The sequence below is a fragment of the Pseudactinotalea terrae genome (genome assembly GCF_009733845.1).
Taxonomy (GTDB): domain Bacteria; phylum Actinomycetota; class Actinomycetes; order Actinomycetales; family Beutenbergiaceae; genus Pseudactinotalea; species Pseudactinotalea terrae.
In genome coordinates, this window is record NZ_WNXZ01000001.1 from 570618 (window position 1) to 685498 (window position 114881).

The window sequence follows — 114881 nt, forward strand, 5'->3', positions numbered from 1 at the left end:
GACGTCCCCGGACTCGTGATCCATGTCGAGGTGTGCGAGGACATGTGGGTGGTCGTGCCACCGAGCCATCTCGCGGCGCTGGCGGGTGCGAGCGTGCTCCTCAACCTCTCGGCCTCGCCCATCACGGTGGCGCGGGCCGAGGACCGCCACCTGATGGCACGCTCGGCATCGGCGCGCTGCAGCGCCGCCTACGCCTACGCCGCCGCGATGGCGGGGGAGTCGACCACCGACCTGTCCTGGGACGGGATGACGATGGTCTACGAGGGCGGTGATCTCCTCGGGGAGACCGAGCGGTTCCTCGAGGTCGCGCATGCGACGGTCGTCGACGTCGACCTGGACCGCCTCCGGCAGGAACGCATGCGGCAGGGCAGCTTTGACGACAACGCCGCAGCACTCGGGGTCGACGGGTTCCGCACCATCGATCTGACGCTCGACCCGCCGTCGGGAGACCACGGGCTGCGACGCCCCCTCGACCGGTTCCCGTTCGTGCCCGACGACGAGACCCGGCTCGCGCTCGACTGCTACGAGGCGTACAACATCCAGGTCTCCGGCCTCGAGCAGCGGATGCGCTCGATCGGGTCGCCGACCCTCGTCATCGGTGTCAGCGGAGGCCTCGACTCGACCCACGCGCTGATCGTCGCCGCCAAGGCGATGGACCGGCTCGGCCGGCCCCGCTCGGACATCCTCGCCTTCACGATGCCCGGCTTCGCCACCAGCGACCGCACCAAGCGGAACGCGATCGCCCTGTCCGACGCGCTCGGCGTCACGTTCGAGGAGATCGACATCCGGCCGATGGCCACCCAGATGCTCGCCGACCTCGGCCACCCGTTCGGTCGCGGCGAGCCGGTCTACGACGTCACCTTCGAGAACGTCCAGGCGGGGCTGCGCACGGACGTCCTGTTCCGGATCGCCAACCAGCGAGGCGGCATCGTCGTCGGCACCGGTGATCTCAGCGAGCTCGCGCTCGGGTGGTGCACCTACGGCGTCGGCGACCACATGTCACACTACGGCGTCAACGCCGGTGTGCCGAAGACCCTGATGCAGCACCTGATCCGCTGGGTGGTCTCCACCCAGCAGTTCGACGACTCGGTCGACGAGATCCTGCTCTCGATACTCGACACCGAGATCTCACCCGAGCTCGTGCCTGCCGCGGAGGGGGAGGGGCCGCAGTCCACGCAGGCGATCATCGGCCCCTACGCGCTGCAGGACTTCACGCTGTTCCATCTGCTTCGCCGAGGTGCCCGGCCCGGGAAGATCGCCTTCCTCGCCGAGGCGACCTGGCGGGACGCCGACGCCGGAGCCTGGCCCTCGGGCTACCCGGACAAGGATCGGGTGGCCTACGACCTCGCCGCGATCAAGCACTGGATGGCGGTGTTCTACCGACGCTTCTTCGGCAACCAGTTCAAGCGATCGGCGCTCCCCAACGGGCCGAAGGTCTCCGCGGGCGGGTCGATCTCCCCACGCGGCGACTGGCGGATGCCCTCCGACGCCCGGGCAGCAGCCTGGCTCGCCGAGGTCGAGCAGATCCCCGAGGCTACGGGGTAGGGGCCGGGAGGTCTCGCGCCTCGCGGTCGGCGAGGGCGGCGGCGCCGATGATGCCCGCCTGGTTGCGCAGGGCTGCCGGGACGATCGGGGCCCTGGTCCGGATGAGCGGCAGGAACTTCTCGTGATCCTTGCTCACACCGCCGCCGACGACGAACAGGTCGGGGGAGAAGAGGAACTCCACCACCTCGAAGTAGCGCTGGAGCCGTTCGGTGGCCCACTTCTTGTAGCTGAGGCCCTCGCGCTCCTTGACCGACGACGCCGCACGAGTCTCCGCGTCGTAGCCGTCGATCTCCAGGTGCCCGAGCTCGGTGTTGGGGACGAGGCGACCGTCGTTGATCAGTGCCGACCCGATTCCGGTCCCGAGGGTCAGCACCATGACCACCCCGTCCTGGCCGAGCGCGGCGCCGTGGCGGACCTCGGCGAACCCCGCCGCATCGGCATCGTTGACCACGGTGGCGCGATGACCGGTGGTGCGGTGCACCAGGTCGGCGAGATCGGTGTCGATCCAAGACTTGTGCAGGTTCGCCGAGCTCAGCACCACGCCGTGCTGGATGATCCCGGGGAACGTGATCCCGATCGGCGTCTCCGTGGGTACGGCGAAGTGCTCCAGCACCTCGGCCAGGCACGCCGCGACGGCCTCCGGGGTGGACTTCGCCGGCGTCGGGACGCGATACCGCTTGGCCGCCAGCGCGCCATCGCGAAGGTCCACAGGTGCGCCCTTGATGCCCGAGCCGCCGATGTCGATACCGAAGCCGATCGAACCGGCCGCATAGGTCACCTCTGTCATGGGTCCGAAGCGTATCTGCGTCATCGCACTGAGACGTACCTCACCCCCACCCGTCCACAACCAACCGCTCTCGCTGGCCGGACCGGCCACAGGTATGGGATTGTGGGGACAGGAGGTACCAACAACGATGTCGACCGAGCCGCTCGATCCCCAGACCGCGTACTACTACAACACCGAGACCGGACAGGTCGAGCAGGGGTACGTGAGTGACTGGACCGGCCGCATGGGTCCGTACCGCAGCCGTGCCGAGGCCGAGAAGGCCCTGGAGACGGCGGCGCAGCGGAACACAGCCTGGGAGCAGGCCGACCGCGAGTGGAACGGCGACGAGGACCAAGAAGACCGATGAGCCTGACCAAGACCCTGCGGGGCGCCCTGACGGTCGCGTGCGCCGGCGTGCTCGCGGCCGGACTCGCGCTCCCCGCCTCCGCCACCCCCAGCCCCGACCCCGACCCCGACCCCGACGACGAGACCACGAGCCTCCAGCGCGCGTTGCGCTCGGGGCGGCCGCTGCTCGGTTGGCGCATCGCGATCGACCCCGGGCACAACGGCGGCAACGTCGGGGACATCGGGGCGATCAGCGAGCTGGTCTCCGATGGTCGTGGCGACCTGAAGGTGTGCAACACGGTCGGTTCCGAGACCGCGAACGGTTACCCGGAGCACGCCTTCACCTTCGACGTCTCGGAGCGGCTCGTCGAGCACCTCGAGAGTCTGGGCGCCACCGTGATGAGCACCCGTGAGGACGATGACAGCGTCGGCCCGTGCGTCGACGTGCGGGGCCGGTTCGCCGAGGACTCGGACGCGGACCTGATGATCTCGATCCACGCCAACGGCTCGGACGACCCCCAGACCGAGGGATTCTTCGCGATCGTCGCCGACCCGGCGATCTCGGACTCGCAGGGCGAGCCGAGCCTGTCGCTGGCCGATGACCTGATCGGCGCGCTGACCGATGGCGGCTTCACGCCCTCCACCGTGGTCGATGGCGCGCTGTCGCTCCGCCCCGACCTCGCGACCCTGAACTTCGCGCGCCGACCCGCCGTGATGCTCGAGCTCGGCGAGATGCACAACCCCGGCGACGCCGCCGTGATGGAGAGCGACGAGGGTCGGCAGCAGTACGCCGACGCGATCGCCGAAGGCATCCTCACCTGGACGCAGGACCGCGATCCCCAGGACTGACCGGCTGACCCGGCGTCAGTCCCAGTAGGTGTGCTCGCGCGCCGGGAACGCTCCGGTACGGACCTCGTCGATGTAGGAGCGGGTGGCGCGGTCGATCTCGGCGCCCACGGACCCGAACTGCTTGGCGAAGCGGGGCGACCAGCCGCCCATGCCGACCATGTCGAGCCAGACGAGCACCTGGCCGTCGCAGGCGGGGCCGGCTCCGATCCCGATCGTGGGGATGCTCAGCTCGCGGGTGGCTCGTTCGGCGACGGCGGCGGGCACCATCTCGAGCACGACGGCGACCGCCCCGGCCTCCTGCAGCGCCTTGGCGTCGGCGAGGACATCCTCGGCAGCCTCGTCCCCACGGCCCTGCACGCGCTTGCCACCGAGGATGTTCTCGGACTGCGGCGTGAAGCCGAGGTGGCCCACCACGGGCACCCCGGAGGAGGTCAGCAGCCGCACGTGCTCGGCGACCCGACGGCCGCCCTCGAACTTGACGGCGTGCGCTCCGCCCTCCTTCAGCATGCGGGTGGCGTTGGCCATCGCCTGCTGCGGGCTGGCCTCGTAGCTGCCGAACGGCAGGTCGGCGACCACCATGGCGCGCTTGGCGCCCCGCGTGACCGCACGGACCGCCGGGATCAGCTCGTCGACCGTCACGGGGATCGTGCTCCCGTGCCCGAGCATGTTGTCGCCGTAGGAGTCGCCGACCAGCAGCATGTCGATGCCGGCGGCGTCGAAGATGCGCGCGGTCGGCAGGTCGTAGGCGGTCAGCATCGTGAGCTTCTCGCCGTTCTCCTTGGCAGCCCGCAGGTGCTGCACGCGTACCCGCTTGGGTGGGTCCACGCCCACGGGAGGAAGTGCGGAGGTGCGCTCCTGGCCGGGTGCTGCGGCGGGCTCAGACATACCCGACAGCCTAGGCGGTCCACGCGCCACGGCGCGGTCGCGTGCACGTGGGGTCGCCGTGGGCTGACATGATGGGATCCGCTCGTGCGCCGCAGCAGCGGACCCGGGCGTGGCAGGCACCCAGAGAGCGGAGCGGTGGCGTGGACAGACAGCAGGAGTACGTCCTCCGAGCGATCGAAGAGCGTGACATCCGGTTCATCCGGCTCTGGTTCACCGACGTCATCGGGGTGCTCAAGTCGGTGGCGATCGCCCCGGCAGAGCTCGAGGGTGCGTTCTCGGAGGGCATCGGCTTCGACGGCTCCGCGATCGAGGGCTTGGCGCGCGTCTCCGAGTCCGACATGATCGCCCGCCCCGACCCCTCGACGTTCCAGGTGCTGCCCTGGCGCGGCGGCAAGCTCGGCACCGCGCGCATGTTCTGCGACATCCTCACCCCCGACGGCGAGCCGGCCATGGCTGACCCGCGCAACGTGCTCAAGCGTGCGCTGGCGAAGGCCAGCGACGCGGGCTTCACGTTCTACACGCACCCGGAGATCGAGTTCTACCTGTTCCGCCCCCAGGAGGAGGGAAAGCCGCTGGTGCCGATCGACACCGCGGGCTACTTCGATCACGTGGCACGCGGCTCCGGCCACGACTTCCGCCGCGCGGCGATCAGCCTGCTGGAGTCGATGGGGATCTCGGTCGAGTTCTCCCACCACGAGGCCGGCCCCGGGCAGAACGAGATCGACCTGCGCTACGCGGATGCCCTCACCACGGCCGACAACCTCATGACCTTCCGATCCGTGGTCAAGGAGGTCTCGCTCGAGCAGGGCTTCACCGCGACGTTCATGCCGAAGCCGATCGCCGGCCAGCCGGGCTCGGGCATGCACACGCACGTGTCCCTGTTCGAGGGTGACACCAACGCCTTCCACTCGCCGGGCGGGGAGTACCAGCTCTCCGACACCGCCCGTGCGTTCATGGCGGGGCTGCTGCGGCACAGCTCGGAGATCACCGCCGTCACCAACCAGTTCGTCAACTCCTACAAGCGCCTCTGGGGTGGCGGCGAGGCCCCCAGCTACAAGTGCTGGGGCCACAACAACCGGTCCGCGCTGGTCCGCGTGCCCATGTACAAGCCGGGCAAGTCCCAGAGCGCGCGCGTGGAGTACCGCGGCCTGGACTCCTCCGCGAACCCGTATCTGGCGTACGCGCTCATCCTGCGCGCGGGCCTCAAGGGCATCGAGGAGGGCTACGACCTCCCGGAAGAGGCCGAGGACAACGTCTGGGAGCTCTCCGAGGCCGAGCGCCGCGCCCTCGGGATCGAACCGCTGCCCGGCTCGCTCGAGCAGGCGGTCCGTGCGATGGAGGAGTCGGAGCTGGTCGCCGACACGCTCGGTGAGAACGTCTTCAACCACTTCCTCACCAACAAGCGCCAGGAGTGGTCCGAGTACCGGGCCCAGGTCACCCCGTACGAGCTCGACCGCGTCGGCGTGATCTGAGGTCGGTCCAGGCGTGAGCACGAGCAGGCAGCGAGCCCGGACCCTCGATGCCGCGCTCGCCCGCGCCGGCTTCTCCGACGTGCCGCGTGCCGCGGACCTGCTGACGAGCGGCACGCTGGGTGAGGCGACGGAGGCGCTCGGGTCAGAGCATCCGGATCTCACCGCGGCCTTCGACGGCGTCCCGGACCCCGATCTAGCGGTGCTGCAGATCGCGCGGCTCGCCGACGCCGTCGAGGACGAGACCCGCCAGCGCGTGGTCCGGATCCTTCTCGACGGCGGGACACCCCGACGACATCTGCTCGCGCTGCTCGGTGGGTCCGCCGCGCTGGGTGACTGGCTGGTGGCGCACCCCGAGCACCTCGACGTCGTGATCCGGCCCCGCAACGGCGTGGCCGCAGACCCGGACACGATGCGCACGCTGCTGCTCGAGTCGGTCGGTGCCGACCCCGCGGCCGGGATGCCGGTGGCGTCGGCCAAGGCGGCCTCGGGCACGCTCGACGCGATGCGGTTGGCCTATCGGCGCATCCTCGTGGCGATCGCGACCGAGGACCTCACGGCCATGGACCCGCTCGGCTTCCTGCCCGAGGTCGCCGGCGCGCTGGCCAATCTCGCGGCCGCCGCTCTCGAGGCCGCGCTGGCCCTCGCGCGCGCCGAGCTTCCTGACGGCGGGCAGCAGGCCCGCATCTCGGTGCTCGGTCTGGGAAAGACCGGTGGCCGCGAGCTCAACTACATCTCCGACGTCGACGTGATCTACGTGGTCGAGCCCGCCGAGGGTGCCGACGAGGACGAGGCGTTGACGATCGGCACGCGGCTCGCGACCGGGCTCGCGAGGATGTGCTCGAGCACGTCGCGAGAGCCCGCGCTGTGGGAGGTCGACCCCAACCTGCGCCCGGAGGGCCGCAACGGACCCCTGGTGCGCACGCTGAGCTCGCACCTGGCGTACTACGAGCGATGGGCGAAGACCTGGGAGTTCCAGGCGCTGCTCAAGGCCAGGCACGTGGCTGGCGACCGGGAGCTGAGCCGGGCCTACCTGGACGCCACCCGCCCGATGGTGTGGGACGCCGTCGGCCGGGAGAACTTCGTGGAGGACTCCCAGGCGATGCGTCGCCGCGTCGAGGAGAACGTGCCGCCCGCCGAGGCGGACCGACAGATCAAGCTCGGCCGCGGCGGTCTGCGGGATGTCGAGTTCACCGTGCAGCTGCTGCAGCTGGTCCACGGGCGGGTGGATGCCACGATCCGGTCGGCGAACACCCTCACGGCGCTCTCCGCGCTGTCGGCGGCCGGGTACGTGGGCCGCGACCACGCGGCCCAGCTGGCCAGCTGCTACCGGTTCCTGCGGCTGCTGGAGCACCGCATCCAGCTGTTCCGGATGCGTCGCACGCACCTGATGCCCACTGCGGAGCAGGACCTCAACCGCCTGTCCCGGTCGCTCGGCAGCGGCATCGAGGGCGTCACGGGGCTGGAGACGAGATGGCGCGCCACGCGTCGCCAGGTGCGCGGCCTGCACGAAGAGCTGTACTACCGGCCGCTCCTGCCGGCGACGGCGCGGCTGTCCGCCGACGACGTCTCGCTCGCCGCGGAGGCCGCTGTGGCTCGGCTCGGCGCGATCGGGTACCGCGACCCGAGCGGCGCCCAGCGGCACATCGCGGCGCTGACCGAGGGGCTGTCACGGCGTGCGGCGATCCAACGCCAGCTGCTTCCGGTCATGCTGGGTTGGTTCGCCGAGGGCGCCGACCCCGACGGCGGCCTGCTGGGCTTCCGCAAGCTCTCCGAAGAGCTCGGCACCACCCACTGGTACCTCAAGCTGCTGCGCGACTCCGCGGCCGCCGCGGAGCGTCTCGCGCACCTGCTCTCCTCGAGCAAGTACGTGGCCGACGGTCTCACCCGCTCGCCCGAGGTGGTCGCGTGGCTCGACGGCAAGGACGACCTGCAGCCCCGTGACGTCCACGCGGTGATGAGCGGGATGCGCGCGATGATCGGCCGCAAGCACGAGCCCGAGCCCGCCGCGCAGGCGGTGCGGTTCGTGCGCCGCCGTGAGCTCACCCGCGGCGCCATCGGGGACGTGCTGGCCGACGTCCCCGTGGAGACGGGGGAGAAGGTCATCAGTCCAGCCGCCGACGTCGCACTGGCGGGCGGCCTCCAGATCGCGATCGCGGAGGCGACCAGCGCCGCCGGGCTCGCGCACCCGCCGTCGAGCTTCGCCGTGATCGCGATGGGGCGGCTCGGCGGGTCCGAGCTCTCCTACGCGAGCGACGCGGACGTGCTGTTCGTGCACGAGCCGAACCCTGAGGTTTCGGGCGAGGTCGCCGAGAAGTGGGCCAACGCTGTCGCGCAGCAGCTGCTCGCGTTGCTCAGCAAGGGCGGTACCGAGCCGCCGCTGCCGGTCGACACCGCGCTGCGGCCCGAGGGGCGCAACGGTCCGATGGTGCGCACGCTCGCCTCCTACGCCGAGTACTACAAGCGTTGGGCGCAGGGGTGGGAGCGGCAGGCTCTGCTGCGCGCGCGCCCGGTCGTGGGCGACGCCGCGCTCGGGACACGCTTCGTGGAGCTGATCGACCCGCTGCGCTACCCCGAGGGCGGGCTGGCGGCCACCGAGGTGCGTGAGCTACGCAGGATCAAGGCACGGGTGGAGTCGGAGCGGCTCCCGCGCGGGGTGCCGGCCACGCACCACCTCAAGCTCGGCCGCGGCGGGCTCGCCGATGTCGAGTGGACCGCGCAGCTGCTGCAGCTTCAGCACGCGGGGCAGGTACCAGAGCTGCGCACCACCTCGACGCTGCGGGCACTGGCCGCCGCGCGCACCGCCGGTGTGCTCACTGCGGTGGACGCCGTGCGGCTCAGCGCGGCCTGGTCGCTCGCCAGCCGGCTCCGCAACGCGAACGTGCTGTGGACCGGGCGCACCACCGGCAACAAGGTCGACGTGCTGCCGAGTGAGCGTGACGCTCTCGCCGGTGTCTCTCGACTGATGGGCTACCGTCCGGGGCACAGCGCCGATCTCGAGCAGGACTGGCTGCGGGCCGCCCGGCGTGCCCGCGCCGTCGTCGAGCGCGTGTTCTTCGCCTGACTCAGCCCACGCGGTCCCAGCCCCGCTTGGGCCGGGTGGAGCCCAGCCGCTCGGTGTCGCGTGACCGGTACACGATGTAGGGCCGGGTCAGATAGCCCAGCGGCGCCGAGAACACGTGCACCAGCCGCGTGAACGGCCATAGCGCGAACAGCACGAACGCCACGAACGCGTGCAGCTGGAACCCGATCGGCGCCGTGGCCATCAGCTCGGCCTGCGGCTGGAACGCCAGGAACGAGCGGTACCAGATCGAGACTCCCTCGCGGTAGTTGTACTCCCCGCCGAACCGGAGCAGCGATCCGGCGATCGTGTTCCACATGCCCAGCATGATGGCTGCGCCCAGGAACGCGTACATCACCTTGTCCATGTTCGTGGTGGCCGAGAAGACCGGACCGACGGTGCGACGTCGGTAGATGAGGATCACCATGCCCACGACGGTGGCGATCCCGGCCGCGAGGCCCCCGACGATCGCGATCCAGTGGTACAGGTGGTCGTCGATCCCGAAGAACGCCGTCCACGACGAGGGCACCAGCAGCCCGATCACGTGCCCGCCGACCACGCCGAGCATCCCGAAGTGGAACAGCGGCGAGCCGAAGCGCAGCAGCTTGTTCTCGTACAGCTGTGAGGAGCGCGTGGTCCAGCCGAACTTGTCGTAGCGGTAGCGCCACACGTGGCCCACCACGAACGTGGCCAGGCACAGGTACGGGAACACGACCCACAGGAAGGTGTCCATCAGGTGCTCCTCTCAGCGTGCCCGGGCGGACTCGGCGTGGCTCAGGACAGGGATGCGGGTGCCCGCGATCAGCGGCTCCGCGCTGTAGGGCGCCAGCCCGACCTCCTCGGCCGGTGGGCCCTCGGCCACGAGCCGGGCGACCGCCGCGGCGTCCTCGCCCTGCAACGGCGGGAAGGTCGCGCACAGGCTGAGCAGCGCTGCGTGCCAGGGTGAGCCGGTGCCGCCCCCGGGCCGGACGAACCCGGCCAGCGCCGTGCGCAGCATCTCGACGCCGGCACGATGCTGCTGCAGGAGCTCACGGGCGGCATCCACGTCCACGGTCGCGCCGAGCCGCAGCACCGCGCACAGATGGTCGGGCAGCTCGTCGGCGGTCCACTCGAGGCCCGCGCGGCGGTAGACCTGCTTGACCTCGAGCAGCGCCACCCCGCGTCGGCGCGTGTCGCCGTAGGCGTAGTAGGTGAGGTACGGCGCGCACTTGCGGGTGAGGTCGAAGGTCGCGACGTACTCGGCCTGCACCTCCTGCAGCGGAGTGCTCCGCAGGAACGCCACCATCTCCCGCAGGTGCGGGTCGGCAGGATCGAGCGCCTCGACGTCGTCGAGCGCGTCGATGAGCTGCTGGGTCGGGTAGTCGAGCAGCAGGGAGCACGCGAGCCAGGTCCTCTCGACGGCGGCCGACGGCAGGGCCCGACGACGGCGCCTCATCGTTCCTCCTCCTCGCCCTTGGTCGGGAACAGGCCACCCGGCCGTCCCTTGCCGTCCCAGTTGAGGAGGTTGACGCGACCCTTCATGGGGTTCGCGGGCATGTCGTCGGCCGTCTGCCTGTCCTGGAGCATCCTGAAGTTCTCGACGGCGACCGGTGTGGGCGTCCCGGAACCCTCACCGAACATGTCCTGCTGCCCACCTCCGTACTCGGAGACCGGGCAGTCGGTGGCGAGCTCCTCGAGCGCGTGCGCCTGCTCGGCGTGCGCGGTCGGGATGACGTAGCGCTCGTCGTACTTCGCGATCGCGAGCAGCCGGAACATCTCGTACATGTCGGATCCCGACATGCCGACCGCCTCGGCGATCGCGTCGTCGCCCGCGCCGCCCAGATTGATGTCACGCATGTACGCGCGCATGGCGGCGAGCTTGCGGAGCACGGAGTCGACCGGCTTGACATCACCCGCCGTGAACAGGTTGGCGAGATAGCCGATCGGGATGCGCAGCGCCTCGATCGCCGCGAACAGGTTGCCCTTGTCCTCGGCGTCGTGGCCGGTGTCCCGGATGATGTCGACGACAGGCGACAGCGGCGGGATGTACCAGACCATCGGCATCGTGCGGTACTCCGGGTGCAGCGGCAGCGCGACCTTGTAGGTGTTGATCAGCTTCCACACGGGCGAGCGCTTCGCCGCCTCGACCCAGTCCAGGGGGATGCCGGCAGCCTCGGCTCCCCGCTGCACCTCGGGATCGTTCGGGTCGAGGAACACCGAGCGCTGCGCCTCGTAGAGGTCGTGGTCGTCCTCCACGGCGGCGGCCTCGAGCACCTTGTCGGCGTCGTAGAGCATCAGCCCGATGTAGCGGAGCCGGCCCACGCAGGTCTCGGAGCAGACCGTGGGGATGCCGACCTCGATGCGGGGGTAGCAGAACGTGCACTTCTCGGCCTTGCCGGTCTTGTGGTTGAAGTAGACCTTCTTGTAGGGGCAGCCCGAGATGCACATGCGCCAGCCGCGGCAGCGGTCCTGGTCGACGAGCACGATGCCGTCCTCGCTGCGCTTGTAGATCGCGCCCGAAGGGCACGATGCGGCGCAGGAGGGGTTGAGGCAGTGCTCGCAGATGCGCGGCAGGTAGAACATGAAGGTCTGCTCGAACTCGAGCTTCACCTTCTCGGCGATGTCCTTGAGCATCACGTCGGTGGCGGCGTGATCCTGCGAGCCGGCCAGGTTGTCGTCCCAGTTCGCCGACCACTCGATCGACATGTTCTCGCCGGAGAGCAGCGACTTCGGGCGAGCCACCGGGAAGGTGTCGGAGGCCGGTGCCCGCACGAGGGTCTCGTAGTCGTAGGTCCAGGGCTCGTAGTAGTCCTCGATCGAGGGCATCTTCGGGTTGGAGAAGATCGAGAACAGCTTCTTGAAGCGCCCGCCCGCCCGCAGCGCGAGGCGGCCGTTCGACTTGCGGACCCAGCCGCCCTCCCACTCGTCCTGGTCCTCGTACCGTCGCGGGTAGCCGAGACCGGGTCGGGTCTCGACGTTGTTGAACCAGACGTACTCGGTGCCCGCCCGGTTGGTCCAGGCCTGCTTGCAGGTGACCGAGCAGGTGTGGCACCCGATGCACTTGTCGAGGTTCATCACCATCGCCATCTGAGCCATGACGCGCATCAGTAACGCACCTCCGTCCGACGCTTCCGTATCATCGTCACTTCATCTCGCTGGTTCCCGGTGGGCCCGAGGTAGTTGAAGGCGAACGCGAGCTGCGCGTAACCGCCGATCAGGTGGCTCGGCTTGAGCATGATGCGGGTGAGCGAGTTGTGGATGCCGCCTCGCTTGCCGGTGGTCTCGGTGCGCGGCACATCGATCAGCCGGTCCTGCGCGTGGTGCATGTACACGGTGCCCTCGGGCATCCGGTGCGACACGATCGCGCGTGCCGCGACCACGCCGTTGCGGTTGACGGCCTCGACCCAGTCGTTGTCGCCGATGCCCACCTTCGCGGCGTCCCTGTCCGAGATCCAGATCACCGGGCCGCCGCGCGAGAGCGCCAGCATGAACAGGTTGTCCTGGTACTCGGAGTGGATCGACCACTTGTTGTGCGGTGTCAGGTACCGGACCGATACCCCGAGCTCGTTGATCTCGCCGACCGGTGCCTCGCCGAAGATCTCGGTCATGTCCAGCGGTGGTTTGTAGGTCGGTAGTGCCTCGCCCAGCTCGAGCATCCAGTCGTGGTCGAGGAAGAAGTGCTGTCTTCCGGTGAGGGTGTGCCAGGGCTTCATCCGCTCGGTGTTGATCGTGAAGGGGCTGTATCGGCGCCCCCCGGTCTCCGAGCCCGACCACTCGGGCGAGGTGATCACCGGGACCGGGGCCGCCTGGGTGTCGGCGAAGGTGATCTGCTTGCCCTCGTGCTCGGCGGCGAGATCGGCCAGCTGGGTACCGGTGCGCTTCTCGAGCGTGTGGAACCCCTGGGTCGCGAGATGGCCGTTGGTGGTGCCGGACAGCGTCATGATCGTCTCGGCGACCGACATCGCCTTCTCGAGGTTGGGACGACCGTCGCTCACACGTCCCGGTGCGCGAACGGTGCCGAGCCGGGTCTTCAGCTGCTCCACCTCCCGCTTGACGTCGAAGGTCACCCCCTTCGTCGTGGCCCCCAGCTTCTCCATCAGCGGACCGAGCGAGGTGAGCTTGTCCGCGATCGCGCCGTAGTCGCGCTCGACGACGATCAGCCTCGGCATCGTGACCCCAGGCACCGGGTCGCACTCGCCTGCACGCCAGTCCTTCACGACGCCGCCCGGGGTCGCCATCGCGTCCGGGCTGTCGTGCATGAGGGGAGCCGCCACCAGGTCCTTGCGCACCCCGAGGTGCTCCTTCGCGAGGTCCGAGAACGTGGTCGCGAGGGTGCGGAAGATGTCCCAGTCGGTGCGGGTCTCCCACGGCGGCGAGATCGCCGGGTTGAAGGAGTGGATGAAGGGGTGCATGTCCGTGGTCGAGATGTCGTGCTTCTCGTACCAGGTGGCTGCCGGGAGCACGATGTCGGAGAGCAGCGTCGAGGACGTCATCCTGAAGTCGAGCGTGACCAGCAGGTCGAGCTTTCCTTCGGGCGCCTTCTCGTGCCACGTGATGTCGCGAGGCCTGCCCTCCGGTGGTGTCTCCCGGGCGGAGACGGAGTCGTCGGTGCCGAGCAGGTGCTTGAGGAAGTACTCGTTGCCCTTGCCCGAGCTGCCGAACAGGTTCGCGCGCCACATCGTGAGGATGCGCGGGAAGTTCTCCGGAGAGTCGGGATCCTCGCAGGCGAACGCGAGCGAACCGTCCTGGAGCGACCTCACCACGTACTCGGCGGGCTCCAGTCCCGCGGCCTCGGCCTCGTCGACGAGGTCGAGCGAGTTGCGGTTGAAGGTCGGGTAGGAGGGCATCCAGCCGAGCCGGCTGGACATCGCGAGCCCGTCGGCGGTCCCCATGCCGTCGAAGCGGCCGGTTCCGGTAGCCGCCGACAGGCGGCTCATGTCGTAGTTGTCGTACCGGAACTGGTTGGTGTGCAGGTACCAGTAGGCGGTCTGGATCATCTGCCGTGGCGGCCGGCTCCAGTCGAGCGCCGAGGCCATCTGCGCCCATCCGGTGACCGGACGTGCCTTCTCCTGACCGACGTAGTGCGCCCAGCCGCCGCCGTTGACGCCCTGACACCCGGTGATGGTGGTGAGCAGGAGCATCGCGCGGTAGATCAGGTCGGAGTGGAACCAGTGGTTCGCGCCGGCGCCGACGATGATCATCGAACGACCGCGGGAGTCGGCGGCGTTCTGGGCGAACTCGCGCGCGATCCGCGCCACCGCGGCGGCGGGGACGCCCGTGATCGGCTCCTGCCACGCGGGCGTGTACGGGGCACCTGCGTCGTCGTATCCGGCTGCGTAGCTGCCCTCGAGCCCGGGACGGCCTACGCCGTACTGGGCCAGCATGATGTCCATGACGGTGGTGACGAGGTGCTCGCCGACGCGCCGTACCGGTACGCCCCGCGCCAGGGTGCCGCCCGCCGAGTCCGGACCCGCGGCCCGGTCGAAGCGGGGCAGCTCGACCAGTCGTTGCTCGCTGTCCTGCGACAGCACGGTCAACGCCGGCGTGACGTCGCCGAGCTCAAGGTTCCACTTGCCGAGGCCGTCGTCGCCGAACCGGTGACCGAGCGAGCCGTTCGGCACGACCACCTCGCCCGACTGGTCGAGCAGGACGGGCTTGAACGCTGCGTTCTCGACATCCTGCCCCAGGTCCGCGGCGGTGAGGAACTTGCCCGGGCGAGCTGCGCCGTCGGGCATCTCCTCGAGGCGGATCAGATACGGCAGGTCCGTGTACTGCCGGACGTAGTCGGTGAAGTAGTCGACCTGGTTGTCCACGAAGAACTCGCGGAGCACCACGTGACCCATCGCCATGGCGAGGGCGGCGTCGGTGCCGGGTGCGGCGGGGAGCCACTCGTCGGCGAACTTGACGTTGTCGGCGTAGTCGGGGGCGACCACGACGACCTTCTGGCCGCGGTACCGGGCCTCGGCCATCCAGTGCGCGTCCGGCGTGCGGGTCACCGGGACGTTCGAGCCCCACATCATGAGGTAGCTCGCGTCCCACCAGTCGCCGGACTCGGGAACGTCGGTCTGGTCGCCGAAGATCTGCGGCGAGGCGACCGGGAGGTCCGCGTACCAGTCGTAGAACGAGAGCATCGCCCCGCCGATCAGCGAGGTCCAGCGGGCACCCGAGGCGTGCGAGACCATCGACATGGCGGGGATGGGCGAGAACCCGGCGATGCGGTCGGGGCCCCACCGCCGGATCGTGTGGACGTGGGCGGCCGCGAACATCTCGGAGGCCTCGTCCCACGAGCAGCGGACCAGGCCACCCTTGCCGCGTGCCTTCTTGTAGCGGGCGGCGCGCTCCGGGTCTTCGACGATGCTCGCCCAGGCGGCGACGGGATCGCCCAGGCGGTGACGTGCCTCGCGGAACATCTCGAGCAGCACGCCGCGCACGTACGGGTAGCGGACCCGGGTGGGGGAGTAGGTGTACCAGGAGAACGCGGCGCCGCGCGGGCAGCCGCGGGGCTCGTAGTCGGGTCGGTCGGCGCCCGCGGTGGGGTAGTCGGTCTGCTGCGACTCCCACGTGATGATGCCGTCCTTGACGTACACCTTCCACGAGCAGGAACCGGTGCAGTTGACACCGTGGGTGGAGCGGACCACCTTGTCGTGGGACCACCGGTCCCGGTAGAAGACGTCGCCCTCACGGCCGCCCTTCTTGTACAGGGTGCGGTGGTCCTCGGAGACCTCCGCCCGCGTGAAGAACTCCCGGCCGCCCATCAGGGCGGCGGTGATCGGGCCGTCGATGCTGCTGGTCATGCCACAGCCTCCTTCTGCTTGTGCGCGAGGCGCCTGACCGAGGTGAGCGTGAGCCCGAGGACGAGTGCTGCGGTGCCGGCGAGGAGCCACAGCCCGATCGCGTAGGACTGCATCTGTCCGTAGGCCCATCCCATGATCAACGGCGGCACGAAGCCACCGAGGCCGCCGGCTGCTCCGACGATGCCCGTGACGCCGCCGACCCTGGCCGGCTCGGTGACCTGGGCGATGAGCGCGAACACGGCGCCGCTGCCGGCGCCGAGGGCCGCCGCCATCAGCAGGAAGTCGACGGTGCCCAGCAGCAGCAGCGGTGGCTCCGCCGAGGCGATGGCGGCGCACAGCGCCGTCACGGCGAACACCGCGCTGAGCACCGGGATCGAACCGACCTTGTCGGAGAGCCACCCCCCGACCGGGCGCATGACGACGGCGATCACCACGAAGCCGGCCATGCGGTTGGAGGCGTCGGCGGGCGTGAGATCGTGCGCGTTGATCAGGTAGGTCGGCAGATACACCGAGAACGCCACGTATCCGCCGAAAGCGACGGCGTAGAGCAACGACGCCTGCCACGTGACCGGGAGCCTGAGGTTGCCGAGGAGCCTGCCGACGAAGCCGGGGGGCGGCGGCGTGCGGCCTGGTGCGTCGCGCAGCACCACCCAGGACAGCACGGCGTAGATCGCCAGTGCTGCTGCGGTGATGAGGAAGGGCGTGGTCGCGCCGAGACCGTCGTAGAGCTTGACCGTGGTCAGCGCGCTGATCGCCGTGCCGCCCATGCCGGCACCGAAGATGCCGATCGCCAGGCCGCGCTGCTGCGGCGGGAACCACGCGTTCACGAACGGGACCCCCACCGCGAAGGCGGTCCCGCCGATGCCGAGGAAGAACCCGCCCACGAGGATCAGGGTGTAGGAGTCGAGGGCGAAGAACGCGAGGAACAGGATCGGCAGGACCGTCAGCACCGAGACGGCCGGGAACATGACGCGGCCGCCGTAGCGGTCCGTGAGCGCGCCGACGACGACACGCCCGAGGCTCCCCACCACGACCGGCACCGCGACCAGCAGAGCGACGTCGCTCTGGGTGAGGTCGGCCAGCAACCCCTCCTGTCGGAACTTCGGACCGAGCGGGCTGAGCAGCGCCCAGGCCCAGAAGTTGACCACGAAGCCCAGCGTGGCTACGCCGAGCATCAGCCATCGTTGGCCGTGCGGTAGAGCGGTCGTGGGAGCGGGGGTGCCAGGATCCTGCGCCATGCGGCCTCTTTCGGGAGCAACCTCATCCGAACGTACGGCACATGTTGCGCCTCCGCAGCAGGATGGTTCATCGCGAGTCTGGGTTCTTGGGACCTAGGTCCGGCACGGGATGGTCCGCGGATCGTCACTACAGCTGGTGGGGTCCAACCTGCTAGTCTCAGGCCCAGCGTCGAGCCGAGCGAGTCCCTCAGAGGTCTGGTCCTAGCGATGAGATCGAACTCCACCAGCATCGGGCCACCTTGATGAAGGCGGGTCGTACTGCTAGGTATGCGGCAACGATGCTGGCATGCGGAGCCCTGTGGGTGGCTGGCCTCTCGCCGTCGTCCGCAGCGATGCAGGACGAACCCGCGTGGGACACGGTCGCGGCCGAGGACATGCCGGAGACCTCCCCGGTGATCACTGTCCCTGCGGACGCGGTCTGGCAATTCACGATCGGCCAGGTCTGGTCGCAGGGTCCGAAGCCGGTCTCCATCGAGGAGTCGTGGACCCACCCACTTCCCAGCGCCCGCCTGCTGTCACAGTTCGGGAACAGGGGGATCATCCCGGGAGTCACCTCGAGCGCGTTCCACAACGGCATCGACCTCGCCGCGACTCTGGGCACGCAGATCCTTGCCGCGGGGTCGGGTGTGGTCATCTACGCGGGTCATGGCAACAAGACGCTGGGGCTCTCTGGATGGGTCGTCGTGATCCAGCACCTGGACGGAACCAGCACCGCCTACAACCACATGAGCGAGTCCGGTGTCCTCGTGGCCGTCGGCGACGACGTGACCACGGGCGACGTCATCGCTCTCGTCGGCAGCGAGGGCAGGTCGACCGGCCCGCACCTTCACTTCTCCGCATGGGTCGACGGTCGGGCGGTCAATCCCGTGAACTATCTGCAGGAGCGGGGCGTCTCCGTGCCCGGCGGTCGCGCCTCGACCGATGAGTCCACCCAGGGAGACCCGAACGACCCGCACCAGTGGGACTGGACCGGGGCCGAGCAGGGCGACGGACCTCCCATCGAGGAGCCCTACGGCGACCCTGAGCCCGACCCTGTGGAGCAGACCCCGTCGGACCCTGAGCCAGAGCCGACACCGGCTCCTGAGCCAGAGCCGACACCGGCTCCTGAGCCAGAGCCGACACCGGAGCCGTCGACGGAGCCGACACCGACGCCCTCGGTCGAGCCGGAACCCACCGAAGAGCCCACGCAGGACCCCACCGAAGAGCCTTCTGACCCGGACCCGACCGATGGCCCATCCGACGATCCCGAGCCGACCCCCACCGACGAGCCGACCGGGACCCCGACCGCCCCGGGGTCGCCGTCCGAGCCCGAGCACACCTCCGAGCCGGAGCCTGGGCCCACGTCGACAGCCACGGACGAGCCCACCGACTAGCCCGAGGCCCTCAGCGGCGAGCGGCCAGCAATGTCGCGTCGGGGATGTCGACCCGCCTGCCCTCTCGCACCACGCGGCGGGGGCGATCCTCGGCGACGATCACCTCGAACGACCCCGGCAGCGAGCCGACGAGATCGGCTGCCGCGAACATCGCGTCGCGATGGCTCTGCGTCAGCTGGGTGAGCTCCTCCGACGGCGCATGCCCGACCACCAGCAGATGACCGCCGGGAGCGACCGCGGTGGCGAGCCGACCCACGACAGCGGCCATGCCGCCGTCGGGCGGGTGCAGGTAGTGGGTCGTGACGAGATCGAAGGAGCGGCCGCCCGCCTCGAAGGTGCGGGCGTCGATCTGCCACCACTCGACACGATCGGACACACCGGCCTCGGCAGCGTGCTCGGCGGCGCGCGCCAACCCCTTGCCCGAGAAGTCCGCACCCGTGGCGCGCCAGCCCTGCTGGGCGAGCCAGATGACGTCGCCACCCTCGCCGCAGCCGACGTCGAGCGCCGTACCGGGGGAGAGGGTCGAGGCGATCGTGACCAGCTGCGGGTTCGCGTTCCCGCTCCAGATCTTCGCCTCGCCCGAGTACCGCTCGTCCCAGCTGTCCGGCTCGAACATCTCGGTGCTGTGGTCGTGCTCGGAATGGGCCATGACGACACTGTGCAGCGCGGTGCACTCAGGGGCAAGCGTGATTGCTGAAACAGCAAGGCTCGGTCCTGCGATGGTGGGAGGAGGGAGCCGGAGAGGTTGCGGGCAGAGGCTTGCGTCGCTGGCAGCCAGGGTCAGTCGGCTGTGCGATCGTGCGCGGTCACCAACGCTCGTCCCTGATCTGGCACCTGCTCGTCATCGGCTGGATCGAACGCGACACGTCCGGTCTCGAACCGCGCCGCCAGGGCACCGCGCAGCCGCTCGCGACGTGTCAGGCGGCCGTCGTGGCCCGGGCTCGCTGGCGTGATGGGATCCGGGGTCACCGCCAGGAGGGCGCGTTCGGCGGCGGCGACCGGCTGGTGCTGCTCGAGGTAGCCACCCTCGGGCGTCCGCACGATCCGGCCGGTCTCGTGCCCGTGCAGCAGCACCTCACGGTCCTTGCGCTGCAGCCCGAGACAGATCCGGCGCGTGATATCGAACGCGACCGGTGGGCCGACGATCAGCGCCACCTGCAGTGCGGTCACGATCAGCTCGAAGCTGATGCCGAACGTCGTCGAGGCGATGTCGGTGCTCCCGGCAGCCCACAGGATGCCGTAGAAGAGCATGCCTGCCACACCGATCCCGGTGCGGACCGGGACGTTCCTCGGCCGCTCGAGCACGTGGTGCTCGAGGGTGTCGCGGGTGATCCATGACTCGAGGAACGGGTAGACGATCACCACGGCGAAGTAGATGCCGATGACGGCGAGCGGGGCGAGGATGGCGAAGGTCCACGTCCAGCCGAACCACTCGGTCTCCCAGCCTGCTGGGACGAGCCGGAGAGCGCCGTCGAGGAACCCCATGTACCAGTCGGGTTGGCTGCCGCCGCCGACGTCGCCGGCAGCGGTAGGGCCATAGGCCCAGATGGGGCTGATCGTTGAGGTCGCGCCGAGCAGCACCAGCACACCGCTCGTGATCGCTGTCAGTCCGGCGGCGCGCAGTGCGGCGTCGGGCCAGAGGCGGAGGCCAGGTGTTGCCTGGATCGGGGCACCCGTGCTCGCCGGGCTCGGTGACCCGTGCCGGTATCCGAGCACGCCGCGGACCACGAGCAGGGCCACGACCAGGATCGGGGCGATCACGACGTGGACCGGGTAGAGGTTCTCGATGATCTCGCCAGGGAACCTGCTGCCGAACATCAGGGTCACGAGCCACGTGCCGATCACCGGGATGCCGAGCATCACGCCTTCGACGATCCGCAGCCCGGTGCCCGAGAGCATGTCGTCGGGGAGGGCGTAGCCGCTCCAGCCGGCCAGGAGGACCGCGAAGAACGCGAGCATCAGCAGCAGCCAGCCCGCACGCCGGGGGCGGCGGAACCCTCCGGTGAAGAACAGGGCCAGGATCTGCATCATCATCGTCGCCGGCAGGAGAAGTCCTGCCCAGTGATGGGTCTGGCGGACCAGCATCCCGCCGGCCTGCTCGAAGGAGATCTCCATCGTGGAGGCGAAGGCCTTGCTGACCTCCGTCCCGACGAGCGGACCATATGGCCCGTCATACGTGACCAGCTCGCTGGACGGGGTGTAGGTGAATGTCAGCAGGATGCCGGTGATCGTGAGGACGACGATCGAGGCGAACGCCATGACGCCGAACATGTTCGCCCAGTGCAGGTGGACCCGTTGCCGCCTGAGCGCCCGGACGAGTCGAGGGCCGGCCTGCGCGACGAGCACCGCAGCGCGCCGGCGTGCGGTAGCGGGGTGGCGGCGGTCAACGGGCACGGTCGGCTCCGATCAGCTCACGCGCACGTTCCTCGGCGTCTGGCCCTGTTCCTTCCCGGCGGGGCCTCAGCACGGCCGGATCGCCTGCCGCCAGGAACGCGGTCCGCGGCACCTGCACGCCGGGCAGCGCGACGATGTCCCGTCCGAAGAGCGCTGCGCTGAGCCAGACGAGCAGGACGCGCAACTTCCGCTCCCAGGTGGGGATGGCCAGCACGTGGTAGCCGCGGTGCATCAACCATGCGAGCGGGCCCTTGATGACCAGCCGCCGGTACTGGAAGATGCCGTGCCCCATGCCGAGCGTCGCAATGGTGCCGAGACTGTCGTGGCGGTACGGACGCTCCTTCTTGCCGCGCAGGTGAGCCACGATGTTGGCCGCCAGAAGCTTGCCCTGCCTGACGGCGTGCTGAGCGTTGGGGACGGTCAGGGCACCGGGAGCGGCCGCGGTCAGGTCAGGGACAGCGGCGTTGTCGCCGGCGGCCCAGGCATCCGGCACGGGTGCCTCGTCGGTGCCGACCCGGAGGTCGGCGCGGACGCGCACCAGGCCACGGTCGTCGACCGGCAGATCGGTGTGCTGGGCGACCACGGGGTTGTGCCCGTTGCCGACAGCCCAGATGAGGAGGTTCGTGTCGAACGACTCCCCGGTGGACAGCACGATGTGCCCGCCCCGCGCGGAGGTGATCTGCGTCTCCGTGTGGACGTGGGCCCCTCGCCGCTCGAGGTGGCGTACGACCCAGCGACCGGGATCATCGGTCACCTCGGGCAGGATCCGAGGCGATGCCTCGACCAGGTGGAAGGAGAGCTCCGCCAGGCTGATCTCGGGGTAGGAACGCAGCAGCGAGGTCGCCAGCGAGAGCAGCTCGCCGAACGCTTCGACCCCGGTGAAGCCGCCACCGACGACCGTCACGGTGAGCAGCCGCGAACGCTCCGGTCCCGGCGGGAGGCCGGCAGCCTCGTCGAACGCGGTCAGCAGACCGTCGCGGATGGCGACGGCCTCCTCGACGTGCTTGAGGCCGATCGCGTGATCGGCGACCCCAGGGATCGACAACCTGCGGGTCACGGCCCCCGCCGTGACCACGAGGAGGTCGTACTTGATGGCTTGCGGGGCGCCGTGGGCGGTCTGGACCATGGCCCTCCGATGGGCGTGATCCACCTCGATCACGTGGCCGGCGACGAGGCGTGTGCTCCGCAGGTGACTTCGCAGGGAGACGACGACGTGTCGAGCCTCGACCGACCCAGCCGTGACCTCGGGAAGGAACGGTTGGTAGGTCATGTAGCCGCGCGGGTCGACGACGGTGACCTCCGCCTCGCCCGGACGCAGCCGCTTCTCGAGCCGCCAGGCTGTGTAGAAGCCTGCGTACCCGCCGCCGATGATCAATATCCGCATGACATCCTCCAGTTGCTCTCACCAGGTAGACCGTGGAGCGGGAGCAGACGTGACGTGGCGCTCGTCACGTGCGTCGGGCCGGCCGACTACTCGACCAGCTTGCCGTCGGCAGAGACGTCGACCATGAGCTCGGCGATCTCGCCCGGCACCGGTGGGATCTCTTCGTGCACGACGCCGGCGGTGGGCGACCAGACGAGGTTCGTCTGCAGAGCGGGGTCCAGGTCGGGGTAGTCGCTGCGGTTGTGGCAGCCGCGGCTCTCGCGGCGTTCGAGCGCCGCCTCGAGCGTGGCGCGGGCGGCGATCAGGGATGCTCTGAGGTCGAAGGCGTGCGCGAGATCACCGAAGCCTGCGATGTCCGGATGGACCCCGACGTCACCCGACCGCTCGCTGATCTCGTGCAGCTCGCGCAAACCGGTCAGGAGCCCGGTCTCGTCGCGGGAGACGCCGGCGTGCGCGGTCATCGTGTTGCGGACCGCGCGCTGCAGAGCGCGGACGTTCTCGGGCCCGTCGGCGGCGAGCAGCGCGCTGATCTCCCGCCGCGCCTCCGCCTCGGCGTCGCGTGAGCGGTGCTGCGCCTCCAGCCCCGCCGAGTACTCCGCCGCGGCCCGTGCGACGATCCGCCCGAACACCAGCAGCTCGATCAGCGAGTTTCCCCCGAGCCGATTGGCGCCGTGCAGACCGGAGGAGGCCTCACCCACCGCATACAGGCCCGCCACGTCGGTGCTGTGGTCCTCCGGACGGACCCACACCCCGCCCATGGAGTAGTGCGCGGTGGGAGCGATCTCGATCGGCTCGGCAGTGATGTCGAGCATCTGCAGCTCCAGCAGCGTCTGGTAGACGCGCGGCAGCCGCGTCATGATCGTCTCGCGTGGCAGGTGCGAGACGTCGAGCCAGACGCCGCCCCTCTCGGTGCCTCGGCCCTCCTTGATCTCGGTGTAGGCGGCGAGCGCGACGCGGTCCCTCGTGGACAGCTCCATCCGCTTCGGGTCGTAGCGCTCCATGAACCGCTCGCCAAGTGCGTTTCGCAGGATGCCGCCCTCGCCGCGCGCCGCCTCGGACACCAGCGTGCCGGCGGCGTTCTCGGGCTCGAGGAGACCGGACGGGTGGAACTGCACCAGCTCGGGGTCGCGCAAGCGGGCGCCGGCCTCGACGGCGAGCCGGAAGGAGTCCCCGGTGTTCTCGTCACGCCGTGAGGACGTGCGGCGCCAGATGCGGGTGTGGCCGCCGGCGGCGAGGATCACCGCGTCCGCGTGGATCAGATGCGGCGTCCCGTCGGTCAGGTCGAACCCGTATGCACCGAACACGGCACCGTCGCGCACGAGGATGCGGGTGATGTAGATCGAGTCCAGGATCGGGATGTCGAGCTGAGCCGCACGGTTCACCAAGGTCCGCTGGATCTCCAGGCCGGTGTAGTCGCCGGCGAACGCGGTACGGCGATAGGTGTGCGCTCCGAAGAAGCGCTGGGAGATGCGTCCGTCGTCCTCACGCGCGAAGGCCATGCCGTACCGCTCCAGGTCGGCGATGCCCTGGGCGGCGCCCCTGGCGACGATCTCGACGGTGTGCGGGTTGGCCAGACCGTAGCTCTCCTTGATGGTGTCGGCAGCGTGCTGCTGCCAAGAATCCTCGGCATCCATGGTGCCGAGAGCGGCGTTGATGCCGCCCGCCGCCAGGGACGTGTGGGCGTCGATGCGGGGCCGTTTGCCGACCGTCAGGACGCTGACGCCCTGCTCGGCGAGCTCGATCGCGGCGCGCAGGCCGGATCCGCCGGTGCCGATCACGAGCACGGTGGTCGACATGCGCCGTTCGGTGATGTTCATCTGCTGCTCTCCGCCTGCTGCTCCGATCGAGGCGCCGCCTGCTGCCGCCCAGGGGCGTGATCGGCGCTCTCGTGACGGCCGAGACGACGACCGCCTAGATCGAAGACAACGCAGCCCCGCGGAACGTGACAGCGGCGGGTCGTCGTGAGGCTGATGCTCCTGGCGCGTGCCGGACCGAGCGGCTCTGGGTCACCACGCTCCGGCGCTGGCGAGCTTGTCCGGGTTGCGGACGATGTAGATGCCGTCGATCGCGCCCGCATCGGTACTGATCGTGGCGATGCCCACCACCTCGGTCCCCTGCTTGATCAGGAGGCACGCCTCGCCGTTCGCGTCGATGATCTCCAGGGTCGTGCTCGGGCCGAGATGGCGCAGGGCTCCGCCCAGGAAGCGGGTGACATGGTCGCGGCCGGTCACCGGACGTCTGGCGGCGGACACCTTGCCCCCGCCGTCGGAGATGGTCACGACGTCCTCGGCCAGGAGCTGCTCGAGGTCGTGGAGGTTCCCGGTGCGGGATGCCGACTGGAAGGCCTCGAGCAGGCGCGACATCTCCTCGCGCTGCGCGGGTGCCCCTCGCCGCCCTGCCAGGTGCTTGCGGGCGCGGTGCGCCAGCTGCCGGGCGTTGGCCTCGCTGGTGTGGAGAACCTCCGCGATCTCGCGGAACGGGTAGTCGAAGGCTTCGCGCAGGACGTAGACAGCACGCTCGGCGGGTGGGAGGCGCTCCATCAGGGTCAGCATCGCGACGCTGAGCGCCTCGGCGCGTTCCGCCCCGAGGTACGGATCGTCGTCACCGGTCGGGACGGGCTCGGGCAGCCACGGCCCGACGTAGTGCTCCCGGCGCGCCCGAGCTGAGGTCGCGACATTGATGGCCAACCGGGTGATGGTGGTGACCAGGAACGCCTCCGGATTGAGCACCACCGACCGGTCGGTGGCCTGCCAGCGCAGCCACGCGTCCTGAACCACGTCCTCGGCGTCGGCCACCGTGCCGAGGATGCGGTAGGCGATACCGAACAACCGTCGCCGCTTGTCCTCGAACACGTCGGCCGCCTCGCTCAGATGTGCCATCTGCGCTCATTCCGTCGTGTCAGCGTGGAGCGTCGACGATGACGCTATCGGAGTACTCGTCCGGCCGGTCGATCGTCGAGGGGAAAGCGCCCAACAGGCCGGGAGGGCCCATCGATCGCACGTCGCGGCTGTCCGGTGGTCCTTCAACGCGCCTTCTCCTCGTGACCGGCGTCTGCCGTCGTGTGCGACGGCCTTCATGAGTTCAGACGAAGCTGCGGCACGTTTCGTGACATCGCCGGTCACGAAATGGAACCGCTGCGCGGTCTTCGTGATGACCGCACGCCGTGCGGGTCGGGCCGGCTCGGTGCCCGTGGCAGCCCTCTCGAGGAGCATTCAATCGTGACGTCGACCATCGCCCTCAGCGATCCTCGGGATCGTTGGACGGCAGCAGCCGTTGCCGACGGCACAGCCCCGGACATCCCATGGCCGGCCTAGGGGGAGGCAATAGCGGCGGCGAACCCGAGGTGCGGTACCGCGGCGACACGGCGATCATGGACTACGTGGTGCGAGCCGCGATGCAGGCGCCCGATCCCCGAGGGACGGCTGCCGTGATCCTGGCCGGTGCGTTCCCGAGCGACGGGGGCTTCGTCGCTGGATGTGTGGGCTGCTCGGAGGACGACCTCCCGGGACTGCTGGTCGCGGCACGCAGGAGGCTCCGGCGCGACCGTGTGGCAACGATCACGGAGCCCGTCGAGGCGCTCAGACGCCTGCGGTCGACATGGACCGAGGGAGATCGGGGTGCCGTGGCTGAGCTCCTGTCGCCGGACGTTGCGCTCTACGCCGTCGGCCGGCTCCACTCGGGCTGCCTGCGTCTACCCGTGCACGGATCACGGGAGGTGGCGCAGCTCCTGAGCGACATCATGGGCAGCGAGCCGCCGGCGCCCGAGCTGAGACTGGTCGACCGATCTGCCTGGCTCGTCCTCCAGCGCGACGAGCTCATGGTGGCACTCCCTGCCATCGAGGTGCACCGTGGATCGGTCAGAGGGGTCTGGCTGGTCGACAGGCCCGGCACGCGGCGCTGCCGGTGACGCGTCAGACCCCGACTGAGGGTGGTCGCGATCTCGTCCCGGACCGACGGCGCCCCGGCCACCGCGAGGGTGGCCGGGGCGCCGTCGAGCCTGTGTCGACGTGTTGGCGGGGCTCGCGGTCGCCGTCCGCTGGCGCGTCCGGCGACCACTCACTCCTCAGACGTCGAAGTACATCTCGAACTCGTGCGGGTGCGGCCGCAGTCGCAGCGCGTCGACCTCGTTGGAGCGCTTGTAGTCGACCCACGTGTCGATCAGGTCGGGCGTGAACACGTCGCCCTCGGTGAGGTAGTCGTGGTCGGCCTCGAGCGCGTCGAGAGCACCGGTCAGCGAGTCGGGCACCTGAGCGATCTGTGCGTGCTCCTCGGGCGGCAGCTCGTAGAGGTCCTTGTCGACCGGCTCCGGCGGCTCGATCCGGTTCTTGATGCCGTCGATGCCAGCCATCAGCATGGCCGAGAACGCCAGGTAGGGGTTCGAGCTCGGGTCCGGCACGCGGAACTCGATGCGCTTCGCCTTGGGCGAGTTGCCGGTGATCGGGATGCGGATGCAGGCCGAGCGGTTGCGCGCCGAGTACACGAGGTTGACGGGTGCCTCGAAGCCCGGGACGAGGCGGTGGTAGGAGTTCGCCGAGGGGTTGGTGAACGCCAGCAGCGACGGCGCGTGCGAGAGCAGCCCACCGATGTACCAGCGCGCCATGTCGGACAGGCCGCCGTAGCCCTTCTCGTCGTAGAAGAGCGGCTCGCCGTTCTTCCACAGCGACTGGTGCGAGTGCATGCCCGAGCCGTTGTCGCCGAAGATCGGCTTCGGCATGAAGGTGGCTGCCTTGCCGGCGTTGAACGCCACGTTCTTGATGACGTACTTGAACTTCATCAGGTCGTCGGCCGAGGCGCGCAGGCTGTTGAAGCGGTAGTTGATCTCCTGCTGACCGGCCGTACCCACCTCGTGGTGCGCACGCTCGACGTCGAGGCCGATCTCGGCGAGCTTCTTGCACATCTCGTCACGCAGGTCGGCGAACCGGTCGCTCGGGGAGAGCGGGAAGTAGCCGCCCTTGAAGCGGGTCTTGTACCCGAGGTTGCCGCCCTCCTCCTCGCGGCCGGTGTTCCACGCCGCCTCGACGGAGTCGATGTGGTAGAAGCTCGACTGCGCGTTCGTGGAGAACCGCACGTCGTCGAAGAGGTAGAACTCGGCCTCGGCACCGAAGTAGACGGTGTCCGCGATGCCGGTGGAGATGAGGTGCGCCTCCGCCTTGGCGGCGATGGTGCGCGGGTCGCGCGAGTACGGCTCGTCCGTGAACGGGTCGACGATCGAGAAGTACACGACCAGGGTCTTGGCGGTGCGGAAGGGGTCCACGAACGCCGTCGTGACATCCGGGATCAGCTTCATGTCCGACTCGTGGATCGCCTGGAAGCCGCGGATCGACGAACCGTCGAACATCAGGCCCTCGGAGAACGCGTCGTCGTTGAACGCTGCGGCCGGGATGTTGAAGTGCTGCTGCACACCGGGCAGGTCGATGAACCGCACATCGACGAACTCGACGCCTTCGTTCCTGGTGAAGGCGATGGCCTCCTCGGCATTGCTGAACATCCAGTCTCCTGTAATCGTTCGGATTCCCGGCTCGGGGACGCGACCCAAACTACGGCCGAGCCGTTTCCCAGGCGTCTCACTCATGTGTCGTGCGTGTTACACGGCAGCGAGATCGCTCACCTAGGGTGTCGTTGTGACTGATGAGACGCCGGTCCCACCAGATGGGCACCCCAACACCCTAGGGGGTCGACGCTTCCTGGGGCTGCTCATCGACTGGGGCGTGGCGACGGCGATCAGCGCGGGGTTCTTCGCCTTCGACCCGCTCGCCACGCTCGTCATCTTCGTGCTCGAGGTCGCCATCATGAGCGCGACGCTCGGTTCCTCGTTCGGGCAGCGGCTGACCGGCCTGGGGCTGCGCCGTCTCGATGGCAGGCCACCTACGCTCGGGCAGGCGCTGGTGCGCACGCTGGCGCTGTGCCTGATCGTCCCCGTGGGGATCACCTCACGCGTGGACGGCCGGGGCATGCACGACACCTGGGCCGGCACTCGCCTCATCCGCCTCAGCGACGAGCGCTAGCGGCCGCGGGTCGCCTTGCGATCCGGGCGTGCGCGCATCGGGTCGATGCCCTTGGGCACCGGTAGCCGGTTCATGTTGTGCAGCGCACGCAGTCGCTTGGACACCTCGGGCACCACACCGGCGGCGAGCGACTTCTTCTGCTTCTGCACCGTCTTCGCGAGCTGGGGGAGCGGCACCTGTCCGTCGCCGCGGCCCTCCTGCAGCAGGATCACCGGCACGTTCGGGACCACGCGGGCGACCTTCTTCTTCTCGGCCTCCAGCAGCTTCCCGACCCGGTGCGGCGGTCCCTCGCTGACGAGCACGACACCCGGGCGACCCACGGCGCGGAACACCATGTCTTGGTGGCGCGGGTCCACAGCGACCGGCTCCTCCTCGATGTTCCACCCGCGACGGATGGTCCCGAGCGCGGCGGAGACCGCCCCCGGCTGGCCCTCGATGCGCTTGTAGGCGAAGTACTCTGCGCGCCGGCCGAGCAGGAGCATCGCGCCCATGAGCCCGAGCATGAGGCCGAAGATCGCTGTGATCACCCACGGGTAGCTGATCAGGATGCCGACGAGCGCACCGAGCGCAGCGGCGCCGAGCAGGATGAGGATCAGCACCCAGGTGATCGAGGGCTGCTGCTCGCGCACCATGGTGTAGACGTCCCACACCTGGTGGTACCAGCGGCGCTTCTTCTCCTTCGGCGGCTTGACGCTCGCCTTGGCGGCGCTGTCAGCCGCGTCTGCGTTCTTCCGTGCCATGATGCCCACAGCCTACCGGCGCCGTTGAGGTGGATCGGTAGCCCTGGGCGCAGCCGCGCGCACGGTCGCAGCAGCGCGCTGTGGATAACTTCTGCAGCCGATCGGCGATCCGGTGTTGGCTGGTGCCATGACGACACCGGCCACGCTGCGTGGGGTCCCGCTGACGGGGCTGCGCCTGGGCGCGCCGCTCGGATCGGGCTCCGCCGGCGTGGCGTGGGCAGCGACGACCGAGGGCGGCGACCGCGTGGCGGTTCGCGTGCTGCCCGATGCGACGGCGCCGGCACACGCCGCACGGGAGCGGCGTCTCGACGTCCTCCGCTCCCTCCACCACCCCGGCCTTGCCGCGGTCCGCACCATGCCGGGTCACGTGGACGACAGGCTCGTCGTGACCGACCTCGTGCCCGGACCCACGCTCGCCACCGTGCGCACCGGGCGCATGGGGCTTCCCGCCGCCGAGGCGCTCACGCTCGCTCACGGACTCGCCTCGGCCATCGCTGAGCTGCACCGCCACGGTCTCGTGCATGGCGATGTCTCGCCCACGAACGTGGTGCTCGCCGAACGCGACGAGGAGGGGCTCGGGCACCCGGTCCTCGTGGATCTCCTCGCCGATCTCGCCGGGGAAGCAGGAACCACAGGCTTCGTCGCCCCGGAGGTCCGTGGCGGGCGAGCCCCTGGCCCGGCCGCCGACGTGTGGGCACTCGCGACGATGTGCGTGTGGGCCACGCGGGTGGGGGACCGGGACATGGTGGCCCGCGCGCTCGGCGGCGCGGCGTCGGACGACCCCCAGGTTCGGCCGAGCGCGGCCGCCCTCGCCGCACACCTCGCGGATCAGGCCACGGCCCCCGTCCAGGTGCCGCCGCCCTCCGTGCTCGCCGGGGCCGCTCTGCGCGAGCATGCGCAGCGGGCGCCCACCGTGCTGCGACCTACCCGACGGCGACGTGCTCGCCACCGCCGCGCGGCCCCGGTCCGCAGCGCGGTGGTGGCGGTGCTCGTGACCGTCGTGGTGGGTCTGTCGACGTGGCTGCTCTGGCCCGAGGGCCAGGGCGAGCAGAGCGCACAAGGGCGGTCCGCCGTCGGCCCTGCCCCGTCGATGACCGAGGTGGTGGCCGACCTCGTGGTGGCGCGCGACGCGGCGCTCGTGGCCGCTGATGCCGCGGCGCTGGCGGACGTGACTGTCGAAGGGTCGCCGGCCCGCGCCGACGATCTCGCGCTGCTCGACTCGCTCGAGGGCATCCAGCTCTCAGGCCTGCACACAGCGGTCGGGGACACCGCGGTGGTCGAGGCGACCGACACCGCCGCCCAGGTGCAGGCGGTGCTCACCCAGGGGGAGCACGAACGCACCTCGGCCGGGGCTACCGAGACGGTGCCCGCTCAAGAGCCAAGGTGCGTGGTGCTGACGCTGCGGCTCGACGGCCCGCAGTGGGCCGTCGAGCGCGTCAGCGACTGCTCGTGAGGCCTACAGCCCGAGCGAAGCCTCGAACTCGCCGGCCTCCAGCCGGTTCTTGACGGCGGTGAGGAACCGGGCGGCGTCCGCACCATCGATCAGCCGGTGGTCGTAGGACAGCGCCAGGTACATCATCGACCGCACCGCGATGACCTCGGCGCCGTCGGCGTCGGTCACCACGACCGGGCGCTTGACGATCGTCCCGGTCCCCAGCATCGCGACCTGCGGCTGCAGCAGGATCGGCGTGTCGAACAGCGCGCCGCCCGAGCCGGTGTTGGTGATGGTGAAGGTGCCACCGCTCAGCTCGTCCGGGGTCGCCTTGTTGGCGCGTGTGCGCGAGGCGAGGTCGGCGATCTTGCGGGCGATGCCGCCGAGGTTGAGGTCGCCGGCCTCCTTGATCACCGGCACCACGAGGCCGCGCTCGGTGTCGACCGCGATCCCGATGTTCTCGGAGCCGTGGTAGACGATCTCCTCGCCGTCGATGCTCGCGTTGATCTTCGGGTAGGCCTTGAGGGCCTCCGCCGCCGCCAACGTGATGAACGGCAGGAACGTGAGCTTCGCACCCTCGCGCTGAGCGAAGTCCTCCTTCGCACGCGCACGGAGGCGGGCGACCTTGGTCATGTCGACCTCGAGCACCGTGGTGAGCTGAGCGGAGACCTGCAACGACTCGACCATGCGGGACGCCACGATCTTGCGCAGGCGGCTCATCTTCTCCCGCGTGCCACGCAGCGGTGAGACCGGCAGGTCCGCGCTCGACGCGGCGGGTGCTGCTGCCGCGGCGGGCTTGGCCGACTCCTGCTCCTTGGCTGCGGCTGCAGCCTTGGCCTTCTCGGCCTCCTCAGCAGCATCGAGGACGTCCTGCTTGCGGATGCGACCGCCGACGCCGGAGCCGGTCACCTCGGCGAGGTCGACGCCCTTGTCCGCGGCCAGCTTGCGCACGAGCGGGGTCACGTAGCTGCCGCTGGCGTCCACGGGCTCGCCGGACTCAGCTGGCTCGGGCTCCTGCTCGGGCTCGGGCTCCGGCTCGGGCTCGGGCTTCGGCTCGGGCTCCGGCTCGGGCTTCGGCTCGGGCGTCGGCGCCTCGTCCTGCGCGGGAGCGGCGCCGGAGTCGGAACCGACGAACGCGAGGTTCGCGCCGACCTCCACGGTCTCGTCCTCCTGCGCCACGATCTCGAGCAGCGTGCCGGCGACCGGGGAGGGGATCTCGGTGTCCACCTTGTCGGTGGAGATCTCGAGCAGCGGCTCGTCGACCTCGACGTCGTCGCCGACCGACTTGAGCCAGCGGGTCACGGTGCCCTCGGTCACGCTCTCGCCGAGTGCCGGAAGGGTCACCGCGGTGCGGTCACCGCCACCGGAGGCCTGCGCCGCGGCGGGCTCGTCCTGGGGGGCATCCTCCGCCGCGAGCTCCTGGGCCTGCTCGGTCGGGGTGTCGGCCACGCCGGTCTCGGGGACCGGGGGCGCGGCATCCTCGGCCGAGGCGGGCTCGGGGGCGGGCTCCTCGGCCTGCTCCTCGGCCTGCTCCTCGCGCTGCTCAGGGGCGGACTCCTCGGCCTGCTGGGCAGCGCCCTCGTCGCCACCCTCGGAGGCGTCGGCGCCGCTGCCGTCACCGATGACGGCGAGATCGGTGCCGACCTCGACCGTCTCGTCCTCCTCGACGAGGATCTTCTCGAGAACCCCGGCGATCGGTGAGGGGATCTCGGTGTCGACCTTGTCGGTCGAGACCTCGAGCAACGGCTCATCCACGGCGACTTCCTCGCCCACGGCCTTGAGCCACCTGGTCACGGTGCCCTCGGTCACGCTCTCGCCGAGCGCGGGCATCTGGACGTTCTGTGACATGTGGAGGTTCTCCTTCGTGGTGCCGGTCAGGCGTGGGAGTGGAGCGGTTTGCCGGCCAGGGCCAGAGCGGCCTCGCCGATCGACTCGTTCTGGGTGGGATGGGCGTGGATCAGGCCGGCGACATCCTCGGGGAAGGCCTCCCAGCTGACGATCAGCTGGCCCTCACCGATCTGCTCGCCCATGCGGGCGCCGAGCATGTGGACGCCCACGATCGGGCCGTTCTTCGCGCGGACCAGCTTGACGAACCCCGCCGTCCCGAGGATCTGGCTCTTGCCGTTGCCGCCGAGGTTGTACTCGAGGGTCTCGACGTCGTCGCCGTGGAGCTCGCGGGCCTGCGTCTCGGTCAGACCCACGGAGGCCACCTGCGGCTCGCAGTAGGTCACGCGGGGGATCGAGGGGTCGAGCACGGGGGCCGGCTCGAGACCTGCGATCTGCTCGGCCACGAAGATCCCGTGCGCGAAGCCGCGATGGGCGAGCTGCAGACCAGGCGTGATGTCGCCGACCGCGTAGATCTGGCCGACACCGGTGCGCAGCCGCTCGTCGACCACCACGAACCCGTGGTCCATGGTCAGGCCCTGCTCCTCGTAGCCGAGGTTCGCCGTCGCCGGCCCTCTGCCCACGGCGACCAGCAGCACCTCGGCCTCGAGCTGCTTGCCACCCTCGAGCGTGACGACCACACCCTCGGCGGACTGCGTGACGCTCTCGAACCTCGTGCCGAGCTCGTAGCCGATGCCGCGCTTGCGGAACGCACGCTCCAGCCCCTTGCTCAACGCCTCTTCCTCGTTCGGGACCAGGTGCGGCAGTGCCTCCACGATCGTGACGTCGGCACCCAGGCTGCGCCAGGCGCTGGCGAACTCCACGCCGATCACACCGCCGCCGAGCACCACGGCCTTCGCGGGGACCCAGTCCATCGCGAGGGCCTGGTCGGAGGTGATGACACGGCCGTCGATCTCGAGGCCAGGGAGGCTGCGCGCGTACGAACCGGTGGCGAGCACGATGTTCTTGCCGGTGACACGGCGGCCGTCGACCTCCACGGTGTCGGGGCCGACCAGCCGCCCCCAACCGTGGATGACCTCGATGTCGCGCCCGCCGACCAGACCGGTCAGGCCGCGGTAGAGGCGCGAGACCACCCCGTCCTTGTAGGAGTTGATCTTCGCGACGTCGATGCCGTCGAGCGTGGCGTTGACCCCGAGGGCGCTGCCCTCGCGCACGGTGTCCGCGACCTCGGCGGCGTGCAACAGCGCCTTGGTCGGGATGCAGCCGCGGTGCAAGCACGTGCCGCCGACCTTGTCGGACTCGATGAGCGCAACCGTGAGCCCGAGCTCGGCCGCTCGCAGCGCAGCGGCGTAGCCGCCGCTCCCGGCGCCCAGGACGACGACGTCGTAGCCCTGCTCGGTCACCTGTGCTCCTCCACCAGATCGGATACGTCCCATCTTGGCATCGACGACCGCTCTCGCGGCAACGGAAGCCCGAGAGATCGGCCGGATGTGGCGCGGCTCACGCTCAGCGGCCGCCGGCGGCGGCGTCCTCGAGCAGGCGGAGCATCGTTCGGACCCCGACGCCGGTGCCGCCCTTGGGCACGTAGTGCCGTGGGGCGCCCTCGTTGAACGAGGGACCGGCGATGTCGAGGTGCGCCCACGGCTTGCCAGCGGTGAACTCCTGCAGGAACAGCCCGGCCACGAGCATGCCGCCGTACCGCTCGCCCATGTTCGCGATGTCGGCGACCGGCGTCTTCATCGAGGGCCGCAGCTCCTCGGGCAACGGCATCGGCCAGAACTGCTCGCCTGCGGCCTCGGCGGCCGCGAGCACCGAGCTGCGGGTGTCGTCTGTCCCCATGACAGCGCTGACCTGGTTGCCGAGGGCGACCATCTGCGCACCGGTGAGGGTGGCGATGTCGATGAGGGCGTCGGGGTTCTCCTCTCCGGCGGCCACGAGCGCATCCGCCAGCACCAGCCGGCCCTCGGCGTCGGTGTTGAGGACCTCGACCGTGCGCCCGCCGCGGATCGTGATCACGTCGGAGGGCCGCTGCGCCGTCGCGGAGGGCATGTTCTCGGCGAGCGCGAGCCAGCCGGTGACACGCACGCCGATGCCGAGCTCGGCGGCGGCAACGACGGTGTGCAGCACCGCGGCCGCGCCCGCCATGTCGCTCTTCATGGTCTCCATCGACTTCGCCGGCTTGATCGACAGGCCACCCGAGTCGAAGGTGATGCCCTTGCCCACCAGGGCGATGTGGGCGGTCGCCTTGCGGGGCTTCCACTCCAGCTTCACGAGGCGCGGGCCGCGGGTCGAGCCCTGGCCCACACCGATCAGGCCGCCGTAGCCTCCGGCGCGGAGGGCGTCGTCGTCGAGCACGGTCACGGCGACCTTGGTGCCCTTGGTGAGCTCTTTCGCGTTGTCCGCGAACGAGGCGGGGTAGAGGTCGTTGGGGGCCGCGTTGACGAGGTCTCGCACGCCGTGCACGGCGGTGGCGACCACGGCGGCCCTCGCCACGGCGGCGCGGGTCGCCTTGTCCTTGGCGTCGGCGGCCACGACCTCGACGGCCGCGACCGGCGTCGGGGAACCGCTGTAGCCCGTGTAGGCGTATGCACCCAGCAAGGCACCCTCGGCGACCGCGGCGGCGTCGTCGGCGGAGATCAGGGGAAACGCGAACGTGACGGTGCCGGTGCCCGCGAGCTGGCGGGTGGCGGAACCGGCTGCACGGCGAAGCACCTCGGCGGTGAGCGGCGCGTCCCTGCCCACCCCGGTGCCGGTCAGCACCAGCAGCGGCACACCCAGCCCGGCCGGGGCCGGGAGCTTGACGACCTCGTCGAGCTTGCCCGAGATGCCGACCACGCTCGCGGCGCTCTCGACGGCGGCGCGGGCCTGCTTGGGCAGGTCGGCAAGTCCGAGCACCCCGGGCTGGTCGCCCGTCGTCGTCGCGAGCACGAGCGCGTCGCTGCGGATCTTGGCCAGGGGAGTGCTGATGAGCTCGACGGTGGTCACCCGCTCAACCCTACTGATCATCTCGGGGTCTGCGACTCGCTCGGAGCGGGCGCGGCTGCCGATGCCCTAATCTTGGTCGCCGTGACGAACGAGATCCAGGCGCCGTAGGTGGACCTCGTCGTACTCGGCGGCTACGTCGCGATGGTGGCCTGTGGACTGCTCGCCCTCTGGGCGGCTTTCTTCGCGCTGCGCGACCGCGCGGTGATCCTCAAGCAGCTGATCGCCGCGGGTGTCGTCGTGGCGCTGCTGCTCGTGCAGGCGGTAGCGGCGGTCGTCGAGCTGACCGGCGGACGCGAGCTCGTCGAGCCCGCCGTGTTCTGGGGCTACCTGGTGGTCGCGCTGCTGCTGCTCCCGGCCGGCGCCGTGGTCGCGATCGCCGAGCGCACCCGGTGGAGCTCGGTCGCCCTGGTGGTGATCGCGCTGTCGCTGCTCGTCATGGAGTCCCGCATCCTGCAGCTGTGGTCGATGGGAGCAGGCTCGTGACCGAGGACCTCCCGATGCCTGCGGACACCCGCCGGCCGGCGTTCGGAGCCGGTCGGGTGCTGATCGTCGTCTACGGCGTCTTTGCGATCGCTGCGACCGCACGAGCCGGCTACCAGCTGATCGCGAAGGCGAGCGAGGCCCCACTGGCCTACACGCTGTCGGCGTTCTCCGCCGTCGTCTACATCGTCGCGACGATCGCGATCGCCCACAACGGGAGGCGACTCCGTGTGGTCGGGTGGGTCGCCGTCGGGATCGAGATGCTCGGTGTGCTGCTGGTCGGAACGCTCTCGATGACGCATCCCGAGCTGTTCGCCGCCGAGTCGGTGTGGTCCGGTTTCGGCGAGGGCTACGGCTACGTACCGCTCGTGCTGCCGTTCCTCGGCCTGGCCTGGCTGTGGTGGTCGAGCCCGCGCCGGTTGTCCCAGGTGAGGAGCTGACGTGCTCTACCGGCTCCTGTTCGCACGTGTGCTCACGCGGTTGGACGCCGAGACCGCGCACCATCTCGCCGGCCGGCTGATCAGGCTCTCAGGAGATGTACCTCCGCTGCGCGCCGTGGTCACCGCTCTGTTCGGGCGCCTGCCCGACGGCGCCGCGCACCGGGTCTTCGGGCGCGACGTCCCCGGCCGGCTGGGGCTTGCGGCCGGGTTCGACAAGGACGCCACGATGGCGCTCGGGCTCCGCGCGCTGGGCTTCGGCTTCGTCGAGGTCGGCACCGTCACGGCGCACGCGCAGCCCGGCAACCCGCGGCCCCGGCTGTTCCGGGTGATCCCCGAGCGGGCTTTCGTCAACCGGATGGGCTTCAACAACGTGGGTGCTGCGGCTGTCGGCCGCCGCCTTGCCAGGCTGCGACGCGGCGCCGCTGGCAAGCGGCTGGTCCTCGGCGCGAACATCGGCAAGTCGAAGGTCACCGCACCCGAGCACGCGGTTGCCGACTACGTGACCAGCGCTCGTGCCGTCGCGCCCCACGTGGACTACCTCGTGGTCAACGTGTCCTCGCCGAACACCCCGGGGCTGCGGGACCTGCAGGCGACCGAGTCGCTACGCCCGATTCTCGCCGCGGTGCAGGAGCAGGCGGCCTACGCGGCCGGACACGACGTCCCCGTGCTCGTCAAGATCGCCCCGGACCTCGCCGACGAGGACGTCGACGCGGTGGCGCGTCTCGCCGTCGACCTCGGGCTCGCCGGGGTGGTGGCCACCAACACGACGATCGCCCACGACCACGGCCCCGGTGGCCTCAGCGGTGCCCCGCTGCTGCCGCGTGCGCTCGAGGTGGTGCGCCGCGTGCGCGCCGTGCTGGGCCCGGACCCGGTGATTATCGGCGTCGGCGGCATCGGAGACGCTGCCGACGCCCGCGCGATGATCGACGCCGGCGCCACCCTCGTGCAGGCCTACACCGCGTTCGTCTACGCCGGCCCTGCCTGGCCCGGCGCCGTCAACCGCGCCCTGCGCTGACCCGATTCTCGAGCCGCCGGTCAGGTGAGGCGCTGTTTGGGGGAGACGTCGTCGGTCTTGCGGGGGTCGCGGACCACGACGTCACCGAGGGCGTCGTCGATGCGGGAGAGCACGTCGGCCTCCAGCGTCACGCCGGAAGCCTTGATGTTGTCGGCGACCTGCTCCGGGCGGGACGCGCCCACCAGCGCGGCGGCCACGTTGTCGTTCTGGAGCACCCAGGCCACGGCGAGCTGAGCCATGGTGAGGCCGAGCTCGTCGGCGATCGGGCGAAGCTGCTGCACCCGCTCGAGCACCTCGTCGCGCATCCACGAGGAGATCATCTGCTGCCCGCCGGAGGTGTCGGTGGCGCGTGAGCCCTCGGGCGGCGTCTGTCCGGGCAGGTACTTGCCGGTGAGCACGCCCTGCGCGATGGGGGACCAGACGATCTGCGAGATCCCCAGCTCGGCGGAGGTCGGCACCACCTCGTCCTCGATGACCCGCCACAGCATCGAGTACTGGGGCTGCGAGGAGATCAGCTGGAAGCCCAGCTCCTTCGCCAGCGCCGCCCCCTCGCGCAGCTGCGGCGCCGTCCACTCGCTGACACCGATATAGAGCGCCTTGCCCGCGCGCACGACGTCGGCGAACGCCTGCATCGTCTCCTCGAGAGGCGTGGCGTAGTCGTAGCGGTGTGCCTGGTACAGGTCGACGTAGTCGGTCCCGAGCCGCGTGAGCGATCCGTTGATCGACTCCATGATGTGCTTGCGGGACAGCCCGGTGTCGTTCGCGCCCATGGGGCCTGTCGGGAAGTAGACCTTGGTGAAGATCTCGACACTCTCGCGGCGCTCACCGGCGAGTGCCTGCCCGAGCACGGTCTCCGCCTTGGTGTTGGCGTAGGTGTCGGCGGTGTCGAACGTGGTGATGCCGCCGTCGAGGGCGGCGCGCACGCATGCGTCGGCGACGTCGGCCTCGACCTGCGAGCCGTGCGTGAGCCAGTTGCCGTAGGTGATCTCGGTGATCTTGAGCCCGGAACGGCCCAGGTGGCGGTAACGCATGGGGTCTCCTCGTGAGGTCGGGTGGGTCGGGTCAGCGGGGGCGTTCGCCGCGCTTGACCTGGGGCTTGGGCAGGCGCATGCGGCGCATCTGCATCGAGCGCATGGCGGTGTAGAGCCGGATCCCGCGCACCTGGGCCTTGCCGAACGTCGCGACCGCCCGCCGGTGCACGAGAATCGCCAGGATGATCGCCTCGATCACCGCGACCAGCACGACCGCGTAGAGCGCCAGCACGGCGGTGATGATGACCTGCGGGGGCAGGCCGACCATGCTGCCGCCAAACATCGTCACGACCACCAGCAGCGCGACCGGGAGGAAGAACTCGCCCAGCGTCCACCGGGAGTCGACCCAGTCGCGGGCGAACCGCCGGGCGGGCCCCTTGTGCTGAGCGGGCAGGTAGCGCTCGTCGCCCGTCTGCATCGCCTGGTCCATGAGCGCGCGCTGCTTGGCCTGGGCCTGGCGCGCCTTCGCCCTGTCGGCCTTGGGGTTGCCGGAGATCAGTGGCCGCTTGTTCGCGGCCTCGGCCTCACGGCGCTTCGGGGTGGGCCGCCCCTTGCCCACGCTGGGCGTCTCCTCGGCGACAGGCATGGGCTTGAAGGCCACCGGTGCCTCTTCGTCGTTCTTCTTGCGTCCGAACACGTGCCTGAGCCTAACCGTGCGAACCTGGCACACTCGCCGCGTGCGCGTGCTGATGGCTCCCGACCGGATCGACGGCGGACCTGCTGGACCCGATCCGGCGATGAGCGCCGTCGACGTCGCTGCCCACCTGGCTCGGGGGTGGACCTCGAGCCGCCCGGCGGACTCGATCGTCGTGCATCCCATGTCCGACGGCGGAGCGGGGTTCCTGGAGGCCCTCACCGCTGTGCTGGGCGGTGAGCGGGAGGCCGCGCTGGCGCGCGACCCGTGGGGTGCCCAGCTCCCGACCGAGTGGCTGCGGGTGGGGGAGACCGCCTACATCGAGACCGCTCCGTTGCTCGGTGACCCCCAGGCTGATGACGCCGCGCGACTCGCTGCCGAGGGCAGCAGCGACGGCGTCGGAGACGTCGTCCTCGCTGCCGTGCGTGCCGGGGTGCGTCGCGTGGTGCTCGGCGTCGGGAGGGTCGGTACGCATGACGCCGGCGTCGGCGCGCTGCGCGCCGTGGCAGGCGCCGCCGGTGACACGCCGGTGGGCGAGGTGGTGCGAGCGGCCGTCGAGGTGCTGCGCGGTGTCGAGGTGCTGGTGGCTGCGGCCGCGCGGGAACCGCTGGTCGGCCTCAGCGGCGCCGGTGCGGCGCTCGCCGCCCGCCCCGGGATCGACGCGGCCGCCGCGCAGGCGCGAGAGCTGGCGCTCGCCGGGATCGTCGCTCGCATCGAGCAGGCTGTCCCGAGGCGGCCCTCCTTGCTGGCGCAGGAGAGCGCGGACCAGGTGCGGGGCTCCCGGCGGCCGCACGCCGGTGCGGGCGGTGGTGTCGCCTTCGCACTCGCGGCGGCCGGTGCGCGCGTGCTCCCGGGCGCCGCGGTCGTGGCTGTCGAGACCGGCCTCGCCGAGGCGGTGGAGCACGCGGATCTCGTGCTGACCGCCGCCACCGCGCTGGACGGCGGAGCGCTCGACGACGGCGTTCCCGGGGCAGTGGGCAGGGTCGCGCTCGCCGCGCTGATCCCCGCCGTCGCGGTCGCTCCCACGGTCATGGTGAGTCGCCGTGAGCTCTCAGGCACCGGGCTCGAGGCGATCTATCCGTTGGAGGATCCGTCCGCCCCGGGGAGGACGACGCCGTCGAGCGATCTGCGCAGCGCGCTGTCCCAGCGCGCGAGCAGGGTCGCGAGAACCTGGTCACGCTGACGTACGCTGGTCCGAAGGAACACAGCCCAGATCGGCGGTGTTGGCATGGACAGCCGGTCCATCAGCGCCGGATGCGCATCAGGAGGAACACCATGACGGAGACCCAGGCACCCGCTCCCACCCACGAGGTCGCCCTGACCGATGTGGCCGCTGCCAAGGTGAAGGCGCTGCTCGAGCAAGAAGGCCGCGACGACCTGCGGCTGCGCCTCGGCGTGCAGCCCGGCGGCTGTTCCGGCCTGATCTACCAGCTCGTGTTCGACGACCGCGACCTCGACGGTGACGCGGTCCGCGAGTTCGAAGGTGTCGAGCTCGTCGTCGACAAGATGAGCGTTCCCTACCTCGCCGGCGCCACGATCGACTACGCCGACACGATCTCCCAGCAGGGATTCACCATCGACAACCCCAATGCCGGTGGGTCCTGCGCCTGCGGCGACTCGTTCCACTGAGCGGCGCCCGCGCGCGCCGTGGCGGACTCGTCACGGCGGCGCTTCTTGCTGCCCTGGTGAGCCTCGCGGCGTGCGGCACCGAGAACGCCGGCGGCGGCCCGACCGGTGAGTCGAGCCTCGACCCCAGCGCCACCGAGAGCTCGTCGGCGTCTACCGACGGCGCCGCCGACTGCGCTCCCGGCGACGCACTTCCCGAGGCGTCCGGAGATGTCGGCGACGCGCCGACGTTCACCTGGCCCGAGACCTGCGCGCCAGAGGGCCTGCAGGTCGAGGTGCTGAGCGAGGGTGACGGCCGCGAGGTCGGAGCCGGCGCCGCGGTGCTCGCCAACTATGCCGGGCACGTCTGGGGCAACGACACCGAGTTCGACAGCTCGTTCAGCCGGGGCACGCCTTCGATGTTCTCGCTGAACCGGGTGATCGATGGCTGGGCCACCGGGATCCCCGGTGCGACCGAGGGATCGCGACTGCTGATCTCGGTCCCGCCCGACCTCGGCTACGGCCCCTCGGGCGGTAACCCTGATGCGGGCATCGGCGCCGAGGACACGATCGTCTTCGTCGTCGACGTGGTCGCGACCTACAACGCCGACGACGCCGGCCAGGCCGACGCCGCAGCGCTCGAGACGCCCGATCTGCCGGTGACGGTCGAGGGCGACCTCGGGTCGCCCGCCACGATCGCGGTCGATGCCGATGCGACGGACCCCGCTGAGCCGGACGTGTACCGGCTGGCCGAGGGCACCGGTGAGCCCGTCGCGATGGGCCAGAGCGTCGCCGTCAACTACACGGTCACCTTCTGGGACGGCAGCAGCACGGAGACCTCGTGGGCCGACGTCAGCGCCGAGGGTGTCGTGAGCCCGACGGCCGGCCCGCTCGTCTCGATGATGGGACAGGGCACGATCTTCGACCTGCTCGACGGCGTCCCCGTCGGTTCCCGGGTGGTGCTGGTCGCGCCGGCCTCGGGTGACTCGCCCGCGATCGCCGTCGTGGCGGACGTTCTCGGCGCCGCCTGACGCGCGTTTGCTCGGGGCGTCGATGTGCCTCGAGGGTGTCCCCGCGCGATAGTGTTGGGCTGATGGTTGCCTGCCTGCCGAAGGTGCAGACACACCATTGCAAGTCGTCATGAAATGCCCGTCGGAAGGCCCGCGCACAGTGTCATCGCCTACGCGTTCTGCAGCCCGGCGGCTGCGTCCCGGAGTGGTTGCTGCCGTGACCGCAGGAGCGGTTGCGTTCATCAGCTCGTGCTCGCCGGCCACGCAGCGTGGGTGGATGCCCACGGGCGAGGGCACCACCGACCAGACCGACGGCATCGTCGAGCTCTGGACCGGTGCCTGGACGGCGGCTCTCGCCGTCGGCGTGCTGGTGTGGGGGCTGATCATCTGGTGCGTGATCGTCTACCGCAAGCGCAAGGACGACAACCAGCTTCCGGTGCAGCTGCGCTACCACCTGCCGCTCGAGCTGCTGTACACCTTCGTGCCGATCCTGATGGTCGGTGTGCTGTTCTTCTACACGGTCAAGACCCAGGACTCGATCACCGAGGTCGATCCCGAGGAGACCGACGTCCAGATCGAGGTCTACGGCCGGCAGTGGAGCTGGGACTTCAACTACCTGGACTACGACGTCTGGGACACCGGTGACCAGGCCGATCTGAACAACATCTCGTCCGACTCCGAGGAGGGCCTGGCGGACTACTGGTCGCAGGACGGCGTGCCCACGCTGGTGCTGCCCGTGCGTCAGACCGTGGAGTTCACGCTGCACTCGCGCGACGTGGTCCACTCGTTCTGGATCCCCGCCTTCCTCTACAAGCTCGACACGATGCCCGGTCGCGTCAACTCCTTCCAGGTGACGCCCCAGGTCGAGGGCTCGTACTACGGCCGTTGCGCCGAGCTGTGCGGCGAGTACCACGGCTACATGCTGTTCAACGTCGAGGTCGTCAGCCAGGAGGAGTTCGAGCAGCACATGGCTGATCTGGCGGCCGCCGGTCAGACCGGTCAGCTCGGCGATGATTTCAACCGTGACACCGTTCCCGAGGCTCCGACCTTCGGTGAGGAGGAGGAGCACTGATGGCTAGCGGCACCGCCGAGTACACGCTCGGCGACAACGACACCGAGACCGTTCCCGGTCTGGGCGCCAAGCGGCAGACCCTGGGTCGCACGGTGGTCAAGTGGATCACCTCGACCGATCACAAGACCATCGGGTACCTGTACCTGATCACGTCGTTCGCGTTCTTCTGCATCGGCGGGCTGCTGGCGCTGGCCATCCGTGCCGAGCTGTTCGACCCGGCGATCCAGATCGTCCGTAGCGCCGAGCAGTTCAACCAGTTCTTCACGATGCACGGCACGATCATGCTGCTGCTGTTCGCGACGCCGCTGTTCGTCGGGTTCGGCAACATCATCGTCCCGCTGCAGATCGGCGCGCCCGATGTGGCGTTCCCGCGCCTGAACATGTTCGCCTACTGGCTGTTCCTGTTCGGCGGCATCATCGCCTGCGCCGGCTTCCTCACCCCCCAGGGCGCCGCGAGCTTCGGCTGGACCGCGTACATCCCGCTCTCGGACACCACCTACACCCCGGGACTGGGCGGCAACCTCTGGGTCATGGGCCTGGCGATGACGGGCTTCGGCACCATCTTCGGCTCGGTCAACTTCATCACCACGATCGTCTGCATGCGCGCACCCGGCATGACGATGTTCCGGATGCCGATCTTCACGTGGAACATCATGATCACCTCGGTGCTGGCGCTGATCGCGTTCCCGGTGCTCGCCTCGGCGCTGTTCGCGCTCGGTTCCGACCGCATCCTCGGCACCCAGATACTCGCGCCCGAGAACGGTGGTGCCATGCTCTGGCAGCACCTGTTCTGGTTCTTCGGCCACCCCGAGGTCTACATCATCGCGCTGCCGTTCTTCGGCATCGTCAGCGAGATCTTCCCGGTCTTCTCCCGCAAGCCGCTCTTCGGGTACAAGGGACTGGTGTTCGCTACGATCGCTATCGCCGCGCTGTCGGTCACGGTGTGGGCGCACCACATGTACGCCACCGGTGCGGTGCTGCTGCCGTTCTTCGCCGTCATGACGATGCTGATCGCGGTGCCGACAGGTGTGAAGTTCTTCAACTGGGTCGGCACGATGTGGCGCGGCAAGATCACGTTCGAGACGCCGATGCTCTGGTCGGTGGGCTTTCTCGTGACGTTCGTCTTCGGTGGCCTCACCGGCGTCATCCTGGCGAGCCCGGCTCTGGACTTCCATGTGCACGACAGCTACTTCGTGGTCGCGCACTTCCACTACGTGGTGTTCGGCACCGTGGTGTTCGCGATGTTCGCCGGCTTCTACTTCTGGTGGCCCAAGTTCACCGGGCGGATGCTCAACGAGCGCCTGGGGAAGATCCACTTCTGGCTGCTTTTCTTCGGCTTCCACGGCACGTTCCTGGTGCAGCACTGGCTCGGTGTGCTCGGCATGCAGCGCCGGATCCCGGTGTACCTGCCCGAGCCCGACTTCGTGATCCTCAACCAGATCTCGACCGTGTCGGCGTTCGTGCTGGCCGCCTCGACGCTCCCGTTCCTATGGAACGTGTACCGCACGTGGCGGCACTCTCCGGCGGTCACGCTCGACGACCCGTGGGGGTACGCGAACTCGCTGGAGTGGGCCACGTCGTGCCCGCCCCCGCGCCACAACTTCGACCGCCTCCCGCGCATCAGGTCCGAGCGCCCCGCGTTCGACCTGCACCACCCCGAGGTGGCTGCGCTCGACGAGGAGGAACCTGAGAACACCACCATCGGGGTGGCCGTGGGCTCCCGCGACGAGAAGACGAGCGAGGACTGAGGATGTCGCAGCAGAACCGGCACACGGTCAAGCCGCTCGCACCGGAGTGGAAGTTCCTCATCCTCCTCGCGGTGTTCTTCGTGATCGCCGCGGCGCTGTACGGCGTCTGGTCCTATCTGTACTTCGGCGAGGTCGAGCCGATCGGTACCACTGCACTCGTCCTGCTGGTGGGGCTGTGTGCGCTGTCCGGGGGCTACCTGTTCAAGCTCAGCCGTGAGATCGACGTGCGGCCCGAGGACGACCCCTGGGCCGAGCAGCACGAGGCGGCAGGGGAGTACGGCCACTTCTCGCCGTGGAGCTGGTGGCCGCTCGTCTGCGGGGTCGCGGTCGCGCTGATCTTCCTCGGCCCGGCGGTGCACCAGTGGTGGATCCTGGGGGTCGGTGTGGTGATCGGTGTCATCGGCGTGGCCGGCCAGGTCCTCGAGTACAACCGCGGACCGCACGCTCACTGACACCCGCCCCTCGACCCGGCGGTCGGGTGCATGAGGGCGGCCCCTCACCTTCGAGGTGAGGGGCCGCCGTCGTGCGGTTCAGGACCGGATCAGATCAGACCCTGCGTCTGGGTGCGTGCGCGCTCGAACCGCGCCGCGACATCCTGCCAGTTCGCGATGTTCCAGAACGCCTTGACGTAGTCGGCCTTGACGTTGAGGTAGTCGAGGTAGAAGGCGTGCTCCCACATGTCGAGCATGAGCACCGGGGTGATGCCGACAGGCACGTTGCCCTGCTGGTCGAAGAGCTGGAAGAGGTTGAGACGCTGGCCCACGCTGTCCCATCCGAGCACCGACCAACCTGAGCCCTGGATCGAGGTCGCGTTCGCGGAGAACTGCGCCTGGAACTTGGCGAAGTCGCCGAAGAACTCGGCGATCGCGGCAGCCAGCTCGCCCTCAGGCTCGCCACCGCCTTCGGGGGAGAGGTTGTTCCAGAAGACGGTGTGGTTGATGTGGCCGCCGAGGTTGAACGCCAGGTTCTTCTCGAGCAGGTTGATCGCAGCGTTGTCGCCGGACTCGCGAGCGGCCTCGAGCTTCTCCAGCGCAGTGTTCGCGCCGTCCACGTAGGTCTGGTGGTGCTTGTCGTGGTGCAGCTGCATGATCTTGCCGCTGATGTGCGGCTCGAGCGCTGCGTAGTCGTAGGGCAGTTCGGGCAGGGTGTACTGCGGCATCTGTTCCTCCACGTCAGAAATCGGCGGCCCACCTGGCGGTCCAGGCGAACCTCTCTTCCACCATAACCAGGTGGGTCAGTGTGATGTTCCGCTGGTGCTGGTCAGCTCGCCGACGCGAGACGATTCGCCGGCGGGGAGCTGGTCGTGCTCGCCGTGGCTGTGCGCGGTCGCAAGCTCGGCGGGCGTGACCGGCTCGACGCGATCCTCGTAGAAGAAGCGGGAGAGCGTGGTGCGGATCCCGTCGAGGCGGCCACCAGGGCGGCGGACGCCGTTCGCGTCCTCTGCCGGAGCGAGCTGCAACGGGCGGTACACGTGGTGGCCGACCCTGACCCAGCGCTCGAACTCGTCGAGCGGCTGGTGCACCTCGTAGAACCGGCCGTCGGCGGTCCTGCGGACGGTGCCGGTCTCGTGGCCGTGCAGCACGACCTCCCGGTCCTTGCGCTGCAGGGCCAGACAGATCCGCTTGGTGATGACGAACACCACCACCGGGAGCACGAAGAACAGCACCCGCAGCACCCAGGTGATCGCGTTCAGCGACAGCCCGAAATGCGTCGCCACCAGGTCGTTCGCACCGGCGACCAGCAGCACGATGAAGACGCTGAGGAACGCGGCGCCGAGCGAGGTGCGCGTGGCCGCGTTGCGTGGCCGGTCCAGCACGTGGTGCTCGCCTGTGTCCTTGGTGACCGCCGCCTCGATGAACGGGTATGCGCCCAGGAACGTGAACAGCAGGCCCGGTATCACGACCGCCGGGATCAGGACGTTCAGGGAGAGCGTCCAGCCGAGGATCACGAACTCCGGCTGACCCGGCATCAGGCGCAGCGATCCCTCGAGGAAGAGCATGTACCAGTCGGGCTGAGCGCCGGCCGAGACCAGCGCCGGGTCGAACGGGCCGTAGTTCCACACCGAGTTGATGCTCATGAAGGCACCCATGAGCGCCAGCACACCGAAGACGATGAAGAAGAAGCCGCCGGCCTTCGCCATGTACACGGGGAAGAGCGGGTAGCCGACCACGTTCTTGTCGGTCCGACCAGGTCCGGGGTACTGGGTGTGCTTCTGCCAGAACACGAGGAACAGGTGCAGGGCGACGAGACCGAGGATCAGCGCGGGGATCAGCAGGATGTGCAGCGTGAACATCCGTGGGATCACGTCGGTGCCGGGGAACTCGCCTCCGAAGACCATGTAGGACATGTAGGAGCCGATGATCGGAAGCGACTTGACCACACCGTCGGTGATCCGCAGGCCGTTGCCCGAGAGCACGTCGTCGGGCAGCGAGTAGCCGGTCAGACCAGCGAGCAGGCTGAGGATCAGCATGGAGAAGCCGACGAGGTAGTTCAGCTCGCGGGGCTTGCGGAACGCACCCGTGAAGAAGATGCGCAGCATGTGGACCACCATCGAGCCCACGAACATCAGCGCTGCCCAGTGGTGGATCTGCCGCATCAGCAGGCCGCCGCGCACGTGGAACGACATGTTGAGCGTCGAGGCAAAGGCCTCCGACATCTCCACGCCCTGCATCGTGACCGGCAGCGCATCCTCCGGATAGTGCACCTCGGTCATCGAGGGCACGAAGAACATCGTGAGGAAGAAGCCCGAGAGCAGCAGCACGATGAAGCTGTACAGCGCGATCTCGCCCAGCAGGAAGGACCAGTGGTCGGGGAACAGCTTGCGGGACAGCCCCTTGATCATCGAGGCCGCGCCGACACGTTGGTCGAGGTAGTCGACAGTCCCGGAGACGGGCTTGGGGACGATCGGCTCGGTGATCGCTGCGGATGTGGTCGTGTCAGTCATCGCTCACGCTGCCAATAGCTCGGGCCGACGGGCTCGTCGAAGTCCGCCTTGGCGTACAGGTAACCCTCTTCGTCGACCGCGATCGGGAGCTGGGGGAGCGCCCGCTTCGCCGGTCCGAACACCACCTTCGCGGCATCGGTGATGTCGAAGGTGGACTGGTGGCACGGGCACAGCAGGTGGTGCGTCTGCTGCTCGTACAGTGCCACCGGGCACCCGACGTGGGTGCAGATCTTGGAGTAGGCGACGATGCCCTCGTAGGACCAGTCCGCTCGCTCGGCCGACTCCTTGAGCAGGCCTGGGTCGACACGGACCAGAAGCACGACGGCCTTGGCCTTCTCCTCGAGATAGTGCTCCTCCTCGGGGAGACCGTGGGGGATCACGTGCACGATGTTGTTGTTCGTGATCTCGGACGCCTTGATACGGCGGTCCTGGGGGTCGACCGCGAGGTAGCGGTACTGACCCTGGTAGTAGCGCTCGGGGTCACCGCCGCGCACGGGTCGCCACGCGGTGCGGGCGAACTTGCTGATGTCCCAGTCGGCGCCGAGGTTGCCGATCAGCGGGACCAGGAACGCCAGCGGTGCCAGCGCGAGAGCGCCCCCGACGGCGCCCTTGAGGACCGGACGGCGAGCGATGTTCGCCTCGCTGCCGCCGTCGCGGAGCATCTCGAAGGCCTGCTGCTGCACGGACGGGCCGGCCGACATCGGGTGCCGGTCCTCCACCTTCTCGGCGTCGTCCATCAGTGCTCGCGCCCACTGGACCGCGGCCACGCCGATACCCAGCATGCCGAGGCCGAGGCCGGCGCCGATGACCAGTGTCGAGAGCCGGACGTCGAGGATGCTGGGCTCGTCGAGCGGGATCACGAAGTAGCCGACGACCCCGGCGATGCTGGCCAGGACCGAGATCAGGAAGATCACGACCACCTGGCGCTCGGAGCGCTTGGAGACCTTCGGGTCGGAGTCGGCGAGACGGTGCCGGTGCGGCGCCAGACCCGGGTTCTCGAACCGTTCGGGGAGCCGCCCGTCCGTGCCGGACCTGGCGACCTCGGTGGATGGCTGCTGCTCGTGACTGCTCATGAGGACCTCGATCCGACCCAGACGGCGATGCCGATCAGCGAGCCGAGCCCGACGATGAACACCCAGATCCCCTCGGAGACCGGGCCGATGGAACCGAGCGCGAACCCGCCAGGCTGCGTGCCCCGCTGCTCCATGAGGAACGCGATCACGTCGCGCTTCTCGTCGGGTGTGAGCGTCGCGTCGTTGAACCCGGGCATGGACTGCGGACCGGTCAGCATCGCCTCGTAGATGACCGTCGGGGTGGACTCCATCAGGGAGGGCGCGTACTTGCCCTCGGTCAGTGCGCCACCGGCGCCGACGGCGTTGTGGCACATCGCGCAGTTGGTGCGGAACAGCAGCATGCCGTTCGCGGGGCTGCCCTGGGCCGGATCCACCTGATCCTCGGTGGGGATCTCCGGGCCGGGACCGAGCGTGGCGACGTAGGCGGCTAGGTCGAGTGCCTCGGACTCGTCGAACTGCGGAGGCTTGGCCGGTGCCTGGGCACCGCTGGCCTGCATCGGCATCCGGCCGGTGGTCACCTGGAAGTGCACCGACGCTGCGCCGACGCCGATCAGTGACGGCGCGAGATCGCTCCCGACCGCACCGGTGCCGTGGCAGGTGGCGCAGTTGGTGATGAAGAGCTTCTCACCGTGCGCCGCGTCACCGGTGGTCTGCGTGTCGGCCTGCGCCGCGTTGGGCGCCACGGCGGTGTAGATCCCGCCGACGAGCACCAGCGCGAAGGCCAGCAGCAGCATCGGGGCGAACCGGCTGCGACGCCCGCGGCCACGTGCACTCACGCGTGCCTCTCCTCTCGATCGCCGAACCCGGGTGACCGGGCGTTCGCTGTCCTGCTTCTCGCTCACGCCGCTCACCTCAGGAAGTAGATGACGCCGAACAGCAGGAGCCAGACAGCGTCGACGAAGTGCCAGTAGTACGAGACGACGACCGCGTGGGTCGCCTCTCGGTGGCCGAACTTGTACGCCGAGAACGTGCGCACCAGCACGAACAGGAACGCGATGAGGCCACCCAGCACGTGCAGTCCGTGGAACCCGGTCGCGAGGTAGAACACCGCGCCGTAGGTCGAGTTGGTGAAGGTGAGGCCCTCGTGCGCGAGCTCGGCGTACTCGAAGACCTGGCCGGCGATGAAGATCGAGCCGAGGATGTAGGTGAGGGTGAACCACTCCTTCATGCCCCAGCCGCCGAGATTCAGCAGCGACCCGCTGCGAACCGGTCGGAAGTGCTCGGCGGCTCGAACGCCCAGCTGACACGTCACGGATGACGAGACCAGGATGATCGTGTTGCCGAGCGAGAACGGGATGTTCAGCAGTCCGGAGCTCTCCGCCCACACCTCGGGACCGGCGACTGACCGGTGCGTGAAGTAGATGGCGAACAGGCCGGCGAAGAACATCAGCTCGCTCGAGAGCCAGACGATGACGCCCACCTTGGTCAGGTCAGGGCGGTGCACCGTCACAAGCGGACGCAGCGCAGGAGAGGTCGACGACACGTGCCCATTATGGCCGGTCCGAGAGCTCCTCGGGTCACCTGGAGCAACTCCGTAGGGGCGCGTCGGAGATTCACGCTGACGAGGTGACGCGATCTCCCGACCCGTCACGTCGATTGCCCCTCTGGGGGCGTGCAGGGCCGCTCCACGCATCGGAGCCGCCGGTCCTGACCCGGCACTAGGCTGTGGGTGGGATGTGCGTGTGCCAGATGCGCATGTCGAGGATCGCAACCAGCACGTGATGAGGGATCGAGAATGGCCGTAGCACACGACGTGGTCGAGGCGAGCGCCGCGAAGGCGCCGGAGCAGCGGGCCACCGTGCTGCTCTACAGCGACGACCGCGCCACCCGCGCTGAGATCCGCACGTTGGTCGGGCGTCGTGCGTCGATCGACACCCCGTTGATCGACTGGGTCGAGGTCGCCTCGCCCCAGGCCGTGATCGACACCGTCAAGCGTGCGAAGTTCGATCTGCTCGTTCTCGACGGCGAGACACCGAAGGTCGGGGGCATCGGGATGTGCCGCACGCTCAAGACCTCGATCTACGAGTGCCCGCCGGTGATGCTGCTGATCGCGCGGCAGCAGGATGCGTGGCTGGCCTCCTGGTCGGAGGCAGACGCTGTCGTGGCGGCGCCCTTCGACCCCGTCGAGCTCCAGGAGACCGTGGCGGCGCAGCTGCGCGAGGAGGACTGACCCGTGTCGGTGACGTCGACCGATGCCGACGTCAGCTGGCCTGATCTGCTTGCCCGCCTGCTGCAGCGCCAGGACCTCAGCCACGAGGAGACCGCCTGGGCCATGGACCAGGTGATGTCGGGCGCCACCAGCCCGGTGATCCTCTCCGGCTTCCTGATGGCGCTCGGCACCAAGGGCGAGACCGTCGCGGAGCTGCGCGGGCTTGCCGACTCGATGCTCGCCCACTCGGTGCCGATCGAGGTCCCGGGTGACTCGGTGGACATCGTCGGTACCGGGGGAGACCGGCATCGCTCGGTCAACATCTCCACGACGGCGGCGATCGTCGTCGCGGGTGCCGGACTGACCGTGGTCAAGCACGGCAACCGGGCCGCTTCCTCGGCCAGCGGCGCAGCCGACGTGCTCGAGGCCCTCGGAGTCCGGCTCGACCTGCCTCCGGCACGCTCCGCGGAGATCGCGCGCGAGGTCGGGATCACCTTCCTGTTCGCCGCGAGCTACCACCCGGCCATGCGCCACGCGGGCCCGGTCCGTGGTGAGCTCAAGGTGCCCACCGCCTTCAACGTGCTCGGACCGCTGACCAACCCGGCGCAGCCCCGCGCCGGCGCGATCGGCGTCGGGAACCCGCACATGGCGCCCCTGGTCGCCGGCGTGTTCGCGGAGCGTGGCCGCAGCACCCTCGTGTTCCGGAACGACGACGGTCTCGACGAGCTCGCACCCACCGCCCCGGGTCGCATCTGGGAGGTGACCGACGCCACCGGGGGGGAGGTCGTGGAGCAGACCATCGACTTCGTCGCCGACCTCGGCCTCGGCTCAGCCACGCTCGACGACCTGCGCGGGGGCGACGCCGCCGTGAACGCCCAGGCGCTCCGTGACGTGCTCGCAGGCGTGCCCGGACCGGTGCGGGAGACCGTGCTGCTCAACGCGGCAGCCGCGATCGTGGCCGACGGCCGGCGGCCGGGTGTGGCCACGGGCAGTCTGGTCGAGCGGCTCCGCGCAGGCCTGCAGATCGCCGCCGAGTCCGTGGACTCGGGAGCCGCTGCCGACACGTTGCAGCGCTGGGTCACGGCTTCCAGCGCCTGACCCGCGAGAGACGTCAGTCCCGCAGTCGGGCTCGCAGCCTCGCCGTGTCCTCCTCGGTCCAGCCCCAGGCCCCGAGCACCTGCCGCAGCCGTGCCTGGTCGCCACCGGGCTGCACGTGCTCGATGAGATCGGCCATGGTCTCGGGGTGGGTCATGTGCCACTCGGGCGGCTGCCCCGCGAGCACCGCGGCGTAGGTGGGTGTCGACACCAGTCGCTCGAGGATCCGCTCCACGCGTTGGCCGCTGGCGGCGTAGTCGTCGATGACCGCGGCCGGTTCCGCGCCGGCCAGCAGGAGCGCCAGCGCCACCAGCGTGCCCGTGCGGTCCTTGCCGGCTGCGCAGTGCACGAGCGCGGCACCCTCGGCCTCGGCGATCGCTCGCAGACCTGCCACCACCGAGTCCGGCCGGTCGCTCAGGTACGACAGGTAGTGGGCCGTCGCCGGGTTCTCGTGCTCCGTCGTGGGCTCCAGCCCGACCCAGGGCAACGCCTGCCCGAGCGCCTCGGCGGACTCCTCGGTCTCGACCGGCTCCGGTCCTGGTCCGGGCGCCGACCGCTCGGGGATGCCGTCGCCGTCGAGGTCTCGCTCGTCGAAGAACGAGTGGTGATGGATGCGCACCCACGGCTCCCGTGCGAGCGGGCCGGGCCCGGTGGAGCTCACCTCGGTGTCACTGCGCAGATCGACGACGTCGGTGAGCCCCCGACGGCGGAGCTCATCGATATCCTGCTGCGTCAGGTCCTGGAGGTTGTCCGACCGGAGCAACCTGCCCGGGCGGATGCTGCCGCCATCGGTGGTGGGGATGCCACCGACGTCGCGGAGGTTGACGACGCCGTCGAGCTCGATCCAGGAGATCGGAGTCATGCGCTCAGTCGCCCAGCCCGAGGGCGAACGCGGCCTCGAGGTCGTGCTGGGAGTAGGACTGGAAGGCGAGGTAGGTCTGCGTGCGCACCACGCCCTCCACCTTGCTGAGCTTGTCTGCGATCACGCCCGCGAGCTGGTGGTGCTCGGGCACCCGGACCAGCGCGATCAGATCCACGTTGCCGGTCACCGAGTACACCTCGCTGACGCCCTCGATCTCGGCGGCCTCCTGCGCCACCTCGGGGATGCGCGACGCCTCGACATCGATCAGCACGATCGCAGTGATCATCCGGTCCTCCTCGTAGTCCTCACCCTCATCATGCACGAGCGTGGGCGGTTGGACGAGCGCCTCGGCGAACCGGCAGGATGTCGGGATCGACCGGTTCCAGAGGGGGACACATGACCGAGATCGAGGCGCTGCTGCGCCGTGGTGGCTGGGACCTCGTCGACCCACGTCCGATCGCTGCGCAGCACCCGGACACCTTCACGCTGCCCACGCCTGCCGACCTCGCCGCCCTCCGACCCGGGAGCCTCGTGCGCGCAGCCTTCCGGACCGTGACGATCGCCGATCCCGTACGCGACCGGCGCGATCCGTACGACGAGCAGGGCCGCCCGGTGCTGGTGGCGATCACCGAGCGCATGTGGGCGATCGTGGTGGCCGGCGACAGCGAGACTCTCGCGTGCGTCATGGACAACCACCCCTTCGCGACCCACACGCGGCTGCTCCCGCACGACCGCGTGCAGATCCCGCTCACCCACGTCATCGCCACGGGCGACCCGATTCCCGATCTGGCCGGGCTGCATGAGTTCCTCGCAGCATGGGAGAACGATCCTCAGCACCCGCTGGTCGACCCGCTCACCCCGGTGGATCCCCTCGGTCCTCCCCGGATCCGCGGCAGCCAGGCGCGGGTCGTGGAGCGCACCGGCGTGCCGGCACATCCCCCGATCCCGTTCGCCAACGTGCTGGTCTCGAAGAATGTCACGCCCGAGTCGGTGCCGCTCTACGGCGCACGGTTCGAGCCCGTTCCCGAACGGGGCGACTGCGGCTGGGTCTTCTTCACCGGCCCGCCCGATCTGGAGAAGGTCGCGCAGACGATCGGGTTCGAGGTGCTCACGCTGCAGGCAGCTCAGCAGCGCCACCCCCGGATCCAGCCCTATCTCGCCATGGCGCCCGGCTGGGGATTCACGTTGCTGCCCGAAGGCGCCGACGACATCTACCCGGCTGCCTGAAGCCGGTGCGTGCGCACACGGTCGGGGAGGCTGTGCGGCGCCGCCGTGACCGGGACGGACCAGCCCGCTGCCGCGGGGTGGTCGAACTCGATCAGCCGGGCGCCGCTGCTCCCCAGCCAGCCCGCGAGCAACTCTGACTCCTCCGTGCTCGCAGCACCCCCGGGACGTTCGGGCGCCGCCACGACCTCCCCGGTGGCGAGCAGCTGGTCGACGATCGCCATCGGGTCGACGCCCCGGGGGCTGATCGCGGTGCCGGCGAAGCGGCCGTGGCGCACCAGCACGATCTCCCACCCGCCGCCCGCTGCCCGCGCGGCGACGATCTGACGGGCACCCTGGACCTCGGACAGGCGCAGTGCCCGCCCCAGCGTGCGCGAGAACGCCTCGGCGCGGTCTCGACAGCCGGCGGCCTCCTCGTAGCGTTCCTCGGCCATCAGCCTGTCCATGTGCTCGACGGCGGTGCTCACCACCGCGTCCGTGCGCCCGGTCATGGCTGCTTCGGCCTGCGCGACGATCTCGGGGTAGCCCGCTGCTGCCGCGGCGTCGACGCACGGCGCGCTGCACCGGCCGATCTCGGCGAGCATGCAGCCCTGAGCATCGCTGCGCGGGACGATCGGCAACCTGCGCGTGCACTGCCGCAGCGGGATCGCCTGCTGCATCGCCTCGACGGCAAGCTGTGCCGCGCTCCGGCTCGAGAAGGGGCCGACCGCGATCGCGCCCAGTGGCACCTTGCGCACGATGGAGAGCCTCGGGTGCGGCTCGTCGGTCAGCCGCACCCACGGCAGCCGGTCGGGTCGCTTGGACCGGCGGTTGTAGGGCGGGTCGTGTGCGGCAATCAGCCTCAGCTCACGAACCTGAGCCTCCAACCTGCTGGCACAGGGGATGCCGCGTACCTCGGTGGCGAGATCGACCATCTCACCGATCCTGCGTCGCTTCTCGGAGGCGGTGAAGTACTGCCGCACCCGGCGGCGCAGATCGGTGGCGGTCCCGATGTAGAGGATCTCGGAGCCGGGGCCGATGAACTGGTAGACGCCGGGGGAGTGCGGCAGGTGATCGGCCAGCGTGACACGGCGGCGGCGGGCGGGCGGGACCGGGTCGGTGGCTGTGGCGAGGTCCTCGAGGTGCGAGACCCCGAGCGAGGCCATCCGGCCGAGCAGCCCGTGCAGCACATCCACCGTGGCGCGCGCATCCTGCAGCGCGCGGTGGTTCGGTGTGGTGGTCGAGCCGAACACCCGGGCCAGGCTCGCGAGCTTGTGGTTCGGCGCCTCGTCGCGTGTCACCACGCGGCGCGCGAGACGCACCGTGTCGATGACGCAGGGGCGCGGCCAGGCAATGTCCATGCGCACGGCGTTGGCCTTGAGGAACCCGACGTCGAACGGCGCGTTGTGCGCCACCAGCACGGCGCCGTGGGCGAACTCCAGGAACGCGGGCAGCACCTCCTCGATCGGCGGCGCCGCGATCACCATCGCGGTGGTGATGCCGGTCAGCACCGTGATCGTGGGCGGGATCGGCATGCCGGGGTTGACGAGCGTGCCGAACTCACCGAGGACCTCACCGCCACGTACCTTGACCGCGCCGATCTCGGTGATCTCGCTGCCCGCCGGCGAACCTCCGGTGGTCTCGAGATCGACGACGACGAAGGTCACCTCGTGCAGCGGCACCCCGATCGCGTCGAGGGCGAGCTGGACGGGCCGGCCCCCGGTTCCCGGCTCGTCACCGAGCCGGATCCGGGCGCCGGGCGGGCGTTCCTGAAGGTCGTGTCGCATCGAGTCGGACGCTAGAACACACGTCCGACATCGATGCGCGCAGGTCAGGCGGAGCTGCTCTCCGCGTTGCGGTCGGCGGCGGCGCGGGCGTACAGGTCGTCGATGAGGTTGGCGTAGTCGCCCAGCACCTTGGCGCGCTTCACCTTGAGGGAGGGCGTCAGGTAGTCGTTGTCGATCGTGAAGTCGTCGGTCAGCACCTCGAACTTGCGGATCGACTCGGCGCGGGAGACCTTCGAGTTGGTCCGATCGACAGCACGTTGCAGGGCGGCGAGCACGTCAGGGTGCTTGGCGGCCTCGTCCACGCCCATCTCCGGCAGCGAGTGGTTCGACAGCCACGCCGGCAGCATCTCGCCGTCGAGCGTGATGAGCGCGGCCACGAACGGACGCTGGTCGCCGACCACCAGGCACTGGCTGATCAGCGGGTGCGAGCGCAGCCGGTCCTCGAGCTGGGACGGCACCACGTTCTTGCCGGCGGCGGTGACGATCAGCTCCTTCTTGCGACCGGTGATCTTGAGGTAGCCGTCGCTGTCGAGCTCACCGATGTCGCCGGTGTGGAACCAGCCGTCCTCGATGGCCTCCGCGGTGGCCTGCTCGTTGCCCCGATAGGCGGCGAACACGCCGACGCCCTTGGCGAGGATCTCGCCGTCGGCGTCGATCTTGATCGTGGTTCCGGGCAGCGGCGGGCCGACCGTGCCGATCTTGGCCTTGTCGGGCAGGCTGACCGAGAGCGGAGCGGTGGTCTCGGTCAGGCCGTAGCCCTCGAGCACGGTCAGCCCGACGCCACGGAAGAAGTGGCCCAGCCGCTCACCGAGCGGGGCACCACCGGAGATCGCGAAGTCGGCCTGCCCGCCGAGCGCGTCGCGGATCTTGTGCAGCACGAGCTTGTCGGCGACCTTGTGCTGGAGCTTGAGACCGAACGACGGGCCGCCGGTGTCGAGCGAGCGCGAGTAGGCCTGGGCGACCCGGGCTGCCCAGTGGAAGATCTTGATCTTCCCGCCGGCAGCGGCCTTGGCCTCCGAGGAGTTGTAGACCTTCTCGAACACGCGCGGGACCGACAGGATGAAGGTGGGGCGGAACGTCGCGATGTCAGCCATCAGCGTCTTGGTGTCCGGTGTGTGCCCCTGCGGCACACCCGCGGTGACGCAGAGCACCTCGACGAAACGTGCGAACACGTGCGCCAGCGGCATGAACAGCAGCGTGCGGGAGTGCGCGTGCAGGATCTGGCTGCCGAGGGCCTCGACGGCGTTGCGCGTCAGCTCCACGAAGTTGCCGTGGCTCAGCTCGGCACCCTTGGGCTTGCCGGTGGTGCCGGAGGTGTAGATCACGGTGGCGAGGTCGCCGAGCCGGACCGCGTCGCGGCGCTCACGGACCGCGTCGTCGCTGACGTCGACACCCGCGGCGGCGAGCTGCTCCAGCGCGCCGTCGTCGATCTGCCAGACGTGCTCGAGCGAGGGCGCCTTCTTGCGGGCCTTCTCGATCACGTCGACGTGGCCGCCGTTCTCCGCGACGGCCGCGACAGCGCCGGAGTCGGAGAGGATCCACGCCGTCTGGGAGGCGGACGAGGTCTCGTACACCGGAACCGGCACGGCTCCGGCGTACCAGATGCCGAAGTCGAGGAACGTCCACTCCGGTCGTGTGCGGGCCATGATCGCGACGCGGTCGCCGGCCTCGATACCGGAGGCGATCAGGCCCTTGGCGATCGCGGTCGCCGTCGCGTGCATCTCTGCCGCGGTGACCGGGCGCCAGCTTCCGTCGACCAGGCGCTCGACGAGGACCTTCTCGGGCGTGCGGTTGGCGTGGTCGGCGAGCAGGTCGCCGATGGACAGCTCGTCCGGAGTCGTGACGAGCTGGGGGGAGGTGAAGGTGTCCATTGCTGGCTCCGGTGGCAGAACGGGAAGGACGGGCGGGTGCTGAGGTGGGGTCAGGCTATCGGTCAACTGGCCCGGAGACTCACACGACGGCGCCGTCGTCGTCGTCATCCCTCGAACGCGGAAGGCGCCAGAAGGCGATGCCCCAGCCGAGCAGCGTCGCCGCGAGCAGGGTCAGCCAGACGATGGCCGGTGCGCTCGGCCACAGCAGCACGAGCACCAGCAGCAGTGCGGGCCCGGCGATCGCGCCCGTCCACGCGAGGAGTCTGATCGGGTCGGCGCTCTGGAGCGGCTCCGGCTCGGGCGGCTCGAACGGTTCGTCGAGATCATCGGGGACCGCGTAGTCGCGGGGTCCGCCGACCGTGTCCGCTGGTTCGTGGGCGTCCGGCAGCGGCGGCACCGCAGGGCGTGCGGGCGCTTCGTCGCCCTCCGCACGAGCGAGCCTCAGGTCCTCGAGGTCCGGCCCGCTCATCAGCTCGGCGAAGCGGCGGTCGACCTCTTCCTGGGTGGGCCCGTCACGCCCGGCTCCGCCCGGCAGGGGCTCCGGAGGCTGCGGCATGTGACCCAGCCTAAGCCCGGCTCTAGTGTTGTCCCCAGAGTCGCCGCACGCCGGTGGCAGAACATCCGGAGCACCACGAGAGGAAACAGTCGCCGATGTCCGAGGCACGCCAGATCCGCAAGGTCGCCCTTCTCACCGCCGGCGGCTTCGCGCCGTGCTTGTCCGCCGCCGTCGGCAAGCTCGTGACGCGCTACTCCGCCGTGCTCCCGGAGGCCGAGATCATCGCCTACCAGTACGGCTATCACGGCCTGCTGACCGGGACCTCGATCACGATCGACGACGAGGCGCGCGCCAACGCCGCGATCCTCGACCGGTTCGGCGGCAGCCCGATCGGCAACAGCCGCGTCAAGCTGACCAACGCGAAGAACCTCGTGGAGCGCGGCCTCGTGCAGGAGGGTCAGGACCCGCTGCAGGTCGCGGCCGAGCAGCTGCGCGCCGACGGCGTGGACGTGCTGCACACGATCGGCGGTGACGACACCAACACCACGGCAGCCGATCTCGCCGCCTACCTGGAGTCCAACGGCTACCACCTCGAGGTGGTCGGGCTGCCCAAGACGATCGACAACGACATCATCCCGATCCGGCAGTCGCTCGGCGCGATGACCGCCGCCGAGCAGGCCTCGATCTTCGCCCAGAACATCATCGGCGAGCACCGCTCCAACCCGCGCATGCTGATCGTGCACGAGGTCATGGGCCGGCACTGCGGCTGGCTGACCGCGGCTGCTGCTCGGGACTACCGCGCCTGGCTCGACACCCAGGAGTGGAACCCGAACCTCGGCCTGACGCGCGAGCGCTGGGACGTGCACGCCGTCTTCCTGCCCGAGCTCAAGCTCGACATGCAGGGCGAGGCCGCACGCCTGCGCGGGATCATGGACGAGATCGGCAACGTCAACATCTTCCTGTCCGAGGGCGCAGGCGTGCCGGAGATCGTCGCCGAGCTCGAGGCGGCCGGGGAAGAGGTGCAGCGCGATCCCTTCGGGCACGTCAAGCTCGACACGATCAACCCGGGCGCCTGGTTCGCGAAGCAGTTCGCCTCGCTGATCGGCGCCGAGAAGACGATGGTGCAGAAGAGCGGCTACTTCTCCCGCTCGGCCAGGGCCAACGACGCGGATCTCGAGCTGATCGGCCAGATGGTGGATCTCGCCGTCGAGACCGCGCTGGCGGGTGTCTCGGGCGTGATCGGCCACGACGAGGAGAACGGCGACGAGCTCCGCGCCATCGAGTTCCCGCGTATCGCCGGCGGCAAGGCCTTCGATGTGAACGCGCCGTGGTTCGGCGAGCTGCTCGAGGGCATCGGCCAGCCCCTGGTCGCGGCGGAGCCTGCTCCTCACTGAGGGCTGGTGAGGCTGCCGTCCCCGACGCCGGCAGAGACTCGAGGGCCGGACGGCACCCTGCTGTCCGGCCCTCGGGCGGTGTTCGGGCACGTCGGTGCAGCGCCCTATCCTGGCGTGGTGAGTGTGCAGAGCGATCAGGTCACCGACGCCGCAGCCCAGGCAGGGCTCGACCGGTGGCGTGAGCTGACCGCGCTGCAGCAGCCGAAGTGGTCCGACGCCGGGGCGCTGGCCGCCGTGACCGCCGAGCTGTCCACGCAGCCGCCGCTGGTGTTCGCGGGCGAGGCCGACAACCTGCGCGAGCGGTTGGCGGCCGCCTCCCGGGGTGAGGCGTTCCTGCTGCAGGGTGGGGACTGCGCCGAGAACTTCGCCGAGGTCACAGCCGACAACATCCGCGACAAGATCAAGACGATCCTGCAGATGGCGGTCGTGCTGACCTACGGCGCCTCCATGCCGATCATCAAGATGGGCCGGATGGCGGGCCAGTTCGCGAAGCCACGCAGCTCCGACGTCGAGACCCGCGACGGCGTGACGCTGCCGGCGTACCGCGGCGACATCATCAACTCCTACGAGTTCTCGCCCGAGGCGCGCATCCCGGACCCGCAGCGGCTGCTCGCGGCCTACCGGAGCTCGGCCACCTCGCTCAACCTGATCCGCGCGTTCACGCAGGGTGGGTTCGCCGATCTGCGTCGGGTGCACGAGTGGAACCGGGGCTTCCTCGACAACCCCGCCTACGCGGCCTACGACGCGTTCGCGGGCGAGATCGACCGCGCGATCCGTTTCATGCAGGCCGCCGGCGCCGACTTCGACGCTCTCAAGACCGTGGAGTTCTACTCCTCGCACGAGGGTCTGCTGCTCGACTACGAGCGCCCCCTCACGCGGATCGACTCGCGCACCGGGCTTCCCTACGACTGCTCCGCGCACTTCCTGTGGATCGGCGAGCGCACCCGTCAGCTCGACGGTGCGCACGTGGACTTCTTCTCCCGCGTGCGAAACCCGCTCGGCGTCAAGCTCGGTCCCACGAGCACGGTCAAGGACGCCGTTGCGCTGATCGATGCGCTCAATCCCGACGGCGAACCGGGCCGTCTCACGTTCATCACCCGCATGGGCGCGGGCAAGGTCCGTGACCTGCTCCCGGCGCTCGTCGAGGGCGTGTCAGCCGACGGCCGGCCCGTCACCTGGGTGTGCGACCCGATGCACGGGAACGGGATCACCTCGGCGAACGGCTACAAGACCCGCCGGTTCACCGACGTGATCGACGAGGTGCGCGGCTTCTTCGAGGTGCACCGCAGCCTCGGCACCGTCCCCGGCGGTCTGCACGTCGAGCTCACCGGTGACGACGTCACCGAGGTGCTGGGCGGCAGCGAGGAGATCGACGACATCGCGCTGACGAGGCGGTACACCACGCTCGTCGACCCGCGGCTGAACCATCAGCAGTCGCTCGAGATGGCGTTCCTGGTCGCGGAGATGCTGAGGGACGCTTGACGTGACTCCCGAGCCGCCCACCTCGCCCGCTGACTCGCACGGGCAGGAACTGCCCCCGGGGCAGCATCGGGTGGCGCAGCCGCCGGTGATGCACTACGGCCGCATCCCCCAGCGGGAGCCGTCGAGCTGGACCGTGACGGTCGGTGGCGCCACCGCGACGGGCGACGAGCACGTGTTCGGCCTCGATCAGGTGACGGCGCTGCCGCCCGTGCAACAGGTCGCCGACATGCACTGCGCCACCCGCTGGAGCGCCCTGGGGGTGTCCTGGGGCGGGGTCCGTGCGCGAGACCTCGTCGAGCTGGCGCCGCCCGCCGAGGACGTCACCGATGCCCTGGTGTTCGCGGAGTTCGGCTACGCCGCGAACGTGCCGCTGGCGGACCTGCTCTCGAGCAACGCGCTGCTGGTCACGCACCTCGGCGGGGAACCGCTCACGCCCGAGCGCGGAGCGCCGCTGCGGCTGGTGATCCCGCACCTGTACACGTGGAAGGGCCCGAAGTGGCTGCGCGGGTGGAACTACCTGCTGCCTGAGAACCCCGACCGGGGCTTCTGGGAGGACCGTGGTTACCACGCGCGTGGCGACGCGTGGCGCGAGGAACGGTTCGCGAAGGCTAGACCACCGTCAGAACGATGACCGTTCCGCGTGGCTGCCAAGAGCCGGCCTCGACCGACTGGCTGCGCACGGTGCCGAAGTAGCCGCCGAGGATGTTGTCGCGGTCGACGTCGAAGCCCAGCCCGGTCAGGGTCGCCTCGGCGTCCTCGTACTGCTGGCCGACGACGTTCGGCACCTCGAACAGCTCCGGCCCCTTCGAGGTGACCAGGGTGACGAGATCGCCCCGCAGTGCGTCACCGACGACGTCCTGGCTGACGATGTGACCCTCGGGGATCGTGTCGGAGAACACCTCGTCGTCGAACTGCGGCTCCGCACCGGCGTCGAGAAGCTGTTGCTCGGCCTCGTCTGCCGGTAGCTCGACGACGTCCGGAACCGTGATCGGCTCGCGGCCCTGGGACACCTGGAGGGTGACGGCGGCGCCGTGGTTCACGACGCTGCCGACCGCTGGCTCGGTCCCGACCGCTGTCCCTTCGGGGACCTCCTGGTGCCACACCCGCTCGACATCGATCGTGCCATCGAGCCCGGCGTCCTCCAGCGTCTGCTGCGCCTCCGCCTCGGCCTGGCCTGCGACCTCCGGGATCGTCACCCGCAGCACGCCCTGGGAGACCACCAGCTCCACCGAGCCGCCCTTCTCCACCCGGTCGCCGGGGGAGGGGTCGCTGCTGATGACATGCCCGAGCGGGACGGTGTCGGAGTAGGCCGCCGAGGTCGAGGGGTCCAAGCCGGCGTCCTCGAGCGTGGTCAGCGCGGTCGCCTCGGCGCGACCGACGACGTCCGGCATCGTCGTGTAGGCCCCCGGCCCGATCGTGAGATACCACCAGACGCCGGCGCCGGCGGTGGCGAGCACGAACAGCATGATGAGGACGACGGCGATGGCGCGGCGACGCCGGGTGCGCCTGCGCCGGTTGTCGGGCACCGGCGCGGTCTCGGTCTCGCGCACGGCGCCGATCGGCAGCACCACGGTGCCCCCGGGCGGCGTGGTGGGGACGGCGGCGGTGTGGCCCTCGCGCTCGACGTCGTCGGTCGCCTCGTGCGCGAGCTCGCTCACCTCGTCGGGCTCGATCGCCGCGCGCAGCGCGAGCACCTTGTCGTCGAACTGCGACCGCATCGTGCGCAGTGCTCTGAGCGCCGCGTCCGCCGACCGGGGCCGGTGGTCGGGATCGTGCGCGGTGAGCGAGGCGACGTACTCGTCGACCTCGAACGGGAGCCAGGCGACCTCGTCGGAGGGCGGAGGCACGACCTCGTGGACGTGCTTGTACGCGATCTGGATCGGCGTCTCGCCCTCGAACGGCTGGTGGCCGGTCAACATCTCGTAGAGCATGACGCCCGCTGCGTAGACGTCGGCGCGGGCATCAGCGGCTCCCGACGTGACGATCTCGGGGGACAGGTAGGCGACCGTGCCCAGCAGGGCGCCGGTCGAGGACATGGTCGCCTCGGTGACGGCACGCGCGAGACCGAAGTCGGCGACCTTGACCTTGCCCTCGCGGGAGATCAGCACGTTCTCGGGCTTGACGTCGCGGTGCACGAGCCCGGCACGGTGCGCGGCCGCCAGCGCGTCGAGGACCGCCTCCATGATGTCGAGGGACTCGCCCAGCGACAGCGCGCCGCGGGAGCCGAGTCGCCGGCGCAGCGTCACGCCGTCGACGTACTCCATGGTCAGGTACGAGGTCTCGCCCTCGGTGCCCTGGTCGTACACGCCGACGACGCCGGGGTGCGAGAGCCGGGCCGCGGCCCTGGCCTCGCGCCGGAATCGGGCGACGACGTCGCTGCCGTCCGCCAGGTGCGGATGCATCATCTTGAGGGCGACCTTGCGGTCCAGGCGCCGGTCCTGGGCGAGGTACACCGTGGCCATCCCGCCGCGTGCGATGCGAGAGATGACCTCGTATCGGCCGTCGACGATCGTGCCAAGCACGGGATCGGTCACGGTGGCGGCCACGATCGCAGTGTATGAGCGCCCGCCCGCACAACCTCGGTTCAGGCGTAGCGTGTCATGAGCGTCTGCACATTGGCGACATAGCGCCGGGTGTCGGAGAACATGCCGTTGCGGCTGACCGAACCCATGCCCTGGTAGTAGCTGGCGATGGCCGTGGGCAGGTCGGGGGCGTTGCCCACGAGCCAGCGCAGGATCGCCACCCCCGCCACGGCGTTGTCGTGCGGGTCGAGCAGGTCGAGATCACGGCCCACCAGGTCGGAGGCCCACTCTCCCGACGTGGGTATCACCTGCATGGCGCCGATCGCGTTGGCGGGGGAGACGGCGGTCTGGTCGAAGCCGGACTCCTGCTGCGCGACGGCCAGCGCCAGGGCTGGGTCGACACCCATCTGCTGAGCGGTGATGCGGATGATGTCCTGCATCTCCTGCTTGCTGGGCGCTCCGGCGTCCAGGAGCTCCTGCTTGTTCTGGTTCGCAGCCGCGACGGTCTCATCGGGGTAGGTGTAGTGCAGGAACGTGCTCGGGACGAGCTGGCCCTGGATCCTCAGCACCTGACCGGGGTAGATGACGCTGGAGCTGAGGTCGTTCAGGGTCGTGATCGCGCGGACCGTGGTGTCGTGCTTCGCGGCGATCCCCGAGAGCGTGTCGCCGGAGGCCACCGTGTACGACGTCGCCGCGCTCGTGCTGGTCGAGGTGGCCGGCGGCGTGGCCGCGGTGCTGGTCGTGGTGGCTGCGCCCGGGATGGTGAGCACCTGCCCGATCCGGATCAACGCGCGCGCGTTGAGATCGTTCGCGGCGATGATCGCGCCGACCGTGGTGCCGAAGCGAGCGGCGATCGCTGACACGGTGTCCGCTGAGCGGACCGTGTACGTGGACCCCGTGGCCGGTGCCGCGGCGCTGGAGGTGCTCGAGGTCGTCGAGGTGCTCGCGCTGGTGCCCGTGACGGTCAGCTTCTGCCCCGGGTGGATCAGCGAGGAGCTGAGGGAGTTCAGCGACATCAGCTGGGACACGGTGGTGTCGTGCGCGGCCGCGATGCCCGAGAGCGTGTCACCGGAGGCGACCGCGTACGTCGAGGTGCCGGGCGTGCTCGAGGTGCTCGCCGGGGTGGCGGAGCCCGAGGACGTGGCGGTGCTCGAGGAGCTCGCGGCGGTCGGGATCGTCAGCACCTGCCCCACGTAGATCATCGCGCGGGCGTTGAGGTCGTTGGCCTGCACGATCGCGGTGATCGTCGTGCCGTACCGCGCAGCGATCGCCGAGACGGTCTCACCGAGGCGCACGGTGTGCGTGCGCTCGGCGCTGGACGGCAGCATCGGCACCGGGCGGGTGTGCGCCCCCGGGCGCTGCGACGGCTCGGTGGGGCTGTCGGCTGCGGCTGGTGAGACGACGCCGACGAGGCCGGCTGCGGTCACGGCGCCGATGGCGGACAGACCTGTGGCGACCTGGACGGGTGTACGGGTGCGGCGGATGGCCATGCTGAGCTCCCCGGCTCGGCTGGTGCGTGACACCAGTGTCGTATGGGGCAAGTGAGACTGTTGTGCAACAAGTGACAGTAACAGAACGCTCGCACGGGCATGCCGGCCGGCGGCGGCGCGAAGGCTCTACGCTCGTCCGTATGAGTGAAGCGGTGGCGGGGAGCGGCGAGCCGGAAGGCCTCGAGAAGATCGAGTGGTCGAGCATTCCCGAGGTGGCGGCAGCCCTCGGCGTCCGTGACCGCGACGTGCGGGGCATGATCTCCGACCGGTCCGTGGTCGCTGTGCGGCGCGGTGGCCGCGCCCCGGTGATCCCGAGCGCCTTCGTGATCGATGATCCCGACGGCGGGCGGATGATCATCGCCGGGCTGCGCGGCAGCGTGATCCAGCTCGCGGACGCCGGCTACGCGGACGACGAGATCGTTGCCTGGTTGTTCCGGCACAACGACGAGCTCGGCACGACGCCCGTGCAGGCGCTGATCGACCTGCGGACGCACGCGGTGCGCCGGGCGGCGCAGTCGCTCGCGTTCTGACCGCTGGCGGTCAGGAGGTCCGCTCGATCGCGGCGCTGGCGAGCGCCGCGATGTGGGCCTGCGGGTCCGGGGCGAGCCCGCTCTCGGCGAGGGCGACCAGTCCCGCCTGGTATCGCTCGGCGATCAGCTCCTCGACGGCGCCCAGCGCCCCGGAGGAGGTGAGGATCGCCCGGAGCCGGTCGATGTCGTCGGGGCCGAGGTCGGGGTTGCCGACGGCGCCCCGCAGGGTGAGTCGGTCGGTCTCGTTCGCGAGGGTCATGGCGAGCGTGACCAGCACCGTGCGCTTGCCCTCGCGCAGGTCGTCACCCGCGGGCTTGCCGGTCGTGTCGGGGTCGCCGAAGACGCCCAGCACGTCGTCACGAAGCTGGAAGGCCTCACCGATGGGCAGGCCGACGGCGCGCAGACGAGAGAGCGTCGCGTCGTCCGCTCCAGCCATCGCGGCCCCGATCGCCAGCGGGTGCTCGACGCTGTAGCGCGCGGACTTGGCGCGGATCACCCGGCGTGCGCGGTCGACGTCGATGGCGGGGTTGTCGGCCCAGGGAGCGGACTGTGCGTAGATGTCCAGGAACTGCCCGACGGTGACCTCCGACATCATCTCCTCGATGAGCCGGCGACCGCGTGCGCCGGCGGTGGTGCCGACCAGGCCGAGCGCGTCGTCGAGCACCGTCTGGGACGCCACGAGGAGCAGGTCGCCCAGCAGCACGGCGCCGGCCTCACCGAAGCGAGTGGCGCCACCGACGAGACCGACCTCGTCGTGGTGCGCGGCGAGCTGGCGGTGCGCCGAGGGCCGGCCGCGGCGCGTGAGGGAGCCGTCCATGAGGTCGTCGTGCACGAGGGCGGCGACCTGGAACAGCTCGAGCCCGCTGCCCAGGCGAACCTCGGCGGCTGCGAGCGGCTCACCGCCCACGGCGCGCCAGCCGGCCGATGCGAACGCGGCGCGCAGCCGCTTGCCGTGCGCGAGAAGGTCGGCACCGACGTCGAAGAGGGCGGCCACCTCGGGGCCGACCGAGGCGAACGAACCCGCCAGCCGACGCCATGACCCCAGGACCTCGGCGGTGACCGCCGGACGAAGCGGGGCGGTCGAATCCTGCACATCGTCACAGTACCGGTGAACGCGCGGGCCGGTCGCCGTCACGCGGGAGAGGCGCCGTCCACAGGTGCAGCCTGATGCCTCGCTGTCCACAGCACCCCCGCCCCACCCCTGCGGGCGACCCAGGGAGCACGCTGGTATCTGGTGATGGACATCGAACCCACCACCGTCAGCCTCGACCGCCCCGAGGAGCTCCTCGCCTATCTTCCGTACCGTTTCGGGTACGTCCCCACCGAGTCGCTCGCCATGGTCACGGTGCTCGAGGCTCCGGACGGGATCGAGCTCGGCCTCGCTGCGCGTCTCGACCTCGACGACCTCGCGGTCCCGGGGGTGCTCGCGACCGCTGCCGCCGGCATCCGCGCCCAGATGCTGTGCGACCCCACGATCTCGGCCTTCGTCGTGGTCTATACCGACAGCCCGTTCGCGGATGTGCGAGCGGGGCGCGGCTCCGCCGGGCGTGCCCTCGCGGAATGGCTGGAGGTGATGCCGCTCACGCATCCGAGCGAGGCGTTCGTGGTCTCGTCCACGAGCTTCATGTGCGTGGAGTGCCGGCGCCCGGCGTGCTGCCCGACGGAGGGCCAGTCGCTCGAGAGGCTGAGCGAGACCGCGATCGCCGCGCGGATGGTGCTGGCGGGGGAGAACCTCGCGCCGAGCCGTGAGGCACTCGGCTGCCCCCGCCTGATCGACGCTGAGCGCCTTGCTGCCGCGACCCGCGCGGGCGACAAGGAGCGACAGGCGATGCGCAAGCGTGCTGCCGCTGCCCTGCCCCGCTGGCGGCGGCGGATGCTGGACACCTTCGGTATCGCCCTCGCCGAGGCGGCCTCGCGATCCCGGTCCAGGGGACCGTGGTCGCCGGAGCCCGCGGTGGCGGGGCGGCTGGGCGTGGCCATGGCCGATCCGCTGCTGCGCGACGCGATCGTCACGTGGACGGTCAGCGGCGAGCGCGGCGACCCCGGCGCCGAGGAGGTCCTCACGGGTTTCGCCGGCATGGTCACCGGCGAGCTGGAGGTCCCGGACCCGTCCCACCTGGAGTCAGCGAGGGTCGTGCTGACCGAGATCGTCAGGCATGCGGCACCTGGCCGCGCCGGGTATGCGCTGGCCATGCTCGGCTGGCTGGCGTGGTGGTCCGGGGAAGGAGCACGGGCCGACGTGCTGATGCGGCAGTGCCTCGAGGAGGACCCCGGCTGCTCCCTGGGCCAGCTGCTCAACGACGTGCTCGCGGGCGGCGTGCGGCCAGGGTGGGCGCTGCCGCAACCATGGGTGTCCCCGGCCGCTCGCTGACGCGCTACCCTCGGCAGAACGCCACCGAGGATGGATGGAGGTGCGTGGTGCCGGTCGTCGCAGGCTTCGTCCCCACACCCGAGGGCAGAGCGGCCCTGGACTCGGCGATCGCCGAGGCCACCCGCCGAGGTCTCAAGCTCGTCGTGGTCGCCCACGAGCGGCGCGGCACCGAGTCCGCCACGCTCGCGGCCGCCGTCGCGGAAGCGGAGTCCACGCTGTCGCAGACGACTCTCGAGCACGAGGTACGACAGTCGGCCGGTTCCGACGTGGCCGAGGACCTCATGCAGGTGGCGGAACAGCTGGACGCCGAGCTGATCGTCATCGGGCTGCGTCGTCGTTCGCCCGTCGGCAAGCTGATCCTCGGCTCGAACGCCCAGCGTGTGCTTCTCGACGCCACGTGCCCGGTGCTTGCTGTGAAGCCCGCACGCACGGCATGAGCGAGGACCTGAGCACACCGCTGCACGGCGAGCACGTCGCGGCTGGAGCCACGCTCACGTCCTTCGCAGGCTGGCAGATGCCGCTCCGGTACGCGGGCGACCTCGCCGAGCACCACGCAGTCCGCACGGCCGCCGGCCTGTTCGACCTGTCGCACATGGCCCAGATCGAGGTCAACGGTCCCGAGGCGGGGGCCGCCCTCGACCGCTCGCTGGTCAGCATCCCGTCCCAGCTCGCCGACGGGCGCGCTCGGTACACGGTGATCGTCGCCGAGGACGGCGGGATCATCGATGACCTGATCGTCTACCGCTTCGCCGCCGACGAGTACCTGGTCATCGCCAACGCCGCCAACCGGCACACGGTGCTGGACGCGTTGACGTTCCGCAGCGGGGGGCTGCAGTGCTCGGTCGTCGACCGCACCCCGCATCGGGCGTTGATCGCCATCCAGGGCCCCCGGGCAGCCGAGATCCTGGCACCCCACCTCGATGTCGATCTCGATGCGCTGCGTTACTACGCCAGCGTCAACGGCACCGTCGACGGCGTGCCCACGCTGGTCGCGCGCACGGGCTACACAGGCGAGGACGGCTTCGAGCTCGCCGTCCCCGCGAACGGTGCTGTCGGTATCTGGCGGTTGCTGCTGGGCGCCGGCGAGAGCGCCGGGCTGGTGCCGGCCGGGCTCGCTGCCCGGGACACGCTCCGACTCGAGGCCGGCATGCCGCTGTACGGCAACGAGCTCACGCGGGACACCACACCCGACGAGGTGGGGCTCGGCCGCGTGGTCAAGCTCGACCACGAGTTCGTGGGCCGGGACGCGCTCGTCGCGCGGGCCCAGAGTCCCTCGAGCAGGCACCTGATCGGCCTGGTCGGGTCGGGTCGCCGTGCCGCTCGCGCAGGTTCGGCGGTCATCGACGGGGACGGCACCCAGATCGGTGCGATCACCTCGGGCGTGCTGTCGCCGACCCTCGGCCACCCGATCGCGATCGCCCTCGTCGGTGCGCCGGCCGAGGTGGGCGCGCGGCTCGAGGCCGATGTCCGGGGGACGCGCCAACCCATGACCGTGGTCGAACTACCCTTCTACCGACGCCCGGCCTGACAGCCTGGGCGACCCCACGACGGAAGACGCGATCTGAGATGAGCATCCCCACCGACCGCCAGTACACCGCCGAGCACGAGTGGGTCCAGCTCGACGCCGGCACCGCGACCGTGGGCGTGACCGCCTACGCGACCGACGCCCTGGGTGACGTGGTCTACCTCGACCTCCCCGCCGTCGGCAGCGAGGTGGTGGCCGGTCAGCCCTGCGGCGAGATCGAGTCCACGAAGTCCGTGAGCGAGCTCTACTCGCCGGTGACGGGCACGATCTCGAGGATCAACGACGCCGCTGTCGAGGCTCCCGAGGTGGTCAACGCCGACCCGTACGGCGAGGGATGGCTGTTCGCCGTCACCGTCGAGGCCGAGGGCCCGCTGCTGGACGCCGAGGCGTACACCGCACTGACCGACCAGGGCTGAGGCATGGCGGGGGAGTTCGTCCATCGTCACATCGGGATCGACGACGCCGCGCGGACGCGCATGCTCGAGCTGCTCGGGCATCGCGACGTCGAGGAGCTGATCAGCGCAGCGATTCCCGCCGGCATCATCACCGAGCAGGCGCACCTGCCGGCTGCCGAGACCGAGACCGAGGTGCTCGCTGAGCTGCGCGCGATCGCCGCCAAGAACACCGTGCGCACCTCGATGATCGGGCAGGGCTACTACGACACCGTGACGCCGTCGGTCATCCAGCGCAACGTGCTGGAGAACCCCGCCTGGTACACCGCGTACACCCCCTACCAGCCCGAGATCTCGCAGGGCCGCCTGGAGGCGCTGCTCAACTTCCAGACGATGGTCATCGACCTCACCGGTACCGCTGTGGCGGGTTCGTCGATGCTCGACGAGGCCACCGCGGTGGCCGAGGCGATGCTGCTGGCGCACCGCGTCAACAAGCGCGCCACCCGGTTCGTGGTCGACGCCGACACCCTCGCGGCCACCAAGGCGGTGCTCGAGACCCGCGCCGCGCCCGTCGGCATCGAGCTGGTCGAGGCGGACGTCGCCGCCGGCCCCGGCGACCTGGAGGGCGCTGCCGGGGTCCTGTTGTCCTACCCGGCAGCCAGCGGCGCGGTGCATGCGCGTGCGCACCTCGAGGCGTGGGTGGCGGCGGCTCACGAGGCCGGTGCGCTGGTGGTCGTGGCTGCCGATCTGCTCGCTCTCACGCTGATCGAGGCGCCGGGCGCATGGGGGGCGGACGTGGTGGCCGGGACCACCCAGCGCTTCGGTGTCCCGATGGGGTTCGGCGGCCCGCACGCCGGCTACCTGGCAGTCCGCGAGGGTCTGCAGCGGCAGCTGCCAGGGCGGCTCGTGGGCGTGTCCAAGGACGCCGACGGCGCCCAGGCGCTGCGGCTCGCGCTGCAGACCCGCGAGCAGCACATCCGCCGCGAGAAGGCGACCTCCAACATCTGCACGGCGCAGGTGCTGCTGGCCGTGATGGCCTCGATGTACGCGGTCTACCACGGCCCCGAGGGCCTGCGGGCCATCGCGGAGCGGGTGCACGGGCACGCCCGCTCGCTCGCCGCCGGGCTGCGGGCGCTGGGGTTGTCGCCCACCAGCGAGCACCACGTGGACACGGTCACCGTGCGGACCGAGATGGCCGAGGAGTTCGTCGCCGCTGCGCTCGCACGCAACATCACGCTGTGGCGCGCTGCGGAGGACCTCGTCAGCATCGCGTGCGACGAGCTCACCACCGCCGCGATCGTGCAGGACGTGCTCGACGCCGCCGCTGAGGCCGTGGGCGGTTCGAGCGTGCCGGCAGCGCCCAGCACGGAGCCGGCGATCCCCGCCGACCTTGTCCGCACCACCGAGTACCTGTCCCATCCCGTGTTCAGCGCGCACCGGTCCGAGACCCAGATGCTGCGGTACCTGCGCCGGCTGGCCGACTCCGACTACGCGCTCGACCGCGGCATGATCCCGCTCGGCTCGTGCACGATGAAGCTCAACGCGGCCACCGAGATGGCGGCGATCACCTGGCCCGAGCTGGCCAGGATCCACCCCTTCGCCCCTGCCGAGGACGTGGTCGGCTACCTCCAGCTGATCGAGCAGCTGCAGGACTGGCTCGCCGCGCTGACCGGCTATGCGGCCGTCAGCGTGCAGCCCAACGCCGGCTCGCAGGGCGAGCTCGCGGGTCTGCTCGCGATCCGGGGCTACCACCAGGCCCGCGGCGAGCACGAGCGTGACGTCTGCCTGGTACCGGCGTCGGCGCACGGCACCAACGCCGCGTCCGCGGTGCTGGCCGGTCTGCGCGTGGCCGTGGTTGCGACGGCGCCGACGGGGGACATCGACCTCGAGGACCTGCGGCGCGTGCTCGCCGAGCACGAGGGCAGGGTCGCCGGCATCATGGTCACCTATCCCTCGACGCACGGCGTCTACGAGCACGGCATCGGGGAGCTGTGCGACCTCGTGCACGCTGCCGGGGGGCAGGTCTACATCGACGGCGCGAACCTCAACGCGCTCGTGGGTGTCGCCGGGCCCGGTGCCTTCGGAGGCGACGTCTCGCACCTCAACCTGCACAAGACCTTCTGCATCCCGCACGGGGGCGGCGGGCCGGGGGTCGGGCCGGTGGCCGTGGCCGAGCACCTGGCGCCGTACCTGCCCGGGCACCCGCTCACCCCCGGCGGGGGGCGGGCGGAAGGCGCGGTCAGCGCCGCACCGTTCGGTTCGCCGTCGATCCTCCCGATCAGCTGGGCCTACATCCGCTTGATGGGCAGCGATGGCCTGCGGTCCGCGACCGCACACGCGGTGCTGTCCGCGAACTACGTGGCCGCACGGCTCGAGGACGCCTACCCGGTGCTGTACCGCGGTGAGGCCGGGCTCGTCGCCCACGAGTGCATCCTCGATCTGCGACCGCTGACGGCTGAGTCCGGGGTGACGGTCGAGGATGTCGCGAAGCGCCTGATCGACTACGGCTTCCACGCCCCGACGATGAGCTTCCCGGTGGCCGGCACGCTGATGGTGGAGCCCACCGAGTCGGAGGACATCGGCGAGATCGACAGGTTCGTCGATGCGATGCTCGCGATCCGGGAGGAGGCGCGAGCGGTGGCGGCGCAGGAGTGGCCACGCGACGACAACCCGCTCGTCAACGCACCGCACACCGCGGCGAGCCTGGTGAACCAGTGGGAGCACCCCTACTCACGTCAGCAGGCGGTCTACCCCCTCGCAGGCATGGAGATCGGCAAGTACTGGCCGCCGGTGAGGCGCATCGACGGGGCGTTCGGCGACCGTCATCTGGTGTGCTCCTGCCCGCCCGTGGAGTCGTATGCGTGAGGTGTGGAACAAAGCAGCACGATCCCCGCGTTTATAATGGTGACTGCCCGCGACCTAGCAGTCGCCAGCCCGCCGCCGATGTTTCAGTGCTTGCGTTTCCGGGGTACCTGTTCCGGAATCGAGATCGTCGTGCCCGCCGTGAAGAAGAGGGTTTCCCATCGCCATGCCTGACGACGCCAACGTCGTGACCGAGACTGCCACGAAGAAGACCACGCGGAGCCGCACCACGGGCACCGCCAAGCCCGCTGCCGCCAAGTCGGCTGCGCGCTCCACGACCAAGAAGACCACCGCCGCGACCAGCCCGGCGTCCACGACCGCGGCGAAGGCGCCGGCACGGTCGAAGGCGAGCACCGCCAAGACCAGCCGTGCGACGAAGGCCAAGGACGACGCCGAGGTGTCCGACGACGCCGAGACCGATGTCGTGGTCGAGACCGACGAGGAGTCGGCCGAGACCCCTGAGGTCGCCACCAAGGGCAAGGAGGGCGACGAGGAGTCGGCGGGATTCGTCTACTCCGACTCCGACGACGACGACGCCCCCGCGCAGCAGGTCGTCACCGCCGGCGCCACCGCTGACCCGGTCAAGGACTACCTCAAGCAGATCGGCAAGGTCGCGCTGCTGAACGCCGAGCAGGAGGTCGAGCTCGCGAAGCGCATCGAGGCCGGCCTGTTCGCCGAGGAGAAGCTGAACGACCCGGCCAACAAGTTCGAGGGCAAGGTTCGCCGTGAGATGGAGTGGATCGCCCAGGACGGGCGCCGCGCCAAGAACCACCTGCTCGAGGCCAACCTGCGCCTGGTCGTCTCGCTCGCCAAGCGGTACACCGGCCGCGGGATGCTGTTCCTGGACCTGATCCAGGAGGGCAACCTCGGTCTCATCCGCGCCGTTGAGAAGTTCGACTACACCAAGGGCTACAAGTTCTCCACGTACGCCACCTGGTGGATCCGGCAGGCGATCACGCGCGCGATGGCCGACCAGGCCCGCACCATCCGCATCCCGGTGCACATGGTCGAGGTCATCAACAAGCTCGCCCGCGTGCAGCGCCAGATGCTCCAGGACCTGGGCCGCGAGCCCACGCCGGAGGAGCTGGCGAAGGAGCTCGACATGACGCCCGAGAAGGTCGTCGAGGTCCAGAAGTACGGCCGTGAGCCGATCTCGCTCGCCACCCCGCTCGGCGAGGACGGTGACTCCGAGTTCGGTGACCTGATCGAGGACTCCGAGGCGATCGTGCCTGCCGATGCCGTGTCGTTCACGCTGCTCCAGGAGCAGCTGCACTCGGTCCTCGACACGCTCTCCGAGCGTGAGGCCGGCGTCGTGCAGATGCGGTTCGGCCTGACCGACGGTCAGCCGAAGACGCTCGACGAGATCGGCAAGGTCTACGGCGTCACGCGCGAGCGGATCCGCCAGATCGAGTCCAAGACGATGAGCAAGCTCCGCCACCCCAGCCGGTCGCAGGTCCTGCGCGACTACCTGGACTGACTCACAGCACGACGACGGCCCGGCACCTATGCGGTGTCGGGCCGTTTCGCTGTCGGGCCCACGCGCCATCGCTATCGTGTGGGACGAGGGCGAGCAGGGGGAGTGAGCGATGGCGGTCGAGGAGATCCTGATCCTCGTCATGGTGGCCGCGCTAGTCGTGGCCGGCTACTGGTTGATCCGACGGGCGGTGCGGCTCGGCACCCGTGACGCGCTACGCGACGCCCGACGTGACGGTGCAGGGGATGGGAGCAAGCCATGAGGTTGCAGGCGTGGCACCTGGTCCTGCTGATCTACCCGATTCTTGCCGCTCTGGCCGTCCTGGCTCTGTACTGGCTGATCAGGCTCGCGGTCAGGGCGGGCATCCGGGACGCCGATCGGCTGCGGGCCCGCGAGAGCACCGACGCGCAGTGATCGTCTGGATCAACGGAGCCTTCGGAGGCGGCAAGACCCACACGGCGTACGAGCTCGTGCGACGCACCGAGGACTCGGTTCTCGTCGATCCCGAGATCGCCGGCTTCGGGCTGCAGCGCACGCTTCCCCCGGGGCAACGCGTGGACTTCCAGGACATCGCGGCCTGGCGGTCCGGCGTCGTCGAGATCCTCGACCGGGTCGAGAGCGCAGGTCAGTGCGCCGCGACTGTCGTGCCGATGACGCTCGTCGAGCCCGCGTACCTCGAGGAGATCCACGGCGGTCTGGGCGCGCTGGGCCACGATGTCCGGCACATCGCGCTCGTCGCATCGCCCGAGACCCTGCGGCGGCGCTTGCGCGGCCGGCTCGAGGGGTTGCGCGGGCGTGAGAGCTGGGCGATGCGGCAGATCGACAGGTGCGTGCGGGCGCTGTCCGAGATGGATGCGCACCGTGTCGACAACGACCAGGCCGGGTTGGACGCCGTCGTCGAAGAGATCGCGGAGCACGTCGGCCTGCCCCTCACGAAGCCGCCGCTGCCCACCTGGCGCGCGCAAGCCCGCCGGCTGCGGGTCGCTGCTGCGGTTCTCCGCTGAGTCGACCGGGTCGGGTGGTTCGGGCAGCGCGCATGGAGGTGCGGCCTCCTCGCCCGCACAACAGCCGACGACCCGGCCCCCGTCGAAGGGGCCGGGTCGTCGTGTGCTGTGGTGCGCTGCTGTCGCGGCGGGCGCCTGGGCGCCGCCTCAGCGTGCTGCGGTCGTGGCTGCGTCGGCGTGGAGCCGCTCGGTCTCGTCGTGGATGTGCGAGGCCACGGTCTCGAGTGCCGAGCCGTGCTTACGGGCGTGGTGGGCGCAGAAGTTCAGCTCGCCTCCGGAGGCAAGCTCAACTCGCACGTACGCCTGCGCACCGCAGGCATCGCACCTGTCGTTGGCGGTCAGGGTCGGGGTCGCTTGTTCGGCGGTCATGGTGCTCACGTTGATATGTAACCACCGACCTCGGACGATCCATCCGTGCCACGCGCCGATTCCGCTGACCGCGTACAGGACCGATCTCTCGACCAGCTCGAGCTCCTGCTGGTGCGGGTGGGGCACACGGGGTCCGTGAGGCGCGATTCCGGTCTCGACGCGTGCCGCAACCAGGCGTTGTCGCCGCAGCGACCTACGATGCTGAGGTGTCAACGACCTCCGCTTCCAAGCAGCGCCCGGACAGCTACACCGCTCGCCACCTCTCGGTCCTCGAGGGGCTCGAGGCGGTACGCAAGCGGCCGGGCATGTACATCGGGTCGACCGACTCCCGCGGTCTCATGCACTGCCTCTGGGAGATCATCGACAACGCCGTGGACGAGGCGCTCGAGGGTCACGGCGACCGCATCGACGTGATCCTGCACCCCGATGGGTCCGTCGAGGTTCGTGACCAGGCTCGCGGCATCCCGGTCGACAACACCGCCGCCGGCCTGTCCGGTGTCGAGGTCGTGTTCACCAAGCTGCACGCCGGCGGCAAGTTCGGTGGCGGCTCGTACGCCGCGTCGGGCGGCCTGCACGGAGTCGGAGCCTCGGTCGTGAACGCGCTGTCGGCGCGTCTCGACGTCGAGGTCGACCGTGGCGGCAAGGTCCACGCGATGTCCTTCCACCGCGGCGAGCCGGGGGTCTTCGACGACAAGGCGGGCGTCTCGCCGGACTCGCCCTTCCAGCCGTTCACGGACCACTCGGAGCTGCGGGTGGTCGGCAAGGCCAAGCGGGGCACGAGCGGCACCCGGATCCGTTACTGGGCCGACCCGCAGATCTTCCCCGCCTCGTCGGCCTTCTCCTACGACGAGCTCGTGACGCGCGCGCGCCAGACCTCGTTCCTGGTCCCTGGACTCACGCTGGTGATCCGCGACGAGCGTGGGTTGCCCGGCACCCCCGGCGCTGAGGGTCCGGTCGAGGAGGTCTTCAGGCACGACGGCGGGATCGTCGACTTCGTGGACCACCTCGCCTCCGATCCTGCAGCCACCGACACGTGGATGCTGCGCGGCAGCGGCACGTTCACCGAGACCGTGCAGTCGCTCGACGACAACGGGCACCTGCGCCCCCAGGAGGTCGAGCGCACGTGCGCCGTCGAGGTCGCGGTGCGGTGGGGGACCGGCTATGACACCGAGGTGCGCAGCTTCGTCAACATCATCGCCACCCCCAAGGGTGGCACCCACCTCACGGGCTTCGAGCAGGCGCTGCTCAAGGTGATCCGCAAGCAGGTCGAGGAGAACGCCCGGCGGCTCAAGATCTCTGCCAAGGACGGCAAGGAGCGCATCGAGAAGGATGACGCGCTCGCCGGGCTCACCGCCGTCGTCACGGTCAGGGTTCCCGAGCCCCAGTTCGAGGGCCAGACCAAGGAGGTCCTCGGCACCGCTCCGGTGCGCCAGATCGTCAGCAAGGTGGTCGAGGGCGAGCTCACCAAGCTGCTCACCTCCTCGAGCCGCACCGTGAAGACGCAGGCGGCGTTGCTGCTGGAGAAGGTCGTCGGCGAGATGCGCGCACGCATCCAGGCCCGTACGCAGAAGGAGATCTCGCGTCGCAAGACCGCCCTGGAGAGCTCCACGCTGCCGGCCAAGCTGGCCGACTGCCGTACCGACGACGTCAGTCGCTCAGAGCTGTTCATCGTGGAGGGCGACTCGGCGCTCGGCACCGCCAAGCTGGCGCGGTCCAGCGAGTTCCAGGCGTTGCTGCCGATCCGGGGCAAGATCCTCAACGTCCAGAAGGCGTCCCTGGCCGACATGCTCAAGAACGCCGAGTGCGCCGCGATCATCCAGGTGATCGGCGCCGGCTCGGGCCGGACCTTCGATCTGGAGGCTGTGCGCTACGGCAAGATCGTGCTGATGACCGATGCGGATGTCGATGGCGCGCACATCCGTACGCTGCTGCTCACCTTGTTCTTCCGGTACATGCGCCCGCTCGTGGAGGCGGGTCGCGTGTTCGCGGCGGTGCCGCCGCTGCACCGTGTCGAGATCCCGGCGCACGGGCGCGCCAAGAGCGAGGTCCTCTACACCTACTCGGAGCCGGAGCTGGCGAAGATCCTCAGCAGGCTCGAACGGTCGAACCGGCGATACAAGGAGCCGATCCAGCGCTACAAGGGCCTGGGTGAGATGGACGCCCGTCAGCTCGCCGAGACGACCATGGACCCGGGTCGTCGCACGCTGCGCAAGATCACGATGGCCGACGAGTCCGCGCTGCAGCACGCCGAGACCGTCTTCGAGCTGCTCATGGGCAACGACGTGGCGCCGCGGAAGGACTTCATCGTCGCGGGGGCCGAACGTCTCGATCGCGACCGGATCGACGCCTGATTCCCGCCCGGGAGCGCAGCAGCAACCACCATGAGGCACACTGGAGGAGGACCGGCCACCGGTCCCGACCCGACGACCGTGCCCCGGTGACCTCCGACATCTGGACCTCATGACCAGCTCCCTGCCACCTCTGCGCGAGCGCGTGGACCCGCCTGCGCGGCTGGATCCACCGCCCGCCGAGCTGGGCTTGCACTGGCGTGGGCTCGAGCTGGCGGACATCCCGGCGCTGCACGTGCTGTTCCACCGGATCGAGGAGCACGACAGCACGCCCTACCGCACCGCGCTCGAGGAGACGCACGAGCGTTACGTCGCCGACTGGCACAGCGAGCCGACGAACGTCCTCGGCGGGTTCGACCCCGCCGGCTCACTCGTCGCGTTCGCTGCCGTCGCACTCTCACCGACGGACACGCACACGCTGCGGGTGCACATCGAGGGCGGCGTCGACCCCGCACACCGCCACCGCGGCATCGGGACCGCGATGCTGGACTGGGAGCTCGGCCGCGCCCGGCAGCTGCTCGCACGGTCCGACCGCTCGGTCCCGGCCCGACTGGTGGTGCACGTCGAGGAGGGCATGCCGGACTCGGTCCACATGCTCACGACCCGCGGGTTCCAGCCGCGCCGCTACTACACCGAGCTCCGCCGTGACCTGGCCTTGCCGCTCCCGCCGGTGGTCCTGAAGCGGCCGCTCGAGATCGTGCCGTGGTCCGCCGAGCTCGACGAACAGGTCAGGCTCGCGCACAACGTGGCCTTCGCCGAGCACTGGGTCTCCGAGCCCCAGACCGCTGAGAGCTGGGCGCAGGGACGCACCTACTTCGTGCCGGAGTGGAGCTTCATCGTGCTCGACCGCACGACGGACCGGGCGCAGGTCGTGGGCTACCTGCTGTCCAGCAAGTACGAGCAGGACTGGCCTTCGCTGGGGTGGAGCGAGGGCTATATCGACCTGCTGGGGGTGCGCCCGGACTGGCGCGGGCGCGGCATCGCGACCGCACTGGTGTCCCAAGCCCTCCACGCCTACGCCACCTCGGGCATGCAGTACGCCTCGCTCGGCGTCGACACCCAAGAGCCCGGCGAGGTGTTCGGGCTCTACAGCAAGCTCGAGTTCGAGCCCACCCGCGGCTCGACGATGTACACGATCGACCTCTAGGTCGTTCGCTCGGAGCGAACCCCGGCATCGGCTGGTACTGACGGCGCCCGCCTCGCTGTTGCCGAAGGCATGAGCATGGAGAGCGCAGCGTGGAGCGCGATGTGGCGCGCCCAGCACCGACCGATGGACGAGCGTCCCTTCAGCAAGGAGTCGCTGTCGCGGATCTGGCGTTTCGCCAAGCCGTACCGGTCTCGTATCGCGATCTTCGTGGCGCTGAGCGTCGTGGTCGCCGCGCTGGCGGTCGCCACGCCGCTGCTGGCCGGCGACGCGATCAACGCGATCACCGACAACGAGGCGGCCGCTGTGGTGGTGCGGCTGGCGCTGCTGATCGCCGCGATCGCCGTCGCCGAGGCGGCGCTCGGGCTCGTCTCACGGTGGTTCTCCGCCCGGCTCGGCGAGGACCTGATCGCCGATCTGCGTACCGCGGTCTTCGATCACGTCCAGAGCATGCCGATCGCGTTCTTCACCCGTACCCGCACCGGCGCGCTCGTGAGCCGGATCAACAACGACGTGATCTCTGCCCAGAGCGCGTTCTCCAGCACGCTGTCGGGCGTCGTCGGCAACATCGTCACGCTCATCCTCACCGGGGCCGCGATGCTGACCCTGTCGTGGGAGGTGACGGTCGCCGCGCTGGTGCTGCTGCCGATCTTCATGCTCCCGGCCCGTCGTGTGGGTCGGCGGCTCGCGGCGATGCGCCGCGAGGCCGCCGACCACAACGCCGCCATGAACGACCAGGCCACCGAGCGCTTCTCGGCACCGGGCGCCACCCTCGTCAAGCTCTACGGCCGACCCGAGGAGGAGTCCCGCGCGTTCGCCGACCGCGTTCGCCGCGTGCGCGACATCGGGGTGCGGAGCGCGATGCTGCAGACGGTCTTCGTCACGGCCCTGACGCTGGTCTCGGCGCTCGCCCTGGCCCTGGTGTACGGGCTGGGCGGCTCGCTGGCCGTCGCCGGCAGGCTTGACACCGGCGCGGTCGTCTCCCTCGCGCTGCTGATCACCCGCCTGTACGCGCCGCTGACAGCGTTGGCGAGCGCCCGCGTGGACATCATGAGCGCCGTCGTCGCCTTCGACAGGGTCTTCGAGATCCTCGGGCTCAAGCCGCTCGTGAGTGAGCCCGCCAAGCCGGTACCGACGCCGGAGGGTCCCGTCGCGATCGAGGTCGACGACGTCTCGTTCGCGTACCCCTCCGCGGACCAGGTCTCGCTCGCCTCTCTGGAGGACGTGGCCGTGCTCGACACCCGTGGCGGCGAACCGGTGATCGAGGGCGTCAGCTTCCGTGCCGAGCCTGGCGCGCTCGTCGCGCTCGTGGGTCCGAGCGGCGCCGGCAAGTCGACGCTCGCGCAGCTCCTGGTGCGACTGTACGACGTCGGGGAGGGCAGCATCCGGGTGGGCGGCGTGGACGTTCGCGACCTGGCCTTCCAGGACCTCCACACCGCCGTGGGTCTGGTCACCCAGGACGGTCATCTGTTCCACACGACGATCCGCGAGAACCTCGTGCTGGGCGCCCCCGACGCCACGGACGAGCAGGTCTGGGAAGCACTGGAGCGTGCCCGGCTCGCGGAGCTGGTCGCGACGCTGCCGGACGGGCTCGACACCGTGGTCGGCGAGCGCGGCTACCGGATGTCCGGGGGCGAGCGTCAGCGTCTCACGATCGCGCGGCTGCTGCTGCGGGCCCCGCGGGCCGTCATCCTCGACGAGGCGACGGCACACCTGGACTCCGCGAACGAGGCAGCCGTGACCGCCGCGCTGGCCGAGGCGCTGACCGAGCGCACGGCCATCGTGATCGCTCACCGGCTCTCGACCGTCCGCGCAGCCGATCTCATCCTCGTGCTCGAGGACGGTCGTGTCATCGAGCGCGGCCGCCACAGCGAGCTGCTCGCGCTGGGCGGCCGGTACGCCGAGCTGTACCGGACCCAGTTCGCCGACGAGCCGGCTGCGGACGCACCGGCCACGAGCTCCTAGCGGAGCCTCTGCCTAGCCGAGTCCGGCGACGGGCGCCGCGAGCGTCGTACCGGAGGCGTCCCGCCGCTCGTCGACCTCGGGGAGCTCGACCGGCTGACCGCCCGCACCCACGGCGCGCACCTGCTGCGGTGCGACCGCCGCCGCGTACAGAGCATCCTCACCGCGCAGGAACCGCTGCACCCGCACACCCGCGGTGCTGCGCCCCTTGCCGGGGTAGACCGCGAGCGGTGTGGTCTTGGCGGAGCCGGGGACCGTGCCGGGAAGCGCGTCCGAGGCTGCGGCGACGGTGGCGACCATCGCACTCTCGAGATCGGCCGCCCGCACCACGCTCATGTGCACCACCCGGGCGCCGTCGGAGAGCCGGATGCCCGCCATGCCTCCCGCGCCCCGCCCCTGCGGGCGGACGACGCCCGCGGAGAAGCGCAGCAGCTGGGCGTCGGAGGTGATGAAGACGATCTCGTCCTCGTCGGTCGCGGCCCCGACGCCCACGACCTCGTCGCCGTCCTTGAGCGAGATGACCTCCCACTCGTCGGCGCGGCCGGGGCGGTCGGCGGTGACCCGCTTGACCGTGCCGCCGGCGGTCCCGAGCGTCAGGGTGCGTTCCTCGCCGTCGAGCAGGCTGACCAGTCCCACCACGCGCTCGCCCGGCTCCAGCATCACCATCTCCTGGACCGGCACCCCGCCCGAGAGGCTCGGGGGGCCGTCGGTGGGCGGCAACCCTGGGACCTCGACCACCGACAGCCGGACCACCCGGCCGCGCGAGGTGACCACGCCGGCCTCGCCGCGCGTGCTGGCGGCGACGATGCCCACGATGGCGTCGTGAGCCGATCGCCGTCCCTCCCGAGCGGGTTCGCGGTCGTCGGCGGTGCGCGCGAGCAGCCCGGTCGCCGAGAGCAGCAGCCAGCACGGGGTGTCCGCCACCTCGAGGTCGACGGGGCTCTTGCGGCGGCTGGCGGTCGCCGCCGTCGCGGTGCCACCGTTGGACTCCAGCAGCACGGTGCGCCGGGGGGTGCCGTGCGCGGCAGCCACGTCGGCGAGCTCGTCGGAGACCACGGTGCGGAGCAGCGCCTCGTCTCCGAGGATGGCTTCGAGCTCCTCGATCTCGCGCTTCAGCTCGTCGCGCTCGGTCTCGAGCTCGATCCGGGAGAACTTCGTGAGCCGGCGCAGGCGGAGCTCCAGGATGTACTCGGCCTGCAGCTGCGTGAGGTCGAAGATCGTCATCAGGCGCGACCGCGCGGTCTCGGCGTCATCGCTGCTGCGGATCACCGCGATGACCTCGTCGATGTCGGCGATCGCGATGAGCAGACCCTCGACCAGGTGCAGCCGGTCGCGGCGCTTGCCCAGCCGGTAGCTCGTGCGGCGACGCACGACGTCGATGCGGTGCGCCACGTAGACCTGGAGCAGCTCCCGTAGCCCCAGCGTGCGCGGCTGCCCCTCGACCAGCGCCACGTTGTTGATCCCGAACGACTCCTCCATGGGCGTGAGCCGGTAGAGCTCGGTCAGCACCGCCTCGGGGTTGAAGGCGTTCTTGATCTCGATGACCAGCCGCAGCCCGTTCTGGTGGTCGGTCAGGTCGGTGACGTTCGCGATCCCCTGGATCTTCTTCGCGACGACCGCGTCCTTGATCTTGTCGATCACCCGTTCCGGCCCCACGAGGTACGGCAGCTCGGTGACGACGATGCCCTTGCGTCGCGGGGTGATGTTCTCGATCCGAGCCGTGGCACGGGTGCGGAAGCTGCCCCTGCCGGTCGCATAGGCGTCACGGATGCCCTCGAGACCGATGATCTTGCCGCCACCGGGCAGGTCCGGCCCCGGCACGAACCGCATCAGCGCCTCGAGATCGGCATCGGGGTGCTCGATCAGGTGCCGCGCTGCCGCCACGACCTCGATGAGGTTGTGCGGGGGCATGTTCGTGGCCATGCCGACGGCGATCCCTGAGGCGCCGTTGACCAGCAGGTTGGGCAGGGCTGCGGGGAGGACCTCGGGCTGCTTCAGCGAGTTGTCGTAGTTCGGGACCAGGTCCACGGTGTCGGAGTCGAGGTCCCCGGTCATCACCATCGCGGCCGGCGCGAGGCGTGCCTCGGTGTAGCGGGGCGCGGCAGGGCCGTCGTCAAGAGACCCGAAGTTCCCGTGGCCGTCGATCAGCGGCAGCCGCAGCGTGAACGGCTGCGCCATGCGCACCAGGGCGTCGTAGATCGCGGTGTCGCCGTGGGGGTGCAGCTTGCCCATCACCTCGCCGACCACGCGAGCCGATTTGACGTGGCCGCGGTCGGGCCGCAGCCCCATGTCGGCCATCTGGTAGAGGATCCGCCGCTGTACCGGCTTGAGGCCGTCACGGGCGTCGGGGAGCGCCCGGGAGTAGATGACGGAGTAGGCGTACTCGAGGAACGAGGTCTGCATCTCCGTGGACACGTCGACGTCGACGATCTTCGTGTCCTGCGGCGGCGGTTCGGCGGAGGGGCGGCGGGCCATGCCTGCCATTCTCGCCGAGGTCGGCCGCGATGACGCGGCTCACACACCGAGCCGACCGTGTGGAGGTCGCCACACTACGATCGCGAGCATGACGTCGGAAGCGGTCGGGGCCTCATACCCGGCGCACTGGGAGGCCGATGTCGTCCTGCGCGACGGCTCCACGATGCACATCCGGCCGATCGCGCCGGACGATGCCGACGCTCTCCAGTCCTTCCACCGCGCCCAGTCGGCGCAGTCCACCTACTTCCGCTTCTTCGCCCCGATGGAGCAGCTCAGCACGCGAGACCTCGAGCGCTTCACCAACGTCGACCACGACCAGCGGGTCGCCCTCGTGCTCGTGCAGCCGGGCGAGGAGCACGACCAGATCCTCGCCGTCGGGCGGTTCGACCGGCTCGAGCCGGATGGTGATGTCGCCGAGGTCGCGTTCAACGTCGCCGACGCTGCCCAGGGGCGCGGGCTCGGCTCGATCCTGCTCGAGCACCTCGCTGCGGCCGGGCGCGAGATCGGTATCCGACGCTTCAGCGCGGACGTGCTGCCGAGCAACTCCCGGATGCTGCGCGTGTTCACCGACGCGGGCTACGACACCTCGCAGGAGCTCGCCGACGGCATCGTCGAGGTCTCGGTCCCGATCCGGCCCACCGACCGCTCGCTCGCCGTGCTCGCCGAGCGGGAGCGCCGCGCCGAGGCGTTGAGCATGACGGCGCTGCTCGCCGCCGACGGCGTGCTGGTCCTCGCGCGGGGCGACGAGGGCCGCCCGATCGGCGACCGGCTGCTCGCCTCGATCCAGGAGTCGGGGTTCTCCGGGCGCGTGCTCAGCGCCGAGACCATCGCCGAGGTCGAGGACGAGAAGCTGCCGACGCTCGCCATGGTCGCGGCGCCCGCGGGTGACGTGATGGCGGCGCTGCCGGTGCTCGCTGCGCGGGGGACCCGCGCGATCGTGCTGCTGTCGGCAGGCTTCCGGACGGGGAGCGGAGAGTCGGGACCCTCGCAGCGGAGCCTGATGCGGGCGCTGCGCGAGCATGGGCTGCGGCTCGTCGGACCGCGGTCGTTCGGTGTCCTCGCGCACGGCGAGGCAGGCCCGCTCCCGGCCACGCTCGCGACCGCGCCGATCCGGCAGGGCGAGGTCGGGGTGTTCTGCCAGTCGAGCCAGGCCGCACGCACGCTGCTCACCGAGGTGGCAGGGCGGGGCATCGGGCTCTCCAGCTTCCTCGCGGCCGGTCAGCGCGCCGACATCAGCGGCAACGACACGATGCAGTACTGGTCCACCGACGACCGCACCACGGTCGCGTGCCTGTACCTGGAGTCGATCGGCAACCCGCGCAAGTTCTCGCGGGTGGCGCGGCGGCTCGCAGCGACGAAACCGGTGGTCGTGACGATCGCCGGTACCACCGGGCAGCGGCAGCTGCCCGGCCACCCCGTGCGGTCCTCGACGGCGCCGCGCCGCGTGGTGGAGCAGATGATGAGTCAGGCGGGGGTGCTCCTGGCCCGTTCGGTCGCGCAGCAGCTCGACTGGGCGGCGCTGCTGTCGTCGCAGCCGCTGCCGGCGGGAGATCGCGTCCTCGTGGTCAGCAACTCGGGCAGCCACGCAGCCGTGCTAGGGGATCTCGTCGTCGAGCACGGCCTCCTGGTCGCGGGGGAGCCGATCACGCTGGCCCCGACGATCGCTGCGGACGAGCTGCGCGCGACCCTCGGCGAGGCTGCCGAGCGCGACGACTGGGACATGGCTGTCATCGGGTACGGACCCTTCGGTGTCGACATCTCGACCGACGCGGCGCAGGCCGCCGCCCAGCTGGCCGCCGACAGCGGCCGCACGGTGGCGGGGCTGGTGCTCGGCCGCGCCGGGCTGCACCCCGACCTCGCCGCGACCGCGCCCGACGGTGCGCTCGTGCGCGTCCCTGGCTTCCACGAGGGCGCCGACGCCGTCGCGGCGCTCGCTGCCGCCCGCGGGTATGCCCGGCGGCGGAACGATCCGGACAGCCCTCGCGTCGAGGTGGTCGGCGCTCGGCGCCGCGAGGCGCGGGCACTGACGCACGGTGAGCTGGCTGGGGTGCCGGCAGGGACGTCGGTCCGGCTGTCGAGCGAGAAGGCGAGCGCGCTGCTCGCCGCCTATGGGCTCGACGTCTGGCGCGCCACGAAGGTCGCCGACCTGGAGGCAGCCCGCGCCGCCGCTGCCCAGATCGGGTGGCCCGTCGCGCTCAAGGCCGCCGACGAGGTACTGCGGCATCGCGCCGATCTCGGCGGTGTTCGACTCGACCTCTCCGGTGACGCGGAGCTCACCGAGGCCTATACCTCGATCACCGAGCGCCTCGACGCGCTCGGACGCCACAACGTCAGCCTCGAGGTGCAGGCGATGGCGCCCACCGGAGCCGCCTGTGTCGTCACCGGCGTCGAGGACGATCTCTACGGGCCGATCATCGGGTTCGGGATGGCCGGAGACGCCGTCGAGCTTCTCGACGACGTCGCCTACCGGATCCCGCCGCTCACCGAGGCGGACGTCGCCGACCTGGTCCGGGCCGTGCGCGCCTCCCCGCGGCTGCTCGGTCACCGTGGGCTGCCGCCGATGGACGTGGCGGCTCTGGAGGACGTGATCGGGCGGGTGAGCGTCCTCAAGGACGAGCTGCCCGAGGTGCGGTCGGTCACGCTGAACCCGGTGCTGGTCGCCGAGCACGGTCTGGCCATCCTCTCGGCGACGATCGACCTGCTGGCGGCCGAGCGCGGAGATACCGCTCGGCGCACACTGCCCTGACAGGTGCGGCATACTCACCGGGTGCCTTCATCGTCTTCGACAGCGCTGCGACGACTGCGAACCGACGTCGAGCGGGCCGGGTACTACCCGGATATCGTCACCGACGTCATCGATCTCGCCCTGGCGGGTGAGGAGGTCGCCTCGCACCTGGTGCACGTCGAGACGATGTTCGACCGCGCTGAGGTGCGGCGCCACGTCACGGTCCTGGTGCTGACCCAGACCCGGCTGATCCTGGCGCATGTCGACGACCTCCCCGGCGAGGACGCCGACGCGATCCCCGCGGCTGCGGCCACCACGGAGTCCGTCGCGATCAGGCATCTGCGCACGGTCGGCCTGACCCATGGGGTCGCCGAGCCGGCCTCCTACCGCCGCGGCTCGGCCGTGAGCGAGGTCACGCTCGCTCTCTCCTGGGGCGCGGTCAGCCGGGTCGAGCTCGAGCCGGCCACCTGCGGTGACCCCAGCTGCGAGGCCGACCACGGCTTCACCGGCTCGATGCTGCCCGACGACCTGGTGGTCCGGGTCAGCGCCGACGCCGAGGGTCCCGCCGCGGTGCGGGCGGCCATCGACTTCGCGGCCGCGCTCTCGGCGGCCACGGCGCGGGTGTGAGCACGCACGACTGGCTCGGCGACGTCGTGCTGGGCGCCGCCGGTGCTGTGGGGGTGGACCTCGTGGTCGACCCGAGCGGGCACGCGGTGCGCTCAGGTGTCGCCGCCGAACGGCTGGAGCTGCCGCAGGCCCGCCGCGCGTGCGTCGTCATCGTCGACGGGCTCGGTCTGCACAACCTCACGGACGCTCCGGAGGTCGCTCCGGTGCTCAATGCCGCTCCACGCCGGCCGCTGCAGTCGGCCTTCCCCTCCACGACCGCGACCAACATGGCTGCACTCGGCACCGGCCTGCCCGGCGGTCGCACGGGCATGCTCGGGTACACCGTGCGCAACCCCGCCGACGGGCGGCTGCTCAACCTGATCTCGTGGCGCGGCGGACCGGAGCCGGAGACCTGGCAGCGGCATGCCACGATCTTCGAGCTGATGGCCGAGCAGGACCTCCTCTCGGTGAGCGTGGGTCCGTGGGAGTTCGAGTCCTCGCCGCTGACCCGGGCCACGCTGCGCGGCGCCGAGTACGAGGCGGCCGAGAGCCTGAGCCAGCGCGTCGACCGCACGCTGGACGTGCTCGCCGAGCCGGAGGCCAGGCTCGTCACGATGTACTGGGGGGACGTGGACAAGACGGGGCACCACCACGGCTGGCGCAGCGACCCGTGGCGGGATGCCCTGGGCCTGCTCGACGCCGAGCTCGGCCGGCTGGCGCGGCGCGTGCCGCCCGAGACGCTGCTGCTGGTCACGGCGGACCACGGCATGGTCGACATCCCGCGCCGCGACTCCGAGCAGTTCGGCGGCCCGGCACGGATCGACGTCGCCGCCAGGCCGCCGCTGTCCGACGGCGTGGCGCTCGTCGCCGGAGAACCGCGCATCTGCCACGTGCACGCCGAGCCGGGAGCCGCGGGCGCCGTGCTCGAGTCCTGGCGTGCCGAGCTCGGCGAACGTGCCGACGTCCGCAGCCGTGACGAGGCGATCGCCGCCGGCTGGTTCGGACAGGTCGAGGACCGCTTCCGCCCGGTGATCGGTGACGTGGTGGCCGCCATGCGAGGTGACATCGCCGTCGTCGACTCCCGTACGCAGAGCGCCGCCTCGCTGGAGCTCGTGGGCATGCACGGCTCGGGCACCCCGGCCGAGCGCACGGTCCCGCTCGTCAGGTTGGCGGGCTGATGGCGACGCTCACCTACTTCGCGGGGACCATGGACTCGGGCAAGAGCACCCTCGCTCTCCAGATGAACCACAACCACAGCGAGCGCGGTCGGCGTGGGGTGATCTTCACGCGCTCGGACCGTGCGGGCGAAGGTGTGGTGTCCTCGCGGCTGGGCCTGCGGCACCAGGCGGTCGAGGTGACCGACGCGACGAACTTCTGGCACGAGGTGATCGAGCGGCGCACCCGCGGCGGCGTGGTCGACTACCTCGTCTGCGACGAGGCCCAGTTCTACAGCGAGGAGCAGGTCGACCAGCTCGCGCGGCTGGTCGACGAGCTCGAGGTCGACGTCTTCGCCTTCGGCATCACGACCGACTTCCGCACCCGCCTCTTTCCCGGATCGGCCCGGCTGGTGGAGCTCGCCGACCGCGTGGAGGTGCTGCAGGTCCAGGCCCTGTGCTGGTGCGGCCGACGCGCCACGCACAACGCGCGCACGCTCGACGGCGCGATGGTCACGGTGGGGGAGCAGGTCGTGGTGGGAGACACCGCCGAGCTCGAGACCGGCGTCGTCGGCTACGAGGTGCTCTGCCGCCGCCATCACATGCGCCGCATGACGGCGAGCTCGGCCAGGGCGGTCAGCCCGTCACCCGACCCGCTGCCCCTCGAGCTGGAGACGTGCCCGGTGCCGCCTCCGAGATATGGTGACCGATCGTGACTGCGGCCCGACCCGCCACCACCGGTGGCTTCGCGACCCAGGGACCGGTCCTCGTGATCGGCACCGGCCTCATCGGCGCCAGCATCGGTCTCGCACTCACCGCCGAAGATGTGCCGGTGCGGTTGCGCGACAGCTCGCCGTCCGCGCTCGCGCTGGCCCGCGACGTCGGCGCCGGCGTGCCCGAGCAGCCCGACGACGAGCCGCCGGCCCTGGTCGTGGTGGCGGCGCCCCCGGACGTGGCCGCCGGCATCGTGGGCGCCGCGCTGCACACCTACCCGGACGCCGTCGTGACCGACGTGGCGAGCGTGAAGTCGTCGATCCGTGCCGAGCTCGAGGGCTTCGCGACGCTCGATCTGAGCCGGTACGTCGGCTCGCACCCGATGGCGGGCCGCGAGCGGCGAGGCGCCGCCGCAGCGGACAGCGACCTGTTCGCCGGTCGCCCCTGGGTGCTGGCAGCCGGGCCCGAGACATCCCCGGAGGCGCTCCGCGCCGTCCGGGGGCTCGCCGTCGATCTGGGCGCGAGCCCGGTCGAGATGAGCGCGGCCGAGCACGACCAGGCGGTCGCTCTCGTGTCCCACCTGCCGCAGCTGATGTCGTCGCTGGTCGCGGCCCGGCTGGTCGGAGCTCCCGAGGAGGCGCTCGGGCTCGCCGGCCAGGGCGTGCGGGACGTGACACGGATCGCAGCGAGCGATCCGCAGCTCTGGGCCACGATCCTGGTGGGCAACGCCGGGCCTACCCGCACCGTGCTGCGCGCGGTCCGGGACGATCTCGACGCGCTGCTCCGCTCGCTGGACCGGGCAGCAGACGACGGTCCGCTCGCCCTGGGTGCGATGGCCGGCATCGCGGGTCTGGTCTCCGCGGGCAACGACGGCGTCGGCCGGATCCCGGGCAAGCACGGCGGCGCCCGTCGGCACTACTTCGAGGTGACCGTGCTGGTGCCCGACCGCCCGGGGGAGCTGGGCCGGCTGTTCAGCGAGGTCGGCGAGATCGGCGTCAACATCGAGGACTTCAAGATGGAGCACTCACCGCGGCAGCGGGTGGGTATGGCGACGCTGTCGGTGCTGCCGGCAGCAGCTGAGCCGCTGGTGGCGGAGCTGCAAGAGCGCGAGTGGCGGGTGGTGGTCGAGTGACAGGGACCGTGGTGGCGATCGACGGACCGTCGGGTTCGGGCAAGTCCACGATCAGCCGACGGGTGGCGGCCCAGCTCGGGATGGCCTACCTCGACACCGGTGCGATGTACCGCGCGGCCGCCTGGTGGTGCGTGCGTGACGGCATCGACCTCGCCGACACCGCCGCCGTGGCGCGGGCGGTGCGCGAGCTACCCCTGGAGATGATGACGGACCCCCGCGATCCGGGTATCGCCGTCGGCGGCGAGGATGTCTCGGTGGTGATCCGTTCGACGGAGATCTCGACCGTGGTGAGCGCGGTGGCGACGAACCTCGAGGTCCGTGCCGAGCTCCGGCGGCGGCAGCGGGAGATCATCGACGCCTCCCGCGGCGAGGGCGGCATCGTGGCCGAGGGCCGCGACATCACCACCGTGGTGGCTCCTGACGCCGATGTCCGGATCCTGCTCGTGGCCAGCGAGGAGGCCAGGCTGGCGCGGCGCGCGCGGGAGATCCACGGAGCCGACGACGAGGGAGCCATCGAGGCCACCCGCGACCAGGTGCTGCGCCGCGACGCCGACGACTCGACGGTCTCGAGCTTTCAGGTGGCAGCCGATGGCGTGGTGACCGTGGACTCCTCCGAGCTGACGCTCGACGAGACCGTCGACGCGGTGCGGGGTCTGATCGAGACGGTGCAGGCAGGCCAGCGGTGAGCGAGGAGAAGCCGCGGCGCACCCCCGGCCAGGAGATCACGCCCGATCGCATCAAGCGCTGGGGCCCCAGGTGGTCGCGGCGGGTGGGCCAGCTCCTCGCCCACGGGGTCTGGAGCACTACGATCACCGGGGCGGAGAACGTGCCGCCGACAGGCCGGGTGCTGCTCGCCGCCAACCACACCGGCATCATCGACGGACCGCTCCTGCACGGGTGCATCCCCCGGGGATCGCACTTCATCATCAAGGAAGAGGCGTTCTACGGCTGGACAGGCGTCCTGATGCGGAACGCCGGGCAGATCCCGGTGGACCGGGGGACAGGCCGGGCGGCGTTGCAGACCGCGCTGGCGCTGCTGAACGAGGACCGGGTGGTGGCCGTGTTCCCGGAGGGCACCCGCGGCCGCGGCGACGTGAGCTCGGCCAAGGCCGGCATCGCCTGGCTCGCTGTGCGCGCGAAGGCGCCGGTGCTCCCGGTCGCGATCCTCGGCACCCGCACGCAGGGCCAGAAGCGAAGCCACATCCCGGGCTTTCGCGCGAAGCTGCACGTGGTGTTCGGCACGCCGTTCCAGGCAGTGCCCGAGGATGCCGCGACAGGTCGGGCCGCCGTGCAGGCGGCCGCCGAGCGGGTGCAGGCCGAGATGAGCAAGCACGTCGAGGAAGCCATCGCCCTGACGGGTGTCGACCTCCCCGAGGGCGGGCAGTAACGACCCCCGGTGTGCACGGGATCGTGCCGCAGCTCAGGTGGGCAGGTGCGTCTCCGCGCGGCCGCGACGGCGCAGGTAGCCGTGCCACAGGATGCGGGCAGCCGTGGAGCGTCGAGGGCGCCACCGCTCGCCGATCTCTGTGAGGACCACCGGCGTCGGGACCTCGGCGAGCCCGAGGGTCTCCGCGGCGGCGACCTGCAGCGCGCGGTCGCCGACCGGCCAGAGATCCGGGCGACCGAGGCACGAGAGCAGGTACACGTCGGCGGTCCACGCTCCGATGCCCGGCAGGGCCATGAGCCGGGCGCGGACCTCGTCGTCGCTCGCCGATGTCAGCGACCCCAGGTCGAGCGTGCCCTCGTCGACGGCGGCTGCCAGCGCCCGGAGATAGCGCTCCTTCTGCCGCGAGACGCCGTCGGCACGCATGTCCGGGTGCGCCAGCAGGCTGCCGGGAGCCATCGTGTCGATCCGGCGCAGGATCGACCGATAGGTCGCCGCCGCCGAGGCGAGCGAGACCTGTTGCTCCAGCACGAACAGCACCAGGCTCGGGAAGCCTGCGGGCCGGGCCCAGAACGCCGGCACGCCGTGTTCGGCGACCACCGCCGCCAGGTGCTCGTCGGAAGCCACGAGCGCCGCGAGATCCTCCCTGAAGGAGTGCTCCGCCGTCGAGGCCCCGCTCGAGGTCATCGGGTGCGGCGACGCTTCTCGCGCACCCGCACGCTGAGCTCGATCGGCGTGCCGGTGAAACCGAACGTCTCGCGCAGGCGGCGCTCGATGTAGCGGCGGTAGCCGGGCTCGAGGAAGCCGGTCGCGAACAGCACGAACCGGGGCGGCCGGGTGTCCGCCTGGGTGCCGAACAGGATGCGGGGCTGCTTGCCACCGCGCACCGGGTGCGGGTTGGCCGCGACCAGCTCGCCGAGGAACGCGTTGAGGCGGCCCGTCGGGATGCGGGTGTCCCATGCCTCGAGCGAGGTGTCCAGGGCCCTCACCAGCCGGTCCACGTGCCACCGGGTGCGGGCCGAGATGTTGACGCGTGGCGCCCACTGCACCTGCACGAGCTCGCGCTCGATCTCGCGCTCGAGCAGCTCGCGCCGCTCCTCCTCCATGAGGTCCCACTTGTTGTAGGCGATCACGAGGGCGCGCCCGGCGTCGATCACCTGCTGGATCACGCGGATGTCCTGCTCGGTCATGGCCACGCTGGCGTCGACCAGCACCACCCCGACCTCAGCCTTCTCGAGCGCTGACTGGGTGCGCAGCGAGGCGTAGAAGTCGGCGCCGTGGGTCTGGTGCACGCGACGCCGGATCCCTGCGGTGTCCACGAACCACCACTGCCTGTCCCCGAGCGTGACGAGCTCGTCGACGGGGTCGCGCGTGGTGCCGGCGACGTCGTCGACGACCACGCGGTCCGAACCCGTCAGCGCGTTGAGCAGCGAGGACTTCCCGACGTTCGGGCGTCCGAGCAGAGCGATGCGGCGCGGACCGCCCGCCGGGATCGCGCCGCCGGCCTGCGAGGTCTCGGGCAGCATCTCCAGGACCGAGTCGAGCAGGTCGCCCGAGCCGCGGCCGTGCAGCGCGGACAGCGGGAACGGCTCGCCGAGCCCAAGGTTCCAGAGCGCGGTGGCGTCGGCCTCGGCGCGCTGGTCGTCGACCTTGTTGGCGACCAGGATCACCGGCTTCCCGGAGCGGCGCAGCAGCCGCACCACCTGCTCGTCGGTGCCGGTGGCGCCCACGCTCGCGTCGACCACGAACAGCACCGCATCGGCCAGCTCGATCGCCGCCTCGGCCTGCTCGGCCACCCGCTCCTGCAGCCCGCGCGCATCCTGCTCCCAGCCGCCGGTGTCGACGACCATGAAGCGACGCCCGCTCCACTCGGCCTCATAGCTCACGCGATCGCGCGTGACACCCGGCGTGTCCTGCACCACCGCCTCGCGACGGCCGAGGATCCGGTTGACGAGGGTGGACTTGCCGACGTTCGGGCGGCCGACGACGGCGAGCACGGGCAGCGGGCCCGAGCCGCTCGGTTCCCCGGACCCCCGCTGCTCGTCGTCGAGGAGCGCCATGTCCTCGGCGTCGAGCTCGTACTCGGCCAGGCCTGCTCGCAGGGCATCGGCGCGCTGGGCGTCGTTCGGGTTCTCCGTCACCCCCGTATTCTTCCCCACCCGATGGGTACTGCTGCCCACGAACCTGGCGACGGCCTCGTGGGCCGCTGAACTAGCGTGTTCCCCGGCAATGGCGCCAGCTCACGAACCGCTCTCGAAAGGCCTCTCCTTGCGCACGTCCCGCCACCTCACCGTCGCAGCCCTGCTCGGCGCCTCGCTCGTTCTCGCCGGCTGCTCGAACGACACCACGCCGGACGGTGACGGCGACGCCTCGCCGGAGAGCACCTCGGAGGCGGGTACCGAGGAGCCCACCACCGAGGAAGCCACCACCGAGGAAACGCCGGACTTCGACGTCGCGGCCGTCGACTTCGGTGCGGCCGGCACCACCGAGCCCGGCACCACGGTCCCGCTCGGCTCGCCCGCCTGGGTCGTCACCAGCGCGTCGCCGGAGGGGTCCAGCGAGCCGGTGGACGTCAACATCGGCCTGAGCCTCCTGCAGGTCACCGAGGGCAGCACCGATATCTGGGCCGACTGGGACAACGCCGATGAGTTCGCCGCCTTCACGCCGTACCTGATGGTGCTCCAGTACGCCTACCCCGACGGCCTCCCGGAGGGCGTCGACGAGCCCCCGGCTCCCGCGATCTTCCCGCTGCTCGAGGACGGCTCGGGTGCGAGCTTCATCGAGGCGCAGAACTTCGGGCTGGGCTCCGGGGCCTCCGACGAGTGCGGCTACACCCTGCAGGGCTGGGACCCGGAGACGAACACCCTGGTGATGTGCGTCGTCGGTCTCTCGGACGCCGGACCGATCACCGGCGGCCTCTTCAACGGTGACTCCTGGTCCGGTTTCGTGCAGGGCCTCGACGCCGTCTACGGGGACAACCCGATCATCTGGGAGTGACCGCTCTCGTCGGTGTCACGGGAGGATGACCTCATGCTCGCGCTAGGGATCGACATCGGGTCGAGCACGACCAAGGTTGTCCTCGTGGAGATCGACGGTGGCCACCTGTGCGAGGTCGCCTCGTCGGCCTCGGTCACCCCGGGCGACGTGCCGGGCCTCGTGGACGTGATCGCGCGCCGCTGCCGCCAGCTGGTGGGTCCGGGGATCACGGTGGCGGCTGTCGGGGTGGCCTCGATGGCGGAGACCGGAGCAGCGATCGGTGCCGACGGCGAGGCGCTGACCGATCTGCTGCGTTGGGACGCCGGGCTCGGTGCCGAGGACGCCGCGGCGATGGCCGATCTGGCGCCTGCCGTGTTCGCTCGCAGCGGTGTGCGCCTCTCGGCCAAGACACCGCTGACGACGTGGCGCTGGCTGGCCCGGGAACGGCCCGAGGTCTGGGCCCGGATGGCCTGCTGGCTGAGCGTCGCGGACGTCGTGGCGCACGCGCTGACGGGGGAACGCGTCACCGACCACACGCTCGCCGGCCGCACGGGCGGGTATCGCCTCGCCGCCCCCGGGGAACCACCGACGTCGGTCTTCGACGGCGAGCTCCTCGCCCTCGCCGGCCTGGAACCGACCCGACTGCCGCGCGTCGCCGGTCCGTACGAGAGCGCGGGCCGGGTGACCGCCGCGGCAGCGGCGCGAACGGGGCTGACCGAGGGCGTGCCGGTTGTCGTGGCCGGCCATGACCACCAGGTCGCCTCGTGGGCGGCGGGGATGCGCGAGCCCGGGGACGTCGCCGACTCGCTCGGCACGGCCGAGGCCGTTCTGAGCGTGGTTGGCGAGCGACCGGTTCTCGAGGACGTCCGCAGGCAAGGGATGAGCCTCGTACGTTCCGTGGGCGGCGTTCACGACGCGCTCCTGGCGGGGACCTCCAGCGCGGGGGCGATGCTGCAGCACTGGCTGTCGACGATTCCCGAGGATCACCGCGAGGACGTGCTGACGAGGGCCGCGAGCAGCCTGGCGGAGGCACCAGGGCCCACCGGGGCCGCCGTCGAGCCTTATCTGAGGGGTCGGCAGACGCCCCGGCCAGATCCGCACGCGCGACCGGGCAACCCGCCTGCTCACTGGTCGTGGGAGGAGCAGGCGCGCGCCGTCGTTGAGGGCATCTGCTACCAGGCCCGTTGGATGATCGAGAGCCAGGGCGACCCGCGGCGGGTCGCGGTGATCGGTGGAGGGCGGCTCCCCGAGCTGTGGACCGCCCTCAAGCGGGCGTCGCTGCCCTGGCCGATCTCGCTGGTGCGGGCAGGCGAGCCGGTCGCCACCGGGGCGGCCCTGCTGGCCCTCGTGCGATCGGGACACCTCGGCGACCCCGCCGTCGCGATCCGCACCGCGCCGACCCTCGATGTCGTGCCCCAGCCGATGCCGGTGGGGGACCCCCACGGCCGGTCCTACGCCGCCTTCCTGGCCCGGATCGGGGCCTGACCTAGACGACCGAGGTCAGCCCGCCGTCGACGTGGATGTTCTGGCCCGCGACGAAGCTCGAGGCGTCCGATGCGAGGTACACCGCCGTGCCCACGAGCTCGCGGACGTCGCCCCACCGGCGGGCGGGTGTGCGCTCCTTGAGCCAGGAGTCGAACTCCGGGTCGCTCCAGAGCGCCTCGTTCATCTCGGTGGCGAAGTAGCCGGGCGAGATCGCGTTCACCTGGATGCCGAGCTCCGTCAGGTCGGCTGCCATGCCCTTGGTGAGCATCCCGACGCCGCCCTTGGAGGCGGTGTAGGGCGCGATCGTGCGCCGGGCGAGTGCTGACATCGCGGAGGCGATGTTGATGACCTTGCCGGAGCCGCGCGTTGCCATGCGGGCAGTGATCGGCTGCGAGACGTAGAAGACCGAGGACAGGTTCGTGGCGATCACCTGGTCCCAACGCTCGGCCGGGAAGTCGTTGAACGGCGCCCGGTGCTGCATGCCGGCATTGTTGATCAGGATGTCGGGGACACCGACCTCGTCCATCAGCGCGGCGGTCCCGGCGCGTGCCACGTCGGCGTCGGTGACATCGAAGCAGACGACGTGCGTGCTCGCCCCGGTCGCCGCGGCGATCCAATGGGCCGCCGCCTCGGCGGCCGCCCGGTGCCGGCCGTGCAGCACCACCTCCGCGCCAGCCTCTGCCAGCCCGGTGGCCAGCGCGAAGCCGAGCCCCCGGGCCGAGCCGGTCACGAGTGCGAGCCGACCGGTCAGATCGAACATCGAGGTGCTCAACACGTGCCTCTCGTCAGCGCTGGGGGAGTCAGCGTGGGGCCGTTGCCAGGGCCTGCCCGCCAGCGGCAGGGTAGTGGTGCCCGGTCTCTGCGTCCGCCGAGGCCCCAGCCTGCCGTAGATTGACACCAGAGACTGGCTTGACCATCCCTAGATCAGTTCTGAACCGCAGATCCCGTCCGATCGACAGCCGAGGATGACATGACCGACCAGGCCGCTGCCGCTGCCCCTCTCGAGCCGCCAGAGGCGGACAACATCGGGCTCACGTTGGAGCCGCCGGCGCCCGTCGCCGCCGTCGCCACCACCCAGGCGCCTGCGCTGGCACCGAAGGTCGACCCCGCCATGGTGCCGCAGCTGAGCCAGAAGGCGGACGCGTACGTGGCGTCGCTGCTCGAGAGCGACGCGAAGTCGCCCGAGTTCACCGCCAAGGCCGATTCGATCCGCACGATGGGCGACCAGGACGTCCGGCGCGCGGCCGATGTCTCCAACCGGCTTCTCGCCACGCCGGTGAAGGAGATCAAGGAGGGTGGCCTGTCCGAGTCCGGCACGGTCGGGCAGTCGCTGCTCGCGCTGCGCCGCGCCGTCGAGGACCTCGACCCCTCCGAGGAGACGTTCGGGCGCAAGCTGCTCGGGTTCATCCCGTTCGGCGACAAGATCAGCGACTACTTCCAGCGCTACGAGTCGGCGCAGAAGCAGCTCGACGCGATCATCCGCGCCCTGTACAACGGCCAGGACGAGCTGCGCAAGGACAACGCCGCGCTCAACCTGGAGAAGCGGAACCTGTGGGACACCATGGGCCGCCTCAACCAGTACATCTTCATGGCCGAGCGCATCGACGCCCAGCTCTCGGCCACGATCGCCGAGCTCGACGTCACCGACCCGGAGCGCGCCAAGGTGATGCGTGAAGACGTGCTGTTCTACGTCCGCCAGAAGCACCAGGACCTGCTGACCCAGCTCGCGGTGTCGATCCAGGGCTACCTGGCGATGGACATCATCATCAAGAACAACTTGGAGCTCATCAAGGGCGTCGACCGCGCGACCACGACGACCCTGTCAGCCCTTCGCACCGCCGTGATCGTGGCGCAGGCGCTCGCGAACCAGAAGCTGGTCCTCGACCAGATCACCGCGCTCAACACCACGACCTCCAACATGATCGTCGCCACCTCCAAGATGCTCGCCGACAACTCGGCCACGATCCAGGAGCAGGCCGCGAGTGCGACGATCGGGATCGAGCAGCTGCAGGAGGCGTTCGCGAACATCTACACGACCCTCGACACGATCTCCGACTTCAAGATCCGGGCGCTGGACTCGATGGCCCAGACGGTCGGCGTGCTGCAGACCGAGACCACCAAGGCCGCCGAGTACCTGGAACGATCGCGCAACTCCGACCGTTCTGAGCTGCAGGGCGGCTCGCTCGACATCGGCGGGCTGAACCTCAACACCAATCGCTGATCGGAGCCAAGCAACCTGTGTCGTGGTGGTCTGAGCTGGGGCGAAAGCTCCGGGGCGAGCCGGAGGCTCCCGTGCTGCCCGAGCTCCCGCCACCGCCCACGGGTGAGGAGATTCTCGGATCGGTCGAGGCGGTGCGGACCCGTATCGCCGGGCGGGTGCCGCCGTCGATCGCGGCCCGCGTCGACCGGATCGCGCAGATCGTGGGTGTGATGGTGCCGAGGCTGGATCGCCCCAGCCTCGGTAGCCAGCAGGCGCACACGGTCGTGGCGACCGCCACGAGCTATCTGCCCGAAGCGGTCGACGCCTATCTCCGGCTGCCGCGCGACTTCGCCGACAGGCGGGTGGTGGCCAACGGCAAGACCTCGTTGATGCTGCTGGTCGACCAGCTCGACCTGCTGAGTGCCACGCTCATGAAGATCTCCGACGCCGTCTCCCGCCAGGACGCCAACGCGCTGATCGCGCACGGCGCCTTCCTCGAGGAGAAGTTCAAGGGCTCCTCGCTCAACACCCCGTCCACGGAGGCCTGATGACCACCCCGTCGCTGCGAGCCGCCCTGCGCGGCCTCGCCGAGGCCGCGCAGGATGCGGGTGTACCCGCCGAGGTCGCCCGCGACGAGGGGTTGCGCCTGTCGGCGGCCGTGGCCGAATCCCTGGTCGGTGCTCCCCGTCAGTGGTTGGCCGAGGTCGACGGCGACTCCGCGGACGAGTTCTTCACGGCCGCCTCCGCCGGCCGCCGCTGGCGCGCTGCACCGACCGACGTGCTCGTCGCCCTTGCCGGCGGTCCGCACGCCGCCGCGTACGCCGAAGCCCTCGCCGCGATCGTCCGCGCGAGCGCGAAGCTCGGGACCCCGCGACTGGACGTCGCCGCCCGAGCGACGGCGACGGCCGCCGTGCAGCTCGGTGCGGCGAGCGCCAGGCGCGCACCGGCCCCGACACTCGCTCCGGACCCCTCGCGTCAGCACACCGCTGACCTGCTGCGCCAGCTCACACCGAACCTCGACGGCGGGCTGACGGCGTTGCGGCCTGATCAGCAGCAGCCCGAGGTGCCGAGTCTCGACGGCATCCTGAGCGCGCTGCGCCGGGGCACCAGCGGCGGCGACGAGCAGCCGATCTCCGACCCGACGCCGCCGTCGACCGCGCCGGCCACCGGTGAGCCGGCGCACGCGACGGCGGGCGAGCGTGACCAGGCGATCGCTGCCGAACCGGCGGTCGAGACCGAGCCGGAGAAGACTCTCGAGGAGCTGCTGGCCGAGCTGGACGAGCTGATCGGGCTCCAGCGTGTCAAGGCGGAGATCCGGCGTCAGGTCGAGCTGCTCCGCATCGAGAAGCTCCGGGTCGAGGCCGGGCTGACCCGTCCCACGCTCACGCGGCACCTCGTGTTCGTGGGCAACCCCGGCACCGGCAAGACGACCGTGGCCCGGCTGGTCTCGGGGATCTACCGGGCGCTGGGGCTGCTCAGCAAGGGTCACCTGGTGGAGGTCGACCGTTCCGAGCTCGTCGCCGGCTACCTCGGGCAGACAGCGATGAAGACCGCCGAGCTGGTGCAGGGCGCCGTCGGGGGAGTGCTGTTCGTCGACGAGGCGTACGCCCTCACCCAGTCGAGCACCGGCAGCGGAGCCGACAGCTTCGGCCAGGAGGCGGTCAACACCCTGGTCAAGGAGATGGAGGACCACCGCGACGACCTCGTGGTCGTGGTCGCGGGCTACCCGGTCCCCATGGCCGAGTTCGTCGCGGCGAACCCCGGGCTGGAGTCACGGTTCTCGACCACGATCCGGTTCGAGGACTACGCGGACGAGGAGTTGCGCGGGATCTTCGAGGTGATGGCCGAGAAGGCCGACTTCGTCCCGCTGCCCGAGACCCTCGAGCGCGTCATCGAGATCTGCTCGGTGCAACCGCGCGACGCCTCGTTCGGCAACGCCCGGTTCGTGCGCAACCTCCTCGACTCGGCGATCGCCCGCCATGCGTGGCGCCTGCGCGATGTGGAGGCGCCCACGATCGAGCAGCTGCAGACGCTGCTCCCCGAGGACCTGGTCGCCGACGAGGAGGAGGCCGCCGCGGTAGCCACGATCCTCGTGGAGGCCGGCGAGCCGGAGCCCGCCGAACCGGTCGAACCGAGCGGGCGCGAGGGCCCTCACGCACCCGAACCGCTGCCCGTCACCGCATCCGAGGAGGACGAGTGACCTCGATCTCAACAGCACCACCCCAGCAGGCGCCGGCGCCACAGCCGCAGGGTCAGCAGCTGCAGCAACGCCCCGGTCAGGTCGTCAGGCGCCCGAGCACCGGCGGGCTGGGGCTGCGGAACCGCGGCGTCGAGGTCACGTCGGCTCAGCGCGTCATGCGCATCTCGGTGGCGAGCGTCGTCGTGATGCTGCTCGTCGCGGCGCTCGGGTTCCTGCTGGCGCTCAACCAGGCCTCGGGCCTGGACCGAGCATCCACGCGAGCGGACCGGGTGCTCACGGTCATGGACGTCCGCAGCGCGCTGCTCGACGCCGACGGCGCCGCCACGAACGCGTTCCTCGTGGGCGGTCTGGAGCCGCAGGCGCGACGCATGGTCTACGACGCGGCCATCGCCTCGGCCGCGACCGGTCTCGCTCAGCTCGCCGAGGGAGCCGACGACGACGACGCCGCGCTGATCGCCGAGCTCAACGCGGACCTGGCCACCTACACCGGCTTGATCGAGGCAGCCCGGGTCAACAACCGGCAGGGGTTCCCGGTCGGCGCCGCCTACCTCGAACAGGGATCCACGCTGGTCCGCGAGCAGATGCTCGCGAGCCTGGACAGCGTGCTGTCGATCGCCGCCGACGACGCCGCAGCCGATTTCGGTGCGGGCAACCTCTCGATCGTCATCGTCGTGGTGGTGCTGGCTGCCCTCGTCGTGCTGGTGGTCTGCCAGACCCGGTTGGCGCGGATGACCCGACGGCGCCTCAACCCAGGGCTGACGATCGCCACCGTGCTGCTCCTGGTCGCGTTCGGCGTCGGTGCACTCGGCGCGACCTCCTCGGCCACGGCCGCCGGTGCGGTGCGGGTCGACAGCTATCGCCCGACGCTGGCCGTCGCCCAGGCCTCGGTGCTCGCCGCCGAGGCGAGGACGCTCGAGTCCCTCACGCTGATCAAGCGCGGTTCGGGAGGGGCCTTCGAGGTCGAGTTCGTGGACCGCACCGACGAGGCGATCGCGCTGCTCGGTGATGCCGAGCCCGAGCTCGCCTCGAGGTTGCAGGACTGGGTGGACCTGCACGCCGAGATCCGCACGGTTGACGACAGCGGCGACTGGGAAGACGCGGTGGCGATGGCGATCACCGACGAGGAGGGCGGTGCCAGCCAGGCGTACGCGGAGTTCGTCGAGTCCGCCGGCGCCGTCGTCGACTCGGGCTCGTCCGATGTCACGTCAGGCTTGAGCGACGCGGCCGGTCAGGCCCGGCTGGCTGCCTGGGTGCTGCTGATCGCGGGGATCCTGGGAGCTGTCGCGTGCTGGCGGGGCATGGCCCCGAGGCGGGAGGAGTACCGATGAGGCCGACCAGGACCAGGCGGGTCACCGCGTGGGGCGCAGCGGCAGCGCTGCTGCTCGGGCTCGCGGCGTGCTCCACGGGCAGCGGCGCCGACGACCTCGGCCAGGCGGCGCCGGAGGAGGCCACGGCCGAGCCCACCGAGGAGCCGACCGGCAACCCGCCGGCCGAGCCTGCCGAGTGCGATGACCCGGTCGCCTCCTACGACCCGCTCGATGCGCTGCCCGCAGCCGACGCGCTGCCCTCCGGCAGCACGATGGCCGAGATCCGGGAGCGGGGCTCGCTGATCGTGGGCGTCTCCGCCGACACGCTCCTGATGGGTTCGCGGAACCCGTTCACCGGCCAGATCGAGGGTTTCGACATCGACATGCTGCGCGAGGTCTCGCGTGCGATCTTCGGCGACCCGGACCGCCTCCAGTTCCGCGTCATCACCTCCGGCCAGCGCATCGAGGTGCTCGCCTCGGGCGAGGTCGACCTGGTGGCGCGCGCCTTCACGGTCAACTGCGAGCGGTGGGAGCAGATCGCGTTCTCGGCGATCTACTACAACTCCGGGCAGAAGGTGCTGGTCGCGCAGGGCTCGCAGGCCCAGGGCCTGGAGGACCTCGCCGGCGAGCGCGTGTGCGCCCCGCAGGGCACGACGACGCTGAGCAGGCTGGCCGAGTACCCGGAGATCGAGCCGGTCCCGGCACCCACGCACAGTCAGTGCCTGGCGCTGTTCCAGCAGGGGCAGGTCGACGCCATCACCGGTGACGACACGATCCTCGCCGGGTTCGTGGCCCAGGACCCCTACGCCGTCGTCGTCGGTGACGCGATCAGCGAGGAGCCCTACGGGATCGGCGTGCCGGCCGAGAACGTCGACATGGTGCAGTTCGTGAACGCCGTGCTGGCCCAGCTGGTCGCCGACGGCACGTGGGCCCAGATCTACGACCGGTGGCTGGGGGAGTCCCTCGGGCCGGCACCGGAGCCCCCGACGCCGGTGTACGGGCGGACCGCGTGACGGTGACTGCCGAACGTGAGGTGAGATCCGGGCTCCCGACACCGCCGGGCGCCCTGGGACGGGCTGCGGGCCGAGAGGAGCTGCTGGACTTTCTGGCCGCCCTCGAGGAGTGGTTGGACCGCACCCGCGGCGAGCTGGACCGCCTCGACGAGGTTGCACAGCGCGCGAGCGATGCCGGCGCCCACAGCAGCGATGTCGTGCTCGCGATGGCGTTGTGGCAGGCGCTGCGGAACCGGGCCGACTCGATCGTCGTCGAGTGGGACTCGGGCAGGGCGGACGCCACGGCCCGGGAACGGATCTCCACGCACATCTGGGGTCGGCTCGGGTCGGGTGCGCTCGACGTCACGCTGCCCGAGGGCGCGCGCCTCGTCGACGCCCTGGTGGCGGCGCTGCGGGAGCGGCTCGCGATCGACCCGTCAACCGTCAAGCTCGTGGCGCGACTTCGGCAGGTCCGGGCCGAGCTGGTCCGCTGCGAGGACCTGGTCCAGGCGATGTCGGACGCCGAGCTCACCGAACGCGTCGCAGCGCTGGCCACACGGCAGCGGCGGCTCTTGAGCGAGGCCTCCCGCGGCGCGGACGTGACCGGGCCGCTCGGCGAGCTCGAGGCAGACACCGCCCGCGCGCACCGCGACCTGCTCGTGATGACCTCGCGCTCGGGGGAGCTGCGCCGCGACCGTGAGCGCGCCCTCGAGCTCCGCGACGCGCTGGCCGCGCGCCGACCGGTGCTCCTGGAGCTCGAGGCGCGGTGCCGACGGGAGATCCTGCGCCCGCCGCGTCTCGCTGTCCCGGACCCGCACAGGCTCGGTGACCCACCGAACGACCGCGCAGGCGTCGACGCCTACCTCGCCCGGCTGGATGCGGCCGCACGCGCTGTCGACGCGGCCGAGCACGCCTACACGAGCCCGCTCCGGGCACGCGCGTCGTTGCGGTACCGGCTCGCGCAGGCGCAGTCGGACGCAGCGGCCCACGGCCGCGACAGCTCACCCACCGTGCAGGCGGGCTGGACCGAGGCGTCCGACGCCGTGTCCCGGACTCCCTGCGACGTGGACCTGGCACGCGCGCTCGTCGCGCAGTACGAACGGCTCGCCCAGCCGCTGGACCTGCGGGGTCCGAGCGGTGCGGCGAGGATCGGAGGCACCCTGTGACCGCTTGCACACAGCCCGGCTGCACCGGGTCCTACGAGGACGGGTGGTGCAACGTCTGCGGCTCGCCCGAGTCCCCGGGCGGTGCCGCACCGAGCTCGGGGCAGGGGACGAGCGCGACAGGGGTCTCGCCGTCGGCGGTTCTCGGGGCGGGTGGGCCCGAGGGCCCGCAGTCCGCCCGCACCACCCCGATGCGGGAGGCCGAGTACCGAGGGTCCACGCGAACCTCGTCGTCGCGGCTGGCCTCGACGGCGATCGGGTCGGCCCGCACCGGCTCGCGCACCACCAGGCGCGTGGGCACGGGGTCGACAAGGCTGCGCGCGCATCGCATGGGCGCCGGCCTCACGACCGTGCCGCCGCTGCCCGTGCCCGACCCGCTGCAGGCGATCATGGCGGTCCCGGAGGTCGCCGAGCGCAAGCGCTACTGCTCCTCCTGCGGGAGCCCCGTCGGTCGTTCCCGTGGTGACGTGCCCGGCCGCACGAGCGGGTTCTGCCCCACGTGCGGTGCCAAGTTCGACTTCGAGCCGCAGCTGCAGCCCGGCGACCTGGTCGGTGGCCAGTACGAGGTGGTCGGGTGCATCGCGCACGGCGGCCTCGGCTGGATCTATCTCGCCCGGGACCGCAACGTGTCCGGACGCTGGGTCGCGCTCAAGGGCCTCCTGAACGCCGACGACCCGGACGCGGCCGCAGCCGCCATCGCCGAGCAGCGGTTCCTGGCCGAGGTCGAGCACCCGCTGATCGTGGAGATCTACAACTTCGCGGTGCACGACGGTGCGGGATACACCGTCATGGAGTACGTCGGCGGGACCTCGATCAAGGACATCCTGCAGGACCGGCGTGAGAAGAACGGCGGCGTGGTCGACCCGCTGCCGGTGGACCAGGCCATCGCGTACGTGCTCGAGGTGCTGCCGGCGTTCTCCTACCTGCACGACCACGGGCTGCTCTACTGCGACTTCAAGCCCGACAACGTCATCCAGCAGGGCGAGGGCGTCAAGCTCATCGACATGGGCGGTGTGCGGCGGATCGACGACGACGTGTCGGCGATCTTCGGCACCGTGGGTTACCAGGCGCCCGAGGTGGCGGAGCTGGGACCGTCGGTCGCCTCGGACATCTTCACGATCGGGCGCACGCTCGCCACGATGGTGCTCGACTTCCGCGGCAACACCACCACGTACGTGGACTCGTTCCCGCCGGTCGCGGACACACCGGTGTTCGCGCGGTACGACTCGTTCTACAGGTTGCTCGCGAAGGCGTGCGCCAAGAACCCCGACGACCGATTCGGCTCGGTCGACGAGCTACGGGTGCAGATGCTCGGTGTGCTGCGCGAGGTCGTGGCCGCCGACCGTGGCCCCGGCAGCCCGGCCACCACCTCGTCGGCGTCGCAGCTCTTCACGGCTCCGACCGTCGACGTCCCCGAGCGGCCGCTGCTGTGGAGCGAGCTGCCCGAGCTCGAGGTGGATCCCTCCGACCCGATGGCGAGCTTCTTGGACGGCGTCAACGTCGCCGACCCGGTGGCGAGGGTGACCGCGCTCAACAAGGCCCCGGAACGCACCGTCGAGATCCGGCTCGCCACGGCACGGGCAGCGGTCGCGGCCCACCGGATCGACGTGGCCCGGACCCTGATCGCGGAGATCCTCGCCGACGACCCGTGGGAGTGGCGCGCGCTCTGGGTGGGTGGCCTCGCCGACCTGGCCGGCGGCGACGCGACTGCCGCCGTCGCGTCGTTCAACGCCGTGTACGGGCAGGTCCCCGGCGAGCTCGCACCGAAGCTCGCGCTGGCGACGGCGTGCGAGGTCGGCGGCGAGCCCGACGTGGCGGAGTCGCTGTACGTGGTGTGTGCGCGCTCCGACGCCAACTACACGGCGCCCGCGGCGTTCGGCCTGACGCGCATCAGGCGAGCCCGGGGGGATCTCGACGGCGTGCTGCACTCGCTCGATCTCGTCGCCCCGACCCGTGGTTCCTATGCGGCAGCCCGCCTGCAACGGGCCCGGGCGCTCACCGAGTCGGGCTGGGGTCTTCCCGCGCTCGACGACGCGTTGCGCAGCATCGAGGGGGTGCCGCTGACACCGGCCGCCCAGTCCGACCTGCGCATCCAGGTGCTGGAGGCTGCGCTCGCCCAGATCGGTCAGAACGCCGCTCCGATGGGAGCGCAGATCGCGGACGTGCCTGCGCAGGAGCGTCCGCTACGTGACGCGATCGAGACGGCCTATCGTGAGCGGGCCCGGATCGCGGACACACGCGCGGAGCGGATCGCGCTCGTCGACCGCGCCAACGCGGCCCGGAACTGGACCCTGTGGTGAGCGATCCCGCCCCCGCGCAGCCCGCACGAGACGAAGAACCGGTGGACCAGGTGAGCTCAGAGACGCCCGTTGCGGTGCCCCAGCCCGAGCACCTCAAGGTGACGGACCCGGGGCAGCCGGCCCAGGCGCCGGATGCGACCGCAGCTGCCGAGACCGACCCCGAGGTCCAGCCGGACGTGCCCTGCCCGTCGTGCGGAGCTCTGGCGCAGCCCGGCTCCATGTTCTGCGAGGCGTGCGGCACGCCGCTGACGGCACCCACGCAGGCTGCCCCTCCGCAGCAGGAGCAGCGCCCGGCACCGCCGGTTCGCCCCTGCGTCCGCTGCGGGGGGCGTGTCGCTCCCGATGGCTACTGCGAGGAGTGCGGCTCGCCCGCGATGAGCGAGCGCGACCACTTCGAGTCCTCACCGAGCGCGACGGTCGGCGGGGTCTGCGACCGCGGCGTCCTCCACGCCCGCAACGAGGATGCGATGGCGATCGGCATCGAGCGGGGCGTGACGCTGCTGGTCGTGTGCGACGGGGTCTCGACAGCCCCGATGTCCGATGCGGCCAGCCTCGCGGCTTGCACCGCAGCCCTGCAGGCGCTCGCCGAGGGAGCACCCGGCGGTGCGCAGGAGGTGACCTCGGAGGGCTCCGCACGGCGCAGCGACTGGGGGATCCTCCATCAGGACGCCGCACGGCGGGCCAACGAGGCCGTGCTGTCGGTGCCCGTCGAGCAGGAGTCGGACGCGCCGTCGTGCACCTACGTCGCGGCGGTCGCGGACGGTCAGCGCGTCGTCGTCGGGAGCGTCGGGGACTCGCGCGCCTACTGGCTGCCCGACGGCGGCACCGGTATCCGGCTCACGATCGACGACTCGTGGGCGCAGGAGATGATCGAGCTCGGCGTCCCGGCGAGCCAGGTCGAGTCCTCCCCGAACGCGCACGCGATCACGCGTTGGCTGGGGCCTGATGCGCCCGAGGTCAAGCCGCGGCTGGACACGTTGACCGTCACCTCTCCCGGCTGGTTGCTGCTGTGCTCCGACGGCCTCTGGAACTACTGCCCGGGGCCCGACGAGCTCAGCGAGCTGGTGCGGTCGAGCGCAGCGAGCCTGGGCGAGGGGGCGACGGCGACGGCCATCGCGGGTGCGCTGGTCGACTGGGCGAACGCCCAGGGCGGGCGTGACAACATCACCGCCGTGCTCGCGCGGCTCGGCGAATGACCGCCGGCTGAGCCGCGGCACACGTCAACACACCCAGAACGGATAGCCTGCAGGGCGAGGAACAGGAGAGACGATGGCCGACTTCACCGCCGAGGTGTTCCAGAACCAGTTCTTGGCCGAGGGCGCCACGGACGTGCACGCGATCGCCCGGATCACGGCGACGAACGCGGGCGCGGCCACGGCCGGTTCCCTCGAGGCCGCCGAGGTGATCATGATCGACACCTCGGGCTCGATGGCGGGTGCGAGCTTCGCGGCCGCGCAGGAGGCGGCCAAGGTCGCGCTCGACGTCATCAACGACGGGACCTGGTTCGCGATCGTGGGCGGGAGCCACGTGGCGAACCGGGTGTTCCCCTACCCGAACGCGCCGTCGGCGATGGTGCGCATGGAGCCGGCGGCGCGCGCCGAGGCGAAGCGCGCGATCAGTATGATGCGCGCCGGTGGCGGCACGGCCATGAGCACCTGGTTGCAGCTCGCGGGCCAGCTGTTCACGACCGTGCCGCGCGGTGCGCGCCGGCACGCGATCCTGCTGACCGACGGCAAGAACGAGTCGGAGCCCAAGTCTCAGCTCACCTCGACGCTGACCCACCTGCAGGGTCAGTTCCGCTGCGACGCGCGCGGTGTCGGCTCCCGCTACGTGGTGGCCGAGGTGCGGGAGATCGCGTCAGCGCTGATGGGTTCGGACGAGCTGATCCGGGACCCCTCGCAGATCGCCGCGAGCTTTCAGGCGATGCTCGGCGAGTCGATGGCACGGGGCGTCGCCGACGCCGAGCTGCGGGTGTGGACGCCGCAGGGCTCGGAGCTGCTCTACGTCAAGCAGGTCTCCCCGAAGCTCGACGACCTGACCCCGCGCAAGCACGTGGTCAACCCGCTCACGGCCGGGTTCCCCACCGGAGCCTGGGGCGACGAGAGCCGCGAGTACCACGTGGCGGTGCGTGTCGGGTCGAAGCCGGTCGGTGCCGAGCAGCTCGCCGCGCGGGTCCAGATCGTCACGAACGGTGAGGTGCAGGCATCCGGGCTCGTCAAGGCGATGTGGTCCAGCGACTCCAGCCTCACCGCGCGGATCAACCCGGAGGTCGCGCACTACACCGGCCAGGCCGAGCTCGCCGACGCGATCCAGCAGGGTCTCGCCGCCAAGGCGGCGGGGGATGAGGCGACGGCGACCGTCAAGCTGGGCCGCGCTGTCCAGCTGGCCAAGGAGACCGGCAACGACGAGGCCACGTCACGGCTCCGACGTGTCGTCGAGATCGAGAACGAGGAGCGGGGCACCGTGCGCCTCAAGCGGCACACCGACAAGCTCGACGAGATGGCTCTGGACACCGCCTCCACCAAGACCACCCGGATCCGCAAGTGAGCGCCGTCTGCCCGCAGGGCCACAGCTCGCAGGCGGAGGACTACTGCGACATCTGTGGTGCGCCCATCGAGGCGGCCTCGGCCGCCCCCGTGGTGCCGAGCCCCGCGGAGCCGGCCGCCACGGGCGAGCCGCGCGCGTGCCCGCACTGCGGCTCGCCTGCGGCGCCGAACGCGCTGTTCTGCGAGAACTGCGGCTACGACTTCACCACCGGGACGGCGCCGCAGCCGGTTCAGCAGACCGCACCCGACCCGTGGGCGCTCCCGGGGGACCAGGAGCAGGGCAGCTCAGCGGCCGAGGGGGCCGAGCAGCCAGATCCCGCGGCGGCCGATCCCGTAGCAGCTGGTAGCGATCCGGCGGAAGGTGACCCGGGCGAGGGTGCAGCCGACCCGGCCGGGCCGGCCGAGAGCGCCGAGGAGGCTGAGCAGGCGCGCCCCACCGGCGGGCTGCAGGCGCCGCCTGTTCCCGGTGAGGACGAGTGGGTCGCCGAGCTCTGGGTGGATCCGGACTGGTACGAGGCGCAGGCCCCCGAGGACCCGATGCCCTCACCCGGGTCCCCGCAGGTGATCCCGCTGCGCCAGCGGACCGTGCTGGTGGGCCGCCCCTCCGCCTCACGAGGCATCCACCCCGAGGTCGATGCCGGTGCGGATACCGGGGTCTCGCGTCGCCACTGCCAGCTCAGCACCGACGGGCACGCCTGGTCGGTCGAGGATCTCGACTCCTCGAACGGGACCTATGTCAGCGTGCCGGGGGAGCCGCTCCCGACGACGCCGCTCGAGGTCGGGGTCCGCCACGAGCTCGCGGACGGCGAGCGGGTGTTCCTGGGCGGCTGGACCCGGCTCGTGGTCCGGAAGGCGTTCCCCGGGGAGTTCTGAGGTCGGCGTCAGCGACCAGGCATCGAGGACGTTGGGTCGGCGAGCACCCAGTCGGACCCGTAGGTGCAGAACAGGTGTGCCGCGCCGGCGTGGTCGATCTCGCCGGTCGCTCGGTGCAACGCTGCCGAGGAGCTGATACCGGCAGCCAGGTGGCGGTGGTAGGCCGTCATCAGCTGGGCGGCGACGTCGTCGTCGACCGGTGCGACCGCGGCGACCACGCTCCGTGCCCCGCATGCCAGCAGGGTGGCCGTGAGCCCGATCGACTCGTCGCCGGGCCGGATCATCGCGCGGCCCGTGTCGCACGCCGACAGCACCACGTGCGCTGCGCGCACACCACGGCGTTGGAGCTCGTACGCGAACAGCGGCCCGTCGTGCATCGTCACCGACGAGAACAGCGCGTTCTGCTCGTGGTGGTGCCCGTGCGCGGCGATGTGCACGACGTCGGAGGTGGCGAGCGCCTCGGCGAGGTCGGACCCGGTGGCGGTCAGCATGGCGACGCCCCGGCCTGCCCAGGCGTCGGCGACCTTCTTGGCCTCGTCGTCGGCGCGGGTCAGGTGCGGCCCGGCGAGGGCGGCCACGTGCCCGGTTGTGGCCGGGGGCTGCTCACCGGTGACCCAGCCCGTCAGCGAGGAGGCGACGACGACCGGGCGCTCTGCCAGGTTCGGGAGCAGCCGCCAGGGCAACGATCTGAGCACCTTGGTGCTGACCACCAGCAGCCGGGACCGGGTCATCGGCACCGGCAGCAGGCGAGCGACGGCGTCGACCCGGCTGCTCAACGACCGCCGCACGACGGTCGCCAGCGCGCCCGGGAGCCGGCGGCCGGCCATCGCGACATCGGCGAGCAGCAGCCGGTTCTGCTCGGCCACGTGCTCGGCGTCCCCGAGGTCGTGGAGCTGCATGCCGCGGGCATCGATGGTCACGGCGCCGAGACGCCCGCCTGCCGCGAACAGGGCCAGGACGTCGGTGTCGGTCGCGGCGGCGAGCGCGCTCACCGCCGAGGCGCGGACGGGGCTGAGCGGGCGTGCGCCCTGGTCGTCGTCGGCGAGCTCCCACTCTCGCTGCCTGATCGCGACCTCGAGGTCGTGGGCCCGGCGGGTGAGGGGGTCGGTGCCGCCGTCGTCTGCGCTGCCGGCGAGCTGGGAGCGGATGACGCGCAGCTGGGTGAACAGCTCGTCGAGGGTGCTGTCCTGGTGGGGGACCAGGCTCGGCAGGCGGCTGGTGGCGGCGCGCCACCGCTCGGTCGCGGCGAGCACCTGCGCGGGTGAGCCGGTCTTGACCGCTGTTCCGACGTCGAGGGTGACGAGCCGTTGCGCGTGGAGCGCGAACGCCGTGCGGGTGTCGATCGAGGCGGGTCGGGCCTGCTGCTCGGCGACGCGTCGTGCGGCCTCGCGCAGGCGTCGGCGTGCCTGGTCGGGGCGGCCTGCGGCGAGGGCCAGCTGTGCGGCCAGCCAGTCCAGCTGCAGCCGGCCGCTCGGCGCGACGGCGTGCCCTCGCACGTGGCTGAGCAGCGCCCCGGCGCCGGCGGTGTCCCCGGCAGCGAGCCTGGCATGGGTCGCAGCGAGCAACGCGTCGCGGCGGACCGCCCTGGACTGAGCGGGGAGCTGCTCCAGGCGGCGCGCTAGCGTGGCGGCCGCGCGCGGCCGCGCACCCGCGGCCAGCACGGCCTCGGCGCGCAGGATCTCGGCCTGCACCCACCAGCCGTCGGCGCCGCGACGGCGGAACAACCGGGCAGCCTGCGATGCCGCGGCACTGGCCCGCTCCGGTCGGCCCCGCAGCAGCTCGAGGCGTGCGGTGTCCACGAGGGCCTCGCCGACCTCGTGGGGGAGGCGGTGCTCGGTCGCGATCGTCACGGCGTCGTGCAGGAGCTCGGAGGCCTCGTCGGTGAGACCCGAGTGCAGGAGCACTCGGGCGTAGTCGCGCTTCGCGGTGGCCCGCGCGACCCGGACATCCATCCGGTCGGCCTCGCCCATCGCACGCAGCGCGCCCGGCACGTCACCGACGAGGAAGTGCGTGTAGCCGAGGTTGTGCCGCGCCTTGAACACGAGGTCAGGTGCGTGGGCCGTGTCGGCGAGGTGGAGCGCGGTCTGGAGGTCGGTCACGCAACGGTCGTGCTCGCCGAGGTACTGGCGAGCGGTGGCCCTGTTGAGGTGGACCGAGGCGAGCTGACGCGCGGTCAGCCAGCCGTTCTCGGGGTCGATCCGGGAGAGCAGCTCCACCGCCACCCGCCACTGCCCGCATCTGGCCAGCAGACCGGCCCGCTGGACCAGGCCAAGGGCGCGAACACCGTCGCCGTCGTGCCCGGGCACGAGCGAGTCCGCCTCGTCGAGAAGCGCCAGGGCCGGCTCGAGCCCGTGCCGCTCGAACACCGGTGAGGCGAGGGTGATGGTGGCCGAGCCCCGCAGCAGCTGGTCCTCGAGCTCGGCACCAGGACGCGACAACGCGCGGATGGCGCGGCGCAGCAGCTGCTCCGCGGCTGACGGCCGCCCCACCGAGTTGGCCGCACGGGCACGCTCGATGAGCTCGGCCACCGGGACGGGTTCGGCGACCATCACGCTCTCGGTTCGTTGAGGGTTGCCGCCACCCTAGCGACTCGTCGCGACCCGAGAGGGTCACACCTCCATGGAGGGTGTGATCACCGGGCTGGTGTCGCCGTCGGCGAACCTGAACACGAACTGGACCAAGCCCCGTTCGACGTCGGCGAAGGCGAAGCGACCCTCGGCGTCGACCGGTGCGGTCGAGGTCCGCTGCCGCTCCCGCAGCTCGACCTCGGCGAGGTCGCCGTCGAGCCAGCCGTCGATCCGCACGGTGTCGTTGTCCACCCTGCTGATGGTCACGACCGCAGACATGGACTCGCTGGTGAAGGTCACCGTGTCCACACGGGTGTAGTCGTGGCTGCGCACGCCGGCGAGGTCGACCGGCATCCGCTGCAGCTCGGCGAGCTCGGCGTGCAGCGCCTGGACGGTGAGGGCGAGCTGGACGCGCTCGTCGAGGTCGGCGGGCATGGGGTCGGCTGCCTCGAGCGTGGCTCGCAGCTCATCGAGGAGCGCGATGTCCAGCTCGTCGAGCGGCTGCTCGAAGCTCGGGTCGGTCATGTCGGTGTCCCCCAGGAGGTGTCGGATAGCAGCGCCCGTCGCAGCGCGTCGAGGCAGCGACCCCGGGTGGGGCCGATGCTGCCCACGGGCATGCCGAGTGCCGCGCTGATCGAGGCGTAGTCGGGTCGGTCGGCGAACGCGATCACCTGCAGCAGGGTGCGGCAGCGTTCGGACAGGTCCGACACGTGGGACCACAGCACGCGCTGGTCCTCGTCGAGCTCGGCCAGGGCATCGGGCGACAGGTCGATCGCTGGTGCGTCGTCGTCGAGCTCGGTGGGGATCTCGCGGCGATCGCGGCCGGTGCGGCGCCACGCCTCCCGTTTCACGGTGACGATCAGCCACTTCAGCAGTGCCTGCGGGTCGGCGACCCGGTCGGCGTGCTCCACCAGCCGCAGCCACGCGACCTGGACCACGTCCGCAGCTGTCTCGGGGTCGGTGCCCTGGCTGCGCGCGGTGCGCCACAGCACCGGGTTGAGCAGCTCGACCACCTCGGCCATCCGGTGGCTCTCGCCGGCCCGGTAGGCGGCGAAGGCTCGACCGGCGCGGACAGCCAGGGAGTTCGGTTTCGCGTGCGCGCTCATGACGAGACCTCGGTCGGTCGGTCGAGGACAGCGGCGAGCGCCCGCCGGGTCGGCTCGGTGCCGGTCCCGCCGTCGAGCCACTCCTCATCGGTGGTGAGCGCCGTCGCGATCTCGGCGGCGAGGGCCGGGGCTGCGAAGGAGGTACCGCTCCAGATGGCGAAGCCGGAGCTGAAGTCGTCGCGGTCGACCGTGCTGCGTTGACCGACGACGACGGTGGGTGACAGACCGCCCTGCAACGCGGTGGGGACGGTGCTGACGATCGCGGCGCCGGGCCGGTGCGTGGTCACCCAGGGGCCGTCGTTGGTGAACAGCGCGACCGTGCTGCTGTTCGGGTTCTGGGCGCCGACGCTGACGAGCGGCGGGGTGCCGGCGGTGGGCACGTTCTGCCCGCGGCGCAGCGCCAGACCAGCGGGGTAGAACGGGTCGGCGACGGCGCTGTTGCCCGCTGCTGCGACGACGGCGATGCCGACGTCGGACAGCTCGCGCAGCAAGTGTGCGAGGGCGGACGTCGAGGCGATGTCCTCGGCCGAGCCCTCCTCGTGGTGATAGCCCATCGAGAGGCAGACGACGTCGACCAGCTCCTCGAGACTGCCCGCGTCCAGCGCCGCGCGCTGTCGGCTGAGCAGCCTGCGCAGCGCGGTGTGGACCAGATACTCCTCGACCACTCCGTCAGCACCGAGCACCGGGATCGAGAGGAGGCGGGCGCGTGCGCTGCGTTGTCGGACGACCCCGGCGATGAACGTCCCGTGGCCGGCAAGCGGTCCGACCGTACCCGTGAGCGGGTCGATCACACCGGTGTCGTGACCATCGACCAGGAGGTCCTCGACGACGGGTTCCCACCGCTCGACGTCGGGATCGCCGTCCGGGAACCAGGGGTGGATGCCGAGACCGGTGTCCACGATGGCGACGACGGGCGCGCGCCGCGGCTGCGGCGCGTACGTACGCGGGTCGGGTGCCTGCCACACCACCGGGGTGCGGCCCCCGATGCCCGCGGCACCGTACTCACCCAAACCCTGGCCGCCGCGGCCGCCGAAAGGCACCGGGTCCCAGTAGGGGACCGGGTCCCAGTACGGGACCGGGTCCCAGTACGGGACCGGGTCCCAGTAGGGGTCGGCCGCGGTCATGACGTGGTTGAGCCCGATGCGTCCTTCGAGATCGGGATGGCTGGTCAGCACGCTCTGCAGGACCTGCCAGGCGTCGACACCGGTCCCGAGCCGGTCGCCGCATCGGGACAGCGTGAGGCGGGTGCTGCGCGGGCCGGTGGTCGCTGCTGACTTGGCGGAGCGGCGGTCGTGGTGACAGGAGCACTCGACGTCGAGCTCGCCGTCCAGGAGGGACCGGATCTGGGTGACCGCTTCGTCGTCGGGACCCTCGCCCGTGAGCAGCAACGAGTCACCCACGTAGGCGGTGGGTGTCAGGTGCCGGCTGCCGCGCCGCACCGCGTTGGCCGGGTCGAGCACCCGGACGCGGAGTCGCTGGGTCGCGTTGCGCCGCGGGCGGGGGAGGGGAGGCGAGAAGTCAGACATGGCTCTCCGGGTGGTCGGGGCCCCTGAGCGCACAGCCTAGGGGTCGCCGAGGTTCGTGGTCGGTCGAACGGAAGGAGCGGCGATGCGGTGTCCTGATACACCGCCGGAAGGCTTCGGTGCCCGATGTATCAGGCGCGGCCCGACCTGCTCGTTGGGGGATGAGACCGGCGGCGCGGGGGCCGTACGGGTGTCACGTCCGGGATGGCGAGACACGGGCGGGGGACTCGAGGGGTGGGACGGCTGCAGGGGGTCGTCCCACCCCTCGCTGGTGATCCTGATCACGTCGTCCTGATGGCCGGAGCAGCCGCACCGCTGCGGTAGGCTCGTCCAGGTCCTTCGGGACCATCGGGCTGTGGCGCAGCTTGGTAGCGCACTTGACTGGGGGTCAAGGGGTCGCAGGTTCAAATCCTGTCAGCCCGACCGTGTGATGTCTCAGGACATCGCGGACACCCGGACCCACGAAAGCGTGGGTTCGGGTGTCTCTCGTTTGACGCGGCTCATGCGTGGGCGGGTCGTGTGTACCGACGACGATGTCGGTGCTCAGCTCTACTGTCAACCGCATGCCTCAGCGCGCGGCGTGGACCGACGAGCAACTCGTCGCTGCGGTGCAGGCGTCAACGAGCTGGCGTTCGGTGGCGTACGCATTGGGCTTGGCTCGTGGCTCCACGCACCGCGTCAAGCGTCGAGCCCAGGAGCTCAGCCTCGACACCACGCACATGATCGGGAACCGGCGGTGGAGCTAGGTTGCGAGGGACGCAAGCATGTCGATCACGTCTTCTCGGACGTTGGCGAGGAGGGCTGCGGCGTCGCTTCCTGGCCGCGACGTCGCGGCGAGCTCGACCAACGACCAGGCCTTCGCGTGAAGGATGTCGGTCTCGTTGATCTTCTCGCTTCCGTACGTCCGGGCGATCTGGCGAGCGGTAGCGGAGTCGCCGAGCCCCGGCATGAGGATGCCGAGATCGATTGCGGGGTGGGCG

General features: G+C 70.7%; 100 protein-coding genes and 1 tRNA gene (2 of these 101 cut by a window edge). 58 read left to right on the forward strand and 43 right to left on the reverse strand.

Going from position 1 to position 114881, the window contains the following annotated elements; all coding sequences use genetic code 11:
• On the forward strand, nucleotides 1-1545 hold the 3' portion of the coding sequence (locus tag GPA03_RS02600; RefSeq protein WP_156250428.1) for an NAD(+) synthase. Its footprint begins 525 nt before the window's first position; only the last 1545 of its 2070 coding nucleotides appear in the window; the start codon falls outside the window, past its left edge; the stop codon is at nucleotides 1543-1545.
• On the opposite strand, the gene ppgK is transcribed toward GPA03_RS02600, so the two are convergent.
• Nucleotides 1535-2332: a polyphosphate--glucose phosphotransferase gene (gene ppgK, locus GPA03_RS02605; RefSeq protein ID WP_156250429.1), complete on the reverse strand. Its 798-nt coding sequence runs from the start codon at nucleotides 2330-2332 to the stop codon at nucleotides 1535-1537. The two genes, GPA03_RS02600 and ppgK, sit on opposite strands and share 11 nt — an antisense overlap.
• A 127-nt stretch (nucleotides 2333-2459) precedes the next feature.
• On the opposite strand from ppgK, the gene GPA03_RS02610 reads away from it, so the two are divergent.
• Both GPA03_RS02610 and GPA03_RS02615 read left to right on the forward strand, forming a co-directional pair.
• On the forward strand, nucleotides 2460-2678 hold the full coding sequence (locus tag GPA03_RS02610; protein ID WP_156250430.1) for an SPOR domain-containing protein: 219 nt from the start codon (nucleotides 2460-2462) through the stop codon (nucleotides 2676-2678).
• Nucleotides 2675-3505, forward strand: a complete 831-nt coding sequence (locus GPA03_RS02615) for an N-acetylmuramoyl-L-alanine amidase (RefSeq protein ID WP_156250431.1) — start codon at nucleotides 2675-2677, stop codon at nucleotides 3503-3505. Before GPA03_RS02610 ends, GPA03_RS02615 begins: the two co-directional genes overlap by 4 nt.
• Before the next feature lie 15 nt (nucleotides 3506-3520).
• Here the strand turns inward: GPA03_RS02615 and panB are convergent, their stop codons facing one another.
• The gene (gene panB, locus GPA03_RS02620) at nucleotides 3521-4390 is read right to left on the reverse strand and encodes a 3-methyl-2-oxobutanoate hydroxymethyltransferase (RefSeq protein ID WP_156250432.1); all 870 of its coding nucleotides are present in this window, start codon (nucleotides 4388-4390) and stop codon (nucleotides 3521-3523) included.
• Nucleotides 4391-4530: 140 nt separating this feature from the next.
• On the opposite strand from panB, the gene glnA (GPA03_RS02625) reads away from it, so the two are divergent.
• Complete coding sequence (gene glnA, locus GPA03_RS02625; protein ID WP_156250433.1) at nucleotides 4531-5862, forward strand: type I glutamate--ammonia ligase; 1332 nt, start codon at nucleotides 4531-4533, stop codon at nucleotides 5860-5862.
• A gap of 13 nt (nucleotides 5863-5875) precedes the next feature.
• Nucleotides 5876-8923, forward strand: coding sequence for a bifunctional [glutamine synthetase] adenylyltransferase/[glutamine synthetase]-adenylyl-L-tyrosine phosphorylase (locus GPA03_RS02630; RefSeq protein WP_156250434.1), 3048 nt, complete (start codon nucleotides 5876-5878; stop codon nucleotides 8921-8923).
• Between the two features lies 1 nt (nucleotide 8924).
• Here the strand turns inward: GPA03_RS02630 and narI are convergent, their stop codons facing one another.
• The 5 genes from narI to GPA03_RS02655 are packed head-to-tail and all read right to left on the reverse strand — an operon-like array spanning nucleotide 8925 to nucleotide 16868.
• Entirely contained in the window at nucleotides 8925-9653 is a 729-nt protein-coding gene (gene narI / locus GPA03_RS02635; RefSeq protein WP_156250435.1) for a respiratory nitrate reductase subunit gamma, read from the reverse strand.
• Between the two features lie 12 nt (nucleotides 9654-9665).
• Nucleotides 9666-10355: a nitrate reductase molybdenum cofactor assembly chaperone gene (gene narJ / locus GPA03_RS02640; protein ID WP_156250436.1), complete on the reverse strand. Its 690-nt coding sequence runs from the start codon at nucleotides 10353-10355 to the stop codon at nucleotides 9666-9668.
• Complete coding sequence (narH, locus tag GPA03_RS02645) at nucleotides 10352-12004, reverse strand: nitrate reductase subunit beta (protein ID WP_156250437.1); 1653 nt, start codon at nucleotides 12002-12004, stop codon at nucleotides 10352-10354. Before narH ends, narJ begins: the two co-directional genes overlap by 4 nt.
• Nucleotides 12004-15693 carry a nitrate reductase subunit alpha gene (locus GPA03_RS02650; RefSeq protein WP_156250438.1) on the reverse strand — a complete coding sequence of 1230 codons (3690 nt, stop codon included), beginning with the start codon at nucleotides 15691-15693 and terminating at the stop codon, nucleotides 12004-12006. The genes narH and GPA03_RS02650 overlap by 1 nt, the downstream gene beginning before the upstream one ends.
• Entirely contained in the window at nucleotides 15690-16868 is a 1179-nt protein-coding gene (locus GPA03_RS02655; RefSeq protein ID WP_156250439.1) for a nitrate/nitrite transporter, read from the reverse strand. Before GPA03_RS02655 ends, GPA03_RS02650 begins: the two co-directional genes overlap by 4 nt.
• A 395-nt stretch (nucleotides 16869-17263) precedes the next feature.
• Between GPA03_RS02655 and GPA03_RS22625 the strand changes: the two genes are divergently transcribed.
• A complete protein-coding gene (locus GPA03_RS22625; RefSeq protein WP_162458233.1) occupies nucleotides 17264-18304 on the forward strand; it encodes a peptidoglycan DD-metalloendopeptidase family protein in 1041 nt (346 codons plus the stop codon).
• A gap of 10 nt (nucleotides 18305-18314) precedes the next feature.
• Here the strand turns inward: GPA03_RS22625 and GPA03_RS02665 are convergent, their stop codons facing one another.
• The 5 genes from GPA03_RS02665 to GPA03_RS02685 form a co-directional block, all read right to left on the reverse strand.
• On the reverse strand, nucleotides 18315-18953 hold the full coding sequence (locus GPA03_RS02665) for a class I SAM-dependent methyltransferase (RefSeq protein WP_156250441.1): 639 nt from the start codon (nucleotides 18951-18953) through the stop codon (nucleotides 18315-18317).
• A gap of 131 nt (nucleotides 18954-19084) precedes the next feature.
• Complete coding sequence (qcrB, locus tag GPA03_RS02670; RefSeq protein WP_241681048.1) at nucleotides 19085-20698, reverse strand: cytochrome bc1 complex cytochrome b subunit; 1614 nt, start codon at nucleotides 20696-20698, stop codon at nucleotides 19085-19087.
• Entirely contained in the window at nucleotides 20688-22082 is a 1395-nt protein-coding gene (locus GPA03_RS02675) for an NAD(P)/FAD-dependent oxidoreductase (protein ID WP_156250442.1), read from the reverse strand. Before GPA03_RS02675 ends, qcrB (GPA03_RS02670) begins: the two co-directional genes overlap by 11 nt.
• An 86-nt stretch (nucleotides 22083-22168) precedes the next feature.
• Complete coding sequence (locus GPA03_RS02680; RefSeq protein WP_156250443.1) at nucleotides 22169-23899, reverse strand: L-aspartate oxidase; 1731 nt, start codon at nucleotides 23897-23899, stop codon at nucleotides 22169-22171.
• Nucleotides 23900-24088: 189 nt separating this feature from the next.
• Nucleotides 24089-24961 (reverse strand): RNA polymerase sigma-70 factor, encoded by an 873-nt coding sequence (locus tag GPA03_RS02685; protein ID WP_156250444.1) that lies wholly within the window; start codon nucleotides 24959-24961, stop codon nucleotides 24089-24091.
• A 422-nt stretch (nucleotides 24962-25383) separates the two neighbouring features.
• On the opposite strand from GPA03_RS02685, the gene GPA03_RS02690 reads away from it, so the two are divergent.
• Nucleotides 25384-25989, forward strand: a complete 606-nt coding sequence (locus tag GPA03_RS02690; RefSeq protein WP_156250445.1) for a hypothetical protein — start codon at nucleotides 25384-25386, stop codon at nucleotides 25987-25989.
• 156 nt (nucleotides 25990-26145) lie between these two features.
• Here GPA03_RS02690 and glnA (GPA03_RS02695) read toward each other — a convergent pair whose 3' ends face one another.
• Complete coding sequence (gene glnA / locus GPA03_RS02695; RefSeq protein ID WP_156250446.1) at nucleotides 26146-27570, reverse strand: type I glutamate--ammonia ligase; 1425 nt, start codon at nucleotides 27568-27570, stop codon at nucleotides 26146-26148.
• 133 nt (nucleotides 27571-27703) lie between these two features.
• Between glnA (GPA03_RS02695) and GPA03_RS02700 the strand changes: the two genes are divergently transcribed.
• Nucleotides 27704-28087, forward strand: a complete 384-nt coding sequence (locus tag GPA03_RS02700; protein WP_156250447.1) for an RDD family protein — start codon at nucleotides 27704-27706, stop codon at nucleotides 28085-28087.
• Here the strand turns inward: GPA03_RS02700 and GPA03_RS02705 are convergent.
• Nucleotides 28084-28827 carry a DUF4191 domain-containing protein gene (locus GPA03_RS02705; RefSeq protein WP_156250448.1) on the reverse strand — a complete coding sequence of 248 codons (744 nt, stop codon included), beginning with the start codon at nucleotides 28825-28827 and terminating at the stop codon, nucleotides 28084-28086. The two genes, GPA03_RS02700 and GPA03_RS02705, sit on opposite strands and share 4 nt — an antisense overlap.
• Nucleotides 28828-28954: 127 nt before the next feature.
• Between GPA03_RS02705 and GPA03_RS02710 the strand changes: the two genes are divergently transcribed.
• On the forward strand, nucleotides 28955-30280 hold the full coding sequence (locus GPA03_RS02710) for a protein kinase domain-containing protein (protein WP_156250449.1): 1326 nt from the start codon (nucleotides 28955-28957) through the stop codon (nucleotides 30278-30280).
• 3 nt (nucleotides 30281-30283) lie between these two features.
• Here GPA03_RS02710 and sucB read toward each other — a convergent pair whose 3' ends face one another.
• The 3 genes from sucB to GPA03_RS02725 form a co-directional block, all read right to left on the reverse strand.
• Nucleotides 30284-32107 (reverse strand): 2-oxoglutarate dehydrogenase, E2 component, dihydrolipoamide succinyltransferase, encoded by a 1824-nt coding sequence (gene sucB, locus GPA03_RS02715; protein WP_156250450.1) that lies wholly within the window; start codon nucleotides 32105-32107, stop codon nucleotides 30284-30286.
• Between the two features lie 26 nt (nucleotides 32108-32133).
• Nucleotides 32134-33540, reverse strand: a complete 1407-nt coding sequence (gene lpdA / locus GPA03_RS02720; protein ID WP_156250451.1) for a dihydrolipoyl dehydrogenase — start codon at nucleotides 33538-33540, stop codon at nucleotides 32134-32136.
• Nucleotides 33541-33610: 70 nt separating this feature from the next.
• On the reverse strand, nucleotides 33611-35089 hold the full coding sequence (locus GPA03_RS02725; protein WP_421958391.1) for a leucyl aminopeptidase: 1479 nt from the start codon (nucleotides 35087-35089) through the stop codon (nucleotides 33611-33613).
• 108 nt (nucleotides 35090-35197) lie between these two features.
• Between GPA03_RS02725 and GPA03_RS02730 the strand changes: the two genes are divergently transcribed.
• Genes GPA03_RS02730 through GPA03_RS02740 form a run of 3 tightly spaced genes read left to right on the forward strand, consistent with a single transcriptional unit; the run spans nucleotide 35198 to nucleotide 37024 of the window.
• The gene (locus GPA03_RS02730; RefSeq protein ID WP_241681050.1) at nucleotides 35198-35572 is read left to right on the forward strand and encodes a hypothetical protein; all 375 of its coding nucleotides are present in this window, start codon (nucleotides 35198-35200) and stop codon (nucleotides 35570-35572) included.
• Nucleotides 35569-36009, forward strand: coding sequence for a hypothetical protein (locus tag GPA03_RS02735; protein ID WP_241681051.1), 441 nt, complete (start codon nucleotides 35569-35571; stop codon nucleotides 36007-36009). Before GPA03_RS02730 ends, GPA03_RS02735 begins: the two co-directional genes overlap by 4 nt.
• Nucleotide 36010: 1 nt before the next feature.
• On the forward strand, nucleotides 36011-37024 hold the full coding sequence (locus GPA03_RS02740) for a quinone-dependent dihydroorotate dehydrogenase (protein ID WP_156250453.1): 1014 nt from the start codon (nucleotides 36011-36013) through the stop codon (nucleotides 37022-37024).
• 20 nt (nucleotides 37025-37044) lie between these two features.
• On the opposite strand, the gene GPA03_RS02745 is transcribed toward GPA03_RS02740, so the two are convergent.
• Nucleotides 37045-38055: an aldo/keto reductase family protein gene (locus tag GPA03_RS02745; protein WP_156250454.1), complete on the reverse strand. Its 1011-nt coding sequence runs from the start codon at nucleotides 38053-38055 to the stop codon at nucleotides 37045-37047.
• Nucleotides 38056-38086: 31 nt separating this feature from the next.
• Nucleotides 38087-38692 (reverse strand): DUF3043 domain-containing protein, encoded by a 606-nt coding sequence (locus GPA03_RS02750; RefSeq protein ID WP_162458234.1) that lies wholly within the window; start codon nucleotides 38690-38692, stop codon nucleotides 38087-38089.
• Between the two features lie 40 nt (nucleotides 38693-38732).
• Here GPA03_RS02750 and GPA03_RS02755 point away from each other — a divergent pair, with 40 nt between their 5' ends.
• The 6 genes from GPA03_RS02755 (at nucleotide 38733) to GPA03_RS02780 (ending at nucleotide 44576) form a co-directional block, all read left to right on the forward strand.
• Nucleotides 38733-39872 (forward strand): glycerate kinase, encoded by a 1140-nt coding sequence (locus GPA03_RS02755; RefSeq protein WP_162458235.1) that lies wholly within the window; start codon nucleotides 38733-38735, stop codon nucleotides 39870-39872.
• Nucleotides 39873-39964: 92 nt separating this feature from the next.
• On the forward strand, nucleotides 39965-40318 hold the full coding sequence (locus GPA03_RS02760; RefSeq protein ID WP_156250457.1) for a HesB/IscA family protein: 354 nt from the start codon (nucleotides 39965-39967) through the stop codon (nucleotides 40316-40318).
• A gap of 56 nt (nucleotides 40319-40374) precedes the next feature.
• Complete coding sequence (locus tag GPA03_RS02765; protein ID WP_162458236.1) at nucleotides 40375-41325, forward strand: FKBP-type peptidyl-prolyl cis-trans isomerase; 951 nt, start codon at nucleotides 40375-40377, stop codon at nucleotides 41323-41325.
• Between the two features lie 109 nt (nucleotides 41326-41434).
• The gene (gene ctaC, locus GPA03_RS02770; RefSeq protein WP_156250459.1) at nucleotides 41435-42376 is read left to right on the forward strand and encodes an aa3-type cytochrome oxidase subunit II; all 942 of its coding nucleotides are present in this window, start codon (nucleotides 41435-41437) and stop codon (nucleotides 42374-42376) included.
• Nucleotides 42376-44124, forward strand: a complete 1749-nt coding sequence (gene ctaD, locus GPA03_RS02775) for an aa3-type cytochrome oxidase subunit I (protein WP_156250460.1) — start codon at nucleotides 42376-42378, stop codon at nucleotides 44122-44124. Before ctaC ends, ctaD begins: the two co-directional genes overlap by 1 nt.
• Before the next feature lie 2 nt (nucleotides 44125-44126).
• Nucleotides 44127-44576: a cytochrome c oxidase subunit 4 gene (locus GPA03_RS02780; RefSeq protein ID WP_156250461.1), complete on the forward strand. Its 450-nt coding sequence runs from the start codon at nucleotides 44127-44129 to the stop codon at nucleotides 44574-44576.
• Nucleotides 44577-44665: 89 nt separating this feature from the next.
• Here the strand turns inward: GPA03_RS02780 and GPA03_RS02785 are convergent, their stop codons facing one another.
• The 5 genes from GPA03_RS02785 to ctaE all read right to left on the reverse strand — a co-directional run bounded on the left by GPA03_RS02785 (nucleotide 44666) and on the right by ctaE (nucleotide 49624).
• Entirely contained in the window at nucleotides 44666-45283 is a 618-nt protein-coding gene (locus GPA03_RS02785; protein WP_156250462.1) for a superoxide dismutase, read from the reverse strand.
• A 75-nt stretch (nucleotides 45284-45358) separates the two neighbouring features.
• Entirely contained in the window at nucleotides 45359-47068 is a 1710-nt protein-coding gene (gene qcrB, locus GPA03_RS02790; RefSeq protein WP_156250463.1) for a cytochrome bc1 complex cytochrome b subunit, read from the reverse strand.
• Complete coding sequence (qcrA, locus tag GPA03_RS02795) at nucleotides 47065-48141, reverse strand: cytochrome bc1 complex Rieske iron-sulfur subunit (RefSeq protein ID WP_156250464.1); 1077 nt, start codon at nucleotides 48139-48141, stop codon at nucleotides 47065-47067. Before qcrA ends, qcrB (GPA03_RS02790) begins: the two co-directional genes overlap by 4 nt.
• Nucleotides 48138-48917, reverse strand: a complete 780-nt coding sequence (qcrC, locus tag GPA03_RS02800) for a cytochrome bc1 complex diheme cytochrome c subunit (RefSeq protein ID WP_421958392.1) — start codon at nucleotides 48915-48917, stop codon at nucleotides 48138-48140. Before qcrC ends, qcrA begins: the two co-directional genes overlap by 4 nt.
• Before the next feature lie 71 nt (nucleotides 48918-48988).
• Nucleotides 48989-49624, reverse strand: coding sequence for an aa3-type cytochrome oxidase subunit III (gene ctaE, locus GPA03_RS02805; RefSeq protein WP_241681053.1), 636 nt, complete (start codon nucleotides 49622-49624; stop codon nucleotides 48989-48991).
• A 252-nt stretch (nucleotides 49625-49876) separates the two neighbouring features.
• Here ctaE and GPA03_RS02810 point away from each other — a divergent pair, with 252 nt between their 5' ends.
• Nucleotides 49877-50311 carry a response regulator gene (locus GPA03_RS02810; RefSeq protein ID WP_156250466.1) on the forward strand — a complete coding sequence of 145 codons (435 nt, stop codon included), beginning with the start codon at nucleotides 49877-49879 and terminating at the stop codon, nucleotides 50309-50311.
• 3 nt (nucleotides 50312-50314) lie between these two features.
• The gene (gene trpD / locus GPA03_RS02815) at nucleotides 50315-51388 is read left to right on the forward strand and encodes an anthranilate phosphoribosyltransferase (protein ID WP_241681054.1); all 1074 of its coding nucleotides are present in this window, start codon (nucleotides 50315-50317) and stop codon (nucleotides 51386-51388) included.
• A 13-nt stretch (nucleotides 51389-51401) separates the two neighbouring features.
• Here the strand turns inward: trpD and GPA03_RS02820 are convergent, their stop codons facing one another.
• Together GPA03_RS02820 and GPA03_RS02825 are read right to left on the reverse strand one after the other, a co-directional pair.
• Nucleotides 51402-52247, reverse strand: a complete 846-nt coding sequence (locus GPA03_RS02820; RefSeq protein WP_156250467.1) for a tyrosine-protein phosphatase — start codon at nucleotides 52245-52247, stop codon at nucleotides 51402-51404.
• Between the two features lie 4 nt (nucleotides 52248-52251).
• The gene (locus GPA03_RS02825; RefSeq protein WP_156250468.1) at nucleotides 52252-52533 is read right to left on the reverse strand and encodes an Lrp/AsnC family transcriptional regulator; all 282 of its coding nucleotides are present in this window, start codon (nucleotides 52531-52533) and stop codon (nucleotides 52252-52254) included.
• A gap of 110 nt (nucleotides 52534-52643) precedes the next feature.
• Between GPA03_RS02825 and GPA03_RS02830 the strand changes: the two genes are divergently transcribed.
• Nucleotides 52644-53474 (forward strand): immunity protein Imm33 domain-containing protein, encoded by an 831-nt coding sequence (locus GPA03_RS02830; RefSeq protein WP_156250469.1) that lies wholly within the window; start codon nucleotides 52644-52646, stop codon nucleotides 53472-53474.
• Here the strand turns inward: GPA03_RS02830 and GPA03_RS02835 are convergent.
• From GPA03_RS02835 to GPA03_RS02845, 3 genes are all read right to left on the reverse strand, one after another.
• On the reverse strand, nucleotides 53459-55237 hold the full coding sequence (locus GPA03_RS02835) for a DEDD exonuclease domain-containing protein (RefSeq protein WP_156250470.1): 1779 nt from the start codon (nucleotides 55235-55237) through the stop codon (nucleotides 53459-53461). The genes GPA03_RS02830 and GPA03_RS02835 overlap by 16 nt on opposite strands.
• A gap of 44 nt (nucleotides 55238-55281) precedes the next feature.
• Nucleotides 55282-57108 (reverse strand): AMP-dependent synthetase/ligase, encoded by a 1827-nt coding sequence (locus GPA03_RS02840; RefSeq protein WP_156250471.1) that lies wholly within the window; start codon nucleotides 57106-57108, stop codon nucleotides 55282-55284.
• A gap of 79 nt (nucleotides 57109-57187) precedes the next feature.
• The gene (locus GPA03_RS02845) at nucleotides 57188-57664 is read right to left on the reverse strand and encodes a hypothetical protein (protein WP_156250472.1); all 477 of its coding nucleotides are present in this window, start codon (nucleotides 57662-57664) and stop codon (nucleotides 57188-57190) included.
• A 95-nt stretch (nucleotides 57665-57759) separates the two neighbouring features.
• Between GPA03_RS02845 and GPA03_RS02850 the strand changes: the two genes are divergently transcribed.
• From GPA03_RS02850 to GPA03_RS02860, 3 genes are all read left to right on the forward strand, one after another.
• Nucleotides 57760-58998: a pyrophosphate--fructose-6-phosphate 1-phosphotransferase gene (locus tag GPA03_RS02850; RefSeq protein ID WP_156250473.1), complete on the forward strand. Its 1239-nt coding sequence runs from the start codon at nucleotides 57760-57762 to the stop codon at nucleotides 58996-58998.
• A 117-nt stretch (nucleotides 58999-59115) separates the two neighbouring features.
• Nucleotides 59116-60480, forward strand: coding sequence for a class II 3-deoxy-7-phosphoheptulonate synthase (locus GPA03_RS02855; protein ID WP_241681055.1), 1365 nt, complete (start codon nucleotides 59116-59118; stop codon nucleotides 60478-60480).
• 1 nt (nucleotide 60481) lies between these two features.
• Entirely contained in the window at nucleotides 60482-61111 is a 630-nt protein-coding gene (locus GPA03_RS02860) for a molybdopterin-dependent oxidoreductase (RefSeq protein WP_241681056.1), read from the forward strand.
• On the opposite strand, the gene pknB is transcribed toward GPA03_RS02860, so the two are convergent.
• Nucleotides 61089-63026, reverse strand: a complete 1938-nt coding sequence (gene pknB, locus GPA03_RS02865) for a Stk1 family PASTA domain-containing Ser/Thr kinase (protein WP_156250474.1) — start codon at nucleotides 63024-63026, stop codon at nucleotides 61089-61091. The two genes, GPA03_RS02860 and pknB, sit on opposite strands and share 23 nt — an antisense overlap.
• A gap of 38 nt (nucleotides 63027-63064) precedes the next feature.
• A complete protein-coding gene (locus GPA03_RS02870; RefSeq protein ID WP_162458237.1) occupies nucleotides 63065-64492 on the reverse strand; it encodes a LysM peptidoglycan-binding domain-containing protein in 1428 nt (475 codons plus the stop codon).
• A gap of 140 nt (nucleotides 64493-64632) precedes the next feature.
• On the opposite strand from GPA03_RS02870, the gene GPA03_RS02875 reads away from it, so the two are divergent.
• Entirely contained in the window at nucleotides 64633-65022 is a 390-nt protein-coding gene (locus tag GPA03_RS02875; RefSeq protein ID WP_156250475.1) for an Rv2175c family DNA-binding protein, read from the forward strand.
• 10 nt (nucleotides 65023-65032) lie between these two features.
• On the opposite strand, the gene GPA03_RS02880 is transcribed toward GPA03_RS02875, so the two are convergent.
• On the reverse strand, nucleotides 65033-66115 hold the full coding sequence (locus GPA03_RS02880) for a polyprenyl synthetase family protein (RefSeq protein WP_156250476.1): 1083 nt from the start codon (nucleotides 66113-66115) through the stop codon (nucleotides 65033-65035).
• A 144-nt stretch (nucleotides 66116-66259) separates the two neighbouring features.
• Between GPA03_RS02880 and GPA03_RS02885 the strand changes: the two genes are divergently transcribed.
• The 9 genes from GPA03_RS02885 (at nucleotide 66260) to GPA03_RS02925 (ending at nucleotide 74650) form a co-directional block, all read left to right on the forward strand.
• Nucleotides 66260-67393, forward strand: a complete 1134-nt coding sequence (locus tag GPA03_RS02885; protein WP_156250477.1) for a DUF4192 domain-containing protein — start codon at nucleotides 66260-66262, stop codon at nucleotides 67391-67393.
• A 47-nt stretch (nucleotides 67394-67440) separates the two neighbouring features.
• Nucleotides 67441-67830, forward strand: a complete 390-nt coding sequence (locus tag GPA03_RS02890) for a universal stress protein (protein ID WP_170296869.1) — start codon at nucleotides 67441-67443, stop codon at nucleotides 67828-67830.
• Nucleotides 67827-68921 carry a glycine cleavage system aminomethyltransferase GcvT gene (gene gcvT, locus GPA03_RS02895; RefSeq protein ID WP_156250479.1) on the forward strand — a complete coding sequence of 365 codons (1095 nt, stop codon included), beginning with the start codon at nucleotides 67827-67829 and terminating at the stop codon, nucleotides 68919-68921. The genes GPA03_RS02890 and gcvT overlap by 4 nt, the downstream gene beginning before the upstream one ends.
• A gap of 38 nt (nucleotides 68922-68959) precedes the next feature.
• Entirely contained in the window at nucleotides 68960-69334 is a 375-nt protein-coding gene (gene gcvH, locus GPA03_RS02900; RefSeq protein ID WP_156250480.1) for a glycine cleavage system protein GcvH, read from the forward strand.
• Nucleotides 69335-69337: 3 nt separating this feature from the next.
• A complete protein-coding gene (gcvP, locus tag GPA03_RS02905; RefSeq protein WP_156250481.1) occupies nucleotides 69338-72175 on the forward strand; it encodes an aminomethyl-transferring glycine dehydrogenase in 2838 nt (945 codons plus the stop codon).
• Between the two features lie 163 nt (nucleotides 72176-72338).
• A complete protein-coding gene (locus GPA03_RS02910; protein WP_241681057.1) occupies nucleotides 72339-73649 on the forward strand; it encodes an RNA polymerase sigma factor in 1311 nt (436 codons plus the stop codon).
• A gap of 109 nt (nucleotides 73650-73758) precedes the next feature.
• Complete coding sequence (locus tag GPA03_RS02915) at nucleotides 73759-73908, forward strand: hypothetical protein (protein WP_156250482.1); 150 nt, start codon at nucleotides 73759-73761, stop codon at nucleotides 73906-73908.
• Nucleotides 73905-74060 carry a hypothetical protein gene (locus tag GPA03_RS02920; protein WP_156250483.1) on the forward strand — a complete coding sequence of 52 codons (156 nt, stop codon included), beginning with the start codon at nucleotides 73905-73907 and terminating at the stop codon, nucleotides 74058-74060. The genes GPA03_RS02915 and GPA03_RS02920 overlap by 4 nt, the downstream gene beginning before the upstream one ends.
• A complete protein-coding gene (locus GPA03_RS02925) occupies nucleotides 74057-74650 on the forward strand; it encodes an AAA family ATPase (RefSeq protein WP_156250484.1) in 594 nt (197 codons plus the stop codon). Before GPA03_RS02920 ends, GPA03_RS02925 begins: the two co-directional genes overlap by 4 nt.
• A gap of 147 nt (nucleotides 74651-74797) precedes the next feature.
• On the opposite strand, the gene GPA03_RS02930 is transcribed toward GPA03_RS02925, so the two are convergent.
• Nucleotides 74798-75019, reverse strand: coding sequence for a DUF7455 domain-containing protein (locus GPA03_RS02930; protein WP_156250485.1), 222 nt, complete (start codon nucleotides 75017-75019; stop codon nucleotides 74798-74800).
• A gap of 206 nt (nucleotides 75020-75225) precedes the next feature.
• Here GPA03_RS02930 and GPA03_RS02935 point away from each other — a divergent pair, with 206 nt between their 5' ends.
• From GPA03_RS02935 to GPA03_RS02945, 3 genes are all read left to right on the forward strand, one after another.
• On the forward strand, nucleotides 75226-77370 hold the full coding sequence (locus GPA03_RS02935; protein WP_156250486.1) for a DNA gyrase/topoisomerase IV subunit B: 2145 nt from the start codon (nucleotides 75226-75228) through the stop codon (nucleotides 77368-77370).
• A 109-nt stretch (nucleotides 77371-77479) separates the two neighbouring features.
• Nucleotides 77480-78514: a GNAT family N-acetyltransferase gene (locus GPA03_RS02940; protein WP_156250487.1), complete on the forward strand. Its 1035-nt coding sequence runs from the start codon at nucleotides 77480-77482 to the stop codon at nucleotides 78512-78514.
• A 69-nt stretch (nucleotides 78515-78583) separates the two neighbouring features.
• Nucleotides 78584-80476: an ABC transporter ATP-binding protein gene (locus GPA03_RS02945; protein ID WP_156250488.1), complete on the forward strand. Its 1893-nt coding sequence runs from the start codon at nucleotides 78584-78586 to the stop codon at nucleotides 80474-80476.
• Nucleotides 80477-80488: 12 nt separating this feature from the next.
• Here GPA03_RS02945 and GPA03_RS02950 read toward each other — a convergent pair whose 3' ends face one another.
• Nucleotides 80489-82948: a DNA gyrase/topoisomerase IV subunit A gene (locus GPA03_RS02950; RefSeq protein WP_156250489.1), complete on the reverse strand. Its 2460-nt coding sequence runs from the start codon at nucleotides 82946-82948 to the stop codon at nucleotides 80489-80491.
• An 88-nt stretch (nucleotides 82949-83036) separates the two neighbouring features.
• On the opposite strand from GPA03_RS02950, the gene GPA03_RS02955 reads away from it, so the two are divergent.
• Genes GPA03_RS02955 through GPA03_RS02985 form a run of 7 tightly spaced genes read left to right on the forward strand, consistent with a single transcriptional unit; the run spans nucleotide 83037 to nucleotide 90666 of the window.
• Entirely contained in the window at nucleotides 83037-85694 is a 2658-nt protein-coding gene (locus GPA03_RS02955; RefSeq protein WP_156250490.1) for a GNAT family N-acetyltransferase, read from the forward strand.
• Between the two features lie 21 nt (nucleotides 85695-85715).
• Nucleotides 85716-86300 (forward strand): DUF5998 family protein, encoded by a 585-nt coding sequence (locus GPA03_RS02960; RefSeq protein WP_156250491.1) that lies wholly within the window; start codon nucleotides 85716-85718, stop codon nucleotides 86298-86300.
• Nucleotides 86297-87457: an alkaline phosphatase family protein gene (locus GPA03_RS02965; RefSeq protein ID WP_156250492.1), complete on the forward strand. Its 1161-nt coding sequence runs from the start codon at nucleotides 86297-86299 to the stop codon at nucleotides 87455-87457. Before GPA03_RS02960 ends, GPA03_RS02965 begins: the two co-directional genes overlap by 4 nt.
• Nucleotides 87457-88149: a thymidine kinase gene (locus tag GPA03_RS02970; RefSeq protein WP_156250493.1), complete on the forward strand. Its 693-nt coding sequence runs from the start codon at nucleotides 87457-87459 to the stop codon at nucleotides 88147-88149. The genes GPA03_RS02965 and GPA03_RS02970 overlap by 1 nt, the downstream gene beginning before the upstream one ends.
• Complete coding sequence (locus GPA03_RS02975) at nucleotides 88146-89279, forward strand: prephenate dehydrogenase (protein WP_206673435.1); 1134 nt, start codon at nucleotides 88146-88148, stop codon at nucleotides 89277-89279. The genes GPA03_RS02970 and GPA03_RS02975 overlap by 4 nt, the downstream gene beginning before the upstream one ends.
• On the forward strand, nucleotides 89276-89965 hold the full coding sequence (cmk, locus tag GPA03_RS02980) for a (d)CMP kinase (protein WP_156250495.1): 690 nt from the start codon (nucleotides 89276-89278) through the stop codon (nucleotides 89963-89965). The genes GPA03_RS02975 and cmk overlap by 4 nt, the downstream gene beginning before the upstream one ends.
• The gene (locus GPA03_RS02985; RefSeq protein WP_156250496.1) at nucleotides 89962-90666 is read left to right on the forward strand and encodes a lysophospholipid acyltransferase family protein; all 705 of its coding nucleotides are present in this window, start codon (nucleotides 89962-89964) and stop codon (nucleotides 90664-90666) included. Before cmk ends, GPA03_RS02985 begins: the two co-directional genes overlap by 4 nt.
• Before the next feature lie 33 nt (nucleotides 90667-90699).
• Here the strand turns inward: GPA03_RS02985 and GPA03_RS02990 are convergent, their stop codons facing one another.
• Together GPA03_RS02990 and der are read right to left on the reverse strand one after the other, a co-directional pair.
• Entirely contained in the window at nucleotides 90700-91350 is a 651-nt protein-coding gene (locus tag GPA03_RS02990; protein ID WP_156250497.1) for a DNA-3-methyladenine glycosylase family protein, read from the reverse strand.
• Nucleotides 91347-92804 (reverse strand): ribosome biogenesis GTPase Der, encoded by a 1458-nt coding sequence (gene der, locus GPA03_RS02995; RefSeq protein WP_241681058.1) that lies wholly within the window; start codon nucleotides 92802-92804, stop codon nucleotides 91347-91349. The genes GPA03_RS02990 and der overlap by 4 nt, the downstream gene beginning before the upstream one ends.
• Nucleotides 92805-92931: 127 nt before the next feature.
• Here der and GPA03_RS03000 point away from each other — a divergent pair, with 127 nt between their 5' ends.
• Nucleotides 92932-93660, forward strand: coding sequence for a hypothetical protein (locus tag GPA03_RS03000; protein ID WP_156250499.1), 729 nt, complete (start codon nucleotides 92932-92934; stop codon nucleotides 93658-93660).
• Nucleotides 93661-93693: 33 nt separating this feature from the next.
• A complete protein-coding gene (locus GPA03_RS03005) occupies nucleotides 93694-95124 on the forward strand; it encodes an FGGY-family carbohydrate kinase (RefSeq protein WP_156250500.1) in 1431 nt (476 codons plus the stop codon).
• Nucleotide 95125: 1 nt separating this feature from the next.
• Here the strand turns inward: GPA03_RS03005 and GPA03_RS03010 are convergent, their stop codons facing one another.
• Nucleotides 95126-95884 (reverse strand): SDR family oxidoreductase, encoded by a 759-nt coding sequence (locus GPA03_RS03010; protein ID WP_156251316.1) that lies wholly within the window; start codon nucleotides 95882-95884, stop codon nucleotides 95126-95128.
• A 210-nt stretch (nucleotides 95885-96094) separates the two neighbouring features.
• Between GPA03_RS03010 and GPA03_RS03015 the strand changes: the two genes are divergently transcribed.
• From GPA03_RS03015 to GPA03_RS03040, 6 genes are read left to right on the forward strand one after another with little or no spacing between them, the layout of a single operon-like run.
• Nucleotides 96095-97345: a toxic anion resistance protein gene (locus GPA03_RS03015; protein ID WP_156250501.1), complete on the forward strand. Its 1251-nt coding sequence runs from the start codon at nucleotides 96095-96097 to the stop codon at nucleotides 97343-97345.
• Between the two features lie 17 nt (nucleotides 97346-97362).
• Complete coding sequence (locus GPA03_RS03020; protein ID WP_241681059.1) at nucleotides 97363-97872, forward strand: hypothetical protein; 510 nt, start codon at nucleotides 97363-97365, stop codon at nucleotides 97870-97872.
• On the forward strand, nucleotides 97872-99524 hold the full coding sequence (locus GPA03_RS03025; protein WP_156250502.1) for an AAA family ATPase: 1653 nt from the start codon (nucleotides 97872-97874) through the stop codon (nucleotides 99522-99524). The genes GPA03_RS03020 and GPA03_RS03025 overlap by 1 nt, the downstream gene beginning before the upstream one ends.
• Nucleotides 99521-100852, forward strand: coding sequence for a hypothetical protein (locus tag GPA03_RS03030; protein ID WP_156250503.1), 1332 nt, complete (start codon nucleotides 99521-99523; stop codon nucleotides 100850-100852). Before GPA03_RS03025 ends, GPA03_RS03030 begins: the two co-directional genes overlap by 4 nt.
• Complete coding sequence (locus GPA03_RS03035; RefSeq protein WP_156250504.1) at nucleotides 100849-101844, forward strand: glutamate ABC transporter substrate-binding protein; 996 nt, start codon at nucleotides 100849-100851, stop codon at nucleotides 101842-101844. The genes GPA03_RS03030 and GPA03_RS03035 overlap by 4 nt, the downstream gene beginning before the upstream one ends.
• 2 nt (nucleotides 101845-101846) lie before the next feature.
• The gene (locus GPA03_RS03040) at nucleotides 101847-102989 is read left to right on the forward strand and encodes a hypothetical protein (RefSeq protein WP_241681060.1); all 1143 of its coding nucleotides are present in this window, start codon (nucleotides 101847-101849) and stop codon (nucleotides 102987-102989) included.
• A gap of 31 nt (nucleotides 102990-103020) precedes the next feature.
• Here the strand turns inward: GPA03_RS03040 and GPA03_RS22765 are convergent, their stop codons facing one another.
• Nucleotides 103021-103287 (reverse strand): hypothetical protein, encoded by a 267-nt coding sequence (locus tag GPA03_RS22765; protein WP_241681151.1) that lies wholly within the window; start codon nucleotides 103285-103287, stop codon nucleotides 103021-103023.
• Between the two features lie 28 nt (nucleotides 103288-103315).
• Here GPA03_RS22765 and GPA03_RS03045 point away from each other — a divergent pair, with 28 nt between their 5' ends.
• The 4 genes from GPA03_RS03045 (at nucleotide 103316) to GPA03_RS03060 (ending at nucleotide 108705) form a co-directional block, all read left to right on the forward strand.
• Entirely contained in the window at nucleotides 103316-105286 is a 1971-nt protein-coding gene (locus GPA03_RS03045) for a serine/threonine-protein kinase (protein ID WP_421958393.1), read from the forward strand.
• A 50-nt stretch (nucleotides 105287-105336) separates the two neighbouring features.
• Nucleotides 105337-106482: a PP2C family protein-serine/threonine phosphatase gene (locus GPA03_RS03050; protein WP_241681061.1), complete on the forward strand. Its 1146-nt coding sequence runs from the start codon at nucleotides 105337-105339 to the stop codon at nucleotides 106480-106482.
• A 73-nt stretch (nucleotides 106483-106555) separates the two neighbouring features.
• Complete coding sequence (locus tag GPA03_RS03055; protein WP_156250506.1) at nucleotides 106556-107833, forward strand: VWA domain-containing protein; 1278 nt, start codon at nucleotides 106556-106558, stop codon at nucleotides 107831-107833.
• Entirely contained in the window at nucleotides 107830-108705 is an 876-nt protein-coding gene (locus GPA03_RS03060) for an FHA domain-containing protein (protein WP_156250507.1), read from the forward strand. Before GPA03_RS03055 ends, GPA03_RS03060 begins: the two co-directional genes overlap by 4 nt.
• A gap of 8 nt (nucleotides 108706-108713) precedes the next feature.
• Here GPA03_RS03060 and GPA03_RS03065 read toward each other — a convergent pair whose 3' ends face one another.
• Genes GPA03_RS03065 through GPA03_RS03080 form a run of 4 tightly spaced genes read right to left on the reverse strand, consistent with a single transcriptional unit; the run spans nucleotide 108714 to nucleotide 113904 of the window.
• Nucleotides 108714-111254 (reverse strand): CHAT domain-containing protein, encoded by a 2541-nt coding sequence (locus GPA03_RS03065; protein WP_156250508.1) that lies wholly within the window; start codon nucleotides 111252-111254, stop codon nucleotides 108714-108716.
• Nucleotides 111255-111314: 60 nt separating this feature from the next.
• Nucleotides 111315-111797, reverse strand: a complete 483-nt coding sequence (locus GPA03_RS03070) for a carboxypeptidase regulatory-like domain-containing protein (protein ID WP_156250509.1) — start codon at nucleotides 111795-111797, stop codon at nucleotides 111315-111317.
• Nucleotides 111794-112378 carry an RNA polymerase sigma factor gene (locus GPA03_RS03075; RefSeq protein ID WP_156250510.1) on the reverse strand — a complete coding sequence of 195 codons (585 nt, stop codon included), beginning with the start codon at nucleotides 112376-112378 and terminating at the stop codon, nucleotides 111794-111796. The genes GPA03_RS03070 and GPA03_RS03075 overlap by 4 nt, the downstream gene beginning before the upstream one ends.
• Nucleotides 112375-113904, reverse strand: a complete 1530-nt coding sequence (locus GPA03_RS03080) for a S8/S53 family peptidase (protein WP_156250511.1) — start codon at nucleotides 113902-113904, stop codon at nucleotides 112375-112377. The genes GPA03_RS03075 and GPA03_RS03080 overlap by 4 nt, the downstream gene beginning before the upstream one ends.
• 346 nt (nucleotides 113905-114250) lie before the next feature.
• On the opposite strand from GPA03_RS03080, the gene GPA03_RS03085 reads away from it, so the two are divergent.
• Both GPA03_RS03085 and GPA03_RS03090 read left to right on the forward strand, forming a co-directional pair.
• A tRNA-Pro gene (locus tag GPA03_RS03085) sits at nucleotides 114251-114324 on the forward strand.
• Nucleotides 114325-114464: 140 nt separating this feature from the next.
• On the forward strand, nucleotides 114465-114647 hold the full coding sequence (locus GPA03_RS03090) for a hypothetical protein (RefSeq protein WP_156250512.1): 183 nt from the start codon (nucleotides 114465-114467) through the stop codon (nucleotides 114645-114647).
• On the opposite strand, the gene GPA03_RS03095 is transcribed toward GPA03_RS03090, so the two are convergent.
• Nucleotides 114644-114881, reverse strand: partial view of a phosphotransferase family protein gene (locus GPA03_RS03095; protein WP_156250513.1) — the 3' portion only. The gene runs 620 nt beyond the window's last position; the window shows 238 of its 858 coding nt (coding positions 621-858); its start codon lies off the right edge, out of view; the stop codon is at nucleotides 114644-114646. The genes GPA03_RS03090 and GPA03_RS03095 overlap by 4 nt on opposite strands.

Excerpts from the sequence above, each read along its gene's own strand:
- ppgK (WP_156250429.1), bottom strand. The coding sequence starts at position 2,332 with ATGACAGAGGTGACCTATGCGGCCGGTTCGATCGGCTTCGGTATCGAC.
- GPA03_RS02610 (WP_156250430.1), top strand. The coding sequence starts at position 2,460 with ATGTCGACCGAGCCGCTCGATCCCCAGACCGCGTACTACTACAACACC.
- GPA03_RS02615 (WP_156250431.1), top strand. The coding sequence starts at position 2,675 with ATGAGCCTGACCAAGACCCTGCGGGGCGCCCTGACGGTCGCGTGCGCC.
- panB (WP_156250432.1), bottom strand. The coding sequence starts at position 4,390 with ATGTCTGAGCCCGCCGCAGCACCCGGCCAGGAGCGCACCTCCGCACTT.
- narI (WP_156250435.1), bottom strand. The coding sequence starts at position 9,653 with ATGGACACCTTCCTGTGGGTCGTGTTCCCGTACCTGTGCCTGGCCACG.
- narJ (WP_156250436.1), bottom strand. The coding sequence starts at position 10,355 with ATGAGGCGCCGTCGTCGGGCCCTGCCGTCGGCCGCCGTCGAGAGGACC.
- narH (WP_156250437.1), bottom strand. The coding sequence starts at position 12,004 with ATGCGCGTCATGGCTCAGATGGCGATGGTGATGAACCTCGACAAGTGC.
- GPA03_RS02650 (WP_156250438.1), bottom strand. The coding sequence starts at position 15,693 with ATGACCAGCAGCATCGACGGCCCGATCACCGCCGCCCTGATGGGCGGC.
- GPA03_RS02655 (WP_156250439.1), bottom strand. The coding sequence starts at position 16,868 with ATGCTCGGCGTAGCCACGCTGGGCTTCGTGGTCAACTTCTGGGCCTGG.
- GPA03_RS22625 (WP_162458233.1), top strand. The coding sequence starts at position 17,264 with ATGCAGGACGAACCCGCGTGGGACACGGTCGCGGCCGAGGACATGCCG.
- GPA03_RS02665 (WP_156250441.1), bottom strand. The coding sequence starts at position 18,953 with ATGGCCCATTCCGAGCACGACCACAGCACCGAGATGTTCGAGCCGGAC.
- GPA03_RS02675 (WP_156250442.1), bottom strand. The coding sequence starts at position 22,082 with ATGCGGATATTGATCATCGGCGGCGGGTACGCAGGCTTCTACACAGCC.
- GPA03_RS02680 (WP_156250443.1), bottom strand. The coding sequence starts at position 23,899 with ATGAACATCACCGAACGGCGCATGTCGACCACCGTGCTCGTGATCGGC.
- GPA03_RS02685 (WP_156250444.1), bottom strand. The coding sequence starts at position 24,961 with ATGGCACATCTGAGCGAGGCGGCCGACGTGTTCGAGGACAAGCGGCGA.
- GPA03_RS02690 (WP_156250445.1), top strand. The coding sequence starts at position 25,384 with ATGGCCGGCCTAGGGGGAGGCAATAGCGGCGGCGAACCCGAGGTGCGG.
- glnA (WP_156250446.1), bottom strand. The coding sequence starts at position 27,570 with ATGTTCAGCAATGCCGAGGAGGCCATCGCCTTCACCAGGAACGAAGGC.
- GPA03_RS02705 (WP_156250448.1), bottom strand. The coding sequence starts at position 28,827 with ATGGCACGGAAGAACGCAGACGCGGCTGACAGCGCCGCCAAGGCGAGC.
- GPA03_RS02710 (WP_156250449.1), top strand. The coding sequence starts at position 28,955 with ATGACGACACCGGCCACGCTGCGTGGGGTCCCGCTGACGGGGCTGCGC.
- sucB (WP_156250450.1), bottom strand. The coding sequence starts at position 32,107 with ATGTCACAGAACGTCCAGATGCCCGCGCTCGGCGAGAGCGTGACCGAG.
- lpdA (WP_156250451.1), bottom strand. The coding sequence starts at position 33,540 with ATGGGACGTATCCGATCTGGTGGAGGAGCACAGGTGACCGAGCAGGGC.
- GPA03_RS02745 (WP_156250454.1), bottom strand. The coding sequence starts at position 38,055 with ATGCGTTACCGCCACCTGGGCCGTTCCGGGCTCAAGATCACCGAGATC.
- GPA03_RS02760 (WP_156250457.1), top strand. The coding sequence starts at position 39,965 with ATGACGGAGACCCAGGCACCCGCTCCCACCCACGAGGTCGCCCTGACC.
- ctaC (WP_156250459.1), top strand. The coding sequence starts at position 41,435 with ATGAAATGCCCGTCGGAAGGCCCGCGCACAGTGTCATCGCCTACGCGT.
- ctaD (WP_156250460.1), top strand. The coding sequence starts at position 42,376 with ATGGCTAGCGGCACCGCCGAGTACACGCTCGGCGACAACGACACCGAG.
- GPA03_RS02780 (WP_156250461.1), top strand. The coding sequence starts at position 44,127 with ATGTCGCAGCAGAACCGGCACACGGTCAAGCCGCTCGCACCGGAGTGG.
- GPA03_RS02785 (WP_156250462.1), bottom strand. The coding sequence starts at position 45,283 with ATGCCGCAGTACACCCTGCCCGAACTGCCCTACGACTACGCAGCGCTC.
- qcrB (WP_156250463.1), bottom strand. The coding sequence starts at position 47,068 with ATGACTGACACGACCACATCCGCAGCGATCACCGAGCCGATCGTCCCC.
- qcrA (WP_156250464.1), bottom strand. The coding sequence starts at position 48,141 with ATGAGCAGTCACGAGCAGCAGCCATCCACCGAGGTCGCCAGGTCCGGC.
- GPA03_RS02810 (WP_156250466.1), top strand. The coding sequence starts at position 49,877 with ATGGCCGTAGCACACGACGTGGTCGAGGCGAGCGCCGCGAAGGCGCCG.
- GPA03_RS02820 (WP_156250467.1), bottom strand. The coding sequence starts at position 52,247 with ATGACTCCGATCTCCTGGATCGAGCTCGACGGCGTCGTCAACCTCCGC.
- GPA03_RS02825 (WP_156250468.1), bottom strand. The coding sequence starts at position 52,533 with ATGATCACTGCGATCGTGCTGATCGATGTCGAGGCGTCGCGCATCCCC.
- GPA03_RS02830 (WP_156250469.1), top strand. The coding sequence starts at position 52,644 with ATGACCGAGATCGAGGCGCTGCTGCGCCGTGGTGGCTGGGACCTCGTC.
- GPA03_RS02835 (WP_156250470.1), bottom strand. The coding sequence starts at position 55,237 with ATGCGACACGACCTTCAGGAACGCCCGCCCGGCGCCCGGATCCGGCTC.
- GPA03_RS02840 (WP_156250471.1), bottom strand. The coding sequence starts at position 57,108 with ATGGACACCTTCACCTCCCCCCAGCTCGTCACGACTCCGGACGAGCTG.
- GPA03_RS02845 (WP_156250472.1), bottom strand. The coding sequence starts at position 57,664 with ATGCCGCAGCCTCCGGAGCCCCTGCCGGGCGGAGCCGGGCGTGACGGG.
- GPA03_RS02850 (WP_156250473.1), top strand. The coding sequence starts at position 57,760 with ATGTCCGAGGCACGCCAGATCCGCAAGGTCGCCCTTCTCACCGCCGGC.
- GPA03_RS02870 (WP_162458237.1), bottom strand. The coding sequence starts at position 64,492 with ATGGCCATCCGCCGCACCCGTACACCCGTCCAGGTCGCCACAGGTCTG.
- GPA03_RS02875 (WP_156250475.1), top strand. The coding sequence starts at position 64,633 with ATGAGTGAAGCGGTGGCGGGGAGCGGCGAGCCGGAAGGCCTCGAGAAG.
- GPA03_RS02885 (WP_156250477.1), top strand. The coding sequence starts at position 66,260 with ATGGACATCGAACCCACCACCGTCAGCCTCGACCGCCCCGAGGAGCTC.
- gcvT (WP_156250479.1), top strand. The coding sequence starts at position 67,827 with ATGAGCGAGGACCTGAGCACACCGCTGCACGGCGAGCACGTCGCGGCT.
- gcvH (WP_156250480.1), top strand. The coding sequence starts at position 68,960 with ATGAGCATCCCCACCGACCGCCAGTACACCGCCGAGCACGAGTGGGTC.
- gcvP (WP_156250481.1), top strand. The coding sequence starts at position 69,338 with ATGGCGGGGGAGTTCGTCCATCGTCACATCGGGATCGACGACGCCGCG.
- GPA03_RS02910 (WP_241681057.1), top strand. The coding sequence starts at position 72,339 with ATGCCTGACGACGCCAACGTCGTGACCGAGACTGCCACGAAGAAGACC.
- GPA03_RS02915 (WP_156250482.1), top strand. The coding sequence starts at position 73,759 with ATGGCGGTCGAGGAGATCCTGATCCTCGTCATGGTGGCCGCGCTAGTC.
- GPA03_RS02920 (WP_156250483.1), top strand. The coding sequence starts at position 73,905 with ATGAGGTTGCAGGCGTGGCACCTGGTCCTGCTGATCTACCCGATTCTT.
- GPA03_RS02930 (WP_156250485.1), bottom strand. The coding sequence starts at position 75,019 with ATGACCGCCGAACAAGCGACCCCGACCCTGACCGCCAACGACAGGTGC.
- GPA03_RS02940 (WP_156250487.1), top strand. The coding sequence starts at position 77,480 with ATGACCAGCTCCCTGCCACCTCTGCGCGAGCGCGTGGACCCGCCTGCG.
- GPA03_RS02945 (WP_156250488.1), top strand. The coding sequence starts at position 78,584 with ATGAGCATGGAGAGCGCAGCGTGGAGCGCGATGTGGCGCGCCCAGCAC.
- GPA03_RS02950 (WP_156250489.1), bottom strand. The coding sequence starts at position 82,948 with ATGGCCCGCCGCCCCTCCGCCGAACCGCCGCCGCAGGACACGAAGATC.
- GPA03_RS02955 (WP_156250490.1), top strand. The coding sequence starts at position 83,037 with ATGACGTCGGAAGCGGTCGGGGCCTCATACCCGGCGCACTGGGAGGCC.
- GPA03_RS02970 (WP_156250493.1), top strand. The coding sequence starts at position 87,457 with ATGGCGACGCTCACCTACTTCGCGGGGACCATGGACTCGGGCAAGAGC.
- GPA03_RS02990 (WP_156250497.1), bottom strand. The coding sequence starts at position 91,350 with ATGACCTCGAGCGGGGCCTCGACGGCGGAGCACTCCTTCAGGGAGGAT.
- GPA03_RS03005 (WP_156250500.1), top strand. The coding sequence starts at position 93,694 with ATGCTCGCGCTAGGGATCGACATCGGGTCGAGCACGACCAAGGTTGTC.
- GPA03_RS03010 (WP_156251316.1), bottom strand. The coding sequence starts at position 95,884 with ATGTTCGATCTGACCGGTCGGCTCGCACTCGTGACCGGCTCGGCCCGG.
- GPA03_RS03015 (WP_156250501.1), top strand. The coding sequence starts at position 96,095 with ATGACCGACCAGGCCGCTGCCGCTGCCCCTCTCGAGCCGCCAGAGGCG.
- GPA03_RS03025 (WP_156250502.1), top strand. The coding sequence starts at position 97,872 with ATGACCACCCCGTCGCTGCGAGCCGCCCTGCGCGGCCTCGCCGAGGCC.
- GPA03_RS03035 (WP_156250504.1), top strand. The coding sequence starts at position 100,849 with ATGAGGCCGACCAGGACCAGGCGGGTCACCGCGTGGGGCGCAGCGGCA.
- GPA03_RS03045 (WP_421958393.1), top strand. The coding sequence starts at position 103,316 with ATGGGCGCCGGCCTCACGACCGTGCCGCCGCTGCCCGTGCCCGACCCG.
- GPA03_RS03055 (WP_156250506.1), top strand. The coding sequence starts at position 106,556 with ATGGCCGACTTCACCGCCGAGGTGTTCCAGAACCAGTTCTTGGCCGAG.
- GPA03_RS03065 (WP_156250508.1), bottom strand. The coding sequence starts at position 111,254 with ATGGTCGCCGAACCCGTCCCGGTGGCCGAGCTCATCGAGCGTGCCCGT.
- GPA03_RS03070 (WP_156250509.1), bottom strand. The coding sequence starts at position 111,797 with ATGACCGACCCGAGCTTCGAGCAGCCGCTCGACGAGCTGGACATCGCG.
- GPA03_RS03075 (WP_156250510.1), bottom strand. The coding sequence starts at position 112,378 with ATGAGCGCGCACGCGAAACCGAACTCCCTGGCTGTCCGCGCCGGTCGA.
- GPA03_RS03080 (WP_156250511.1), bottom strand. The coding sequence starts at position 113,904 with ATGTCTGACTTCTCGCCTCCCCTCCCCCGCCCGCGGCGCAACGCGACC.
- GPA03_RS03090 (WP_156250512.1), top strand. The coding sequence starts at position 114,465 with ATGCCTCAGCGCGCGGCGTGGACCGACGAGCAACTCGTCGCTGCGGTG.